Annotated in this window: 100 protein-coding genes (1 of these 100 running past the window's edge); 62 read left to right on the top strand and 38 right to left on the bottom strand. The window is 42.1% G+C overall.

Annotated elements, in window-relative coordinates; translation table 11 throughout:
* The 10 genes from AC1DO4_RS22355 to AC1DO4_RS22310 form a co-directional block, all read left to right on the top strand.
* Window positions 1–1,603 carry the 3' portion of a RagB/SusD family nutrient uptake outer membrane protein gene (locus AC1DO4_RS22355; protein ID WP_477419787.1) on the top strand. Its footprint begins 98 nt before the window's first position, so only the last 1,603 of its 1,701 coding nucleotides appear in the window; its start codon lies off the left edge, out of view; its stop codon occupies window positions 1,601–1,603.
* A gap of 73 nt (window positions 1,604–1,676) precedes the next feature.
* Window positions 1,677–3,176 (top strand): RICIN domain-containing protein, encoded by a 1,500-nt coding sequence (locus AC1DO4_RS22350; RefSeq protein ID WP_477419786.1) that lies wholly within the window; start codon window positions 1,677–1,679, stop codon window positions 3,174–3,176.
* 46 nt (window positions 3,177–3,222) lie between these two features.
* Window positions 3,223–4,758: a glycoside hydrolase gene (locus AC1DO4_RS22345; RefSeq protein ID WP_477419785.1), complete on the top strand. Its 1,536-nt coding sequence runs from the start codon at window positions 3,223–3,225 to the stop codon at window positions 4,756–4,758.
* A gap of 18 nt (window positions 4,759–4,776) precedes the next feature.
* A complete protein-coding gene (locus AC1DO4_RS22340) occupies window positions 4,777–7,209 on the top strand; it encodes a glycoside hydrolase family 2 TIM barrel-domain containing protein (protein WP_477419784.1) in 2,433 nt (810 codons plus the stop codon).
* Window positions 7,210–7,255: 46 nt separating this feature from the next.
* A complete protein-coding gene (locus AC1DO4_RS22335) occupies window positions 7,256–9,076 on the top strand; it encodes a glycoside hydrolase family 35 protein (RefSeq protein ID WP_477419783.1) in 1,821 nt (606 codons plus the stop codon).
* A gap of 8 nt (window positions 9,077–9,084) precedes the next feature.
* Entirely contained in the window at window positions 9,085–9,339 is a 255-nt protein-coding gene (locus tag AC1DO4_RS22330; protein WP_477419782.1) for a hypothetical protein, read from the top strand.
* Between the two features lie 188 nt (window positions 9,340–9,527).
* Window positions 9,528–10,610 carry a sensor histidine kinase gene (locus tag AC1DO4_RS22325; protein WP_477419781.1) on the top strand — a complete coding sequence of 361 codons (1,083 nt, stop codon included), beginning with the start codon at window positions 9,528–9,530 and terminating at the stop codon, window positions 10,608–10,610.
* Window positions 10,607–11,305: a LytR/AlgR family response regulator transcription factor gene (locus AC1DO4_RS22320; protein ID WP_477419780.1), complete on the top strand. Its 699-nt coding sequence runs from the start codon at window positions 10,607–10,609 to the stop codon at window positions 11,303–11,305. Before AC1DO4_RS22325 ends, AC1DO4_RS22320 begins: the two co-directional genes overlap by 4 nt.
* Window positions 11,306–11,548: 243 nt before the next feature.
* A complete protein-coding gene (locus AC1DO4_RS22315; RefSeq protein ID WP_477419779.1) occupies window positions 11,549–13,276 on the top strand; it encodes a CocE/NonD family hydrolase in 1,728 nt (575 codons plus the stop codon).
* A 100-nt stretch (window positions 13,277–13,376) separates the two neighbouring features.
* Window positions 13,377–14,408, top strand: coding sequence for a class I fructose-bisphosphate aldolase (locus tag AC1DO4_RS22310; protein ID WP_477419778.1), 1,032 nt, complete (start codon window positions 13,377–13,379; stop codon window positions 14,406–14,408).
* On the opposite strand, the gene AC1DO4_RS22305 is transcribed toward AC1DO4_RS22310, so the two are convergent.
* Window positions 14,405–14,812, bottom strand: coding sequence for a DUF6855 family protein (locus tag AC1DO4_RS22305; RefSeq protein ID WP_477419777.1), 408 nt, complete (start codon window positions 14,810–14,812; stop codon window positions 14,405–14,407). The two genes, AC1DO4_RS22310 and AC1DO4_RS22305, sit on opposite strands and share 4 nt — an antisense overlap.
* A gap of 324 nt (window positions 14,813–15,136) precedes the next feature.
* Between AC1DO4_RS22305 and AC1DO4_RS22300 the strand changes: the two genes are divergently transcribed.
* From AC1DO4_RS22300 to AC1DO4_RS22285, 4 genes are all read left to right on the top strand, one after another.
* Window positions 15,137–16,039, top strand: a complete 903-nt coding sequence (locus AC1DO4_RS22300) for an AraC family transcriptional regulator (RefSeq protein WP_477419776.1) — start codon at window positions 15,137–15,139, stop codon at window positions 16,037–16,039.
* Between the two features lie 156 nt (window positions 16,040–16,195).
* Entirely contained in the window at window positions 16,196–16,606 is a 411-nt protein-coding gene (locus AC1DO4_RS22295; RefSeq protein ID WP_477405003.1) for a cytochrome c maturation protein CcmE domain-containing protein, read from the top strand.
* 10 nt (window positions 16,607–16,616) lie between these two features.
* Window positions 16,617–19,079, top strand: a complete 2,463-nt coding sequence (gene ccsA, locus AC1DO4_RS22290) for a cytochrome c biogenesis protein CcsA (protein WP_477419775.1) — start codon at window positions 16,617–16,619, stop codon at window positions 19,077–19,079.
* Between the two features lie 11 nt (window positions 19,080–19,090).
* Entirely contained in the window at window positions 19,091–19,813 is a 723-nt protein-coding gene (locus tag AC1DO4_RS22285; RefSeq protein ID WP_477419774.1) for a phytanoyl-CoA dioxygenase family protein, read from the top strand.
* 70 nt (window positions 19,814–19,883) lie between these two features.
* Here the strand turns inward: AC1DO4_RS22285 and AC1DO4_RS22280 are convergent, their stop codons facing one another.
* Complete coding sequence (locus AC1DO4_RS22280; protein WP_477419773.1) at window positions 19,884–20,594, bottom strand: hypothetical protein; 711 nt, start codon at window positions 20,592–20,594, stop codon at window positions 19,884–19,886.
* 24 nt (window positions 20,595–20,618) lie between these two features.
* Window positions 20,619–21,542, bottom strand: coding sequence for an alpha/beta fold hydrolase (locus AC1DO4_RS22275; protein ID WP_477419772.1), 924 nt, complete (start codon window positions 21,540–21,542; stop codon window positions 20,619–20,621).
* 82 nt (window positions 21,543–21,624) lie between these two features.
* On the opposite strand from AC1DO4_RS22275, the gene AC1DO4_RS22270 reads away from it, so the two are divergent.
* The 6 genes from AC1DO4_RS22270 (at window position 21,625) to AC1DO4_RS22245 (ending at window position 25,113) form a co-directional block, all read left to right on the top strand.
* A complete protein-coding gene (locus AC1DO4_RS22270; RefSeq protein WP_477419771.1) occupies window positions 21,625–22,407 on the top strand; it encodes a Rossmann-like and DUF2520 domain-containing protein in 783 nt (260 codons plus the stop codon).
* Between the two features lie 19 nt (window positions 22,408–22,426).
* The gene (locus AC1DO4_RS22265; RefSeq protein WP_477419770.1) at window positions 22,427–22,759 is read left to right on the top strand and encodes a 2Fe-2S iron-sulfur cluster-binding protein; all 333 of its coding nucleotides are present in this window, start codon (window positions 22,427–22,429) and stop codon (window positions 22,757–22,759) included.
* Between the two features lie 86 nt (window positions 22,760–22,845).
* Window positions 22,846–23,088, top strand: a complete 243-nt coding sequence (gene iscX, locus AC1DO4_RS22260) for a Fe-S cluster assembly protein IscX (RefSeq protein WP_477406941.1) — start codon at window positions 22,846–22,848, stop codon at window positions 23,086–23,088.
* A gap of 110 nt (window positions 23,089–23,198) precedes the next feature.
* The gene (locus tag AC1DO4_RS22255; RefSeq protein ID WP_477406939.1) at window positions 23,199–23,720 is read left to right on the top strand and encodes a KdsC family phosphatase; all 522 of its coding nucleotides are present in this window, start codon (window positions 23,199–23,201) and stop codon (window positions 23,718–23,720) included.
* 93 nt (window positions 23,721–23,813) lie between these two features.
* A complete protein-coding gene (locus tag AC1DO4_RS22250) occupies window positions 23,814–24,383 on the top strand; it encodes a Maf family protein (RefSeq protein WP_477419769.1) in 570 nt (189 codons plus the stop codon).
* A gap of 64 nt (window positions 24,384–24,447) precedes the next feature.
* Window positions 24,448–25,113, top strand: coding sequence for a DUF4136 domain-containing protein (locus AC1DO4_RS22245; RefSeq protein ID WP_477419768.1), 666 nt, complete (start codon window positions 24,448–24,450; stop codon window positions 25,111–25,113).
* 50 nt (window positions 25,114–25,163) lie between these two features.
* On the opposite strand, the gene AC1DO4_RS22240 is transcribed toward AC1DO4_RS22245, so the two are convergent.
* The 4 genes from AC1DO4_RS22240 to AC1DO4_RS22225 all read right to left on the bottom strand — a co-directional run bounded on the left by AC1DO4_RS22240 (window position 25,164) and on the right by AC1DO4_RS22225 (window position 32,933).
* Entirely contained in the window at window positions 25,164–25,388 is a 225-nt protein-coding gene (locus AC1DO4_RS22240) for a hypothetical protein (protein WP_477419767.1), read from the bottom strand.
* A 19-nt stretch (window positions 25,389–25,407) separates the two neighbouring features.
* Complete coding sequence (locus AC1DO4_RS22235; RefSeq protein WP_477419766.1) at window positions 25,408–28,842, bottom strand: T9SS type A sorting domain-containing protein; 3,435 nt, start codon at window positions 28,840–28,842, stop codon at window positions 25,408–25,410.
* Window positions 28,843–29,211: 369 nt separating this feature from the next.
* A complete protein-coding gene (locus AC1DO4_RS22230) occupies window positions 29,212–29,436 on the bottom strand; it encodes a hypothetical protein (RefSeq protein ID WP_477419765.1) in 225 nt (74 codons plus the stop codon).
* Window positions 29,437–29,450: 14 nt separating this feature from the next.
* Window positions 29,451–32,933, bottom strand: a complete 3,483-nt coding sequence (locus AC1DO4_RS22225; RefSeq protein ID WP_477419764.1) for a T9SS type A sorting domain-containing protein — start codon at window positions 32,931–32,933, stop codon at window positions 29,451–29,453.
* Window positions 32,934–33,326: 393 nt separating this feature from the next.
* On the opposite strand from AC1DO4_RS22225, the gene AC1DO4_RS22220 reads away from it, so the two are divergent.
* The 5 genes from AC1DO4_RS22220 (at window position 33,327) to AC1DO4_RS22200 (ending at window position 39,757) form a co-directional block, all read left to right on the top strand.
* Window positions 33,327–34,136 carry an SDR family oxidoreductase gene (locus tag AC1DO4_RS22220; protein ID WP_477419763.1) on the top strand — a complete coding sequence of 270 codons (810 nt, stop codon included), beginning with the start codon at window positions 33,327–33,329 and terminating at the stop codon, window positions 34,134–34,136.
* 163 nt (window positions 34,137–34,299) lie between these two features.
* On the top strand, window positions 34,300–35,616 hold the full coding sequence (locus tag AC1DO4_RS22215; RefSeq protein ID WP_477419762.1) for an MFS transporter: 1,317 nt from the start codon (window positions 34,300–34,302) through the stop codon (window positions 35,614–35,616).
* Window positions 35,617–35,829: 213 nt separating this feature from the next.
* Window positions 35,830–37,686 carry a Fe-S protein assembly chaperone HscA gene (gene hscA / locus AC1DO4_RS22210; RefSeq protein WP_477419761.1) on the top strand — a complete coding sequence of 619 codons (1,857 nt, stop codon included), beginning with the start codon at window positions 35,830–35,832 and terminating at the stop codon, window positions 37,684–37,686.
* Window positions 37,687–37,708: 22 nt separating this feature from the next.
* Window positions 37,709–38,722: a hypothetical protein gene (locus AC1DO4_RS22205; protein WP_477419760.1), complete on the top strand. Its 1,014-nt coding sequence runs from the start codon at window positions 37,709–37,711 to the stop codon at window positions 38,720–38,722.
* A 342-nt stretch (window positions 38,723–39,064) separates the two neighbouring features.
* The gene (locus AC1DO4_RS22200; protein ID WP_477404213.1) at window positions 39,065–39,757 is read left to right on the top strand and encodes a hypothetical protein; all 693 of its coding nucleotides are present in this window, start codon (window positions 39,065–39,067) and stop codon (window positions 39,755–39,757) included.
* Window positions 39,758–39,842: 85 nt separating this feature from the next.
* On the opposite strand, the gene AC1DO4_RS22195 is transcribed toward AC1DO4_RS22200, so the two are convergent.
* Window positions 39,843–40,133 carry a hypothetical protein gene (locus AC1DO4_RS22195; protein WP_477404211.1) on the bottom strand — a complete coding sequence of 97 codons (291 nt, stop codon included), beginning with the start codon at window positions 40,131–40,133 and terminating at the stop codon, window positions 39,843–39,845.
* 123 nt (window positions 40,134–40,256) lie between these two features.
* On the opposite strand from AC1DO4_RS22195, the gene AC1DO4_RS22190 reads away from it, so the two are divergent.
* Entirely contained in the window at window positions 40,257–41,402 is a 1,146-nt protein-coding gene (locus AC1DO4_RS22190) for a hypothetical protein (protein ID WP_477419759.1), read from the top strand.
* Here AC1DO4_RS22190 and AC1DO4_RS22185 read toward each other — a convergent pair.
* Window positions 41,399–41,983, bottom strand: coding sequence for a riboflavin synthase (locus AC1DO4_RS22185; RefSeq protein ID WP_477419758.1), 585 nt, complete (start codon window positions 41,981–41,983; stop codon window positions 41,399–41,401). The genes AC1DO4_RS22190 and AC1DO4_RS22185 overlap by 4 nt on opposite strands.
* Before the next feature lie 83 nt (window positions 41,984–42,066).
* Window positions 42,067–42,564, bottom strand: a complete 498-nt coding sequence (locus tag AC1DO4_RS22180) for an SRPBCC family protein (RefSeq protein ID WP_477419757.1) — start codon at window positions 42,562–42,564, stop codon at window positions 42,067–42,069.
* A 129-nt stretch (window positions 42,565–42,693) separates the two neighbouring features.
* Between AC1DO4_RS22180 and AC1DO4_RS22175 the strand changes: the two genes are divergently transcribed.
* The 5 genes from AC1DO4_RS22175 (at window position 42,694) to AC1DO4_RS22155 (ending at window position 46,731) form a co-directional block, all read left to right on the top strand.
* A complete protein-coding gene (locus AC1DO4_RS22175) occupies window positions 42,694–43,146 on the top strand; it encodes an NUDIX hydrolase (protein WP_477419756.1) in 453 nt (150 codons plus the stop codon).
* A gap of 115 nt (window positions 43,147–43,261) precedes the next feature.
* On the top strand, window positions 43,262–44,236 hold the full coding sequence (locus AC1DO4_RS22170) for an ABC transporter substrate-binding protein (RefSeq protein WP_477419755.1): 975 nt from the start codon (window positions 43,262–43,264) through the stop codon (window positions 44,234–44,236).
* Window positions 44,237–44,291: 55 nt separating this feature from the next.
* Complete coding sequence (locus tag AC1DO4_RS22165) at window positions 44,292–45,161, top strand: ABC transporter permease (RefSeq protein ID WP_477419754.1); 870 nt, start codon at window positions 44,292–44,294, stop codon at window positions 45,159–45,161.
* Window positions 45,158–45,907 carry an ABC transporter ATP-binding protein gene (locus AC1DO4_RS22160; RefSeq protein ID WP_477419753.1) on the top strand — a complete coding sequence of 250 codons (750 nt, stop codon included), beginning with the start codon at window positions 45,158–45,160 and terminating at the stop codon, window positions 45,905–45,907. Before AC1DO4_RS22165 ends, AC1DO4_RS22160 begins: the two co-directional genes overlap by 4 nt.
* Window positions 45,908–46,209: 302 nt before the next feature.
* Window positions 46,210–46,731 carry a tetratricopeptide repeat protein gene (locus AC1DO4_RS22155; protein ID WP_477419752.1) on the top strand — a complete coding sequence of 174 codons (522 nt, stop codon included), beginning with the start codon at window positions 46,210–46,212 and terminating at the stop codon, window positions 46,729–46,731.
* A 136-nt stretch (window positions 46,732–46,867) separates the two neighbouring features.
* Here the strand turns inward: AC1DO4_RS22155 and AC1DO4_RS22150 are convergent, their stop codons facing one another.
* The gene (locus tag AC1DO4_RS22150) at window positions 46,868–48,178 is read right to left on the bottom strand and encodes a PQQ-dependent sugar dehydrogenase (RefSeq protein ID WP_477419751.1); all 1,311 of its coding nucleotides are present in this window, start codon (window positions 48,176–48,178) and stop codon (window positions 46,868–46,870) included.
* Between the two features lie 260 nt (window positions 48,179–48,438).
* Between AC1DO4_RS22150 and AC1DO4_RS22145 the strand changes: the two genes are divergently transcribed.
* The 4 genes from AC1DO4_RS22145 (at window position 48,439) to AC1DO4_RS22130 (ending at window position 52,362) form a co-directional block, all read left to right on the top strand.
* Window positions 48,439–49,179 (top strand): hypothetical protein, encoded by a 741-nt coding sequence (locus AC1DO4_RS22145; protein ID WP_477419750.1) that lies wholly within the window; start codon window positions 48,439–48,441, stop codon window positions 49,177–49,179.
* Between the two features lie 190 nt (window positions 49,180–49,369).
* Window positions 49,370–50,647: a serine hydrolase domain-containing protein gene (locus AC1DO4_RS22140; RefSeq protein WP_477419749.1), complete on the top strand. Its 1,278-nt coding sequence runs from the start codon at window positions 49,370–49,372 to the stop codon at window positions 50,645–50,647.
* A gap of 376 nt (window positions 50,648–51,023) precedes the next feature.
* On the top strand, window positions 51,024–51,257 hold the full coding sequence (locus tag AC1DO4_RS22135; protein WP_477419748.1) for a hypothetical protein: 234 nt from the start codon (window positions 51,024–51,026) through the stop codon (window positions 51,255–51,257).
* 10 nt (window positions 51,258–51,267) lie between these two features.
* Window positions 51,268–52,362 carry an SIR2 family protein gene (locus tag AC1DO4_RS22130; protein WP_477419747.1) on the top strand — a complete coding sequence of 365 codons (1,095 nt, stop codon included), beginning with the start codon at window positions 51,268–51,270 and terminating at the stop codon, window positions 52,360–52,362.
* A 687-nt stretch (window positions 52,363–53,049) separates the two neighbouring features.
* On the opposite strand, the gene AC1DO4_RS22125 is transcribed toward AC1DO4_RS22130, so the two are convergent.
* From AC1DO4_RS22125 to AC1DO4_RS22110, 4 genes are all read right to left on the bottom strand, one after another.
* Window positions 53,050–53,733: an arylesterase gene (locus tag AC1DO4_RS22125; RefSeq protein ID WP_477419746.1), complete on the bottom strand. Its 684-nt coding sequence runs from the start codon at window positions 53,731–53,733 to the stop codon at window positions 53,050–53,052.
* Between the two features lie 5 nt (window positions 53,734–53,738).
* The gene (locus AC1DO4_RS22120) at window positions 53,739–56,297 is read right to left on the bottom strand and encodes an ABC transporter permease (protein ID WP_477419745.1); all 2,559 of its coding nucleotides are present in this window, start codon (window positions 56,295–56,297) and stop codon (window positions 53,739–53,741) included.
* 3 nt (window positions 56,298–56,300) lie between these two features.
* Window positions 56,301–56,990 carry an ABC transporter ATP-binding protein gene (locus AC1DO4_RS22115; RefSeq protein WP_477419744.1) on the bottom strand — a complete coding sequence of 230 codons (690 nt, stop codon included), beginning with the start codon at window positions 56,988–56,990 and terminating at the stop codon, window positions 56,301–56,303.
* A 408-nt stretch (window positions 56,991–57,398) separates the two neighbouring features.
* Window positions 57,399–57,998 carry a GNAT family N-acetyltransferase gene (locus tag AC1DO4_RS22110; RefSeq protein ID WP_477419743.1) on the bottom strand — a complete coding sequence of 200 codons (600 nt, stop codon included), beginning with the start codon at window positions 57,996–57,998 and terminating at the stop codon, window positions 57,399–57,401.
* Between the two features lie 244 nt (window positions 57,999–58,242).
* Here AC1DO4_RS22110 and AC1DO4_RS22105 point away from each other — a divergent pair, with 244 nt between their 5' ends.
* A complete protein-coding gene (locus AC1DO4_RS22105) occupies window positions 58,243–59,997 on the top strand; it encodes an ABC transporter ATP-binding protein (protein ID WP_477419742.1) in 1,755 nt (584 codons plus the stop codon).
* Between the two features lie 36 nt (window positions 59,998–60,033).
* On the top strand, window positions 60,034–61,794 hold the full coding sequence (locus tag AC1DO4_RS22100) for an ABC transporter ATP-binding protein (RefSeq protein ID WP_477419741.1): 1,761 nt from the start codon (window positions 60,034–60,036) through the stop codon (window positions 61,792–61,794).
* A gap of 235 nt (window positions 61,795–62,029) precedes the next feature.
* Here AC1DO4_RS22100 and AC1DO4_RS22095 read toward each other — a convergent pair whose 3' ends face one another.
* Window positions 62,030–62,218, bottom strand: coding sequence for a hypothetical protein (locus tag AC1DO4_RS22095; RefSeq protein WP_477419740.1), 189 nt, complete (start codon window positions 62,216–62,218; stop codon window positions 62,030–62,032).
* 105 nt (window positions 62,219–62,323) lie between these two features.
* On the opposite strand from AC1DO4_RS22095, the gene AC1DO4_RS22090 reads away from it, so the two are divergent.
* On the top strand, window positions 62,324–63,028 hold the full coding sequence (locus tag AC1DO4_RS22090; RefSeq protein WP_477419739.1) for an NUDIX hydrolase: 705 nt from the start codon (window positions 62,324–62,326) through the stop codon (window positions 63,026–63,028).
* 11 nt (window positions 63,029–63,039) lie between these two features.
* On the opposite strand, the gene AC1DO4_RS22085 is transcribed toward AC1DO4_RS22090, so the two are convergent.
* Entirely contained in the window at window positions 63,040–65,172 is a 2,133-nt protein-coding gene (locus AC1DO4_RS22085) for a sensor histidine kinase (protein WP_477419738.1), read from the bottom strand.
* A 126-nt stretch (window positions 65,173–65,298) separates the two neighbouring features.
* Here AC1DO4_RS22085 and AC1DO4_RS22080 point away from each other — a divergent pair, with 126 nt between their 5' ends.
* The 3 genes from AC1DO4_RS22080 (at window position 65,299) to AC1DO4_RS22070 (ending at window position 70,758) form a co-directional block, all read left to right on the top strand.
* Window positions 65,299–65,751: a response regulator gene (locus AC1DO4_RS22080; RefSeq protein WP_477419737.1), complete on the top strand. Its 453-nt coding sequence runs from the start codon at window positions 65,299–65,301 to the stop codon at window positions 65,749–65,751.
* Window positions 65,752–65,925: 174 nt separating this feature from the next.
* Window positions 65,926–69,447, top strand: a complete 3,522-nt coding sequence (locus tag AC1DO4_RS22075; RefSeq protein WP_477419736.1) for a PKD domain-containing protein — start codon at window positions 65,926–65,928, stop codon at window positions 69,445–69,447.
* Between the two features lie 294 nt (window positions 69,448–69,741).
* A complete protein-coding gene (locus AC1DO4_RS22070) occupies window positions 69,742–70,758 on the top strand; it encodes a PorP/SprF family type IX secretion system membrane protein (RefSeq protein WP_477419735.1) in 1,017 nt (338 codons plus the stop codon).
* A 308-nt stretch (window positions 70,759–71,066) separates the two neighbouring features.
* On the opposite strand, the gene rpoN is transcribed toward AC1DO4_RS22070, so the two are convergent.
* The gene (gene rpoN, locus AC1DO4_RS22065; protein ID WP_477419734.1) at window positions 71,067–72,542 is read right to left on the bottom strand and encodes an RNA polymerase factor sigma-54; all 1,476 of its coding nucleotides are present in this window, start codon (window positions 72,540–72,542) and stop codon (window positions 71,067–71,069) included.
* 152 nt (window positions 72,543–72,694) lie between these two features.
* On the opposite strand from rpoN, the gene mscL reads away from it, so the two are divergent.
* The gene (mscL, locus tag AC1DO4_RS22060) at window positions 72,695–73,099 is read left to right on the top strand and encodes a large-conductance mechanosensitive channel protein MscL (protein WP_477419733.1); all 405 of its coding nucleotides are present in this window, start codon (window positions 72,695–72,697) and stop codon (window positions 73,097–73,099) included.
* Window positions 73,100–73,188: 89 nt separating this feature from the next.
* Here mscL and AC1DO4_RS22055 read toward each other — a convergent pair whose 3' ends face one another.
* Window positions 73,189–74,067, bottom strand: a complete 879-nt coding sequence (locus AC1DO4_RS22055; RefSeq protein WP_477419732.1) for a ChaN family lipoprotein — start codon at window positions 74,065–74,067, stop codon at window positions 73,189–73,191.
* A gap of 134 nt (window positions 74,068–74,201) precedes the next feature.
* On the opposite strand from AC1DO4_RS22055, the gene rpmH reads away from it, so the two are divergent.
* The 4 genes from rpmH (at window position 74,202) to tsaB (ending at window position 75,860) form a co-directional block, all read left to right on the top strand.
* Entirely contained in the window at window positions 74,202–74,360 is a 159-nt protein-coding gene (gene rpmH, locus AC1DO4_RS22050) for a 50S ribosomal protein L34 (RefSeq protein ID WP_184542896.1), read from the top strand.
* A gap of 79 nt (window positions 74,361–74,439) precedes the next feature.
* On the top strand, window positions 74,440–74,841 hold the full coding sequence (gene rnpA, locus AC1DO4_RS22045; protein ID WP_477419731.1) for a ribonuclease P protein component: 402 nt from the start codon (window positions 74,440–74,442) through the stop codon (window positions 74,839–74,841).
* Window positions 74,838–75,080 carry a membrane protein insertion efficiency factor YidD gene (gene yidD / locus AC1DO4_RS22040; RefSeq protein ID WP_477406619.1) on the top strand — a complete coding sequence of 81 codons (243 nt, stop codon included), beginning with the start codon at window positions 74,838–74,840 and terminating at the stop codon, window positions 75,078–75,080. Before rnpA ends, yidD begins: the two co-directional genes overlap by 4 nt.
* 84 nt (window positions 75,081–75,164) lie before the next feature.
* Window positions 75,165–75,860 carry a tRNA (adenosine(37)-N6)-threonylcarbamoyltransferase complex dimerization subunit type 1 TsaB gene (gene tsaB / locus AC1DO4_RS22035; protein WP_477419730.1) on the top strand — a complete coding sequence of 232 codons (696 nt, stop codon included), beginning with the start codon at window positions 75,165–75,167 and terminating at the stop codon, window positions 75,858–75,860.
* Window positions 75,861–75,924: 64 nt separating this feature from the next.
* Here the strand turns inward: tsaB and AC1DO4_RS22030 are convergent, their stop codons facing one another.
* Both AC1DO4_RS22030 and AC1DO4_RS22025 read right to left on the bottom strand, forming a co-directional pair.
* Window positions 75,925–77,364 (bottom strand): DUF5723 family protein, encoded by a 1,440-nt coding sequence (locus AC1DO4_RS22030; RefSeq protein ID WP_477419729.1) that lies wholly within the window; start codon window positions 77,362–77,364, stop codon window positions 75,925–75,927.
* 137 nt (window positions 77,365–77,501) lie between these two features.
* Window positions 77,502–79,091: a hypothetical protein gene (locus AC1DO4_RS22025; protein ID WP_477419728.1), complete on the bottom strand. Its 1,590-nt coding sequence runs from the start codon at window positions 79,089–79,091 to the stop codon at window positions 77,502–77,504.
* An 85-nt stretch (window positions 79,092–79,176) separates the two neighbouring features.
* Between AC1DO4_RS22025 and AC1DO4_RS22020 the strand changes: the two genes are divergently transcribed.
* A complete protein-coding gene (locus tag AC1DO4_RS22020) occupies window positions 79,177–79,575 on the top strand; it encodes a DUF423 domain-containing protein (protein ID WP_477419727.1) in 399 nt (132 codons plus the stop codon).
* Window positions 79,576–79,654: 79 nt separating this feature from the next.
* Entirely contained in the window at window positions 79,655–82,144 is a 2,490-nt protein-coding gene (gene priA / locus AC1DO4_RS22015; RefSeq protein WP_477419726.1) for a replication restart helicase PriA, read from the top strand.
* Between the two features lie 60 nt (window positions 82,145–82,204).
* Here the strand turns inward: priA and AC1DO4_RS22010 are convergent, their stop codons facing one another.
* Window positions 82,205–82,627, bottom strand: a complete 423-nt coding sequence (locus AC1DO4_RS22010) for a GxxExxY protein (RefSeq protein ID WP_477419725.1) — start codon at window positions 82,625–82,627, stop codon at window positions 82,205–82,207.
* 220 nt (window positions 82,628–82,847) lie between these two features.
* On the opposite strand from AC1DO4_RS22010, the gene AC1DO4_RS22005 reads away from it, so the two are divergent.
* A complete protein-coding gene (locus tag AC1DO4_RS22005; protein WP_477419724.1) occupies window positions 82,848–83,507 on the top strand; it encodes a protein-L-isoaspartate(D-aspartate) O-methyltransferase in 660 nt (219 codons plus the stop codon).
* A gap of 104 nt (window positions 83,508–83,611) precedes the next feature.
* On the opposite strand, the gene smpB is transcribed toward AC1DO4_RS22005, so the two are convergent.
* The 3 genes from smpB to AC1DO4_RS21990 form a co-directional block, all read right to left on the bottom strand.
* The gene (gene smpB / locus AC1DO4_RS22000) at window positions 83,612–84,064 is read right to left on the bottom strand and encodes an SsrA-binding protein SmpB (RefSeq protein ID WP_477408441.1); all 453 of its coding nucleotides are present in this window, start codon (window positions 84,062–84,064) and stop codon (window positions 83,612–83,614) included.
* Between the two features lie 63 nt (window positions 84,065–84,127).
* Entirely contained in the window at window positions 84,128–86,032 is a 1,905-nt protein-coding gene (locus tag AC1DO4_RS21995) for an Nramp family divalent metal transporter (RefSeq protein ID WP_477419723.1), read from the bottom strand.
* Window positions 86,029–86,682, bottom strand: coding sequence for a metal-dependent transcriptional regulator (locus AC1DO4_RS21990; RefSeq protein ID WP_477419722.1), 654 nt, complete (start codon window positions 86,680–86,682; stop codon window positions 86,029–86,031). The genes AC1DO4_RS21995 and AC1DO4_RS21990 overlap by 4 nt, the downstream gene beginning before the upstream one ends.
* A gap of 129 nt (window positions 86,683–86,811) precedes the next feature.
* On the opposite strand from AC1DO4_RS21990, the gene AC1DO4_RS21985 reads away from it, so the two are divergent.
* On the top strand, window positions 86,812–87,282 hold the full coding sequence (locus tag AC1DO4_RS21985) for an Lrp/AsnC family transcriptional regulator (RefSeq protein WP_295719405.1): 471 nt from the start codon (window positions 86,812–86,814) through the stop codon (window positions 87,280–87,282).
* A gap of 167 nt (window positions 87,283–87,449) precedes the next feature.
* Here AC1DO4_RS21985 and ung read toward each other — a convergent pair whose 3' ends face one another.
* On the bottom strand, window positions 87,450–88,127 hold the full coding sequence (ung, locus tag AC1DO4_RS21980; RefSeq protein ID WP_477419721.1) for a uracil-DNA glycosylase: 678 nt from the start codon (window positions 88,125–88,127) through the stop codon (window positions 87,450–87,452).
* Window positions 88,128–88,200: 73 nt separating this feature from the next.
* Between ung and AC1DO4_RS21975 the strand changes: the two genes are divergently transcribed.
* Complete coding sequence (locus tag AC1DO4_RS21975) at window positions 88,201–88,749, top strand: DUF2892 domain-containing protein (RefSeq protein WP_477408343.1); 549 nt, start codon at window positions 88,201–88,203, stop codon at window positions 88,747–88,749.
* Window positions 88,750–88,825: 76 nt separating this feature from the next.
* Here the strand turns inward: AC1DO4_RS21975 and AC1DO4_RS21970 are convergent, their stop codons facing one another.
* The 3 genes from AC1DO4_RS21970 to lysS all read right to left on the bottom strand — a co-directional run bounded on the left by AC1DO4_RS21970 (window position 88,826) and on the right by lysS (window position 91,270).
* Window positions 88,826–89,044, bottom strand: a complete 219-nt coding sequence (locus tag AC1DO4_RS21970; RefSeq protein WP_477408342.1) for a hypothetical protein — start codon at window positions 89,042–89,044, stop codon at window positions 88,826–88,828.
* A gap of 65 nt (window positions 89,045–89,109) precedes the next feature.
* Window positions 89,110–89,364, bottom strand: a complete 255-nt coding sequence (locus AC1DO4_RS21965) for a hypothetical protein (RefSeq protein ID WP_477419720.1) — start codon at window positions 89,362–89,364, stop codon at window positions 89,110–89,112.
* A 184-nt stretch (window positions 89,365–89,548) separates the two neighbouring features.
* Window positions 89,549–91,270 (bottom strand): lysine--tRNA ligase, encoded by a 1,722-nt coding sequence (gene lysS, locus AC1DO4_RS21960; RefSeq protein WP_477419719.1) that lies wholly within the window; start codon window positions 91,268–91,270, stop codon window positions 89,549–89,551.
* A 192-nt stretch (window positions 91,271–91,462) separates the two neighbouring features.
* On the opposite strand from lysS, the gene AC1DO4_RS21955 reads away from it, so the two are divergent.
* Window positions 91,463–92,356: an SMP-30/gluconolactonase/LRE family protein gene (locus AC1DO4_RS21955; RefSeq protein WP_477419718.1), complete on the top strand. Its 894-nt coding sequence runs from the start codon at window positions 91,463–91,465 to the stop codon at window positions 92,354–92,356.
* Here the strand turns inward: AC1DO4_RS21955 and AC1DO4_RS21950 are convergent.
* The 3 genes from AC1DO4_RS21950 to AC1DO4_RS21940 all read right to left on the bottom strand — a co-directional run bounded on the left by AC1DO4_RS21950 (window position 92,353) and on the right by AC1DO4_RS21940 (window position 94,357).
* Window positions 92,353–92,670 carry a hypothetical protein gene (locus AC1DO4_RS21950; RefSeq protein WP_477419717.1) on the bottom strand — a complete coding sequence of 106 codons (318 nt, stop codon included), beginning with the start codon at window positions 92,668–92,670 and terminating at the stop codon, window positions 92,353–92,355. The two genes, AC1DO4_RS21955 and AC1DO4_RS21950, sit on opposite strands and share 4 nt — an antisense overlap.
* A 671-nt stretch (window positions 92,671–93,341) precedes the next feature.
* Entirely contained in the window at window positions 93,342–93,737 is a 396-nt protein-coding gene (locus AC1DO4_RS21945; RefSeq protein ID WP_477419716.1) for a hypothetical protein, read from the bottom strand.
* Between the two features lie 68 nt (window positions 93,738–93,805).
* On the bottom strand, window positions 93,806–94,357 hold the full coding sequence (locus AC1DO4_RS21940; RefSeq protein WP_477419715.1) for a dihydrofolate reductase family protein: 552 nt from the start codon (window positions 94,355–94,357) through the stop codon (window positions 93,806–93,808).
* A gap of 163 nt (window positions 94,358–94,520) precedes the next feature.
* On the opposite strand from AC1DO4_RS21940, the gene AC1DO4_RS21935 reads away from it, so the two are divergent.
* Window positions 94,521–94,700 (top strand): hypothetical protein, encoded by a 180-nt coding sequence (locus tag AC1DO4_RS21935; RefSeq protein ID WP_477419714.1) that lies wholly within the window; start codon window positions 94,521–94,523, stop codon window positions 94,698–94,700.
* Window positions 94,701–94,820: 120 nt separating this feature from the next.
* A complete protein-coding gene (gene ligD, locus AC1DO4_RS21930; RefSeq protein WP_477419713.1) occupies window positions 94,821–97,535 on the top strand; it encodes a DNA ligase D in 2,715 nt (904 codons plus the stop codon).
* Window positions 97,536–97,860: 325 nt separating this feature from the next.
* Here ligD and AC1DO4_RS21925 read toward each other — a convergent pair whose 3' ends face one another.
* The gene (locus AC1DO4_RS21925; RefSeq protein ID WP_477419712.1) at window positions 97,861–99,189 is read right to left on the bottom strand and encodes a sensor histidine kinase; all 1,329 of its coding nucleotides are present in this window, start codon (window positions 99,187–99,189) and stop codon (window positions 97,861–97,863) included.
* 142 nt (window positions 99,190–99,331) lie between these two features.
* Here AC1DO4_RS21925 and clpB point away from each other — a divergent pair, with 142 nt between their 5' ends.
* Window positions 99,332–101,950: an ATP-dependent chaperone ClpB gene (gene clpB, locus AC1DO4_RS21920; protein ID WP_477419711.1), complete on the top strand. Its 2,619-nt coding sequence runs from the start codon at window positions 99,332–99,334 to the stop codon at window positions 101,948–101,950.
* A 413-nt stretch (window positions 101,951–102,363) separates the two neighbouring features.
* Here clpB and AC1DO4_RS21915 read toward each other — a convergent pair whose 3' ends face one another.
* Window positions 102,364–102,552, bottom strand: coding sequence for a hypothetical protein (locus tag AC1DO4_RS21915; protein ID WP_477419710.1), 189 nt, complete (start codon window positions 102,550–102,552; stop codon window positions 102,364–102,366).
* 93 nt (window positions 102,553–102,645) lie between these two features.
* Window positions 102,646–103,041, bottom strand: a complete 396-nt coding sequence (locus AC1DO4_RS21910) for a hypothetical protein (protein ID WP_477419709.1) — start codon at window positions 103,039–103,041, stop codon at window positions 102,646–102,648.
* A 218-nt stretch (window positions 103,042–103,259) separates the two neighbouring features.
* Between AC1DO4_RS21910 and AC1DO4_RS21905 the strand changes: the two genes are divergently transcribed.
* Together AC1DO4_RS21905 and AC1DO4_RS21900 are read left to right on the top strand one after the other, a co-directional pair.
* Entirely contained in the window at window positions 103,260–104,870 is a 1,611-nt protein-coding gene (locus tag AC1DO4_RS21905; RefSeq protein ID WP_477419708.1) for a hypothetical protein, read from the top strand.
* Between the two features lie 201 nt (window positions 104,871–105,071).
* Window positions 105,072–105,416 (top strand): phosphoribosylpyrophosphate synthetase, encoded by a 345-nt coding sequence (locus tag AC1DO4_RS21900; RefSeq protein WP_477405272.1) that lies wholly within the window; start codon window positions 105,072–105,074, stop codon window positions 105,414–105,416.
* Between the two features lie 132 nt (window positions 105,417–105,548).
* Here AC1DO4_RS21900 and AC1DO4_RS21895 read toward each other — a convergent pair whose 3' ends face one another.
* Window positions 105,549–106,097 carry a hypothetical protein gene (locus AC1DO4_RS21895; protein ID WP_477419707.1) on the bottom strand — a complete coding sequence of 183 codons (549 nt, stop codon included), beginning with the start codon at window positions 106,095–106,097 and terminating at the stop codon, window positions 105,549–105,551.
* Window positions 106,098–106,312: 215 nt separating this feature from the next.
* Between AC1DO4_RS21895 and AC1DO4_RS21890 the strand changes: the two genes are divergently transcribed.
* The 3 genes from AC1DO4_RS21890 (at window position 106,313) to guaB (ending at window position 110,654) form a co-directional block, all read left to right on the top strand.
* Window positions 106,313–107,581, top strand: a complete 1,269-nt coding sequence (locus AC1DO4_RS21890) for a M16 family metallopeptidase (protein WP_477419706.1) — start codon at window positions 106,313–106,315, stop codon at window positions 107,579–107,581.
* A 118-nt stretch (window positions 107,582–107,699) separates the two neighbouring features.
* Window positions 107,700–108,983, top strand: coding sequence for a M16 family metallopeptidase (locus AC1DO4_RS21885; RefSeq protein ID WP_477419705.1), 1,284 nt, complete (start codon window positions 107,700–107,702; stop codon window positions 108,981–108,983).
* 201 nt (window positions 108,984–109,184) lie between these two features.
* Window positions 109,185–110,654 carry an IMP dehydrogenase gene (guaB, locus tag AC1DO4_RS21880; RefSeq protein WP_477405263.1) on the top strand — a complete coding sequence of 490 codons (1,470 nt, stop codon included), beginning with the start codon at window positions 109,185–109,187 and terminating at the stop codon, window positions 110,652–110,654.
* Between the two features lie 135 nt (window positions 110,655–110,789).
* On the opposite strand, the gene AC1DO4_RS21875 is transcribed toward guaB, so the two are convergent.
* Window positions 110,790–111,554, bottom strand: a complete 765-nt coding sequence (locus tag AC1DO4_RS21875) for a hypothetical protein (protein WP_477419704.1) — start codon at window positions 111,552–111,554, stop codon at window positions 110,790–110,792.
* Between the two features lie 269 nt (window positions 111,555–111,823).
* On the opposite strand from AC1DO4_RS21875, the gene AC1DO4_RS21870 reads away from it, so the two are divergent.
* Window positions 111,824–112,408 carry an LOG family protein gene (locus AC1DO4_RS21870; RefSeq protein WP_477419703.1) on the top strand — a complete coding sequence of 195 codons (585 nt, stop codon included), beginning with the start codon at window positions 111,824–111,826 and terminating at the stop codon, window positions 112,406–112,408.
* A gap of 197 nt (window positions 112,409–112,605) precedes the next feature.
* Here the strand turns inward: AC1DO4_RS21870 and AC1DO4_RS21865 are convergent, their stop codons facing one another.
* Window positions 112,606–113,376 (bottom strand): C1 family peptidase, encoded by a 771-nt coding sequence (locus AC1DO4_RS21865; RefSeq protein ID WP_477419702.1) that lies wholly within the window; start codon window positions 113,374–113,376, stop codon window positions 112,606–112,608.
* 205 nt (window positions 113,377–113,581) lie between these two features.
* Between AC1DO4_RS21865 and AC1DO4_RS21860 the strand changes: the two genes are divergently transcribed.
* Complete coding sequence (locus tag AC1DO4_RS21860) at window positions 113,582–115,210, top strand: acyl-CoA carboxylase subunit beta (protein WP_477419701.1); 1,629 nt, start codon at window positions 113,582–113,584, stop codon at window positions 115,208–115,210.
* The last annotated feature ends 133 nt before the right edge of the window (window positions 115,211–115,343 follow it).

Below are 115,343 nucleotides of genomic sequence, written 5' to 3'. Positions count from 1 at the left end.
TAGGATAGCAACATCGGCCATAGAATCAGATACGGCTGTTTTTGAAGCATTTGTAACCAATCGCTATATTGGCGAGAGATTGCAGGACAAAGAGGGTGACGGCTCCAACCCTGGTTTTGGCCGTGGTTTTGAATACAGCATGTGGAGCTCGCTTACTGATGAGTCTATCTATAACAATGACGATGCCACCTGGCTTGTGCAAAGAGGACAACTTGCTCCCGAAAATTTAGGCGGTGCCGGTGTACTTTGGGGCCGTAGCTACAGGAGCATCAGGGAATGTAATTACGCTTTAAGCCTTTTACCAAACATGCCTTTAAGTGCCGGGCATAAAACACGTATTGAAGGTGAGCTGAAATTTATAAGAGCATTCCGTTATCAGGATTTGATCCGCAACTATGGCGGCGTTGTTTTAATGGGCGATAAAGTAACTAATCTTACTGACAATTTGCAGGACCCTGCCTTATTTAAGCGGGCCAGCATTAAGGAAAGTATTGACTACGCTGCTGCTCAGCTTGATGATGCTGCTTCAAAGCTCCCCCTAAATAATGATGGTACCTGGATGTTAGGCCGTGCTACCAAAGGTGCTGCATTGGCTTTAAAATCAAGGTTGTTGCTTTATGCGGCAAGCCCGTTGTACAATGCAGGCACCTGGGCTAATGCTGTTACCGCGGCGCAGGCGGTTATCAGTTTGAATAAATATGGGATATATACCGGAGGGTATAGTAATCTCTTTTTAACAAATGAAACCAACGAAACCATTTTTGCACGTTTATACACCAAAAACGCTAACCATACCCACCTGGAAATTGCCAACGGTCCAAACGGTTATGGCGGCTGGGCTGGTAATACCCCGCTGCAAAACCTGGTTGATGATTATGAAATGATGGACGGTAAACCCATCACCGACCCCACATCCGGTTATGACCCTACTCATCCATATGTAAACCGCGACCCAAGATTTGCGGCAACCGTGCTTTACAATGGGGCTACCTACAGGGGGCAAACGATAGACGCTTTTGTTCCGGGAGGCAAGGACAGTAAGGATGGACCTGATAACTGGAATACCACTAAAACAGGTTATTATCTAAAAAAATTCATGAACGATGCATACCCGCTTCAAAACCCATGGGGTAATGCCGGTTTTCAGCCATGGATCTATTTCCGTTATGCCGAAATCCTGTTAAACTTTGCTGAAGCCGCGAATGAGGCGTATGGCCCCGATGTTATCCCGGCAGGGTCGACCATGTCTGCACGCGCAGCCATTAACCAAATCAGGTCGCGCCCGGGTATTAACATGCCCGATCTGGCCCCCGGCCTGTCACAATTGCAAATGCGCGATGCGGTGCGCTATGAGCGCCGTGTAGAGCTGGCCTTTGAAGAGCACCGTTTTTATGATGTTCGCCGTTGGAAGATTGCCGACGTTACCGAAAACAAGCCGGCCGCCGGGGTTATCATAACCAAAAACGCCAATGGCAGCTTTGTTTACACACCTAAAGTTGCGTTGGATGGCCGTTCCTTTGCACCCAAACACTACTGGCTGCCAATACCACGAGCCGAAATCCAGGCATCAGGTGGTCAGTTACAGCAAAACGCGGGCTATTAATAGTACTTTTATCGGGGGAAGGAACTTCTTGTTCTTTCCCCTTTTTTCAACCAATACTAACCTATAACAAATTATGAAGAACCTACGTATTTTATTATTGATGGGATGTTGTGTGGTGGCGGGCTGTAAAAAAGACATGATAGCGGTAAAGCAATCATCAACAGTTGAAGTAAAAACCGGAGAAAAACCGGTTAAAACAGACTCAACACCGGCAAGCGCGCTTAAAGGTGTTAACTGGGCGGCAGATGGCGATAACTTTAGTGATGGGATCCTGGTACTGAGCGGGCTGACTTCGTCAGACAGTTATGCTACAGTATCGGCGAAGGCTGATGCAGTATTATCCGGCATTCAAACCAATACCGGGGCCAATACGGTTAGGTTGCCGGTTAATTATTCAACCGTATCACAAGCCTGGTGGAACTCCTATACCGGGGTTATCGATAAAGCCCTGAGCAAAGGGATGAATGTAATATTAGGGTGTTGGGAAGCCAAATCATCCGAAGATGGGAAGATTGATAACACTACGGAGTTTTGGTCAATGTGGCAAACTATCGTTACCAAATACGGAGGTAACGCACATGTATATTTTGAGATTTTTAACGAACCTCATGGTTATTCTTTAACCGACTGGACTACAATTTGCGCCCAATGGTTAAGCAACTACCCTTCAATACCCCAGGGCCGGATCCTGATCAGCGGTACTTCTTATTCGCAGGATATTACAGGTGTAGGTGCCGACAGCCGTTTTTCTGGTTGCCTTTTATCCATACATGATTATACTTTCTTTAGCAACGGTACCAATACAACCGCGTTACAATGGGAAAACAGGTTGAAAGGTAACATAGGTAGCTACAGCAGCCGTGCGGTATTAACCGAATTTGGCGTACCTATGACCGGTGGTAAAAACTACACCGCTGCAATTGGTGGAGACGTGGAGATAGCTTATCTGCAGGGCCTCACCAACCAGGTGCGCTCCTTTGGAATGGGAGCTGTTTACTGGCCGGGTATCCGTACCGGTGATAGTTATAGTATCCAGCAGTTGAATGGTACCGGCACAAGTTTAACCGTATCCACCACAAATGCATCAGGCTTAAGCCGTATCAAATACAGCTGGGGCGTGGGCGCCGGAGGTACCGATACCTTTTATACAGGTGCATACTATCGATTTTTAAATTTAAACAGTGGCCTGGCGCTTGATGTTAATGGCGGTTCAACAGCCAATGGGGCGGGCATCATACAATGGCCGCAAAATGGCGGCAATAATCAGCAATGGCAAGTAACCAATAATGGCGGCGGCTATTATAAAATAACCAACCGTAACAGTAGCCTGGCGCTTGATGTTAACGGCGGTTCAACAGCCAATGGAGCGGGCATAATACAATGGCCATGGAATGGTGGCAACAACCAGCAGTGGCAGCTTACCGCAACCAGCGATGGCATATACAAGGCTATTAACCGTAACAGCAGCCAGGCGCTTGATGTTAACGGTGGCTCCGTAGCCAATGGTGCGGGCATAATACAATGGCCATGGAATGGTGGCAACAATCAGCAATGGCAAATTGTACAACAATAATAATTTTGCAATAAAACAGTGCGGCAGCGCACTGTTTTATTTAAATATGATGATACTAAAATCCACTATAAAAAAAATCTTCCTGGCTGTCATAGCTTTAGGGTTAACTGCTCCTTTTGCAATAGGCCAGGTTAAGGAGGTTACGGTAAATATCAATGTTTCAAAAACGTACCAAACCATCAGTAACTTTGGTGCGTCTGATGCATGGTCATGCCAGTTTGTTGGCAACTGGCCCAATGATAAACGAAACAAAATTGCCGATCTGCTTTTTAGCCGTGAAACATACGCCGACGGCTCGCCCAAAGGTATTGGCTTGTCGTTATGGCGGTTTAATATTGGGGCAGGCAGCACCCGGCAGGCAGATAAAAGCGGTATTAAAGACGAATGGCGCCGTGCCGAATCATTTTTAAATAACGATGGCAGCTACAACTGGCAAAACCAGGCCGGGCAGGTGTGGTTTTTAAAGGCAGCCAAAAAGCGGGGGGTGAATCAGTTCCTGGGCTTTAATAATAGCCCGCCGGTGCAGTTTACCATCAATGGTAAAGCTTATGCAAGCGGTGGTAAAGTAAATATTGCTGCTGCCAAATATGATGCCTTTGCTGCATACCTTGCAAAGGTGGTAAAAGGAGTGGAGCAGGTAAGCAAAATTGAATTTGATTATATAAGCCCTGTTAATGAGCCCCAATGGGACTGGAGTGATGGCGGGCAGGAGGGATGCCCCTATAACAATACGGAGGTAGCGGGCCTGGTGAAATCAATCAGCAAAGAGTTTGTGAAAGATAATATCAGGTCAAAAATTCTTATTGGTGAGGCAGGGAGCATTAACTATTTGTTTACCGCGGGTGATAAGCCAGGGAAAGGGCACCAGGTAAATGATTTTTTCAGACCTGGGTCGGCAAATTACATCGGCAACCTGCCGGCTGTAAGCAAAACAATAGCGGCGCACAGCTACTTTACCACATCTCCGATGGTATCAGCAGTAAAAGCCCGTAAAGCGCTTGCAGATAGTGTAGCCACTATAAAGGGGCTTAATTTCTGGCAATCGGAATATTGTATTTTAGGCGATAATGCAGGTGAGATAGACGGTAACAAACGCGATCTCGGTATTAATGCTGCGCTGTACTTAGCCTCGGTGATCCATACCGACCTAACTGCTGCAAATGCATCGGCCTGGCAATGGTGGACGGCTATTTCGGCTTATGATTATAAGGATGGCCTCATTTATATAGACAAGAATAAAACCGATGGTAATTTTTATACCAGTAAAATGCTTTGGGCCATGGGGAATTACAGCAGGTTTATACCCCCGGGTTCTGTAAGGCTTGATGCCGAAGTTACCGCCGCGGGAGATAGCCCCTTGCTTGTTTCCGCATATAAAAAGGGGAAGAATTTAACTGTAGTAATTATCAACCCTACCGCGGATAATGTAATTGCCGGGTTCAACACAAACAATGCCAGGGTTCAATTTACCTCCTCATACATAACGTCGCAGGCAGATGAACTCAAAGCCGATAAAATATTAGGAACTAAGAATATAATACCGGCCCGCTCTATTATAACGTTGACCGGTGCTATCGAATAAAATGTTATTCTATCTCAAATGAAAAATAAAATCTATCTGTTTCTGTTTTTTACCGGGATATTGTTTCTCCCGTTCATACTCAGAGCCCAGGACACAGGTAAGCCTGTCTTATTTAATTCTGCCTGGAACTTTCACAAAGGCGACATCAGTACAGGTATTAATGGTCTTGCAGCAGAAAGCCAATGGAAAACAATTGACTTACCCCATGACTGGAGTATCGAAGGCCCATTTAATGATGAATGGGCAAGTGCCACCGGCTACTTACCCGGCGGCATAGGCTGGTATAAAAAAAGTTTTACTGCCAATAGCAGTTGGCAGGGCAGGCAGGTATATATTTATTTTGATGGGGTGTATAAGAATAGCGAGGTGTGGATAAACGGCCATTACCTGGGCAAGCGTCCTAATGGTTTTATTCCGTTTAAATATGAGCTTAGCCCTTATTTGAATTTAAATGGTAAAAACACTGTAGCCGTTAAGGTTGATCACAGCGAATTTGCCGACTCAAGATGGTATACCGGCTCGGGCATTTACCGGAATGTTTATCTTATTGTTAAAAATAAGATACACGTTGACCCATGGGACGTGGCATTTTCTACACCAACGGTTTCGGCAAATCAGGCTACTGTAAAGGTTAAAGTAAATATTACCAACAACACTGTAGGTGATGCAAATGTGACCGTAAAGGTGAACTTGTTTAACTACAAGTCTAAAGCGGTTGTATCTGTACAAAAACAGCTTAAGGTAAAGGCCGGAAAACAGGAGGTGGAGTTCGGACAAAAAATAGCTGGCCCAGAATTGTGGGACACCGAAAATCCTCACCTGTATAAACTCCATGTATCGCTTAGCCGCAATGGCAATTCCATTGATGAGGTAACACAGAATGTAGGTATTCGCAGTATCCGCTTTGATAAAGATAAGGGCTTCTTTTTAAATGAGCAAAGTACCAAGCTGAAGGGGGTATGTATCCATGATGACGCGGGTGCGTTGGGTGTGGCTGTCCCGCAGGAAGTTTGGGTGCGCCGCCTTAGGATATTGAAGGATGCAGGTGTTAATTCACTTAGATTGAGCCATAATCCCCACGCTGATTATTTATATGATCTGTGCGATAAAATGGGTTTTTTGGTAATGGATGAAGCCTTTGATGAATGGGAAATAGGCAAAAATAAATGGGTATCCGGCTGGAATGCAGGCACACCCTCAAAGAATGGTTATCATGAATATTTTAAAGAATGGGCCGATCGCGATATTCATGATATGGTGCTGAGGGCACGTAACCATCCCTCCATTATTATGTGGAGTATCGGTAACGAAATTGATTACCCTAATGACCCTTATACGCATGAAATATTAAACACCGGCCGCAATCCGCAGATCTACGGGAAAGGGTACCTGGCAGACCATCCTGCCGCCAGCGGGCTTACTACGATAGCTAAGCAACTGGTTAAAGCCGTAAAGGCTGTTGATGAAACCCGCCCGGTAACTGCTGCATTGGCAGGTGTGGTAATGTCGAACGAGGTTGGTTTCCCGGATGTACTGGACGTTGTGGGCTATAATTACCAGGAATACCGCTATCCGGATGATCATAAAAAATATCCCGGCCGAATCATTTACGGCAGCGAGAACGGTATGCAACAACAGGCCTGGAACGCTGTTGACAGTAATGAATATATCTCGGCCCAATACCTTTGGACAGGGATTGATTACCTTGGTGAAGCCGGCAAATGGCCTCAGCGCAGTAATGGCGCCGGCCTTATTGATTTGGCCGGCTTTAAAAAGCCCGAGTATTTTTTCAGGCAAAGCCTTTGGGCTGCTAAGCCGATGGCCTACATCGGCACGCGTGAAATTACCAGCACCGATGGTAAAGGTATCTGGAGTCACCGTACAGCCGAGCCGGTTTGGAACTGGCAGCCAGGCAGTAAAATAAAGATAGATTGCTTTACCAACTGCCAGGAAGCAGAGCTGTTTCTGAATGGCCGATCGTTGGGTAAACAATCGCGGAGTGCGGCAAAAGGACAGGTACCTTCATGGTCGGTAGACTATCAGCCAGGTGAGCTTTTAGTTAAAGGATATAACAACGGCATTGAAGTATGCACCAATACCATAAAAACAGCCGGCGAGGCTTACCAGCTTAAAGCTATAGCTGATAATACCGTATTTGCCAGCAGAGTAAAAGGTTTAAGCCAGGTTGAAGTATACATAACTGATAAAAATGGCAACCCTGTATTTGCCGCGGATGACGAGGTAGCGGTATCAATTATTGGTCCGGCTAAATTATTGGGATTGGAAAATGGAAGCAACAGCAGTCATGAAAGCTACCAGGCCAGTCAACGAAAAGCGTTGCGCGGACGTTTGTTAGCTTATATACAAACTACGGGTAAGCCGGGAAACGTGAAAGTGCAGTTCAGCGCCGGTAGCCTCAAATCATCAACCATAACATTAACCGTAAAATAGCCCTTACATAATCCCTTATAAAAATTTAACACCTGTATTTTAATTTATGAAACTAATAAAACTATTGTCCCTTTTTGTTGCCCTGTTAGCGTCGACTCAGTTGCAAGCCCAGAATGCCAAACACACTTTCTCCCTTAGCGATACCGCATTTATACTTGACGGGAAGCCGCTGCAGATTATATCCGGCGAAATGCACTACACCCGTGTACCGCGTGAAGCCTGGCGCCAGCGCATGAAAATGGCTAAGGCCATGGGACTTAATACTATTGGTACCTATGTTTTCTGGAATGTTCATGAGCCGCAAAAAGGGCATTATGATTTTACCGGTAATAATGATATAGCCGCGTTTGTTAAAACAGCCCGGGAGGAAGGCCTTTGGGTAATATTACGCCCAAGCCCCTATGTTTGCGCCGAATGGGAATTTGGCGGTTACCCATACTGGCTGGAAAACGAAAAAGACCTGCAAGTGCGTAGTACGGAGCCAAAATATCTGGAGGCCTATCGTAAGTATATTATGCAGGTAGGTAAACAGCTGGCACCATTACAGGTAAACCGGGGTGGTAATATTTTAATGGTTCAGATTGAAAACGAGTACGGATCATACGGAAGTGATAAGAATTACCTCGCCCTTAATCGTAAAATGTTCATTGATGCAGGCTTTGACGGTCAACTGTACACATGCGACCCCGAACCTGCCATTAAAGACGGTCACCTGCCGGGGCTATTACCTGCCATTAACGGCGTGGATGATGTGGCCAAAGTAAAACAACTGATAAAGGAAAACCATGACGGAAAAGGCCCGTTCTTTATTGCCGAATGGTACCCGGCCTGGTTTGACTGGTGGGGAACTCAACACCATACTGTTCCAGCCGAAAAGTATTTGCCGAAGCTTGATTCTGTACTTAATGCCGGCATCTCCATTAATATGTACATGTTTCATGGCGGCACAACCCGTGGTTTTATGAACGGGGCTAATTATAGCGATAAAGACCCCTACGAGCCGCAGATCAGCAGTTATGATTATGATGCCCCGTTAGATGAAGCGGGTAATGCTACCGAAAAATTTATGGGTTTCCGGAATGTAATTGCAAAGCATTTGCCTGCCGGTGTACAATTGCCCCCGGTTCCCGCGGCTAAACCTGTTATCAGCATAAAATCAATTCAGCTTAAACAAACTGTAAGTTTATTAAATACATTACCAATACCTAAGGAAAGCTTAAACCCGCTTACTTTTGAAGACCTGCACCAGGACTATGGTTTTGTTTTGTATCGCACCACAATTAAAGGAGGCAAAAGTGGTTTTATCAAGCTTGATGGATTAAGGGACTATGCGGTAATAATGGTAAATGGGAAAAGAATAGGGACCCTTGACCGCCGGCTAAGACAGGATAGTTTACAGCTTACTTTACCGGCAGGCAAAGTAACACTTGATATACTTGTTGAGAATTTGGGGCGTATTAACTTTGGTAAATATCTGTTGCAAAACAAAAAAGGTATTACCGGAAAAGTACTTTTTGCCGGCAATCAATTACTAAAATGGAAAACGTATTCTCTGCCATTTAACAATTTGAGCGCGGTAAAATTTGGCATTCAAACAGAAAACACACAATCGCCGGTTATTAAAAAAGGACAGTTTAACCTGGATACTATCGGTGACACTTACCTTGATATGAGCAATTGGGGCAAAGGAGTAATATGGGTAAATGGCCATAATTTAGGCAGGTACTGGAATGTCGGTCCGCAACAAACGGTTTATTTACCGGCCGAATGGCTGAAAAAAACGAATGAAATAGTTGTATTAGAGCTAATTAAACCAGGGGAGCGAAACCTGACCGCATTAAGTAAGCCGGTGTTAAGTACAATGTAGCCTAAAGAATGTTTAAAGCCACAGCAGTTCCATCCACGCTGAAAGATAACGATCAGTTAAAAGGTTTTGCCCGGACTTTGGACTCCACGCGATTGATTAATGTCGTTGGAAATAAAATGGATGCTAAACTTGAAAATGATCCCGGACTCATGGGAGATTTACCATCATGGAACGATTATGTAGGAACCTGGAATGGTAACCAACGTGATTTACTGCCAAAAAAATTCGATGATATAGCTATGGCTATTGCAGCGGGTTATTGATAGAATTAGAAAATAGAGCTAAAATTTGAATGTTATTTATAAAAGTTAACCGGGATGATCATCCCGGTTAACTTTTTATAGGATAATTATTCCCGCTCATCCCTAAATCTCCGCGCTCCTGTATTTTCTCTTTATATTACCAATTAGATTTTGTTGGTTTGTTTTGTTAACCAGGCAGATCAATAAACTTGAAACAGAAAAAAAACATATCGCTTTACTGGCAATGTCAAATACTTGGCTGGTCGCTGGCCGGGCTGTTCTGGGCGTTTTCTGCCTGGATGCAGGTTCAGAATAGTCCGTTTCCCGGCGGCTTTAGTTATCGGCTGGCGCTGCTTCACTTTGTATTTGATATTGCTATTGGCATAGCAGTTACGCATGCTTATTACCTGTTTGCTCATAAGCTTAATTGGATTTGGTTAAAGTTAAAAAGTATGCCGGTAAGACTTATCCCTGCTGTGTTGGCTATGGGACTGGTATATATGCTGCTCGTGATGATTAAATTGTATGTGCTCCGTTATTATTTTAGCTACAATTTTAGTTCGACGTTTGGCGGATTTTTAAGGCAGAATTACCTTATCGTTTCGGCAACCGGTATCAGGTTGATGGCAATCTGGGTGCTGGCTTTTCACCTTTATCACTATGCTGTAATGGAGATAGATACGGCAAAGGAATATTCACGCCTCCAGGTAGTGGCCCGCGAAGCACAATTGCAGCAATTAGCGGCCCAGCTTAACCCGCATTTCTTTTTTAACTCGCTCAACAGTGTTAAGGCGCTCATCAGTATCAATCCTGTAAAAGCCCGCAGAGCAATCGACCTGCTATCAGATCTATTACGAAACTCGCTGTATGGGCGTAATACAGGACTTATCTCTTTACATGATGAAATGAGTTTGGTGAACGATTACCTTGAACTGGAAAAGATGCGCTTTGAAGACCGTTTGCAATTCACAATTACTATTGACGAACTACCGGATACTTGTTTAATACTTCCCTTAAGCATCCAAACTTTGGTGGAGAATGCCATTAAGCACGGTATCGCGCAGCAAAAAGAAGGCGGCCAGATCATTATTGCCATTAAAAAGCGGGAGGATTGTATCAGCATAAGCGTCCGGAGCCCTGGCAGAATAAACAATGCTGAGGAGACAAACGGACTTGGTTTAAAAAACCTTAAGGAACGGCTATTGCTTCAATATGCAAACAAAGCATCGCTTAGTTTAACAGAATTACCGGGTGATAAAGTTTTAGCAACCATCATAAACCCCATATCATGAAAAAGATAAGCGTGATTATAGTGGATGATGAGCGTCTGGCGCGGGATGAAATTAAACTGATGCTGATGGGCTACCCAGATGTAGCAGTTTTGGACGAAGCCGGGAATGCTGATGAAGCAAAGCATCTTATAGAAAAGTACAACCCCCAGCTGATATTCCTGGATGTACAAATGCCCGGAAGATCTGGCTTCGACCTGCTGGAAATGCTTTCGGATGTGCCCGAAGTTATTTTTACAACTGCCTTTGATCAATACGCGGTTAAAGCTTTTGAGGCAAACGCGCTTGATTACCTTGTAAAACCAATCCGAGATGAGCGTTTTGCAAAGGCTATGCAAAAGGTAAAGGATAAGCTAAGCGTATCGCCGGCCAATCGGCAGATCTTTATTAAGGATGGCAATAAGTGTTACTTTGTTAATCCGGCGGATATTTACCTTATCGAATCGATGGATAATTACGCGGTATTGCATTTTGGCAATAACAAGGCTTTCCTGAAACGCTCGCTCAATCAATTGGAAGAAAAGCTGGACCCGGCGGTGTTCTTCAGGATAAACCGTGCACAGATGGTAAACAAGGCATTTATTGGTCAAATTCACCGCTTAGCGGGCGGTAAATTAAATATCAGTTTAAAAACAGGCCAGTTGCTGGAAGTATCCGACAGGCAATCGGTAAAATTTAAAACCTTAAACGGACTTTAAAAAGCCGAAAGCATAAGGCTGAAAGCAGAAAGCATAAGGCTGAAAGCTGAAAGCATAAGGCGGAAAGCAGAAAGCATAAGGCGGAAAGCAGAAAGCATAAGGCGGAAAGCAGAAAGCATAAGGCGGAAAACTTTGTACGTGCATAAATTAAATAAATAATCAACATAAGAATGCCGGGCGGCATGAAAGTAAATTCATATGCTTTCTGCTTTAAGCCTTCGGCTTTTAGCTAAAAAAAACATTATGAAAAAAATATTGCTGTTGCTGGCTATTATAAGCCGGGGTGTAACTCTTTTTGCCCAAAATGTACCGCAAACTGATGCGGAACGGTATATCATTAATGATAGTGTGTTCATTAAAACGCCACAGGGGCATATGCTCTCGGCGGTGGCTGTCCGCAAGCGCGATGTGGCCGGTCCGCAGCCTGCAGCTTTGTTTGTGTTCATTTATTCGGATGTTAAAAGAAGCCTGGCCGAAGCCAAATATGCTGCCGATCATGGTTATGTGGGCGTAGTGGCCGACGTACGTGGTAAGCGCCTTAGCCCCGAAGAAGTGGCCCCCTATGAGCATGATGCCGAAGATGTTTATGAGGTGATAGAATGGGTAAGCAAACAGCCTTGGAGCAATGGAAAGGTTGGTATGTATGGCGGCAGTTATTCTGGCTTTGCGCAATGGGCCGGTTTAAAGTACAAGGTTCACCCTGCGCTTAAAACTATTGTACCCTATGTTTCGGCTATACCTGGGATGGGCCTCCCGATGGAAAATAATGTGTTCCTGAACGCCAATTACGGCTGGGCATTTTACGTAACCAATAACAAATATTTGGATACAGCTACCTATAACAATCAGCAGCGCTGGCGGGATTTAAATGACAACTGGTATAAAAGCGGTGCATCATATCGTAAGATTGATAGTGTTGACCATGCGCCCAATAAATGGCTGCAACGCTGGCTACGGCACCCCGGTTTTGATAAATATTGGCAATCTATGATCCCGTATGGAAAAGAATATGCTAAGATCAATATCCCGGTGCTGGCTTTTGATGGTTATTATGATGATGGGCAAACATCGGGCTTGTACTACCTGCGGCAACTGGCTAAATATAACCCTAATGCCGATTATTATTTGGTGTTGGGTCCGTATGATCATTTTGGCGCGCAAAGGGGCGGGGAAGCCAATCTGCGTGATTATAAGGTTGATCCGGTAGCGCTCATTAATACAAAAGAGATCACTTTTCAATGGTTTGATTACATTATGAAACACGGAAAAAAGCCGGCCATATTAAAAGATCGCATTAATTACGAGGTAATGGGCGCCAATCGCTGGGATCATGCGCCATCGCTCGAAAAAATGCACCATAGCATGCTGAAATTATACCTTAGCAATGTTAAAAAGGATGATCAGTTTAAACTTTCGGCACAAAAACCTGCCGGTTTGGCATACCTTGAGCAGGAGGTTGATTTAGCCGACCGTACCACCATGAACAGTTTTGCCTATCCGTACCCCATTATCCAGAAGGATATTTACAGCAACGGCTTTACTTTCATGAGCGATAGTTTAAAACAACCGCTCATTGTTAACGGGGCATTCATAGGTCAGCTCACTGCTGCGATTAACAAAAAGGATTTTGATTACAGCGTGGTGCTTTATGAAGTTATGCCCAACGGTGAATATTTTGAACTCAGCTATTTTGTGGGCCGTGCCAGTTACGCCTGGGAGATCAATCATCGCAGGTTATTGCAGCCCGGGAAGATAACAGCCATTCCGTTTTCAAATACCAAGGTGGTAAGCAGGCAATTGAGCCGGGGTAGCCGTCTGCTGGTAGTTATCAACGTAAATAAAAATCGCTTTTGCCAGGTAAATTATGGTACCGGGAAGGATGTAAGTACTGAAAGCATTGCTGATGCCAAAATACCTTTAAAAGTGAAGTGGTATAACAGCAGCTATATTGAGGTGCCGGTATCCAAATGACCGGAGTGGGAAAATAGCTGTCTTTTATAATATCATCAAACAACCATTGCCCACGCGTGTTCATGTATATACCTACTTAACACAACGTATATATATGGATATGGACAATTCAATATTAAAAAGCATCGCACAACGATTAATGGCAGATAATAAAGGTCTGCTGGCGATGGATGAAAGCACACCCACCTGCAATAAGCGCTTTGCGGAATTAGGAATACCCCAAACCGAAGAATATCGGCGTAAATATCGCGATCTTATAGTTAACACTCCCGGTTTGGGCGAGTACATTAGCGGGGCAATCCTATTTGATGAAACCATTAAGCAAAGCACCACTGATGGTACCCTGTTTATTGATATTTTAAAACGGAATGGAATAATTCCGGGTATAAAGGTAGATGAGGGGACTATACCAATGGCGGGTTTTCCCGGAGAAAAAATAGCCGAGGGCCTGGATGGCCTGAACGGGCGGTTAAAAGCTTATTACGATATGGGAGCCCGTTTTGCTAAATGGCGGGCAGTTATTACCATAGGGAATGATATCCCTTCTTCGGCATGTATAAAGGCCAACGCCTATACGTTGGCACGTTATGCTATTCTTTGCCAGGAAACCGGTTTGGTGCCCATTGTTGAGCCGGAGGTGGTGATGAATGGCAACCATTCATTAGCGCAATGTGCCGCTGTAACAACCGAAGTGCTGCATGCCGTTTTTAATGCGTTGTACCAGCAGCGGGTAGACCTGGAAGGCATGATCCTGAAACCAAACATGATACTGCCCGGTGAAGATAGCCCCGAAAAACCAACTGTTGATGACGTTGCCGAAGCTACCATGAAATGTTTTTTAAGAACCGTACCTGCCACCGTGCCTGGCATCGCTTTTTTGTCTGGCGGTCAGTCGGCGCAATTAGCTTCAGAGCGTTTGAACAGGATGCACACCCATTTTGGTGAGATTATGCCCTGGGTGCTTACCTTTTCATTTTCAAGAGCGATACAGCAACCCGCGCTGGAGTTGTGGCGGGGCAAGGATGAAAATATTACGGCGGCCCAGCAGGCCTTGCTCCATAGGGCGGCTTGTAACAGCGCCGCTAAAATGGGTGAATACACTGCGGAAATGGAAACAACCGGTCAATCCTAAACCGCCCTCATTTTGTTGCCTTTTGGCTCGTGCGTAACCTCTGCAAGCCCTAAGGCTTCCATAAGAGGAGGTATGTACATGCCGAAACGTCCGCGCAGGCCTTTTTTTAACCCATACCAGCCGCCAACCGGGTTTGATTCTGAACGGCCCCATGCTTCCACTGTACCTTCTTTGGCTGGCTTTTGCTCATCGGCGCTGCCAAGTTCCATCCAGTCGCCATGAGCTTTTAACATCGCATGCAAATCGGTGAGGCAGCGGTAATCATAATGCAAAACTGTTTTGCCAACGGTGCATACCAAAATTTCTTTACCATCTTTTACATCGGCATGCATGGTATAGTCTGATGATAAGGGTGGTGTTTTTAAAGCCAACGGGTTTTCTTTAGTACCTATCTTATCTTTCATTTTTTTATTGTTTAAGGTTTTTTACCGGTTAACTCAGCAACCTGATGCTATAAATATACTTAAGTTAAATAATAGATTCCTTTAAGCGCAAACTAATTTATTAAGAGAATTACGGTGTTGTTTTAACACTTAAAACACCAGTTGATGGACTATTCATTTGAATTATAATTAAAAGATATGTGATTTTGGCATAATGATATGTGCCATGTGCAATCCTTTGTAAATGATTGTATTTGCCAATTTCTTTATCTAATATAGCAGTGCATAAAAGCTGCAATACGTTTGTTTATATGTATTATTCAACTGCAAACCAATTATAATTTTATGAGTAGCGGCTATAAAAGACGGGACGGTTTTATTGGTGAAAAACTGATAAACGTTCCTTTGAAAATATTGGAAGAGGCTAAAAATAAAGAGCCGGAACTTTTTCCGGTTTACATTACCCAGATAGGATATTTCCCAAAAGCAAGTTTTCATTACCGAGAACGCCGGAAAGGATGTGAAGATAATATACTTATTTATTGCCTGCAGGGGAAGGGGCATTATATACTGGGCGATAAGCGGTATGAGGTAAGTTGCAACCAGTTCGTCATTATCCCGGCTACAGATAAGTACATGCGCTATTGGGCAGATAATGATGATCCATGGACTATTTACTGGGTTCATTACACGGGAGCTGGTATTGATGCTTTTAACCGGGCCCTTAAGCTGGGCATATCAAACGGGCCTTTGTTGATACCTTTTAACGAGAAAGCTTTAGAAATTTGGGAATGTATATACAAAACACTTGAAATGGGCTATAATATTGAAAGCCTGTGTAATGCCAACTTTTGTCTTTACCATTTTATTGCTACGTTTCTGTTTCAGCATCGCCAGGTTAAAAATAAAACAGACGATGGAGGGGATGTTATTACCAAAACTATTCACCGTATGCGCAGCAATATCGGCAAAAAACTTTCGGTGGAAGAAATGGCCCAAAGTCATAGTTTATCAGTATCGCACTTTTCAAACCTCTTTCGTAAGGCTACCGGAATGCCGCCTATAGATTACTTTATCCATATAAAAATGCAAAAGGCCTGCCAGTTGTTGTATACAAATGGCGATAAGATAAGGGATATAGCTACCGGTCTGGGTTATGAAGATCCATATTACTTTTCGCGGATATTTAAAAAATACATCGGCTCATCGCCGGAACAATACCGGTTAAATGTTAAAAATGCAGGTTGATTGTACTAATAGCCTCCCGGCATATTCATTAGTTTTTACCTGGATTTTTGCGCTATTGTTAAGAATGGTTCTAAATAAAACATATCACTTGTAATAAACATTATTAGCTATACGTTTTGTATTTTTGCATTTCTATTAATTTTATATAAACCGCAAATGAAAAAAAGTTCAATTTTTGGCCTTATTGTTATAGCTATCGCTATAGCGGTTATCATTAGTGTATACTCCAACTCAAGTACTTATGGTTCTTTTGGCGATGCCTCAAAAACCAACAGCGAATTACATATTGTAGGGCACCTTAATAAATCAAAAGAGTTGTTTTATGATGCCACTAAGGATGCCAATTACTTTTCGTTTTACATGAAGGATAATAAGGGCGAGGAACGTAAGGTTATTTTTACAGGTACCAAGCCAGAGGATTTTGAACGGAGCGAACAACTGGTGCTTACCGGCGCTATGGTTGGCAACGAGTTTCATGCATCCAAGATCCTGATGAAATGCCCATCAAAATACACCCAGGATAAAATAGAAGTTACAGAAGTTAAGGCCAAACAGGCCAGTATATAAAACCATTTTGATGGATACAGTTTTTAAAGGTGAACACCTTTTACCGGGCCAGATAGGTCAGTTTTTTATCGTTCTTTCTTTCGGAGCCGCTCTTTTATCTTGTATCAGTTATTACTTTGCCACTACCGAAGATGCAGGGAAACAGGATAGTATTTGGCAAAAACTGGGCCGCATAGGCTTTTTTGTTAATACAGCCGCTATATTGGGTATAGGCACCTGCCTGTTTTACCTTATTTACAAACATTATTTCGAATACCATTACGCCTGGGCTTATACCTCGCGTTCATTGCCTATTTATTACATCATATCAGCCTTTTGGAACGGACAGGAGGGGGGCTTTTTGCTATGGTTGTTCTGGCAATCGGTTTTAGGTATTGTACTCATCTTCAGGGCCAAATCATGGGAGCGCCCGGTGATGACAGTTGTAGCCCTGTCACAGGTAATGCTGGCCACCATGGTTTTAGGTGTTGAAGTATTGGGCCAGCGAATAGGCAGCTCGCCATTCCTGTTATTAAGGCAATCAATGGAAGCGCCCATCTTCTCGAACCCCAATTACCTTGAGTTTATAAAAGACGGGCAGGGCATGGTGCCATCACTGCAAAATTACTGGATGATTATTCACCCGCCAACACTGTTCCTGGGCTTTGCATCAATGGTGGTGCCTTTTGCTTACGCGATTGCAGGGCTTTGGCAAAAAAAGTATAAAGATTGGGTGCAACCTGCTATACCTTACGCGCTGTTTGCCTGTATGATATTGGGTACCGGTGTGGTAATGGGCTCGTTCTGGGCTTATGAATCGCTTAATTTTGGTGGTTTCTGGGCATGGGACCCGGTAGAGAATGCTTCTATTTTTCCCTGGATAACCCTGGTGGCAGCGGTTCACGTGCTTGTTGTTTATAAAAACACAGGTCATTCATACTTTACAGCTACCTTTTTGGTGTTGATAAGCTTTGTGCTGGTATGGTACTCATCGTTCCTTAACCGCAGCGGTATTTTGGGCGATACATCCGTACACTCTTTTACCGACCTGGGTATGTTTTGGCAGCTGGTTATAGGCATTATGTTGTTCCTGGCATTATCGGTAGTATTGCTGGTACGCAGATGGAAGGAATTACCTATCACCAAAAAGGACGAAGAAACCTACAGCCGCGAATTCTGGATGTTTGTGGGCGCTGTATTTTTGAGCCTTTCGTGCTTTCACTTACTGGTAGTAACCTCTGTGCCTGTTTGGAACGCTATGTTTAAAACCAAAATAGCCCCGCCATCAGATATTGTTAAGCATTATAATGTTATCCAATCGTCGTTTGTATTGGTAATAACTCTACTAACCGGCTTTACCCAGTTTTTAAAATATAAAAAGACTGATGTTACCAGGTTTTTTATCACCACAGGCATTTACCTGTTGTTTGCAGCTTTGGTAACAGCGCTTATTGTTTATGCTACGGGCGTATACAAACTTAATATAGTGTTTGTGTTGGTAATGTGCGGCTCGGTATATTCGGTAATAGCCAATGCCAAAGTACTGGCAGATGCCTTTAAGGGCAAGTTTAAACTGGCCGGGTCTGCGGTTGCGCACATCGGTTTTGGTTTGCTGATGATAGGCGCGCTTATATCGGCAGGTACCAGCTCGGTAATTTCAATAAACAACACCGGCGAAGGGTTTTCCCAGGATTTTGCCAAAGAACAAAACCCACGCGAAAATATAACAGTATATCGTAACCAGCCTCTAAAAATGGGCGATTATATGGTAACTTATGTTGGCGACTCTATATCATCGCCCAATCACTTTTTTAAGATCAATTATAAAAAGGTAGATGCCGGCGGCAAAGTAACCGATGAGTTTACACTGAAACCGAAAGTACAGGTAAATAAAGGTCAGCTGGCTTCGTCGCCGGATACCAGGCACTATTTGCTGCATGATTTGTATACGCACATTACCATGACTAATGCCATTACCGCAACCGAAGGAGGGAGTGAGAACGCTGATGCTGCTCATGATGCCGATAACGATGACAAGAACTACGATGCCCCTGTAGCACATGAGGTTGCACCTGGTGATACTATTAAATACCGCGACGGATATATTGTACTAAAAGCCTTAAACAAGGAGACCAAGGTGCAAAATATCCCGCTTACAGATAGCGACGTAGCCATTGGCGCCGACCTAGAAGTAGTATCAAATGGTAATAAGTATAGCGCGAGGCCGGTGTACATGATCAAAAATGGTAACGTATTTGATTTTGCCCGTAAGGTTGATGATGCCGGTTTAAAACTGCGTTTCAGCAAGGTGATACCAGAGACTAAAAAGGTAGAGATAATGGTTTTTCAACAGCCGGAAAGCAAGAAGAAATTTGTGGTGATGAAAGCTATCCAGTTTCCATATATCAACTTCTTTTGGGCCGGTACTATCATTATGGTAATAGGGTTCTTCCTATCAATACTTCGCAGAAACAAGGAACTAAAGACCGTTTAAGTGTTTATTGGATGGATAACCGTTTAATATCACATCATAAAAACATATTGAATGATGGGTTTACCACAATAAATAATGTTTACAGCGATGCTGAAGTTAGGGGTATTCTTGATGTTATAGCATCTGCCGATCAATCAAACCCGGCATTTCGCAAAACCGAAGACCTGTTTGCCATAAGGCAATTTTTAAAGGAATTACCACAGGTGGTTCCTTTAATTTTTAACAGCAATTTAAAAACGCTTATTCATGCGCTGTTTGATAAGAGTTACTTTGTTGTAAAATCCATTTACTTTGATAAGCCGGAAGCAAGTAACTGGTTTGTAGCCTGGCACCAGGATCTGACCATTGTTGTTGATAAAAAGGCGGAGATCTCTGGTTATAGTCCCTGGACAATTAAGCAAAACCAGTTTGGCGTGCAGCCACCATTAGATATTCTCCAAAACAATTTCACTATCCGGATTCATCTGGATGATACTGATCAGGATAACGGCGCATTAAAGGTGATCCCCGGATCGCATAAGAAAGGTATCTATCGACTTGAAACTATTGACTGGCAGGCCGAAACAGAGCTTACCTGTAATGTAAAAGCAGGCGGCCTGATGTTCATGCGGCCGTTGTTGTTTCACGCATCAAACCGAACCACCAATAATAAAAAGCGGCGGGTGGTACACATTGAATTTAGTAGGGCTGAGTTGGCTGAAGGATTGGATTGGGGTGAGAAGAAGGTAGTATAATTTAGCATAGCAGTTGAAATACGCAATCTGGAAGGACAGCTGGAAGCGTAAATCAGTTTTTCTTTGTTAATTAATCTTCACCCATGTGCCATTTAGTACCGTAATTTATTCCCATGCTTTTAAAGTACCTCCTTAGTATTTCATATTTTTGGGTACAAAGCTGACCAATATCTAATTTATCAGATTTAGAGGAATAATGCTGGCACCCAAAGCAGATCTCCAGGTAGTCATAAACTTTGCCTTGCCTATCAAAAAATATAAAGGCATTGCGCGGTTCATAGCAAGAGGCTCCGCCAGTCTGGCTGAACCCCATTTTTTTTTTGAAATCAGTATTATAGATAATATTTGTTAGACGATTGATCTGGATTTGATCCAATATTTTCACTTCAAGCAAATTGCAAAAATCTAAACTGTCCTTTATAACATGCAATCCTATATTGTGTGGAGGTACAATATGTTTTAGCGAGTCACCATCAATAATTACCTCTTCATTCGGTACATCAAGTGCAGGATACGAGATAGCCAGTATTTTGACGGCCTTTGAAAAAGGATACTTTTTTAAACGTTGTTTAATTGTATATCGACTGGTAAAAGTACAATAATCGTAAGATGGTTTCCATAGTTTCCTTAACCTCTCAAATTCCTCAAAGGTAAAAGCTTTTTGTTTTTTTATTTTCTTATGGTGAGTGACTGTATCGGTGGAGATTTGAGTATTGCCTTTATCTGCATAACAGCTAACGGTCATCAACAAAAACAAACAAAACAATAGTATAGGTTTCATTTGATTAAGTTACCTAAAATTAAATTACCCCTGTTTCAGAAACGATAATATTTTAGCATTAACTAAATCAGGTTTTTCCAGGTATGGCAAATGCGCGGCATCGGTAACCGGGAAAAAATCAACCTTTAGCACACTGCGAATAGAATCGCTGAAACGAAAAGGGACAGTTTTATCATCCTTGCCCCATATTAGTAATACTGGTTTATTGGCGCCGTTGAGGCAGATATTACTTTCGCGGCCACTTTCGTTGTAATCATACAGGGTTGATACCAGCGCATTTCTGAAGCCTTTGTATTTCATTTGCGGCAGATAAAGTTTTTCCCATCCCGGGTGTAGCTTTGGGTATTTAAAATCTGTAACCTGACCCCTGGCACGCTCATCAGAGTTTACAGCTTCGTTATACATGGTTATATATTTAGGCGCATTTGGCTTTTTGTTTTCGTATGCCGGATCAATAAGTATAACTTTGTTTATCAGATCGGGATGCTTGCAGGCAAAGTTGGTTACAATTTTGCCACCGAAAGATACACCTGCTAAATTAACTTTGCCCTGCAGTTTTAACTGTTTAATAAGTTCGAGTAGCTGGTTGTCGTATAGTTCTTTATCATAAACAACGTCGGGCCTGTCAGAGTAGCCCCTGCCATAGGTGTCATATCTTAATACTTTATATCCTTTATTAATAAGATATTCATATGTGCCATCCCATATATAATACGGAACACTAAAGCCATGAACAAGTATAATTACTTCGCCATTTTGGGGGCCTTTAAGTTCGTAATGGGTAATGCCCTGGCTTAATTTGATAAAGTTGCCTGCAATATTTTTACGGTCGGTATCGGTTAATATTTTTTTCTCTTTATTGTTATATTCATAAAAACAATATAATATCAAAGAGGCTGCGCCAACCAGGAATATTATAATTATTATACTTACTTTAAGTATTTTCATAGCGTATTTAGATGATGTTTACTAAAATACACAAATATTTAATTGGTTTTAAACTGTTTAGAGTATAAATTGTAAAATTAATATGCGCATAACATTAATCGGATCGGGCAATGTGGCAACACACATGGCGGCTGCTTTTAAAAATGCCGGTCATCGTATAGTACAGGTTTATAGCCCAAACATGCTCAATGCGGCGTTATTAGCTTATCATGTAGGCGCTACTGCCATAAATGCAATCAGCGATATTGACCCCAATACAGATATATTTATTATCGCTGTTAAAGATGATGCCATTGCCCGGGTTAGCGAAGCGCTGGCCAAATATCAAAAACTAATAGTGCACACCTCTGGCTCAACAAACCTGGATGTATTATTGACTTTTACCGATAAAGCCGGAGTGCTTTATCCCCTCCAAACCTTTAGCAAAACCCGCGAAGTTGATTTTGCAACTGTTCCACTATGTATTGAAGCGGCAAACGAAAGGATTTATGCTGATTTAGAGCAGCTTGCAGCAACAGTAAGCAATAATATTTATTGCGTTAACTCGGCGGGGCGTAAAATATTGCACCTGGCAGCTGTGTTTGCATGCAATTTTCCTAATTATTTATACGAGGTGTCAAGGCAACTGCTAACTGACCATGAAATGGACTTTAATTTACTAAGGCCACTGATACTGGAAACCGCCCAAAAGGTGCAGCTACAATCACCTGCTGGAGTGCAAACCGGTCCGGCGGTGCGTAATGATCAAATAACCATGAATAAGCACCTGGAAATGCTTGCCGACCAGCCCCAATTGCAACAGATATATACATTGCTAAGTCAGGGTATTATCAAAAACAATAATGGAGGGCACGGGGATAAGTAATTTTGTTACTTTTGCCTAAATGAACATTTTTAAAGTAAAGATAAACTTCGAGGAGAATGGGCACAATACAATTGAACTGCCAATAGCCGAGGGAGAATCTGTATTAGACGTGTGCCTGGAGAATGGCATCGAACTACAGCATAATTGTGGCGGCGTTTGCGGATGCAGCACCTGCCATGTTTACGTTAATAAAGGAATGGACAACGTCCAGGAAATATCTGATAAAGAAGAGGATTTTATTGACAGGGCCGTTGACCCGCGAATCAACTCGCGCCTGGGGTGCCAGTGTGTAATTGTTGATGGCGATATAGAGGTTACCCTGCCGGATCAATCGCAGTTCCTTGGTCATTAAGAGGTTTATTGAGGCCCCGAAAGCACTAAGATAGAAACAACGTACATACACAGCGTGTCGCGTAATTAAGTATATAACCAAAAAAAATGAGCGAGAACAAATTTGCCTTACCAATTCACTGGAATGACTACGAAGATATTGCTATTGAGCTTTACGAAAAGTTTGGTAATGACTTTGACGAATCGAAAATATACCGGATCCGGTTTACCGAACTATTGGAGTGGGTGCTAAGCCTGCCCAACTTTGCCGGCACAAGGAGCGAATCAAACGAAGGTCACCTGGAGCAGATCCAATCGGCCTGGGTATATGAGTGGCGGGATAATCAATAGGTTAGTAAGTGGTGAGTAGACAGTTGTGAGTGGTTAGGCCGTTTTTAAAGAGAGATCATTCTTAAATCGGTGCTCTCACCTCAATAATCGGTGAAATCATAAATAAAATAATGGAGTCATTTCTAAATAAATTAAAAGATATAACCACGTTTATTTTTGATGTGGATGGTGTGCTTACAGATGGTTCTGTTTTTGTGACCGAGAGTGGCGAGCAAAGCAGGGCTTTTAATATAAAGGATGGTTATGCCCTGCAGTTGGCCGTTAAATGCGGTTATAATGTTTGTGCCATATCTGGCAGCAGGTCAAAAAGTGCTATATACCGTTTAAACAGCCTGGGGATCCAGGATGTTTATATGGGCACACATACCAAATCGCAGCGATTTAAAATTTACCTGGAAGAGAAGGCTATTATTGCTACCAATGTGTTATACATGGGCGATGATATACCCGACCTGGAAGTAATGAAACTTGCCGGTTTACCCGTTTGTCCTGCCGATGCGGTTGAAGAAATAAAAGCAGTAAGTGCTTATGTATCACCTTATGGCGGTGGCAAAGGCTGCGCCAGGGACATCATTGAAAAAGTATTGAAGGTACAGGATAAGTGGATGAGCCAGGAAGCTTATAGCTGGTGATTTAAGTCAAAAGTCTTTTATCCTTTGTCTGAAAATCCTTCATCCGCAAATCCTTTGTCTGAAAATCCTTCGTCCATAAAATCTTCATCCCAAATGAATATTCCCAAAATCATTCTCGCATCCAAATCGCCACGCAGGCAGGAGCTTTTGCGCTTGATGGACCTGGAGTTTGAGGTGGTACTGAAAGACGTGGATGAATCATATCCCGATGGTTTAACGCCACAGGAAGTTGCCGTTTATATAGCCCGAAAAAAAGCCGAAGCTTTTGACGAAACGATAGGGGATGAGGTAGTGCTTACTGCCGATACCATTGTTTGTGTTGATGGCCGGATATTAGGTAAACCCGAAACGCCCGAACATGCCATTCAAATGCTGCAAATGCTATCGGGCAAGGTGCATTTGGTGGTTACCGGGGTGTGCCTGTTATATAAGCATAAATACAATAGCTTTTTTGATGTATCGGAAGTGTTTTTCCGTAAGATGAGTTTGGAAGAGATCAGCAGTTACGTAGCTGAATATAACCCTCTTGACAAAGCCGGTTCATACGGAATCCAGGAGCGGATTGGACTTATAGGCATCGAAAAAATATATGGTTCATACACCAATGTAGTGGGCCTGCCAACCGAGAAATTATACGCCCAGTTAGTTAATTTAAATAAATAATATTTAAATTAAACCTTTTGTTTTTCATAAGTCTAATACTCAAATATAACAGAGCTAATTTGTCATGAAAACAACCATTAATTTAGGGCTGGTATTGTTGCTGATATCTGCCCTATCTGCTTGCAGCAGTTACAACTATTACACCGCAGCAAAAAACAAAACAAATCTTTCTGCCTACCGTACATTTGCCTGGCTTCCGCCAGATGCGCAGCCAAACAAGGCAGGTGGTATAGTGAAAAAAGAAATTGCCGATGAGAAGGTTAAAGAAACTGCCATCCAGGCATTAACCGCCAAAGGCCTTAAATTGCAGGAAACCGATCCGGATTTGCTGGTAAGCTATTCTACAGTGACCGGGCGGGGCGTAAAAAATGAATTTTACCCTGCCTATTATGGCTCACTTTACTCCGGCTGGGGCTGGGGCGGCTTTGGCTGGGGGTACCGTCCGTTTTATGGTTACGGTGGCTTTGGCTACGGTTGGGGCTGGGGATACCCTTATTATGGCGGAGGTGGCGTTATGGCCCGCGTACCTTACAAAGAAGGTACTTTGATCATCGACATTATTGACCGTAACACCAGGCAATTGATATGGCGTGGTTTTGGTGTTGGCGAATTACATAACCCAAAAACAACTTTAAAAGAATTACCTAAGGTAGTTAGCGGTATTTTGCAGCAACTTAACCTGAATTACACCGGCCAGGCATCCGTAGTTTTAGATACTAAAAAAGCTTAATACAAATTTATTTCACCTGCAAGCAATAAATTTAAAAATCCCTTTGAGCCTCAGGCTTGAAGGGATTTTTGTTTACGGTGTAAATGGATGGCGGTAAATACACCTGCCACTATTACCAATACAATTATCCAGGTATCAAGCGGGCAGGTATTTTCATAAGGATCCAGGCCATCGCAGGGAAGATCCTGTGCTTCGCCAATTACAGGGGCAGCTATAAAAAATAAGGCGATTAATAAACGATAAACAATACCCAACTTACCTTTACAGCTACTCATTACTTAAAGTTATTAAAATCTATTTTTTTAAAAATTTGGCTTTTCCTAACGAGTTGCCGCTATTATCATTCAGTTCAACAATATAAACGCCTGGTTTAAACTGGGAAACATTTTCACTCCAGCTGTTATTATCTGATGTTTTTTGCATCACCAATGTACCGGTTGCATCATAAACGTTTAGTTTATAGCTTGATGCCGCGGTAGTTGAATTGCCATAGGTAACTTTTACATTCAACGTTTCAACCGTTGGGTTGGGGTACAGGCTAAACATACCCGCGTTGCCGCTTTTATCAAAATAAATATTTACCGGGCCCGAATAGGTGATGTTGCCGTATAGGTCAACCTGTTTTAAGCGGTATACATTGTTACCTGTATTTGGTGTTTTATCGGTGTATTTGTAAATGGTAGCCCCATTGCTTTGTGTTTCATACACCGGCGAATAATCTGTTCCGTCTGCCTGCTGTTTTTCAAGTGTAAAGAAATAATTGCCTCCCTCATTGTAGGCCCGCCAGGTAACTAATACACCATCTGTAGCCTTTTGTGCGTTAAAGGTTGCCAATTGGTATTTGTGCCCGGGTACTTGTTGAACAGACAACTCAAAACGACCAGCCCCGAAAGTGGCAGTATCTGTTAGCAGAATATTGAAGGCATATGATTTGTATTTACCAATATCAAGCGAATCGCTCTTCAGGTGGTCAAGCAGGTAAACTTTATATTTAATGGTGTCGATATTTTTAATATCAACCAGGTCAATAGTATAAAAACCGCTGCTGGTAGCTTTTACAAATAATTTAACCTTTTTGCCCTTTGCTGCATAATCACCCAGCTGGTTTATTGATGTTCTTACGCCATCAACAGAATAACTCGACATAAATACTTTAGGCGCCATCCCGTCAAGATCCAGGGCATCCTCTGTATTATAATAATGATCATCCCAGTTTTTATTGAAGTAAATGCCGCATTGCGTGTTAACCACGCTATCTTTTGTCAACTGCAGGTGCAGGCCTGTTAAAAGCGGCTCATTAGCTGTGGACTTAAAGCTTTTGTTTAGCAAGGCAATATCACCTTTGGTACTCATAAGCAAAGCTGGTGTTGTGGCATTAGTTATAGCAGGGTATACTACCTTTTGACCTTCTTTAAAAGTTATAGTTTGTCCTGTAGCGGTAGCATCCATAATAAAACCTTGCCCGCTTACAATATATTTACTGGCCCTGGCATTGGAAGTCGCAGTGGTTTGTGCATTATAAGAATAATAAGTTTGTCCGGGTACGTTCAATTCCCAAAAAATTGGGCTTATGGCGTTAGTTCCCGCAATGTAATTATCGGTATAAACAACATCCAGGTTTATAGTGCTTGCATAAGGGTTGCCAACCTGGTTATAGCCGGGTAAAATACTTCCGTTACCACCAACAGTGTAAGGTATGGCGGTAGTACCTAATTTCCAGAATTTAACCGCAACATTTCCCTGGTTTAAATAGCCTGCCGCGGTAACTGTGGCGTTTTCGGGGGTTCGTGATGACGAGGTTGTGGTACTGCTGTTATCGCCTATAAAGTATAAAAGAAAGCTATTGCCTACAGGTATAGATACCCCCGAAGTTTGAACAGCCGGCTTGCCGGATAATGTTGTTACGGTTGAACCTGTAATGCTATAGATACCGACGTTTTTACCGGCTACAAAGGAAGTATTATCGGTTGTACGGCTTTCATCATATAAATACAGCGAGGGGTTACCATTCGTTACAAAAAAACCTGTTCCAGGGCCACCGGTTAAAGCGCCACTATAAGTAGTGCCATCAAAGATTTGCGAAGTACTTAAGTAACCAAGACCCAGATTTCCTCCTCCTGAAGTATTTGAGGTAACGTTAACAGGCGATGATACGAGACGATATCCCCTGTACCCGCTGCCGCCAGTTATATAACGCTGTACATTCACATTGCCGGCAATAGTTGCGCTGGTGGGGATAGCGGCAACAGTTGCCGTTGATGATGCATCTGATTTTAAGGTTAAAAGGCCGTTTGTTTGTAATACAGTACCCGAAGTTTTTATTTGCAAAACCCCCAGGCTTGATATTGAAAACCCTCCGCTGCCCGTAAACGACGGTGTGCCGCTTGCACCACCGGTAATTACCAGGTTGTTAAAATTTGTTATATCGCTGCTTGTGGCGTTGTTTATTACCGGCGATGCCGCGGTAAAATAGGCAGTATTTGTTGCTGCGGGTGTAACAACCGTAGGATCGCTTGCAGCCGGCGCTTGTGTAAATGTACCTGTATTGGTATAATTGGCGCCAATGGTTATATTGCCCGAAGCCATGTTCATTATGCCCGCGTTTGTTAGGGCGCCAACTACGGATGTGGTACCGGAGCCGCCGGTGATAGTTGAACTATTTATCCAGTTAGTACCGATAGTGGAGGTTGTATTATATGTCCCAAATGACACTGGTGATGACGTATTAAGTGCAGAATCTAATTGTAATATACCTGTGCCTGTTCCAATTGTGGTGGTACCGGTGGCTTGTATATAAAGATTATCATATTGCGGGGTTGACGGAACAATGGTACCTCCCCCGGTTCCAAAACCCACCAGTGATGTTGTGTAAACAGTTGGGTTTGCTCCTGTATAATAAACGCTTACTTTGCCGCCCGGTCGGTTACCATTAAAATTTACCGTTGCAATATTTATGCCTCCAACTTGTGCGGGCAGCGTAGGAACAGCGAATTGGTTTAACAGATATAAACTTGGGTTTGTTTGGCCGGATGGGTTAGTTCCGTTTACAGTAAAATAGGCTGCGTTAGCACTGGTATTTCCACTAATAGTGGTAAATTTAATTTGGCCGGTTAAATACATATTACCATTCTCTAACCTGAAACCTGTGCCGTTTGGTTTATTTACCGTCATGGTGGTATTAACATCCCCGCTTACATTTAGCGTTTTAACTTCAGAGTAAAAGAAATTAAAAGCTGTGGTTGATATAGTGGTGCCCGTACCCACCTTTATATTAGCACAGGAAACCGTTCCGCTCCCTTTTATATAATTGCTGACCGTTCCGCTGCCATTATTGTTATAATTAACTATTATATCGGTTGATAGCGTTAATGTACCATTTATTGTTACAAGGTTGACTGCCTGCTTTGGCCCATATGTAATACCTGCACATGATATGTTTTCTCCGCTTCCAATAACAGGAGAGTTGGTATAGGTATTATTGCTAACACCAAAGCGGGCTATATCACCTGCTACCGGGTAGCCGGTTGAAGTAGAGCCTGATGAGAGTGTCCAGTTATCTGCGTTTTTCCAGGAGGTAGTATTAATATAGGTTCCAATACAAATACCAAGTATATTTAATAGTGAACAGGTTCCGTCACCTGTCCAGTCAAAAGTAGCTGCTTTAATATTATTAAAACAGGTTACCGTTAAAAGGAAAAGCAATACCATCTTTTTGAGTCCACTTTTCATATTTGGATTTATAATGAGTTTGAAAATAGATGTGCGGGTACAGTTTATTTAATAAATTGATATCCAATACATTGATTAAAGCGAGGGGGAGTATAAAAGATTTATTTCTTAATAATTATAATTTATACGTATAGTTGTTGTTAAGTGTTGTAATAATTAAAAGTTAATTTAATTATTTGGATATTTACTTAACTAAAAATTAGTAATCGATTGGCTTTTTAGTAAAAAGGGAAGTACAACTGTTAGCCAATCATGTAAATTACTATGGTTAAAAGGAAACCTGGTATGAATCAAATTTCAAACATAAACCAGCGTTTTGTTGGTTCCAGAAAATTAAGGAAGGGAAATTTAAATAGAGAAAAAATCACTTTAAGCCCGAAGCGATTTTTGTTTATGGTGTAAATGGCTGGCGGTAAATATACCCGCTATTATTACCGATACAATTATCCAGGTATCAAGTGGGCAGGTATTTTCAAACGGATCCTGGCCATCGCAGGGAAGATCCTGTGCTTCGCCAATTACCGGAGCAGCTATAATAAATAAAGCGATCAATAAACGATAAACTATATTCAACCCACTCTTGCGATTTCTCATTATTTATAATTATGTTATTTTTTTAAGAATTTAGCTTTTCCTAACGAACTGCCGCCATTACCCTTCAATTCTACTATATATACACCGGGTTTAAACTGGGAAACATTTTCACTCCAGCTGTTATTATCTGATGTTTTTTGCATCACCAATGTACCGGTTGCATCATAAACGTTTAGTTTATAGCTTGATGCCGCGGTAGTTGTATTGCCATAGGTAACTTTTACATTCAACGTTTCAACCGTTGGGTTGGGGTACAGGCTAAACATACCCGCGTTGCCGCTTTTATCAAAATAAATATTTACCGGGCCCGAATAGGTGATGTTGCCGTATAGGTCAACCTGTTTTAAGCGGTATATATTATTACCTGTAATTGGTGTTTTATCGGTGTATTTGTAAATGGTAGCCCCATTGCTTTGTATTTCATATACCGGCGAATAATCTGTTCCGTCTGCTTGCTGTTTTTCAAGCGTAAAGAAATAATTGCCTCCCTCATTGTAGGCCCGCCAGGTTACCAGTACACCATCGGTAGCCTTTTGCGCGTTAAAGGTTGCCAATTGGTATTTGTGCCCGGGTACTTGTTGAACAGACAACTCAAAACGACCAGCCCCAAAAGTTGCAGTATCTGTTAGCAGAATATTGAAGGCATATGATTTGTATTTACCAATATCAAGCGAATCGCTCTTCAGGTGGTCAAGCAGGTAAACTTTATATTTAATGGTGTCGATATTTTTAATATCAACCAGGTCAATAGTATACAAACCGCTGTTTGTAGCTTTTACAAATAATTTAACCTTTTTGCCCTTTGCTGCATAATCGCCCAGCTGGTTTATTGATGTTCGTACGCCATCAACAGAATAACTCGACATGAATACCTTAGGCGACATTCCGTCCAGATCCAGGGCATCTTCTGTATTATTATAACCATCGTCCCAGTTTTTATTGAAGTAAATGCCGCATTGCGTGTTAACCACGCTGTCTTTTGTCAATTGCAGGTGTAAGCCGGTTAAGCGTGGTTCAGTAGTTGTGGCCTTAAAGCTTTTGTTTAGCAGGGCAATATCACCTTTGGTACTCATGAGTAAAGCCGGTGTTGTGGCATTAGTGATAGCAGGGTAAGTTACCTTTTGATCTTCTTTAAAAGTTATAGTTTGTCCTGTAGCGGTAGCATCAATAATAAAACCTTGTCCGCTCACAATGTATTTACCGGCTTTGTTATTTGATGTAGCACCATTGGAAGCATTATAAGAAATATAGGTTTGTCCGGGTACACTTATCTCCCAAAAAATTGGGCTTATGGCGTTAGTTGTAGCATTGTAATTATCCGTATAAACAACATCCAGGTTTATAGTACTTGCATAAGGATTACCCACCTGGTTATAGCCGGGCAAAATGCTTCCTGTACCTGTGTGGTAAGGTATTGAAGTGGAATTGGTATTCCAGAATTTAACCGGTACATTTCCCTGGTTTAGATAACCAACTGCTGTAACTGTGGCGTTTTCGGGGGTTCGTGATGACGAGGTTGTGGTACTGCTGTTATCGCCTATAAAGTATAAAAGATAGCTGTTGCCAACAGGCACAGATACGCCTGAAGTTTGAACCGCAGGCTTGCCGGACAATGTTGTTACCGTTGAACCTGTAATGCTATAGATGCCAACGTTTTTACCGGCTACATAGGACGTGTTATCAGTTGTACGGCTTTCATCATATAAATACATCGATGGGTTGCCATTAGTGACAAAAAAGCCTGTTCCAGGGCCCCCTGTTAAAGCGCCATTGTAAGTGGTGCCATCAAAAGTTTGTGATGTACTAAGATAGCCCAAACTTAGGTTACCGCCGCCAGCCGTATTCGAGCTGTTGTTAACGGGCGATGACATCAAACGATATCCCCTGTACCCGCTGCCGCCAGTTATATAACGCTGTACGTACACATTGCCGGTAATAGTTGCGCTGGTGGGTATTGCGGCAACAGTTGCTGTTGATGATGCATCTGATTTTAAGGTTAAAAGGCCGTTTGTTTGTAATGCAGTACCCGAAGTTTTTATTTGCAAAACCCCCAGGCTTGATATTGAAAACCCTCCGCTACCCGTAAACGAAGGTGTGCCGCTTGCACCACCGGTAATTACCAGGTTGTTAAAGTTTGTTATGTCGCTGCTTGTGGCGTTGTTTATTACCGGCGATGCTGCGGTAAAATAGACAGTATTTGTTGCCACCGGACTAACAACCGTAGGATCGCTTTTAAGTGCCGCCTGGGTAAATGTACCTGTATTGGTATAATTGGCCCCAATGGTTATATTGCCCGAAGCCATATTCATTATACCTGCGTTTGTTAAGCTGCCACCTATGGATGTGGTACCCGTTCCGCCGGTTATGGTTGCAGCTGCATCATTTTGCCAGTTTGTACCAATTGTAGTTGTAGTAGTTGCAGTTGCAAAGGTTGTGTTAATGGATGTGGTTAATGCAGAGTCGAGCTTCAATACTCCTGCGCCGGAGCCTAATCCAATTGTGGCGGTGCCAGTACCATTAATAATAAGGTTATCATATTGGGAGTTTGAGGTAACAATGGTTCCACCGCCCGAGCCAAAACCTTTGAGAGAGGTAGTATAAATAGTTGGACTTGCCCCCGTGTAAATTACTGTAATTTTACCACCGGCTAAGGACGTACCGTTAAAATTGACGGTAGCCTTATTTAATCCCCCGCTGGTTTGCGGCAGCGAGGTAGCAACGCCTAATGCATTGGAGTGGCTAAGCGTTAAGGTTGGGCTGCTTTTAATCCCCGAGGAATTTAACGCATCAATTGTAAAATATCCAGCGTTGGCGGAGATGGCTCCAGAGACTGGGGTAAATAAAATTTGACCGCCTATTGCCATACTGCCGGCTTGTAACCTAAAGCCACAGCCATTTTGTTGTGCAGTATTCATGATAACAGTAACATTGCTGGTAACGTTAAGGTTTTTTACCTCCGAAAAAAGAAAATTATAGTTTGTGGTAGTGCTTGAACCACTGCCAACCTGGATGTTGGCGCAATTAATTGTACCTGTGCCTAATAAAAAATTATTAATTCTACTATTAGTAACGGCATTGCTGTTATAGTTTTGAGTAATGCTGCCAGTTACATTTAAAGTTCCAACGTCTACCGTTAATGTAGTGCCGTTAAAAAGGAGATTAGTGACATTGATAAATTGATTGGGCCCAAATGTTACCGATGCAACAGTTAAGCTTTGACCGGAAGATAAAGCTAAATTTGGTTGGTAGAGAAACAATGCTAATGCACTTACCCCAAAGCGAACAATATCGTCTGTTCTGCCATTACTTCCAGGGTAACTTGCTGTTGTACCTCCGGTTCCGGTTATTGTCCAATTGAGCGTAGTGGTCCATGAATTTGAAAGTACGCCGTTCCAATTAAAAGTATATACAGCAAAAACGTTGCTTTGTATAAGCATTATAAATGCAACCGATAGGAAGGTTTTTAGTAAGCGTGTTTTAAGGTTATGGTGTGTCACGGTATAATTAATTAGTATTTATACGATAAGTTTATTTTTAACAGGCTATGTGTTAGCTTATTAAGCCACGATAACTGATGTTCCTATTAATAATAAATTTATACGTGTGGTTATTTAACTATGTTGTAATAATTAATTATTTTTTTAAAATTATTGGCTAAATAATTTGTGGTTAAAAAGTGTTGTTTTTACAGTTAAAAAAAGAGGTGTACGGCGGGTAGAATAATGATAGCCCGACATTAGGCCTGGGATATAAACATTTCGGGCGTTTTTTATTTACAGCCTATATAATCACATTCGTTAGCCCGTAATAATTTTTATTTTATAGTTTTATAAAAATTATTCCCTGCATAAATAATTCAAAACTTAAGGTATTCAATCACAATTTAAAAAATGAAAAAAGTAATTCTTGTAACAGGGGCATCATCTGGTTTAGGGTTGGCCACAGCCACAGCGCTGGCAGCCGAAGGGCACACGGTTTATGGTACAACGCGCGATATTAAACGCATATCCGGTGTGTCATTTAACCCGCTGCAAATGGATGTTACCGATGATGCATCTGTAAACACGGCTATTGCAACTATTATTAAAGCCGAAGGYAAGATAGATGTACTGGTAAACAATGCAGGTAATGGTATCACAGGCCCGCTTTATGCCATGCCTGTTGATGCTGCAAAAAAACAATTTGAGGTTAACTTTTTTGGTGTGGTACGGGTAAGCAGTGCCGTTTTACCGGGAATGATAGAAAAGAAACAAGGATTGGTGATCAACATCGGTTCGTTGGCCGGCCTGTTTGGTTTGCCATACCAGGGTTTATATAGCGCATCTAAATTCGCTATTGAAGGATACTCTGAAAGTTTGCGCATGGAGTTGCAAAATACCGGTGTTAAAGTATCTGTAGTAAACCCTGGCGATTTCAAAACCGATTTTACCGGCAACCGCGAAAAGCTGCCTTTCACCCTGAAAAACGATCAGCTTAAGAAAGAATTTGACGCCGCTGTAGCTGCAATGGAAAAGGACGAAAGCATAGGTGCAAGTCCGGCTAAACTGGCTGCGCAGATCTGTAAGATAGTGGCCAAATCAAAACCGGCTCATAGTTATTTGGTTGGTGCAATCGGGCAAACTATAGTGCCTACACTTAAAGCCATTTTACCAGGCCCTATATTCGTGAAACTAATGAACGATCATTACGGGATTAAGTAATTTGGAGTGAATGGTTGTGTTAATTTGAAAATTAGCTGATTTGAAAATTTGAAGATGTTAATTAAAAGCTATCGTCTATTTTCTAAATTCTGTTAATTTTTTAATTTCAAAAATTCCGGTTCAGAAAAATTACCAGCCATTCATCCAGCCACTCACCTTAACAATGAAAGAAAAAAACGATAAAAAAACTATCTGGGCATGGGCTATGTTCGATTGGGCGAATCAATCGTATAACATGGTGATTATATCTACCATATTCCCGGCCTATTATGTGGGTATTACGCAGGATAAAAATCCCGGAGGGATGGTTACTTTTTTTGGCCACCGGTATGTAAATACTGTACTGTCAACTTACATACTTGGCCTATCTTACCTTATTATTGTAGTGTTATTGCCTATATTAACCTCCATTGCCGACTACAAGGGCCATAAAAAATTGTACATGCAGCTTTTTACCTGGCTGGGTACGCTTGCCTGTTTCGGTTTGTTTTTTTTTAAGATGGAAACCTTTGAGTTCGGTATGATCTGTTTCGGGCTGGCCTCTGTTGGATATTGTGGTGGTTTTGTGTTTTATAATTCCTACCTGCCCCAGATAGCCACGGTTGATAAGCAGGATGCCGTAAGCGCCAGGGGTTTCATATATGGTTTTGTCGGGAGTATTGTAGTGCAAATACTTTGTTTTGTATTTGTATTGGGACACAAATGGTTAGGTATTACCGAAGATTTCTCGGCCCGCTTATCATTCCTCATCGTGGCATTATGGTGGATAGGCTTTTCGCTTATCCCGTTTTACCTGCTGCCCAAAGGGGTGCCAAACGCAGGCTCGCATGAGTATAATGTGTTTACCGGCGGCTTTAAAGAACTGGCTAAGGTTTTCAAAAAGGTTAAGCAACTTCCCTTATTAAAACGTTTTTTACCCGCATTCTTCTTTTATTCGGTAGGTGTGCAAACCATTTTGCTGGTGGCAGCCAACTTTGCTGCCAAAGAGCTTAAAATGCCCGACGACGCATTGATAGGTATAATCCTTGTTATACAGGTAGTTGCTATAATTGGAGCCGCTATAACCGCCAAAGCATCAGGAAAATATGGAAATGTTAAAGCCTTATCGGTTATAGTTGCCATGTGGTGTGTGATATGCGCATGTGTTTACTTTATTGCCAACGCAAACCAGTTTTATGTTGCGGCCGTTTTTGTTGGCCTGGTTATGGGGGGCGTACAGTCGTTGTCACGTTCAACCTACTCTAAATACATTCCACAAAACATTCCGGATACGGCTTCGTATTTTAGCTTTTATGATGTTACCGAAAAGCTGTCTATAGTAGTGGGCTTATTCACTTTTGGTTTTGTAGAAGGATGGACAGGCGAGATGCGCGATTCGGCCCTGGTGCTTGATGGTTTCTTTGCTATCGGTTTTGTGCTGTTATTGTCGCTCCTGGTTTTTGAAAAGAAAGTACGGACTACGGAGGCTGTTGCTACGTAAATTGTTTGAATCTGGAGAAATCCAAAACATCCGACAAATCCACTTAATTCCGGTTCAGACAAAATGAGGTAGTAGTTGCTTACGAAGACACAGGCAACGGGGGAAAAACTCTGATTCTGACAAACACGTTTTATCAGTATTTGATAATTACACATTGAAAAGACACTGCATCGGCCAAAACTAAGTACATTTGCGGTTTGTTAAGTAAAAGTAATGGCTAAAGTTTCTATCAACCTGGCAACGGGTTCTATACAAAAGGAAGATATTATTGTAGGGATTGATCTGGGTACCACCAATTCGCTGGTGGCGTTCATAAATCCGGATAAACAACCGCATGTAATAAACGATACAGGTAAAGGCGTTTTGGTACCCTCGGTTGTGCATTTTGGTCCAACCGGCGATGTGCTGGTAGGTAACGAGGCTAAAGAATACTTAATTACCGATCCGCAGAATACTGTTTTTTCGGTAAAGCGATTGCTGGGTCGTAGTTATCACGATATTGCGAATTATAAAGATTTTTTCTCGTACAAAGTTATTGATGATGATACCGAAAGCCTGGTTAAGATAAAGGTTGGCGACAAGTTTTATACACCCATAGAGCTATCGGCCCTGATATTAAAAGAACTGAAAACCCGCGCCGAGCATGCCCTTAAAACGCCTGTAAACCGTGCGGTAATCACTGTGCCGGCTTATTTTAATGATTCGCAACGCCAGGCAACCCGCGATGCAGGCAAACTGGCCGGACTTGACGTTTTACGCATTGTAAACGAGCCAACAGCCGCAAGTTTGGCCTATGGGATCGGTCTTGATCCCGATGAAACAAAAACCATAGCTGTTTATGACCTGGGCGGAGGCACCTTTGATGTATCTGTCCTGCAGATCCAGAGCGGTATTTTTGAAGTATTGGCAACCAATGGCGATACATTTTTAGGAGGCGACGATTTCGACAGGATCATTGTTGATTACTGGATAGAAAAAAATAACCTTAACAAAGCCGAGGTTATAGCCAATAGTGAACTTGCCCAGCAACTACGCCTTAAAGCCGAAGAAGCCAAGAAAGCGTTTGCTCATCAAAGCCTGTTCAACGAAAAGATAGGAGAGATCTGGTGCACGCTGGACAGGAACACATTTGAGCAACTGATTATGCCTAAGGTGCAGCAAACCATTACCAGCTGCCAAAACGCGCTGAAGGATGCTAAGTTAACTATCGGCGATATTGATGAAGTGGTGATGGTTGGCGGATCAACCCGCACGGCTTTGGTTAAAAAGATGGTGGCGGAGTTTTTTGGTCGCCCGGTACATGATGAGCTGAACCCCGATGAAGTGGTTGCATTAGGTGCTGCCATCCAGGCCGATATTTTGGCCGGGAACCGTAAAGATATTTTATTGCTGGATGTTACCCCGCTTTCCCTTGGTATAGAAACCATGGGCGGTTTGATGGATGTAATTATCCCGCGTAACAGCAAAGTGCCAACCAAAGGCGGCAGGCAGTATACCACCTCTATAGATGGGCAGGTAAACATGAAGATAGCCGTTTACCAGGGTGAACGCGACCTGATCAGGGAAAATCGTAAACTGGCGGAGTTTAACCTAAAGGGTATCCCCAGCATGCCGGCAGGTTTCCCAAAGGTGGACATCAACTTTTTGCTGAATGCTGATGGGATATTGACAATACAAGCTATTGAACTGCGCTCGGGCGTTAAGCAGGAGGTGGAAGTAAAGCCAACCTACGGCATTACCGATGAGCAGGTTGAGCAAATGTTGATGGATAGCATTACCCACGCTAAAGAGGATGTAAGTGAGCGCATGCTGATAGAAGCCCGCACTGAAGGCGAGCAAATGGTTTACACTGTGGAGCGGTTTTTGCAAAAGAACGGCAGCTATGTATCGGCAGAGGAGACCGAACAAACCAACAAGCACTTAGCGGCATTAAAAGCTGCTATTGCGACTGGCGATAAGGACCTCATCCTGAAAAATATAGATGAAATAAACGAATACACCCGCCCGTTTGCCGAGCGACTGATGGACCAGGCTATCAGCACCGCAATGCGTGGCAAGAGTATTGAATAGTATACAGCACTTAACTTTATAAATGAGAAGCATTAAAGCAGTATTTACATTTTTAGCAGTTACGGCTGTGTTATCAGGATCATTCAATAAAGTTTACGCTGCAAATATTACCGGCAAAGGCAAAAAGGACACTACGGTGAAAACCCTTGCTACAATTGATACCATGCGGTACGATTCGCTGATGAAGTATTTGGCCAATGGCGATAAAACCGGTAAATGGCCGGTTAAAAAGGTGCCTGTGCCGCTGCCGGGCGCTATTTTGCCTTTTAACCGTGTTGTGGCGTTTTACGGCAATATGTATTCCAAAAATATGGGTGTATTAGGCGAGTTTGAGCCTAAGGTTATGATGGCTAAATTAAAAGCCGAATGTAAAAACTGGGAAAAAGCCGATACACTTACCCCTGTAGTACCAGCCCTGCACTACATTTGTGTAACCGCACAGGCCGATGCCGGCAGGAATGGCCTGCATAACCTGAGGATGCCCTTTAGCCAGATAGATAAAGTGATAGACATGGCAAAAAGCATGAATGCTTTGGTGTTTTTAGATATCCAGGTTGGGTTTAGCACAGTACAAACGGAGTTGCCGCTGTTAGAAAAATATCTTAAAATGCCCAATGTCCATTTCGGCATCGACCCTGAATTTTCGATGAAAGAGGGGAGCGTTCCAGGCAAACGCATTGGTACGTTTGATGCAGATGATATCAATTATGTATCGGGATACTTAAGTTCGCTTGTTAAAAAATATAACCTTCCTCCTAAAATATTTGTGGTACACCGCTTTACCAAACGTATGGTTACCAATTACAAGGATATAAAATTACGCAACGATGTACAGTTTGTAATGGATATGGATGGCTGGGGTGGCCCCGAGTTAAAAAAAGGCACCTACAAATACTATGTAGCAGGCGAACCGGTACAGTTTACAGGATTTAAGTTGTTTTATAAAAACGATATCAAAAATGTACCGCATAGGATGCTTACCCCCAAAGAGGTACTGGCTTTAAAGCCGAGCCCGATTTATATACAGTACCAGTAGGAGGTGAGTTGTGAGTGGGTGAGTGGAAAATACCGCTTAAGTTAATCAAAATTTACCCTCTTTAGCTGCCGCGAGGTTTTACCTCGTGGTGAACCATGCCCTGAGCTTTCAGCTGAAATTATCACGCATTCTGTCTATTCTAAAATTCTGTAAATTTTATTCAGGCGATTGCGATAGGGATAAAAGCAGATACCGGCCTGTGAATAAGGCCTGTGCAGCTGTTAGCCCGGGCCGGAGGCATCGCAGTTAGTATTAAAGCTTCACTATTTTCTTGATATTTATATAAACGGTATGCGTTATATGCTTTTCAAAATTATATATTAGCCTACCTAAATAATCATAATGAAACCGTTTCGTAAATATCTTCTGATCTTTTTAATTGTTTTGGCGGGGAAAATATCTTCAGCCCAGAATATGGGAGCAAGAAATGCTATGCAGGCGCAAATGCAGATGAGCACGCAGATGCAAATGAGTATGATGGCCAGGATGCATTCAGATGGCAACCTTAAATATAAGTTTTTTGTAATAATGGCGGATAGCAGCCGGAAAGAAGTAACCTCAACAATACTAATTGATAAAAGCACGCATAAACATTATTTGTTATATGTAGATAAGAGCCTGCCAAAAGGTGATACAAACCGAAACCAAAGGATATACCCCAATCAAACAATAAGTATCGAACGTAGTAGTCCCCTGATCGTTGATTTGAGGGCGCCTGTAAATACTCCGCGCGAAAAACTCTATAAAGGAATAGCCAAAGATAGTTGCTGGATGTTTAAGGTTTTATCGGGCAGTATCAACGTATACGCGTATTTAAGTTTCGAAACTGATCGTGGTTTTGACGAAGGAACAATAGTTGGAATCCAGCTGCACGATGATGGCCCCATAGTGAAATGCACAGAGGAAAACTTAAAACAGATGGTTGGAAATGATATTGATGCGTTGCAAAATATCCAGCACAAAAATTATGTAAAGGCAATAAATAAATATAACCGTAACAGGAGGAAAGAAGCAGAAAAGGTCGCGGGGAAATAAATAATGAGCGCCTGTTTGGACCAAAGAAATAATCACATAAAAAGCGCCTCAATTCAAGGCGCCTTTTTTATGTCGTAACAAATTTCTACAGTTTACCCATTGCCTCCTGTTCCTTTAATGCTGCTATATTGTTCGCGTCGCTAAAGGTGTCTGTTTGGGTAGCAAAATCCTGCAGGATGCTTGCAATAGTGTCCAGGTTATCGGCTACGCGCTGGTGCATGTCGGGAAGGTCTTTTTCCAGCCGCTTATCGCCTAACTCTATATTGTCGACCTCAATCTTGGCAAGCTTGGTGATAATGGCCTGTTGACTATTCTTCAAATCCTCTAATTCATGGACAATTTTCTCCATCAGTCCGAATTTCTTTAACTTATCCATAGTGTTGTGTTTTTTAATTTTAATTATATTTAGTTAACTCCAAATAATAAAAATTGTTTAGCATTTGGATATTTCATTTATAACTAATAATTTAGTTTGAAAATAACTAATGCATTAGTTGCTATGAGAAATATATTAATTATCTCCTTTTTGATATGCCTGGTAAAAACAGCCGTTGCCCAGCAAACAGGTGCTGCAAATGATGCTTTGCTGTTGGATTACTATCAGAACCAGCGCTTTGCCGAGGCCGCTGATCTGCTCAAAAAAACATATCCCGAACCGGTAACCGATATAAAAGTTTTGAGCAAGCTGGCCTATACATCGCAAATGGCAGGTAAGCTGCCCGATGCGGAAGGCTATTACCAACGGATGTATAATATTGATTCAACAAACAATGCGGTTTTATATAGCCTGGGCTCAATCAATCTGCGCAGGGGGAATAATGTAAAGGCCGAAATGTATTATAAGATATTGAGTGAAAAGGATACCACCAATTTTTTGGTGTTTAAGCAATTAGGCAAAATAGCCATGGATAAAGGCGACTTAACGGCGATGGTGACTTACCTGCAAAAAGCAAACCTGATAAACCCTGCGGAAGCGGATGTAGCATCAGACCTGAGTGATATGTACGTAAGCCTAAAAAAGATAGAGTTGGCCGATAAGGTGCTGAACGCTGCTATTGCCCAGGATCCGGAGAATATTGTTTTACTGCAAAGTCTGCTTAAACTTACCTCGGCAGAAAATAAATACGCCGAAGAAAAGGCCACCTGTTTAAAACTGATTGCGTTAGGCGCGCAATCGGGCTATGTGTTAACCAAACTGGAATCTGCCTATTATAATTTAAAGGAGTATGCTTGTAGTGTAGAAACCTTTGCCGGGATCCCGGAGGTCAACCAATCAGAAACAAGCTATTACATAGCCGCGCTGGCCTACAAAGCGTTGAAGGACCAGCTATTGGCCATTGAAAACCTGGGTAAAGCCATTGAGGCGGGCATTTCACCCAATATCAGTGATTATTATGCCGAGATGGCCGATAGTTATGATATAAAGAAAAAATACAAAGCGGCGATATCGGCTTACCAGAAAGCCCTGCAGTTTGAAGAAAAACCTATTATTTACTACCTGCTGGCAACCATGTATGATGGGTCGCTTAAAAACAAGAAACTTGCTGTAAAGTATTATAAAAAATTCATGGGCTGCAAGGTTCCGCCAAAGCAGCAAAAGTACGTAGTTTATGCACAGGCAAGGGCTACTGAGCTTTCGCGTTAGCGGTTCATTAACCGGGCTACGTATTTGCCAATAATATCAAATTCAAGGTTAACTACCGATCCTTCGCGCACATTGTGCAGGTTGGTATGCTCAAAAGTATAAGGTATAATGGCCACCGAAAAACCGTTGGCCCTGGAGTTTACCACGGTTAAACTGATACCGTTTACACAAATAGATCCTTTTTCCACAGTGACATTCCCGCTGGCTGCATTATATTCAAATGTGTATTCCCAGCTGCCATCGTGCTCTTTAAAAGCGGCGCATACGGCGGTTTGGTCAACGTGGCCTTGTACAATATGACCATCAAGCCGGGCATTCATTTGCATACAGCGTTCCAGGTTCACCGGTTCGCCAACTTTCAGGTGGGCGAGGTTGGTTTTGCTCAAAGTTTCATCAATAGCTGTAACCACGTGCAGGCCATCAGAAACAGCAATTACCGTTAAGCATACCCCGTTATGAGCAACCGACTGATCGATCTTCAGCTCGTGCGCAATTACCGATTCAACCGTGATATGTAAATTACCCTGATCCTGTTGCAGATCGGTTATTTTTCCTAATGTTTCTATAATACCTGTAAACATAAACCCCCAGCCCCCTAAAGGGGGAGCCGAATAGTGCCAAAGCTAAAAATATTACAGATTTAATATGTCAGCCTAAAATGAATTTATTTGAAATTGCTGGCCACATCCTTGCGTTTGTTGCGGAGGTCTTTGCCGTTCTCGATTATCGATTTAAGGTTGGCCAGGTAAAATGTCCAGCCTATCTGGCACTGCACATATAGGTTTTTTGACAGATCGTTTTCTTCGGGGATGTTTTCCTGGGTTAACTCAACAATGGTAAGCCCATATTTATTTTGGATATCAACGGTAACTATACTACCACCCGTAAAGGTAAATTTAAGCAGGTCCGAGCCATTATTCTCCAGCACCTGGCCATTCTCAACACTTGTATCATCAAAGCCATGCCAATACCAGGAGTAGGTGTCTTCCTTTTTTATAAACTCTTCGGGATCGCGCTGGCGGCCGGCAATAGCGTAAAAATCAGCCCTGCGTAAAAACCAGCTTTCCAGGCCGGCAGGAGTGGCCCAGGCCTCGTAAATACTGCGTACATCTGTATCAAAATCCGCAGTAACTTTAAATTTACTCCATTTCTCGTCTGCCATGTTTTGAATTATTTTAAAGGATTTGGTTCGATATAAAAATAACAATATTACGTTACGCTTGTATAATAAAAAAGCGTAAAGCTTAAGGCAAAAAGCTGAAAGCTAATTATTGAAAAATATAAAAAAAATATGCCCAAACAAAGTGCCGGAGTGCTGCTTTACCGTAAACTGAATAATATACTGCAGGTTTTCCTGGTACATCCCGGCGGCCCGTTCTGGAAAAATAAGGATGATGGCGCCTGGTCTATCCCCAAAGGAGAGTATGAAGATGGAGAAGATCCGCTGGAAGCCGCCAGACGCGAATTTTTTGAGGAAACAGGCCAGAACATAGATGGTGATTTCATCGCCCTAAATTCCATCAAACTAAAAAGCGGCAAAATAGTACACGCATGGGCAGTTGCGGGCGATATTGATCAGGATAATATCAAAAGCAATCTTTTTGAAATGGAATGGCCGCCTAAGTCGGGTAAAACCCAGGCATTTCCAGAAATTGATCGGGGCGAGTGGTTTAGTGTAGAGGAAGCTAAGGTTAAGATTAACGCCGCGCAGGCAGGGCTGGTGGAGGAGTTGAGCGCTCTCTAAATCTCGTCCGGAAGGGGAGACTTTAAATAATTTTTATAATTTTATGTTAATTTAAGGCCCTCCCTTCCGGGGAGGGTTGGGTGGGGCTTCCCTCACAAATATATAACTTAGTACCATGAAGTTTTTCAAATATCTCCCCGCCGCGTTTTTATTGATTTTAATGGTATCGTGTAAGCCAAAACCCAGGGCTGTTGATGTACCTGTTGTTGGTTTTATTGATGCTTTTGAGGATGCCACCATATCCCAGGCCCGTACCGGCTTTACCGATGCCTTAAAAAAGAACGGCCTTAGTGAAGAAAAGAAAACGGTACAAATAGAATACCGCAACGCGCAGGGCAATATCCCAACGCTTACACAAATTGTGAATTATTTTATATCCGAAAAGGTTGATCTTTTGGCCACCAGTACCACTTTGTCTACTGTATCTGCGCTGCAAAACACAAAAACTATTCCGGTGTTTGCCATGGTTTCGCCCGTGCCCGACCGGATGAAAGTGCTGGACGCAAACGGTAAGGCCCCGGCCAACCTGTTTGGCGCTTTGGAGGAGCTCAACTATATTGATACTTCATTTTCTATCATCCCTAAATTACTGAAACCAAAAGGAGCAAAGCTTGTGGTTGGGATGATTTATAACCAGGCCGAACCACAATCGGCAGATGCGCTTAACCGCATTAAATCATTGGCTGCCAGGCAAAACGTTACCATTGTAGCCCTGCCGGTAAATACATCTGCCGATGCGCAACTGGTTACGCAAAGTCTGTTAGGTAAAAACATAGATGCTTTTTTCGCCAACCCGGATAATACAGTGTTTGCATCGTTCGAGACTATATTGAAAAGTTGTAACGAAAAAAATGTACCCATATTTACAAGCGAGGCCGGTTTGGTGCAGCGTGGTGCGGTTGCCGCTTTCGGCGCCGATATTTACCAATGGGGGTACCAGGCAGGTGTGCAGGCGGCGCAATATTTAAAAACGCATAAAACAGATGGTTTAAAGTGGGAAATGGTAAAGGTGAGGAAGCGGGTTTATAATCCTGCCGCCGCCAAAAAGTACAATATTACCATTCCCCCGAATTTTGAGGCCGTTAAATAAACAATTTACAATAATTTAGCTTTCGGCTTTACGCATTAAGCTTTCAGCTCCAAATATGGATTTTTACCTCACCGCCTTATTACAGGGATTGTGCTATTCGGCTATCGCGCTGGGGATCTATATCTCCATGAAGATCTTCAATATCCCCGATATAACTACAGACGGTAGTTATACGCTGGGTGGATCGGTTACTGGTATTATGCTTACCCATCATCAGTCAACCTGGGTTATTTTACCCGTGGTTATTGTTGCCGGGGCTTTGGCAGGTGCCTTAACCGGACTTATCCATACCAAACTTAAAATAAATGCCCTGCTGGCCGGCATCCTGGTGATGACCGGGCTTTACTCGGTAAACCTGATTATTTTAGGCAGATCAAATCTGCCGGTGAGTGATCTTCCATCATTGTTTAATAGCCTGCACCTGGTAACCTACCCCAATCAGAATACACTCATCATTATTTCTGTTTTTGTTGTGGTTGTTACTTTCCTTATCGGCTACCTGCTAAAAACCGATTTTGGTATCGCCATGCGGGCAACCGGCAACAGCGAATCGATGATCCGGGCCTTAGGTGTTAATACGGATAGGATGAAAATAACCGGCCTGGCGCTCGCCAATGCGCTAACGGCGCTTAGTGGTTACCTAATAGTGCAGTTCCAGGGCTTCGCTGATATCAGTATGGGTATTGGCATAGTGATCGTAGGGTTAGGTTCGGTGATTATTGGTGAAACATTGATCAGCTGGTTCCACATTACCAAAGTTTGGATCAGTTTGATTTTAGTGCTTACCGGCGCGGTAATATTTCAACTGGTGCTGGCCTTTACATTGGCTATCGGGGTTGATCCAAACCTGCTTAAACTGGTTACCGCCGCTTTTGTATTGTTGATAGTTAGTTTGCCCCGTTTATCATTCAATAAAGCCTCATGATAGTTATTAACGATGTACATAAGGTTTTTAATAAAGGCAAGGCAAACCAGGTAAACGCGGTTAATGGCATCAGCCTGCATATTAAAAAGGAACAGTTTCTGGTGATCGTGGGTGCAAACGGCTCTGGTAAAACAACGCTGTTAAATTTGGTTGCGGGCAGTGTTATACCAGATAAGGGGACTATCATCATTGATGATAATGATGTAACCAGGCTTGCTGACTATAAACGCAGCCAGTGGATAGCCCGTGTGTTTCAAAGCCCAACGAGCGGTACGGCATCCGATCTAAGCATTTTAGATAATTTTCGGCTGGCAGCTATCCGCACCAAACACAAAGGGCTTTCTATAGGCATTAATGACAACTTTAAGCGGGAAGTAAAGGACAAAATTGCCACACTGGGTATGGGGCTGGAGAATAAGATTGAACAACCAATGGGAACACTCTCCGGCGGGCAGCGCCAGGCCTTAACGCTTTTGATGAGTGTAATGGATAGCTGCAAGGTTTTGCTGCTGGATGAACCCACCGCCGCGCTCGACCCGCGATCGGCGGAGGTAGTGATGCGGACGGCTGATAAACTGATTGCTGATTTTAAACTTACCGCAATCCTAATCACCCATAATTTAAAAGATGCCTATAATTTTGGCACACGGATAATACAAATGAGCGAGGGGTTGATTATTAATGATTTAGATAAAAAACAAAAGGCTGCGCTAAAACAAAATGATCTTTTTGATTGGTTCGGATAAAAAATAGCGAAGAGATTTTTTGGCTTATATCTATACTCGCAGCAGTCTGTATAATTGGAGCATTTTGCAATCTCCAACATTAATTGTAAATTTGTAAAAAAATAAATGATGCTGTTTAAAAAATCATTCTGCCAAAAAATAATGTGGTCCCAGGGAGCACAACAGAAGGGTTTTGCATCAATAATACTCTTCTCAAGTCCGGTTTAGCCGAAATAACATTTTACAAGGACAGAATTTATTACATCATTATTTATTAAAACTAAGCGCTGCATTGCTTGCAGACTTAACACATTATAAAATTTATGGACACTTATTATACTATCGAAGAAAAGTATTTGCGGGCCGTGGATAAGCTCTCATATGGAAAGACCACTAAAGGACTTAAATTGCTGAACGAGATTATCAGCAATGATCCTTTGTACGCACGTGCACACCACCAGCTGGGCATGATATATTATTACGAAATTAAAGATTACCAAACTGCAGGCTATCACTTTAAAACCTGCATGGAGCTGGAACCATCTTTTCCTGATAATTATACAGATTACCTTGATCTGCTTGTTTTTTTAAACATGGAGAAACTGGTTAACACGGTATCTGTCAAAGCTCTTAATACCCCCGGTATAGATACCGCCGGTATTTATGACCTGTTGGGCTTATTCTATGAAAAGAACAAGCAATGGACAAAGGCTTTATCCTACTATCACAAAGCATTTATGGAAGTAACCGTAAATGAAGAAAGAGCTGATATTGAACAAAGCCTGAAACGCGTCCGTTCCAAAATGGAGCAAACACTGGCTTATACTTACCAGATTACGGAGTAGAAAGCTTAAAGCAGAAGGCTTAAAGCAGAAAGCTTGCTTAGTAAATAACAAAAAAAGCGATGGTAAAACCATCGCTTTTTTTAGCTTTTAGCTTTTAGCTTTTAGCTTTTAGCTTTTAGCTTTTAGCTTTTAGCTTTTAGCTTTTTTTATAGGTTATCTTATAAATAGTTCCCTTGCTATCGTCGGTTACGTATAGTGAGCCGTCGGGGCCCTGGGCAAGTCCGCAGGGGCGGTGCTCGGCCCGGCCGGATGCTGCTTTTTCTGCGCTGCCTGCAAAGTCATCGGCAAATATTTCCCACTGGCCGCTTGCTTTACCATCTTTAAACGGTTGAAAAACTACAAAGTAACCCGCTTGTGGTTCGGGCGCGCGGTTCCATGACCCATGGAAAGCAATGAAAGCGCCATTTTTATATTTCTCGGGGAATTGGCTGCCAGTATAAAACAACACCCCATTAGGGGCAAGGTGCCCGGGGAATGCAGCCGCAGGATCAATAGCCGTTTCTCCGCCTTCTTTTTTGCCATCGCCGCCATATTCCGGCATTAATATTTTTTTATGTTGCTGCTGGTCGTAATACATATAAGGCCACCCGGCGTTATCGCCTTTTTTAATGGCGTACATACATTCGGCAGGTAATTCAGCAGATTGTTTGGTGGTAAAATACTCAGGGAACAGGTCATGTAACTGATCGCGGCCATGCTGCATTACAAAAAGCTGGTTGTTTTGCTGGTTCCAGTCCATCCCAACCACATTGCGCAGGCCGGTTGCATAACGCACGCCGTCGCCATAATGCTGGTTAAGTTTATCAGCCTTAAACTGCCAGATCCCGCCTGCCGAATCTAAAATAGGGCAGCCCTTTTGGCCCGGCGACCCTTTTTTACGATCCTCTACCTGGCATGCGTTTGAGTAAGCGCCTATATTAACATACAGGTTGCCATCATTATCTAAAGTAATAGCTTTTGCCTCATGTTCGTTACGGCTTATTAAGCCCGTAACTATTTTTTCGGGCTGACCGGGGTTAACCACCTCATTTTTATCATTCAGTTTATAACGGAAAACTTCTACGTCGGATGATGCATACAAGTAGCCATTCTTTACATAAACACCGGTGCCGCTAAAATCGCCGAAGCTTGTTTTTACAGTAGCTTTATCGCCATCCTGGCGTAAAAATAAAATGCCTTTGCCACTTTTTGCGCCCGTTAGTTTTACATAGATATCGCCTTGCGGAGTAACTGCTATCTCTCTTGTACCGCCCAAATTATTGGCAATGGCAGCAGCAGCAAATCCAGCTGGTAATTTAAGTCCTGCATTGTTGGTAGTAGCTGTCCCGGTAGAGTCGCCGCTTTTTTTATCAGCAGGTCCGCCGCTTTTGCACGCGGTAAAAAATAACATACAGCAGGTTATTGCCACAGCAGGCAGCAATGCCGAAAATAATTTCCTGTTTTTCATGGTAAAGATTATTGGTTATCAAATTAAATAAATATACAGTGAATCCCGAAATCTGTTTTGTAGTAATTGTATGACACAGACGCATTTGTAGTTTTTTAAACAGGTAATTCACGAGGCAGATCACCCGGTCGGAATTAAATTTCATTTTTAAACTCAACCAAAAAATTAAATACTGATATATAGCTGTTTAGACATAGATAGCAATAAGGGATTAAACCATTACAGGGTGTAGCCGTCCTAACTGTATAAAATTTAACAAAATGAAAAAGATAGTCATATTATCAGCAATAGCAATAAGCGGTTTAATGGCCGGTAAAGCCGACGCACAAGTATCTGTACATGTAGGTTTTAACATCCCTGCCCGCCGCGTTTATGTTCCGGCTCCGCGCCCGGTGGTAGTTGAGGAACAACCGGTTTATGATGACGACGCACAGGTAAATTATAACTACGATGGTGATGATTATTATTACCTGCCCGAAGTAGAAGCTTATTACAGCCCCGCAGCACACTGCTACTACTACAACGATGGTAACACCTGGGTAACCCGTGCTTACCTGCCCGGTGCATACCGTAACTATAACTGGCGTACCGCTGTAAGGTACGAAGTACGCGGCTATCGCCCATATTTACGCCATGATGTTTACAGGGGAAGATGGGGTGGTTATAATGGCGACCGCGGTAACTGGGGGCACCGTTTTGAAAGAAGATATGATGGAGGATATGCCTACCATAACCACGATAACCGTGGATGGGACAGAGGCAACAGGAATAATGACCGTGGCAATTGGGGAGGCAGGCCAAATGATGGGCGTGATCGTGGAAACTGGGGCGGCAGGCCAAACCAAGGCGACGGACATAACCAGGGCAACTGGGGCGGCCGGGATCACGGCAACCAAGGCAACGGACATAACCAGGGCAACTGGGGTGGCCGGGACCACGGCAACCGTGGCGATGGACAACGTTTTGCCGATAACCGCGGCGGTTTTGGCGTACGCCACTAAGCAATAGCTACCGGTAATTATGTAATAACTATTAATATCCCAATATATATAAATGAGAAGATCGCCTGTTATGGGCGATCTTTTTTTTGTGTAAAAAAAATCATAAATAATCTCTGTTTTGGTAAGTTTTCCCTCGTATTTATCCTAAAAAAATCTTATTTTGTATTCAATTATAAACCTCATTCCCGGAATGAAAAAGATCTTCACTTTTTTATTATTCATAGCCCTTACGGGTGGTGTTTTTGCACAGGGTGCTTTGCAGGCAGGTACACCGGCAAGTGAAAAAATTTCTGCTGAAAGGCTGCAGCGGATTGACAACATGATTGAACAAAACATCGATTCGGGTTATGTAAACGGAGCGGTAGCGTTGATAGCCCGCAATGGTAAGATAGTTTATAATAAATCATTCGGCGCTGCAGATCTGGAGCAAAAAAAGCTGATGAACAATGATGCTATATTTCGCATTGCATCACAAACCAAGGCTATTACCAGTGTGGCAGTGATGATGCTTTTTGAAGAAGGCAAATTTTTACTGGATGATCCCATCTCCAAATATATCCCGGCGTTTGCACATCCAAAGGTGATAGATACTTATAATTCAAAGGATACAACCTACACCACAATCCCGGCCAAAAGAGAAATAACCATCCGCGACCTGCTTACCCATACATCAGGTATAGGATACGCCCAGATCGGTTCGCCGCAGGTAAACGCCATTTATGCCAAAGCGGGTATACAGGCTGGTTTTGTTACCGATAAGATATTGCTGGCCAATTCTATTAACAAACTGGGGACCTTACCATTAGTTCACCAGCCAGGCGAACGCTGGACCTATGGCTTAAACGTAGATGTGCTGGGTTACCTGGTAGAGCGAATATCGGGCAAAAGTTTAGATCAGTTTTTTAAAGAGCGGATTTTTGAGCCGCTGGGTATGAAGGATACTTATTTTTATATCCCGGCAGCAAAGCAAAACAGGCTGGTAGCCGTTTATACACCAGATAAGCAGGGTCACCTTATTAAATTGAATGACTCATTTTTTCCGGGATTAAATGTCAATTATCCAACCGTTAACGGTACTTATTATGCCGGAGGGGCGGGTTTAAGTTCAACTATTAAGGATTATGCTGTTTTTTTACAAATGATGCTGAACGGAGGTACTTATAATGGGCAGCGTTTACTGGCCCGCCATACGGTGCAACTAATGACCACCAACCAGATCGGTGATCTGTACCTCAATCCCGAAAAAGATAAGTTTGGATTGGGTTTTGGGATTACTTCAGAAACCGGTTCAAAAAAATTGGGCGTAAGCGAAGGCTCTTTTGCCTGGGGTGGGTTTTATGGAACCCTTTACTGGGTGGACCCAAAAGAACACCTGGTATGCCTGCTGTTTTTACAGAACTGGCCGCTGCCTCATAATGCCATACAGGATAAGTTTCGGGTTATGGTGTACCAGGCTTTGGTTGATTAAGTTGGTGGACTAAGGGTGGGACCCTAAGGTCGCTTTCATGTATAAAACCTTGCAAATTCCACCTGCATAGTACCTGTCTCTTTTTTGTCGTTCCGTAAAAATACGGTTAGAATTACGGTGAAAACACCTATTGTGGTTTATATGCTTTGAGGTATATTTATATCGATATAAGTAACTGATTTTAAGTTTGTGATTAATGATTTAATAAGTCCGGTTGGATCTTTTTGAAAAAGGAAGATTCCGGGCCGCGTGCCAGGTATAAAACTATGCAAATTCAACCTGCATGGTACCTCAGGGTCATCTTTCGGGAGGCTGTGAGCGAACAAAAATCAAATCAAAAAAATACTTTTTAGCCGAAACCTTATTTTTAATATTTATGGAAAATTTAATCTCTCTGCAAGGAGATCAACCGCAACAATATCCCCCTTCCCAGAACCAAATTTCACCGGGTGGAATAATATTAACCGGAGCCCTGCCTGATACAGGTATTGTATTTACAGATAAGCTTATCCATTTTGCTTACACGGTTCCTGCTTATCAGGCAGGTTTCAAAACATTCCGGTTATTAATTGTTGCTGATAAAGCCATGAACTATTTAAAGAGGATATAAAAGTAGCGTAATGAAAGATGTAGTTTATTTTTTGGGTGCCGGTTTCAGTAAAAGCTTTGGATATCCACTTACCGGCGAGATTATGCCCGAGATATTATCAAAACTTTTAAAACATGACCTGTTTGAATTAGGTGATACCAAAACAGATGAAGAATGGGAGCAGGAAGAAAAACTTTTGCAATACCTGTACCTGATTTATCCCGGCTTAAAAAACTTCAAAAAAAATGATTTAAATCAAACCCAGGATATTGCTAATATAACCGAGGTTTTATCATTTGTTGATCATTGCTGTTTGCACAACATGCCGCCGCATCCAAAACTTAATGAAAGAAACCTCAGGGATTTTCAGGCCTTGTTGAAAAGGGCTGTTGATGAATTACTGATAGCTTATCATTTAACAGATTATTCAAAAAGCGAGGAGAAATTGCTTCCATTGTTTTTTGACCCCATAAAGCTGGAAAAGAAAAATGGCACCGTAAGTATAATTACTACTAATTATGATTTAATTATTGATGAGCAATTTGTTAGCGCAGCCGAAAATAACAGGATAGATTACGGCATTAATTATAGAAGCGTACATACAGATGAAATAGAGTTTCAGCAAAGCCGGCCGCTTTTTAAATACTTTAAGCTTCATGGCTCGCTTAACTGGGTAAAGTGCGATTATTGCGGGCAATACTATATAAATCCATATGGAAGTATTTTGCACCAGGCATACACAACCAAAAAAAAGATGGATAATACCTGCGTTTGCAATAACTCGCTTACCTTAAAAAGCGTAATGGTTACCCCTTCTTTTGTAAGGGATATCAGGGATTCAAACCTGTTACAGATCTGGAAAGGGGCTATGGAAGCTATCCGTAAAGCAGATAAACTCATTTTTATAGGCTATTCTTTACCTTCAGAAGATCTTGCCATTAAATCTATAATTATGCGTGGCATTAATGGGAGGCAAAAGAAAAATAAATTAGAGGTTGATGTGGTTTTAAAAGATGAAAAACCAAAATCAAATTATATTAACTTATTTGGCAATGCTATAAATTATTCATCATTAGGATTGGAGGATTACTTATCTAAATCTCAAAAAGTGCGGAAGGCGGTTTAAATGAGCCTTTATAAGAGGCTGTCTAAAAATAAAAAACTGGTCGTCATTGCGAGTAACCACCAGGATAATCATGGAAAAAATAGGGATGACGTGCTGGCTTTAGGGGGCTCATAACAACCATGTCATTGAGCGCAGCGCGGCAATCGCGAATTGTGCAACTCCACTAGGTATAGCTCGCGATTGCTTCGTTCCTTATAATGACGTAATTGTAAGTTATTGATTATCAAATATGTTTTTTTTAAGTTTTCAACGTAGAGACGCATAATTGCGTCTCCCGCGTGCAAATCACACATGCAAATTGATCTTGCAAATCGGCCTTGCAAATCCTGAATGTCCTGTGGGAGACGCAATTATGCGTCTCTACAACAGCCCCATGTGCAGCAATGTCATTACTATTTTTTCCAGCTTAACTGGTGGGTGCTCGCAATGTCATAGCATTATATTAAAATTAATATTGGTAATCAGTAATTTATAAACGCTTCATTATAAGGCACGAAGATAACTGACCGCAGGGAGCTCATTAATACATATAAAAATAAAAACACAACATTAATAATCCCGAACTATGCGGATCGGATTTGCAAAGCAACTCTGTAAGGTGGGGATTGCTTCGTGCCTCGCAATGACGCGTGGATMTGTGTTTCATTCGAAGTATAAAACATTAATAAATCAAATTTAGACAGTTTCTTATAAAAGCCCCTTTAAAACATTCCAAACATTATTAGCTACTATTTTGGCGCCTTTTTCTGTAGGATGGATGCCGTCCGGCTGGTTCAGATCCGGGTGACCGCCCACACCCTGCAACAGGAAGGGTACCAGCGCCATTTTGTTTTTTGCAGCAATTGCCGGGAATACGGCTTTAAATTTATTTACATAATCGGCACCCATATTAGGGGGTACCTGCATGCCCAGCATTACCAGTTTCGCTTCAGGGTATTTGGTCTTTACCTTATCTACGATGGATTGCAGGTTTTTGGTAGTTTCGTTAGGCGGGATACCGCGTAAACCATCATTTGCACCTAATTCCAGTATAAAAACATCAACCTTTTGCTTTAATGTCCAATCTATCCGACTGTTGCCGCCTGCAGATGTTTCGCCGCTTACGCCGGCATTAATCACTTTGTAAGGCATTTTCAGCGAATCGATCTTCTTTGCGATCTCGCCGGGGAAAGCATCCGAAGGATCATCCAAACCGTAACCGGCTGTAAGGCTATCGCCAAAAAACAAAACAGTTTTTACTGCCGATGCATCGGCCCTGGTAGTAGCATCGGCCTGGCCCGAAGCAGGGGAAGCCGGTTTGTTTTTTTCGCCGCAGGCCGATAATACAACACTTACAAAAAGCAGCAGGTATGTTAATTTTAGTTTGTGCATAATAATTAAGCGTTTGCCCTCAATATTTCTAACGGTGGTTTGTTTAATACGCCACGGCTATTTAACAAGCCAATAACGACAGTTAGTATAGTGATGACTAAAAATAATACAAAAGCCGGTATAAAGCTTACTGCATACGGGATTTCGAAGCTGTATTTTGCCAGGAACCAGGTTCCTGCAACCGCTATCAGGATTCCCGTTAAGGCAGATAAGCTGCCCAAGAACAAATATTCCAAAGCCGTTATAGCAAAAATCTGTTTTCGGCTTGCGCCCAGGGTTCGCAGCAAAACGCTTTCCTGTATCCGCTGATATTTGCTGATGCGTACCGAAGCTATCAAAACTACAATACCGGTAATAATACTAAACGCACTCATGAAACGGATAACATAACTTATCTTACCTAATAATTCATCCAGGATACTTAATACCAGGCCCAGGTCGATAATAGAAATATTAGGAAACTGTTTTACGATTGCCTGCTGAAATTTAGCCGATACTTTATTTGATGGTACATGCGTAAGCAGTACCTGGAACTGCGGTGCATCTTCCAAAACTCCTGTAGGGAAAACAACCTGGAAATTGGTTTGTACCTTGCCCCAGTTTACCTTACGGATGCTGGCTACATAAGCAGGCATCGATACGCCCTGCACGTTAAATACCAGTTTATCGCCCACTTTGAGGTGAGCACGTTTCTGCAGGTTTTCTTCTACCGATACCGGTATATCCTTGCCCGCCTCGGCTTTACCTATCCAGGTGCCATCCAAAAGTTTCTCGGAAGTTGAAAGTGTATCGCGGAAGGTTACCCGGTACTCCCAGGTAAAAACACTATGAGGAATTTGGATGGTTGTATCCCGCATTACATCGGCCGCGGTTTTTCCGTTGATCTGTTCTAATCGTACCGTAACAATTGGCACCTGCTGCAATACCGGCAAACCTTGCTTGCGCGTTGAATCGGCAACGGCATTCTTTTGGCTTTTTTGGATATCAAACAATATCATGTTGGATTGATTAGCGCTGTTTGATAAATTTACCTGGCCAATAAGGATGCTCTGGATAAAAAACAACGTGCAAATAAATGCCGTGCTTAATCCGATGGAAACCATCAGGATAAGCGTTTGGTTATTTGGCCGGTATAAATTGGCAAAGCCTTGTCGCCATAAATAGTTCCACCTACTGTTGATAAGCAGTTTCATTACCCGCATAAGTAACCAGGCTACAGCAGCCAGTATCATAAAAGCTACCAGGATGCCAAGTGTGAAAAATAAACTCCCCAGCCAGCTATCTAATTGCAAGTAAGTAAAACCTGCAACAAATCCTACAATCAACAGGTAAACCAACCAGCGCAAAGGATCGCGCTTGCTGCCAGCGTCGTCAAAAGACATGCGCAAGGTATTCAATGGCGATATATTACGTACGGATATCAGCGGCAGTAAGGCAAACAGGATAGAGATGATAACCCCTAACAAAATACCCTGCCAAATGGCCAGCCACGAAATTTCTACAGAAATGGTGAACGGCAAGAAGTCTTTAAATACTATTGGCAGTAAATGCTGAATAGCTGTACCCAATGCCGCGCCAACTACGGAACCGATAAGCCCGATACCTGCTATCTGTACCAGGTAAATCAAAAATGCTTCGGATGCTTTAACGCCCAAACAGCGCATAATAGCAATGGAAGCAATTTTTTCGCGCACATAAATATGGATAGCACTGGCAACGCCAACACAACCCAACAGTAAGGCTATAAACCCAACCAGCGACAGGAATCTGCCTAAATCGCCAAAGGCGCGACCGGTATTTTCCTTGCGCATTTCAATGGTTTCATAGCCCATGCCGGCTTTGTCTACTATAGGGCCGAGCTTTTTGGTAAGCTTGCCCATATCAACCTTATGGTTGTATTTATAATAAAAAATATAGTTAACCCGGCTGCCGGTTTTCATGAGCCCGGTTTGCTCCAGGTACTGCATAGGGATGTAAACCACAGGAGCAATCCCCGCCATAGCCCCGCTTTGCCCCGGCGCTTTGTTCAGTGTGCCCGCAACCAGGAACATTTCTTTCCCAACCCGTACCGAATCGCCAACATTTACGCCAAATTGCAGCATCAGCGTTTTATCAACCAGGGCGGCTTTCGCTTTTTTGAAAGCCTTTCCGGCTGCCTCTGGTGTAGTTTCAATGACGCCATAGTAGGGGTAATCGCCCTGTAAAGCCCTTATTTGTACCAGTCTTGTGCCTTTGGTTTTTGGGAAGTAGGCCATGGAGGCAAAGCTGCGTTCGGTTGATCTTTCGTCTCCCAAAGAATCAAGGATGTGTTTTAGTTTTGGATCCACAGGTTTATTGCCCGATACCGATAGATCGGCACCGATGAGCGTAGCAGCCTGCCCGTTTACATCGCTTTGCACATTATACCTGAACGAGTAGATGGCCACCAGCGCGGCTATGCCAAACACAATGGCCGATATAAAGAGAAATAACCTTGAACGGTTTTTCCTGCTATCGCGCCAGGCCATATTGAACAGCCAGCTTATGTTTACTTTTCTTTTATAATTAACCGGATCGATACCCATAGCTTACCCGTTAATTGTTTTTTCGTTAGATACCAGTTTGCCGCCCCGTATCCTGATGATGCGTTGCGTTCTGGCTGCAAGGTCAAGGTCGTGCGTTACCAAAACCAGTGTGGTGCCGGCCTCTTTATTCAGGTCGAAGATTAGTTTTACCACCTTTTCGCTGGTTTCAGCGTCCAGGTTACCGGTTGGTTCATCAGCAAACAGGATCCTGGGCGAGTTGGAGAAGGCACGTGCCAGCGATACCCTTTGCTGCTCGCCGCCCGATAACTGAGCAGGGTAGTGGTGACCACGGTCGGCCAGGCCAACTTTATCCAGTAAGTCCAGCGCCCTGGCTTTAATGTTTTTTTCGTTCCGGAGCTCTAAAGGCACCATCACATTCTCCAGTGCGGTAAGTGTAGGCAACAATTGAAAATTCTGGAATATAAAACCCACATACTGGTTACGTACCTGCGCCCGCTGGTCCTCGGTTAAATTGCCCAGGTTAATCCCGTTTAGTTCTACAGAACCGGCGCTTGAACGGTCGAGCCCGGCACATAAACCCAGCAGGGTGGTTTTGCCGCTGCCCGATGGGCCAACAATAGCGTTGGTTGAACCTTCGGTTATAGCGAAGTTGATATCATTAAGTACCGTAAGCGTACGCCCGGCGCTGTGGTAAGTTTTACTGAGGTTTAAAATATTAAGAATAGTTTCCAAAGGATAATTTTTATGTTAGGATAATTTACAAACCAATTTGTTACTATATCGATTTGCATAAATATCCGGGAATTGAGCCATTTATAGCTGTAAACAGATAAGTTTTTTAATTTAATGACATGGGCGTGTTTTTTAAGATCTCAGATGGAATATCTAAAACTTAAGTCACGCAAAGACGCGAAGACGCAAAGCCTTGAAGATTGTTAACCATTCGTGTTATCCCCATATGCGTTCGGAAGATTGCAAAAAGATCGGCCCCGTGCGATTCCCTCCCAACGGGAGGGTGCAGGGAGGGGTTTCTACACCGGACTTTTACGCTTGAATAGCAGCGGTCCCATCGCTCGCAAAACCCCTTCCTCCTCCTTCCCCAAGGAAGGAATCGCACATCCCACGCTTTTATAATCTTCCTTACAACCTCGCCTTTAAATTCACCTTAACGCCATTTTCCCATTCATCTTTTAAAATGCTGAGCACAATGGAATCGCGCCTGCCGCCGTCTTCCAACGGCATGTTGCTGCGTAAAATGCCCTCTACCTGGCAGCCTATGCTTTTCATGGCGGCTATGCTGCGTTCGTTACGGGCATCGGCCCTGAATTCAACGCGGACCATATTCAATTCTTCAAAAGCGAATTGCAGCAAAAGAAATTTACAGTGTTTATTTAAGCCCGATCCCCTGAACTTTTCGGCGTACCAGGTGTAACCCAGCTGCAGGCTATTTAAGCCTGGCTGGATATCGTAATAGCGGGTACTACCCGCATATTCGCCGGTAGTTTTATCAATAACAACAAAAGCATATTCACGGGCTTCTGCACGGGCTTTTAAGGCTGCCATTATATAGCGCGTCATGCCTTCCTCATACTTTGCGCTTACGTTAGAGTATTTCCATGTATCTGGTTCGTTAACGGCAAAGGGCAGCAGGTATTCCAGGTCATCTGCTGTTAGCGGGCGCAGCAATACCCTTTCATCTTCTAAAATGTAATTAGCTTCCGGGTCAAAAAGTGAGATCATTGATAGTATGATTTTTTTATAAAGCTAAAAGTAAATAAATAACTATTCATGATTGCTCTGGATTGAATCCTGTTAATCCAGAAAAATCTCAAAATACTGTTAAAATGTATTGGGCTTTCAATCGTCATAACAAATAAGGGAATAATTTAATACTAAGGAGTTCCTTTAATTTTTACTTTTACCGAAATAATACCAGTGTTGCCTGTATTTTAAATATTACAGGCGACAAATTATCAAACAAAATATGCAACCAGAAACCAAACCACAGCCAAATAGTAAACCTCCCGGTGTTTTTAGTCTGCTTAAGCCCTATATGGGCCTGGTATCGCTGCTGTTATTGTTCGCGTTATTGGCCAACGGTATCAATCTTTGGCTACCCAGAATAATTGCCAACGGCATTGATGCCTATACCCATAAGCAGTTTGTGCTGAATGATATTGTTAAAAAATTCACCATAGCCACGCTGTTTATCTTTGTTTTTGGCTATCTGCAAACCATTATCCAAACTTATGCCTCGGAGCGTGTAGCAAGAGATCTGCGGCAAAGGCTTTCGGATAAAATCTCGCGCCAAAGCTATGCCTTTATTGAGCAGGCAAATCCATCCAAGCTGTTAACCAACCTTACTGCCGATGTTGAATCTATAAAATTGTTTGTTTCGCAGGCACTGGTTTCTATTGTATCATCGCTGTTTATCATCATTGGCTGCAGCGTAATGCTGCTTACCATTAACTGGAAACTGGCACTGGCGGTTATTGCTATTATCCCCATTATTGGGGGCACGTTTGCGTATGTTTTAAAAAAGGTAAGGGCGCTGTTCATAAAAAGCCGTGGCGTTATTGATCAGCTGAATAAGGTGATAAACGAGAGTATCCTGGGGGCAGCGCTCATCAGGGTTATTAACTCGCAGCAACTGGAATATAATAAGTTTTTGAGTGCCAATACCGAAGCTAAAGATTATGGTTTAAGAATATTAGGCTTTTTTGCAGGGTTAATACCAATAGTAACCTTTACAGCCAATTTGGCGGCCTTAACCATTTTGGTAATGGGCGGGCATTTTGTAATAGCCGGCAGTATGAGCCTGGGTAATTTTGCCGCTTTTAACAGTTATTTATCGCTGTTTATATTCCCTATATTTATTTTAGGTTTTATGAGCAACCTGATAGCACAGGCCACCGCATCGTTCACACGCATCAGTGTTGTTTTGGATGCGCCCGATGTTGCTGAAGGCGGCTCGCTGAAAGAAACGCTTAAAGGTGATGTGGAGCTCAAAAATGTATCGGTACTTTACGGGCAAAAGTTTGCGTTAAAAAGCATATCATTAAAAGTAGCGGCAGATTCAAAAATTGCTATCATTGGCCCAACCTCAGCCGGCAAATCGCAATTACTTTATTTACTCACCGGGCTTATAAATGCCAGTGAGGGCGAAGTATTGTTTGATGGCAAAAGCATTGCTGTATACAATAGTGAATCATTTCATAGCCAGGTGGGTTTTGTTTTCCAGGATAGTATCATATTTAACATGAGCATCCGCGAGAATATTGCCTTTAGCGATACGGTAACCGATGAATCGTTACAGAAAGCTATTAATACCGCCGAATTGGAAGACTTTATTGGTAGTTTACCCGAACACTTAAATACCATTGTATCCGAACGTGGATCGAGTTTATCGGGCGGTCAAAAACAGCGGATCATGCTGGCCCGTGCGCTGGCTGTAAATCCCAGGGTTTTATTGCTTGATGATTTTACAGCGCGGGTGGATGGCAATACCGAGAAGAAGATCCTGGCCAATATTCAAAAAAACTATCCGGGCTTAACGCTGATATCGGTAACACAAAAAATAGCCTCTGTTGAGCATTATGACCAGATCATCCTGCTTACAGAAGGCGAAATTGTAGCCCGCGGCGTGCATAAAGATCTGATGAAAACCAGTCCCGATTATGTGCAGATCTTCAACTCGCAGCAAAGTACCAGCAATTACGAAACTGGCGTTGCTCATTAACTACCAAAGTTACTACCTGAAAAATATTAAAATACAATGAACTACGATCTTAACCAGCTTAGTAAAACAGCGCAAAAAACATCAACCTTTGCCGGGCTTAAAAAGCTGATTCAACTTATATCGCACGAAAAGCGAACGCTTATTATAGCAGTTATTGCCATACTTATCAATTCGACATTAAACCTGTTGGGGCCGCTTATTATTGGGCATACCCTTGATAGTTATGTGCTGCATAAAAATTTTAGCGGTGTTATTCATAACGCTATTTTGTTGCTGTGCATGTACACTGTCGCCCTGTTTACCAGTTACAAACAAACTACGCTGATGGGCGGGGTAGGGCAGCGGATGTTGTTTACACTGCGCAACTCTATATTTAACAAACTGCAGCAATTGCCGGTTGGCTTTTTTAACCAGAACAAAGCGGGCGACCTGATATCGAGAGTAAATAATGATACCGATAAGCTAAACCAGTTTTTTTCGCAATCGCTGATGCAGTTTATCGGCAATATATCTACCATGATAGGTGCGGGTATATTTTTACTGCTGATACATCCCGAGCTTGGCGCCGCGGCTTTATCGCCGGTGCTGATCATCCTTTTTTTAACGCTGATACTATCGCCATGGATAAAAAGTAAAAACGCGGCTAACCTTAAAAGTACCGGGGGCTTAAGCGGCGAGATACAGGAAAGCCTTAGTAATTTTAAGGTGATCATCGCTTTTAACCGGCGCGATTATTTCAGGAAACGCTTTGATATGGTTAATAAGCAAAATTATAAAACAGCTATTAGCGCTGGTTTGGCTAATAACGTTTTTGTGCCTGTTTATGGCTTATTTGCCAGCATTGCACAATTGATAGTACTTACTTTTGGTATTTATCTTATTAGCCACGGGCAGTTTTCTATTGGTTTGCTGGTAAGTTATTTATCATACACCACGCTTTTTTATAACCCGTTGAGGCAATTGGCGGCCTTGTGGTCAAACTTTCAACTGGCAATGGCAGGTTGGGACAGGATATCGCAGATTTTGGCGCTCGAAAGCGACCTGCCCCGGATGGAAGCAGGCCTAACAGACTCAAACGCCGCTTTGCTGGAATTTAGAGATGTGTATTTTAGCTATGACGAAAGCAAGGAGATATTGCACCATGTAAGCTTTAAACTGGAGCAGGGTAAAACATATGCCCTGGTTGGGCCTACAGGCGGCGGTAAAACCACTACAGCATCATTGATAGCCCGTTTATATGATCCGTCGAAAGGATTGATCCTGCTTGATGGAAAAGACATCAGAACCTATACCGCCGAAGAGCGCAGCCTTAGGATAGGCTTTATTTTGCAGGAGCCTTTCCTGTTTAGCGGCACTGTTAGAGACAATATTTTATACAGTAATGAGCTATACAAGGACTATACTAACCAACAACTGGAGCAGGTTATAAAAGATGCAAGCCTGGGCAGCCTGCTGGCAATTTTTGAGAACGGACTGGAAACCCCGGTATTATCAAGCGGAGACAGTATCAGCCTTGGTCAAAAGCAACTGATAGCCTTTATGCGGGCTGTACTGCGTAATCCGCAGATCCTGATATTAGATGAGGCCACCGCCAATATTGATACTATTACCGAAAAATTGTTGAGTGACATTCTTGATAAACTGCCCGAAACCACAACACGGGTAATTATTGCCCATCGCCTTAACACTATTGAAAATGCCGATGAGATCTATTTTGTTAACTCGGGCGAAGTGATTCGCGCGGGATCGCTGGATGATGCTATGGCTATGCTGTTGAAGGGAAAAAGAGTGAGTTAGCGGGGAGTGACACGGCCATTAAAAATACAGAAACAGGATTGTTATCGCGGGCACATTGCAGCGTATTTCATTGCAAGCAAAAAATTGCACATCTGCTGAGTTTTTTGTAAATTTGGATATAAACATTTGGGGCGGTTATCTTTAAGATAAACGCCCCAAATGTTATAGCCTAAAGATGTTTTGAAATCTGCTTTTTTATAATTAACTATTTGTATTTAAGTTGTTTATGGATTATTTAACGGATGTTATAAAGGTAATCAAAAGGCGTTTGGCCGATACCGGTAAGTGATTGGCAGGTATATGAAAGGTGTGTGAACGGTGCATTATAGGTATCATTTTTAGATGCAGATAGGACGATAAAAAGGCGTTGTTTTTCGGGAGCTTTTTCAGCGCTGCCAGGTTTTAAGCAAGGTGTCGCCGGCATGGGTAATACGGTATTTGCTTTCTCAAAAAATAGTTGTCCGTTTTACAATAAAAAATTGCATAATTATTTTTACACTTGTAAATAAACTCTAAACTAAACTGAATTATGCAGAAGTATAGCGGCCAGAAACGCATGTTGGTGGCAACCGATTGTATCATATTTGGGTTTGATGGTTGGAACATTAAGCTGTTAGTTGTACAGCGTGGCCTTGAACCCGAAAAACACAAATGGAGCCTGATGGGGGGATTTATACAGCCTTCGGAGTCGCCGGGTGACGCCGCCAACCGTGTACTGGAATTACGTACCGGGCTTAAAAATGTTTATATGGAGCAGTTCCAGGTATTTGGCCGCCCGGAGCGTGACCCTGTTGAACGTACCTTGTCCATCGCGTATTTCGCGCTTATTGATATTCACAAATACGAAAAACAGCTAAGCGAAGAGTTTCATCCCGAATGGTTTTTACTGGATGAAATGCCCGACCTGATATTCGACCATGCCGAAATGGTAAGACTGGCGTTAAGGCAATTGCGTTACAAAGCTGCACTTCACCCTATATTGTTCCAGTTGCTGCCCGAAAAATTTACCATTCCGCAATTACAGGCATTGTATGAAGGAGTGTATCAAACCAAATTTGATGACAGGAACTTCAGCCGCAAATTATTGTCAACAGGCCTGTTGGTGAAACAACCCGAAAAAGATAAGCTATCATCAAAAAAAGGGGCATTTTATTATAAGCTTGATCAATCAAACTACGCCCAAAACTTTGAATCGTTCCTGAACCTGGTGCCAAACCCCGAGAAGTTTTTTTAGGAAGAAAAATATCAGGTTAAATTTTTAGGGATCTTTATAATAAAAGTTGTGCCTTTACCGGGTGATGACATTACATCAATACTGCCGTGGTGCTTTTCAATAATACCAAATACTATAAATAAACCCAAGCCGATACCTTCGCCAATGTTCTTAGTAGTAAAAAAAGGCTCAAATATGCGTTCTTTTGTTTCATCGCTCATGCCAATACCTGTATCTGTTATTTCAATGGAAATATAGCCGATAACGTCCCGGGTAATTATTGTTATTTTATCGTCTTGGTGTTGCTCTTTTGCTGTTATAGAATAAACGCTGTTGGCTATCAGGTTAATAAATATTTGGTTGATGTTGCCAGGGTAGCAGTTTAAGGGCTCCAGGATATTTAAAACTGTTTTAATTTCGATATAATATGGGATGGTGCTCTTTAAAATAAGCAGGTTTGCGTGTATAGCTTTATTTATATCGAGCATTTTTAACACCTGCCCATCTGTATTACTAAAGGTGAAAAGGCTTTTAACAATTTCGGTGGTGCGTTTTGCACCTTCTTCAATACCGTTAAGTAAAATGGCTACTTCGTTTTTTATAAAATCAGGATTAATGCTTTGCCTGCAGGTATTGGCTATCTGAACAAGTTCTTTATCACCGGTTTTTTTTAGAAGCTCTTCATATCTATTTAATAATAAAAACAGCTCATCAAAATCGAGCCTGAGCGGTTTTACATTTGAACTTACAAAATTTATGGGGTTATTAATTTCATGGGCAACACCAGCGGTAAGCCTGCCTAATGATGCCATTTTTTCGGTATCAACCAAATGATGTTGTGTGTTTTTAAGGTTATCAATGGTTCTGGAAAGGTCTTTGTTGGCGCTGATGAGCTCATTAGTACGTTCTTTTACTTTATTTTCCAACAGGATATTCTGCTGTATTGTTAAACGTTCATTTTCCTTCGCTACCGCTATAGCAAAATTTTGAATGTCATTTTTTTCATTTCTGTAAAAATTGATTTTATCGGCCAATGCCGCCGAAAATAATATGAGTTCAATTACCAAACCAAAAGGTATAACATTGGCAGTAAATGCATTGTAAGGGATAAGATCTTTATTGCGTGCAAAGGAAAGTAACAGGCTTATTAAAAATAAACTCCAGGCCAGCATAAACAGTTTTGCCGGTTTAAATCCCTTTAGGTAAAGTCGTGAACCAATAAAAAGCAGGTACATTGCAGTAATTACCAAACCCCAGTTAACTAAACTATAGGCAAAAGCTACAAAGCCACCTAAAATGGCCGCAAAAACTATGGCGAACAATGCGTATAACAGTAAATGGATTTTGTACCCCTTATTTAAATTTTGTTTTAGCTGTAAAAATTCCCCGGTAAAAAGTAATACCGATAAACCAAAGCACATTCTTACCAATGGTGTGATATAATTGTTAATGAAAATTTTATTATCGGTAAAATAATTTCCATAACCATGCAGCAGTGTTTGCGAAGCGCCAAGAAAAATAATGTAAAATATATAATACAGGTAGCTCATATCGCCAACTATGAAAAGCAGCAGTAAGTTGTAGAATGCACTGAGAAGCAATATGCCTATAAATGCACCATATATTATGTTTTCAATATTCCTGCTTTTAATAAAGGTTACTTCGGTGTAAACTTTTACAGGTATTACAGCGGGAAGATTACTTTTAATACGTAAATAAATAGTATTTGACGTTCCCTGTGCTACAGGACATCTTATATAATTAATATTTCGGGATTCAAGCTCATTCTGCTGGTCTTCTGCTGCAAAGTCATGTGTTTTAAAGTCTTTCCTGTCAGAATAATAAAGGTCAAATTCATCAATAATACTTGGATCGATACTAATGATTATAAAAGGTTTTGTGTCGTTGTTTTTAAGATTGAACTTTATCCATGTTGCTGATTTGTAATGTTTTAAAATAGGCAAGGAACTGCTGCTTGTATGAAAACCAGGGCTTTTTAAAACCTGGTTTATTGATAAGTGCGCACCTGGATCATCAAGTTCATAAAAATAATGGTTGTTTAACAGTTGGGATGTGTTTTCATAAACAACCAACGTATCTGTATTATAGGCAAAAGTTATAGTATTCAATAATAGTAAATACGCGGCTATTAATATTTTCTTCATATTTACTATAGGGGTTTTGCACATAATCAAGCATAATTATAATAAAAATGCGAAGAAAATAAAACTTTCAATACATTTGACTTTATAACCAATTATTAAAAGCCGATTTAACCTAAATTTATTACTATGGCCGTAGGAGTGTTGTATGTTGACGATGAGATAAATAATCTGAATAGTTTTAAGGCGGCATTCAGGCGAAATTTTAATATTTATACCGCCCAGTCGGCTGCCGAAGGTCGCCAGGTGCTGCTCGCCCAGGAAATTGGTGTGATAATTACTGATCAGCGTATGCCTGATACTACAGGTATTGAATTTTTAGAATCAATTTTACCTATATACCCTGATACTATCCGGATACTTTTAACAGGTTTTTCGGATGTTAATGCCGTAATGGATGCTATTAACAGGGGGCAGGTTTATAAATACCTTGTAAAACCCTGGCAAAACAACGAGCTTAAAATTTACATTCAAAATGCCATTGAAATATATGAATTGCGGAAAGAAAATAAAGAGCTTATCAATAAATTAAAAATAGCCAACTTTGAACTTGAAGCGCTTATTAAGGCTGGCAAGCCGTGAGTTACTGGCAGAGATTTGCCGGAATGATATCTTATAACTGCAATTAAAAACCCCATGTTCTATATCTCTCACTTTATGTCCCTGGTATAACAGCTATAACATTACGTTTTTTAAAAAAGTAGTTTTATATTTAACCATTTAGATAAATAAGGCCAATTAAACATTTATACCAGGGTGAGATTTTTACGGGCGATAATTTCGGTCTTTATTTTACTGTGCTGTAGTTTAGGTGCCTGTGCACAGGGTGGTTTTTCAAACCTGGGAACCGAGTTTTGGACGGTATACATGGATCATATTACTCCCCCAACAACAACAGATCCCCGTGGTAATGTGAGCAAGATGAACCTTTATATTACAGCCGATGTTAATACTACGGTAAACGTGGTTATTGCCGATGGCTCATTTTCTGAAAGCTATGATGTAGTTGCCAGGGGCATTCTGACAGTTTCAATACCGGCAAGCGCTTTTTTAGATCAGCAAGGTTTTTCTACTAAAGGGATCCATATCACTTCACAAAAGCCTATAGCCGTTTACGCTCACATTTTTGCGCAAAGCGTTTCGGGGGCAACCCTTTTACTGCCGGTAAATGTGCTTGGTAAGGATTATGTATCTATTAATTACACTCAGTTATCCAATTCGCTCATAACAGAAAAAAAAGCGTCCTATTCAACATTTGCGGTTATTGGCACCGAAGATAATACCACCGTTGAAATAACACCCAAAACATATTTGCTTAACGGCGAGCCTCCGGGAAAACCGTTTACTATAATTTTAAACAAAGGCCAGGTATACCAGGGCCTTGCAGATAATGACCTTACCGGCACACGCATCCGTACAATAAGTACACAGGCTGGTTCGTGTAAAAAAGTAGCTGTGTTTTCTGGTAGTTCAAAAATACTTATAGGTTGTAACACGGTAAATAACACATCTGATAACCTTTTCCAACAGGTATATCCAACTGCCTCCTGGGGGAAAAACTATATCACAGCGCCTTTAAAAAGCCGAAATTACGATGTTTTCAGGATCATATTGAGCGATCCTAATACTATTGTAAATTTAAACGGACGTAACCTTCTGCCATCGGATTTCACCGGGGGGCTTTATTACGAATTTAATTCAGATGCCCCCAACGTTATTACTGCCAATAAACAGGTACAGGTTGTTCAATATGCTGTAACACAATTTAAAACTATCAACTGTGTTGATGCAAACCAGGATACCGGCGATCCTGAAATGATATATCTTAATCCGCTTGAGCAAACGCTTGATCATGTAACCTTAAATTCAACCGGTAATTTCAGAATCATTAATAATTTTATTAATGTAGTTATTAAAACAAACGCCGTACCCACTTTTGCACTTGACGGCAGTCCCTATACAAAATTTATACCTGTTCCCGCCAATCCTGTTTATTCATATGCGCAAATTGCAGTTAATAATGGCGTGCACCACATTAGTGCTTCTGATGGTTTTAACGCCATAGCCTATGGTTTTGGCAATGCCGAATCATATGGATACGCTGCCGGCGCCAATCTTAAAAACCTTACCGAGTTTATAGCCCTGAAAGATCCGCAAAGCAGTACCTCGCAACTAAATGGGTGTACAGGTGCAACCTATAAGCTCCAGTTAACCCTGCCTTTTAAAACAACCAGCATTAAATGGGATTTTAAAAACGGTACTACCTATCTTGATAGTAATCCACTTGTTAAATCAACTACAGTTAGGGGCGATCAAACACTCTATTTGTATGAATATCGTGATGATAAAATTTACACAACCGGAGATTACAGTGTGGTGGCAACCGTATTTAACCCCATAGCCGATGAATGTGGCTCGGCCGAAGATGTTGAACTTGATTTTAATATGGCTCTTCCACCGGTGGCAAGGCTTAGTTTTGCAGGTTCATGTTTAGGCGATACTACCTTTTTTAAGGATACATCACAAACCTATGGCCGCGAAACCAAAATACGGTTATGGGATTTTGGCGATGGGCATACCGATGTTGTACAAAACCCGTCGCATGTTTATGAGCATACCGGTACTTACAATGCAAGGCTAACTGTTATCAACGAAAATGGCTGTGGCGATGTATCAGATCCAACACCGGTTAACATTACTAATTTACCTGTTGCCGATTTTGACTTTTTGGCTCCGTACTGCCCCGGCCTGGATATAACCTTTACAGATCATTCTACAAGCAGTAATGGTGCTATTTCAAAATGGTTATGGGATTTTGGCGATAGTACCGCGGTGGTAGAAAAAGCTGATAATACCCCATTTACCCACGTTTACAAAACAGCCGGCACTTATACCGTGAAATTAACAGTGGTTAACGCCGGCGGTTGTATGGGCTTGCCAAAAGTAAAAGCAATAGAAATAAGTGATATTGCAGTGGTTGATTTTATTTTACCCGATGCCTGTGTTGCCGATCTGGTTGAGTTTAAAGATAACAGTATGATTGGCGATCATACCGAATCCGGTTTTACTTACCAATGGAATTTTGGAGATATGCATGCCAGTGCTGCAGATAATACATCGACAGAAAAAAATCCCGGTCATCATTATACCGAAGCACGGAATGATTACCAGGTAACCTTAAAGGTTACCACAAAATACGGTTGTACGTACACTAAAACACAAACATTTGTTGTTAACGGCGATATTCCTAAGGCGAATGTTGTTGTGCCTGATCCTGCTGCTTTGTGCAGCAATAGAGAGGTTTTTTTTGAAAATAGATCAACTGTAAATTTCGGCAGTATTACCCGGCTTGAGGTTACCTTTAACACAGCCGATGCCACATCATTGAGGGTTTATGAACACCCGGTTTACGGCCAGCAACTACGTTATACTTACCCCATGTTTACCGATGGCGACCACACCTTCAATGTGCACGTGGCTGCCTATTCTGGCGGGGTGTGTGCCAATATTCAGGATTTTAACATCGTTGTAAAAGCGGCACATATAATAACATTTGCCCAGGCGCCCGCTATTTGCCCTGAGGATAAGCCTGTGCAGCTTGCACCTTTAAATATCGTAGGACCAATGGGCAAAGGTGTGTTTTCAGGTAAAGGGGTGAATGCCGGTGGTTTGTTTGATCCTTCGATAGCCGGTACAGGTACGGCCGAGATAAGTTATATTTATTCATCCCAAAACAGCTGCCCCGATACAGTGAAACAGCAGATATTGGTTTATCCTTCACCAACGGTATCGGCAGATGGGCCTGTTACCGTGCTTGAAGGGAGCCAGGTTACTTTGAAGGCCCTGGCAAGCGGTCATAATTTAAGCTATAAATGGTACCCGTCAACAGGTTTGGATCATGATGATGTATTAAACCCAACGGCAACCTTAGCCGAAACGACAGATTACAGTCTGATGGTAACCTCGGAGGAAGGTTGCTCAAATACGGCCAGTGTTACGGTTAAAGTATTAAAATACCTTGTTATACCCAATGCTTTTACGCCTAATGGTGATGGCAAAAATGACTTATGGGAAATTAAATACCTGGGTGACTATCCAAACAACACCGTTGATGTGTTTAACAGATATGGCCAAAAAATATATTCTTCAATGGGTTATACAATTCCATGGGATGGCAGGTACAAGGGCAATTATCTTTCATCCGGGACATATTATTATATCATTAACCCTAAAAACGGGCGTAAGGCTGTTTCTGGCAGTATAACTATTATCAGGTAACCAACCTTAACGAAAGCGCAGATTTAATAGTTTTTTTCGATAGCACTCTTTCCTTTCTGTAGGTACGGTAAAATGAGTGTGGGAAGAGCGAAAATTTAGAAAATTGTTTGATTTATACAATTGATTTATACAACAGATACGGAGAAAGGGTTATATTCGTCAATTGGTTACAGCATACCCCGTAATAGTAGAAATAATGGAAATAATTTTCCATCCGGAACCGGATATTATATAATAAATACTAAAAACGGACGTAAGGTTGTTCCGGGATATGTAACCATCATTAGACAAATAATGAAAAGAATTTTATACACAATTGTTTTTTTTGTAGCCGGTATACAATTTGTTGATGCACAGCAAAAACCGCAGTACACCCAATATATTTTTAACAACTACCTTTTGAACCCTGCTTTAACCGGTATTGAAAATTATACTGATGTAAAAGCTGGTTACCGGAGCCAGTGGACAGGGCTTGAAGGTGCCCCGGTAACAGGCTATTTAACTGTAAATGCACCCATTGGGAATAAGTTTTTACAGGGAGACGCAACGGCTTTCCCGGCAGGCGGAGGGCTTAATCCGTCGAGCAGATCGTACACACAGCAATACCAGGCTGCCGAGCCGCACCATGGTATCGGGCTAACTCTGGTGTCAGATAAAACGGGTCCTATCACACAAACCAATATTAATGCTACCTACGCCTATCATCTTGGTATTACCGACAGGCTCAACCTGGCAGTTGGTGTATCTGCGGGCGTGAGCCACAATGTGCTAAACCTTTCGCAGGTTCACTTTGCCGATGAAACGGATCCCATATTGAACAACATCAATAATAATCAATGGAAACCTGATTTGGGCATAGGGGTATGGGCTTATGCATCTGATTATTTTGTTGGTGTATCGGTACAACAGGTATTACCTCAAAACCTATATGTAACTACTTCAACCAGTGCAACGCAAAATAAAACTGTACCCCATTACTTCTTCACAGCAGGCACCAAGCTCTTTTTATCAGATGATGTAACACTTATCCCTTCGGTACTGGTAAAGGTGATACAGCCCGTGCCAACAACGTTTGATTTGAATCTGAAAATGTCTTTCCAGGATAAATTCTGGATAGGAGGTTCCTACCGCCGTAACGATTCGTTTGCTGCCTTGGTAGGCTTCAACCTCAGCTCATTTGTAAATGTGGGTTACTCCTATGATTTTACTACGTCGGCGCTTAATACAGTAAGTAACGGCTCACATGAAATTGTAATAGGGATCCTGCTGAATAACCGGTATAAAGTTACCTGCCCGCAACATACGTTTTAGTCCCCCCAACCCCCTGAAGGGGCTCTTGATGTGCAGATGATTGAGCTTCGGATGTGCAGATGTGCAGATTTCAAATGTGCAGATGATTTAGCTTCGGATGTGCAGATATGCAGATTTCAAATGTGCAGATGATTGAGCTTTGGATGTGCGGATATGCAGATTTCAAATGTGCAGATGATTGAACTTCGGATGTGCAGATATGCAGATTTTAAATGTGCAGATGATTTAAAATGGTAAATCACATTATTTCCATCTGCATCTATTTGTTATTTTCAAATCTGCACATCTGTAATTTGAAATCTGCACATTTACAGCTCCCTTCTTAATCTTGCAACCGGGATGTTCATTTGCTCGCGGTATTTGGCTACTGTACGGCGGGCTATGTTGTAGCCGGCATCTTTTAGTATATCGGTAAGTTTTTCATCAGCCAGCGGGTGGCGTTTGTCCTCGTTGCCGATGTGTTCTTCCAGTATCTTTTTAACTTCTTTGTTTGAAACTTCTTCGCCGCTTTCGGTTTGAATTGCTTCCGAAAAAAAGGATTTTAACAGGAATGTACCAAATTCGGTTTGTACGTATTTTGAGTTGGCCACACGCGATACGGTAGAGATATCCATATTTATCCTGTCGGCAATATCCTTTAGGATCATGGGTTTTAAATTTTTATCGTCGCCCGTCAGAAAAAATTCGTATTGGTACTGCATAATGGCGTTCATGGTTTTTAGTAAAGTTTGCTGGCGCTGTTTAATGGCATCAATAAACCATTTTGCCGAATCGAGCTTTTGCTTTACAAACTGCACTGCTTCCTTTAGTTTTTTATCCTTTTGTGCAGCTTTATCATAATGCTGAAACATCTCCTGGTATGATCTGCTTACACGCAGTTCGGGAGCATTTTTGGAGTTCAGTGTAAGTATTAATACACTATCATTATTGATGATATGAAAATCGGGTATCACCTGCATTTGCTTGGTGTTCACCTCGTTTGAATCGCCCGGTTTTGGGTTTAGCTTTAAAATTTCGTTGATAACACCACGTAACTCGTCAGAGTCCATGTTTAATGATTTTTCCAGCTTATCATAATGCTTGCGGGTAAATTCATCAAGATACTGTTCAACCACAACAATAGCTTTTTTGATGATGGGGTCGTTAGGATCCTTTTTGCGGAGCTGGATCAGCAGGCATTCCTGCAGGCTGCGTGCACCTACACCAGCCGGGTCAAAGCCCTGTATCACCTTCAGCATGTCCTCAACCTCTTCGTCCTCGGCCATTATGTTTTGCGAGAAGGCCAGGTCGTCAGTAAGCGACATGATGGGCCTGCGCAGGTAACCATCGTCATCCAGGCTTCCTATAATTTGTTTGCCTATCCTGAAGTCTTTATCGCTTAAGGGAAGCAAATCGAGCTGTAACTGCAGGCTCTCAAAAAACGAGCTCTGAACCGCTATGGGAATCTCTTTACGCTCATCTTCATCATCGCCATTTTGGTCATAGCGCGATCCGTAATCATTTACACTATCATCCTGCAGGTAGTCATCAATGTTGAACTCATCCATTTCCCCCTTTTCTTCATCACCGTTAAAGGTGTCTTCATCAGGGTCGCGGTCGGGGTATTCCTCAACAGGCTCGTTTAAATTAGTTAAACTCAGATCTTCAAGCGCAGGATTCTCTTCCAGTTCCTCCTTGATGCGGGTATCAAGCGAAACGGTAGGCACCTGCAGCAATTTTATAAATTGTATTTGTTGCGGCGAGAGCTTTTGTAAAAGTTTTTGTTGAAGATTCTGTTTAAGCATAATTAACGTAGTGTTCAAAAATACATCAATTACCATTAACTTTAAAATAACTTATAAGTAATTGGAGTAATGACGATAAATGCAAAATGAAATAATTTGTTTGGATACGATAAAATTTTATTCGTTACTTTAGATAACTAAATATAAATCTTATGGCTATCGTGAAAGAGTTTAAAGAATTCGCCATGCGCGGCAACGTTGTTGACCTTGCAGTGGGTGTTATCATTGGCGTTGCCTTTGGTAAAATTGTTACATCATTAGTAGCTGATATCATTATGCCGCCAATTGGTTTGGCTACCGGTGGTATTGATTTTAAAAACCTTAAGTATGTGCTTAAACCAGCAGTAGATAAAGTACCTGAAACAGCTATCAATTACGGTTTGTTTATCAACAACGTGATCGATTTTATGATCGTAGCTTTCTGTATATTTCTTATCGTAAAAGGGATAAACACCCTTAAAAAGAAAGAGGAAGCCGCTCCGGAAGAACCACCGGTACCCACAAAAGAAGAAATTTTACTTACCGAGATCCGTGATTTGTTAGCGGCGAAGAAATAACAGATGAGGGGGGCGTGTTGCATGAGACGATATTTTAAATGTGCTTATTTCATGCCCTCGAACCGCGTAACACACTCCCCGAACCTTACCTAAAAGCTTCGCGGTAGCTTGGGATCGGTTAAAATAATGTAATCTGCCAGTTGTTTAAATTTGGTCCAATCGGGATTGTCGAAACTATCATCGGCATAGGCGGCTACCGTGAGTAACCTTACATTGGGGGCATATTTTTTAAGTTGGGCTGCTGCGCCTAATTTTTCTTCGCTGTGGAAACCTCCGTTAAGCTGCAATATTTTAAAACCGGAGTGGCTTTTATAAAATTTAGCTATTGACCACCCCATGGTAGCATCCCAAAGGTTTTGCGATTGATAGATTTGCATACCGGCCATTGCACTATGCCCGCCCATGATTTTTACAAATTTGTCATAATACACACCTGTAGCTGTATCAATAGGCAGGGGAGCAAGGTAAGTTTTTGCCTGCGCATCCAGTTGTTGTAAACTGCCCAAACCACCGCGTGTAACCATATTGGTATACCGGGATGGCGCGTTGGCCGCAATCACGGGCACCTGGCTTTGTTTGGCAAGTTCAACCAGTGGCCTGTAATCTTTATAATTGGGCCAGGTGCGGGCGTCGCTGATTAAGTTTTTCTCGCGAATGAGGCCGCCCAGGTATTCGTTAAGCACAAGTTGGCAATCGGTGCTAAACATTTCCATAGATAAGGCGGTTTTATGCGGATATTGTTGTTCCAGTTCTTTAAATAGTTCAAACTCCAGTATATGTCCTGTAGAGTCATTATGCTCTTCGCCAAAAAACAGTACATCGGCTTTGTTCATACTGCTGATAATATCAGCAACTGTGGCCGGTTTTTGAGTAGCTGTGTTATATATTTTATAGTGAGAAACGGGTATTTCCTGGCCCAGGGATATAAAAGGTAAACACATAAGTAACAGGATGCCGGCTGATTTCATATTATGGTTTTAAAACCTTTAATTTACACTAACTAAAACGGAATGACAAATAAGAAAAATAGTGTTTGAAAAGTTTCAAAATATTACTACATTTGCGCTCTTGTTTTTAAAACGACGAATAGAATAAAATAGCCATGAAAAGAACGTTTCAGCCTTCTCAAAGAAAAAGAAGAAATAAACACGGATTCCGTGAACGCATGTCGACTGCTAACGGCAGGAGAATATTAGCAGCCAGAAGAGCTAAAGGCAGAAAAAGATTATCTGTTTCTGACGAGGGTAGTCACAAAGCATAAACCGGTTGCGCTGGTTTGCCTGTAGGCAAACCAATGGATACCGATTAACTGCTTAAATCCCGGTTCCAATAAGGCAACTATGTATACTTTTAAGAAAGAAGAACGGTTATGTAATAAAAGGCTTATCGATAAGCTTTTTCATAGCGGCTCTTCTTTTTTGTGTTACCCATTTAAAGCCTCGTGGTTGTATCAAACCGAACCACAGCGATATCCTGTACAGGTATTATTTTCGGTACCCAAAAGGCGTTATAAGCGTGCGGTTGACCGTAATTTAATAAAACGCTATATGCGCGAATCGTACAGGCTGCACAAGCAACAAAACCTTTACAATTTGCTGCAATCGGCCGATAAAACTATCGTGCTATCGGTAGGTTATATTGGTAAAGAAATTGCCCCATACAGCGTGATCGAAAAAAAGATGCAAAAGCTGCTAATCCAGCTTGGAGAGCAATTAACGGCTGCCAACAATGCAATAGTATGATGGCGCTGGTGAGGTTGATTAAAATGCTGATAGGTGGCGTTTTTATATTGCTGATAAAAATATACCAGTATTTTATCTCGCCATTAACAGGCGCTTCATGCAGGTATACACCAACCTGCTCGCAGTATGGTGTAGAAGCTATAAAAAAATATGGTGCCTTTAAAGGCGGATGGCTAACCATAAAAAGGATTGCCAGCTGCAACCCCTGGGGCGGGCATGGTCATGACCCTGTACCATAATTCAGTTGAAGGTTTTAAGTGATAATTTAATTTTGTGGTTACTAAAATCTCAGGACTCTGGATCCCGAATTCAAAACTTAACTCATGAGCCTCATTTTACAAATTGAAACTGCAACAACATCCTGCTCGGTAGCGCTGGCTGCCGGTGGAAAGGTGTTAGCTTTTAAACAGGTAAATGAGCGCAACAAACACGCCGAAGTAATTACTTTATTTACTGAAGAACTGATAACCGGTAACGGTTATACCTATCGTGATCTGGATGCCATTGCGGTAAGCTGTGGCCCTGGCTCATACACAGGCTTGCGCATAGGGGTATCAACAGCCAAAGGACTTTGTTTTGCATTGGATAAACCCCTTATAGCCATTGAAACGCTGGAGGCTATGGCTTACGGTATTATTAATAATTATCCTGGTATTGTAATTAGCGAAGGCACCCTTTTGTGCCCCATGATAGATGCCCGCCGCATGGAAGTTTATTGTGCGGTGTTTAATGCTGATGGTGAAAAGCTAAGGGCGACCGCTGCTGATATTATTGACGAAAATAGTTTCAGCGAGCTGCTGAGCAGGCATAAAGTTTTGTTTTTTGGTGATGGGGCCGATAAATGCGAACGTGTTTTAGGATCAAATCCTAATGCGCTGTTTATAAACAATTTTGAAAATTCGGCAACTTACCTTACCCAAAAGGCTGCCGAAAAGTTCCGTAATAATGATTTTGAAGATGTGGCCTATTTTGAACCCTATTACCTGAAAGATTTTATTGCCGGCAAGAAAGTTTTATAGATATGAGATATGAGAAAGGTTCCTGCCTAAAATCTCATATCTCACATCTTATATCTATCTGACGTTATTTATTCGTTTTAAATATGCGGCCCCATAATCTGCCCAAAAAACCTTTTTCGCCCATCGGGATATAGCTTGCATTCATGGGATGCTCAATTACCGCCCCAAATTTCATCGAGAATCCTATATACAGATCCATGCCCGAATAGGAGCCGTTATGGCTTATTTGCGTTTGGCTACCTAAAGCTGCCATTGCAAAGCTGGTGGTATTCAACAGTCTTTCGCTGCCTATGTAAAATTCAGTATTGGGGTTTTTATACATAAATTGTAAGCCAATATTAAACAGCTTCATATCATCATAACTGGCTGTAAGCGTGCCGGTATAATTATGGTACTGTACGTGATTAACAAGAGCGGTAGTAAAACCGGTAAACCATATTTCCTTTGAGCCCACAAGTGTTGGTGTGTATTTAAAGTTATTATCGTAATCTATCCAATAAGTTTTTGCTGCGCTCAACTCGGCTTTGGCATTTATTTTTGTAGTGAACGATTTTGTAACCGGGGAGCTTCTTAATATATTCATAGTATGATTATAAATACTATCCTCACGATGATCTGATGTAAGGCCTCCATAAGTTTCGGTATTATTAAAATCAGATATTGCGGACCGGCTGCTCCAGTGAATAAAGCCGAGGTCTTTAATATTAGCCTGTATGGTTATTTTATCCTCGGTAAGGTATGATGCTCCTAATGATATGGCGGCTCCCGGGCTGCGAAACGTTGGTAAATAATCACGCGCAGACGGAGCTCCTGGTATATAGCTTGAATAATAACGGCCACGCATGGTAATAATTGCTTGGCTGGTAAGCTGATTAAATTGAGCCCGCGAACCATCAATATCAAACTTTGAATACTTAATACCCAATAAGCCGCTTATTTTAAAACCCAACGCCAACTGTTTATTGATGCGTTCCCTGTACGAAAACCCTAACTGGTTGTAGGACTGCATCAAAAAATGATCGTTGAAAATATTATTGTATACGGCGCCATTTACAAATTTTGAACCGCCGTCAAGCAAGGCAATGGTTTCATCACTGACAGTCCCCCGGGATTCTAACTTTGTCTGGTACGAAAAACCCATCTCCACATCCCCGTTAAGACTGGTAAACGCTTTAAGCATTATGGCGTACGCATTTACATTAACGTTGAAATGGTTTGTTTTACTCTTACCCACGGTTAACCTGCCCGAACCATACGAAGGATAAGCAGAAAATAGTCTGCTTTTTACACTTTGCTGTATATTGCCTGTTACATAGGCGTTAGCATCAAAGTTTGGTATAAAAAAATTGAATGCATATTGCCTGCTTGAATCTGGTATGAATGACCTTACAGAGGGGTTTTCAAAAGAATCATAAAGTGTACCTGTATTGTACTGTGAAAATTGCTGGGCAGAAACCGAGAAGGAAAAAAACGTAAAGAAAAAAATAATTAAAATCTTATTCATATATAATATCTCACCTGCCTTAGTCTTCTATGATTTTTTAAAGATAAAATTCAAAATTGAATATCAATAAAAAAGAATAAATTAATCAGTATTTTAACGTATTTAAGTGTAAGGGGGTTGTGTAATAGACTAAATAATTACTTCTTTAACATTGCGGTATCAATATTGTTTAATTGCATACAGAAATTAGTATAAAAGTTATTGTCTGATGATGTAAACTGATAAGCTGCCCCATAAAAATTCCTCCAGCCGGGTTGGTTGTTTTCAAAGCTGTTGTAAAGCGGTTCTTTAAGGTCGCGTTTTAATATCGGTTGGGCGTTTTTAAAGTTGACAAAGTAGGCTACGTTGCTTCTTTCGGCCTGTAGGTTATCAAACTGGTTATATTGCTCATTTTTACTGATGAATTTGCGGTTGATATAAGTATCGGTATAGCTTAGCAGCTCCGACGGAGTAGCTGCCAGCACCAGGTAGTTATCTATGATCATAAAGTAGGGTTTCCTGAAAATACTGAAGGCATCGCCCAATAAAAAAAACGGTAGCTTTTCATAATTAAATTGCCCAACATTATCAGTGGTCATGGTACTGATGTTGGTCATTAACGGCAATAGTTTTGAACCATCTTTAACAGACACTATAGCATACTTTTCCTGGTAGCGAGTAGTTACTACAGCAAACTCATTGCTTAGCAAATGTTCAAATTCGGTTTTTAAAAACATGCCTGTTTCTTGCCTTATTTTTCCAAATAGTTTATCCTTTTCGGCGCTCACGCCAGCCTTAATGTGCCATTGCGAAAGATCGGTGGCAAACTTTTGCGGATCAGAGACCGCGAAATTAATACTGTATGCAGTAGTAGCCGGGAAAATATCTTTTAAACGAYTGATAACCGGATGCTGGTTGGCAAACAGGTTTAAATAACTAAAAGTATGGCTATTGAAACCGGTAATGCCATTAAACATCAGCGCATCGCTTTTATAGTTTAAGCTAAGCGCAGCAACGGCCGGCAACAACCGGAAACTTTTGAAAATATCGGTGTTATTATTCCTGAAAAACTGATCGAATATGGGCGATAACTGCCTGTAATTAATGTACAAATTTGCCAGCGAATTGGAATTCTGCTGATCTGGGAGGGGTACAAATATGTTTTTGCCTTTATCGCTGCGGTACAATATACTTTGATCGATAAGGGCTTTTGAAAAACTACCGATGAAAATATTATCCTCTTTTTTAATGATGTAAAAATGTTTGTTGATAGCTTTTATAAATATATCATACTCCAAACCTATTGCGTTATGATGTGAGGTTAAAGTTAAGCCACCTTTTGATTTTGTACTTATTTTGGCAAAGGCATCCGGTTCAAAACCTGTAGCTGCTGTGGTAGTTACCAGGAGGCCAATATCATCCGCGTCGGTAGGATGGATTGATATAAAAACATTTTGCCCCGAGAAGAATCCGTTAGACAGCGGAGACGATAATAATAATTTGCGCAGGGTATCCAGGTCGTTTAGTTTTGATTTGCCAACAACAGCGCTTAACAGCTGATTGCCATTAAAAATATCGTAAAATCCCTTCTCGTTATTATACTCAAATACAGCAACGGCGTTATCGGGGATGGTTTGCATCACCTGGGTGTTGCGTGCCCCCGGTGGACTTAAATTTTTAAAATAGATAACCGTAATGGATACAGCAGCAGCCAGTAAAATTATGGTGGTAACTATCAGTCGTTTCATCGCAGTTTGCTTTGCAAAGATAGAATTTTACCCTGCGGCATTAAAGTAATACTTTCAATTGGTTAACTTAGCTTTTTATATCTGCATGAACAAACAAATTATCATTACTGCTTCTGTTTTTGGTATGCTGGCGGTTGTAACCGGTGCATTTGGCGCACATGGTTTAAAAGCGGTTTTGCCGGCCGGTCAACTTGAAGTATGGCATACCGCTGTACAGTATAACTTTTATCATGTATTTGCTTTATTGTTCCTTTCAACATTTAAGGGTGATACAAAAAATAAGCTGATCAGAGCCTGTTATTACCTGTTCACCTTTGGGATCGTATTTTTCTCGGGATCACTTTACCTTTTAAGTTGCCGGAGTATTATCGGCTGGCACTGGCTCATTTATATGGGGCCAATAACCCCGTTGGGCGGCGTGTTGTTTATTTTAGGCTGGCTGTTGTTGGCTGTTGCCGCTTTTCGGGTTTTGGACAAAAGATAAAGGACAAATACATTTTGGAAAAAAGATAAACGACTATCAGACAAAGGACTAATACAGCCCATTACTTTAAAAACATTTCATGTTAGAGTTTGCCGAAATTGAATATACCGATCGTAAAACACTCTTTGTTGAAGTGATTTTGCCCCTGGCTATTTCAAAAAATTATACTTACCGTGTACCCTTTGAGCAAAACTATGTTGTGGCCATAGGCAAAAGGGTGGTAGTACAGTTTGGTAAAAGTAAACTGTATACGGCAATAGTGAAGGAGATAACAACACTGGCCCCAGAAAAATATGAGGCCAAATATATTATTGAGGTGCTGGATGATCAGCCCGTGGTTACTCCCCATCAGCTTTATTTTTGGCAATGGATTGCCGACTATTATATGTGCAATATTGGCGAGGTAATGAATGCCGCCCTGCCCGCCGCTCTTAAACTGGCCAGTGAAACCCGCATTGAACTTAATAAAGAATTTGATATAGATCGGTCGTCTCTTCATGATAAGGAGTTTTTGATTGTTGAGGCACTGGATATTCAGCCCGAACTTACTATAAGTGATATTGCCAAACTGCTGGGCCAAAAAATAGTAATGCCTATTTTGAAGCTGATGTTTGAAAAAAATATTATCCATATCAGCGAGGAAGTGAGCGAGCGTTACAAACCGCGTAAGCGCACTTTTGTTACGCTTAACCCAGTTTATAATAATCCCGAAAACCTGCGCGAACTTTTTCCGATATTGGAAAAGCGGGCTCCTAAACAGGCCGATGCACTATTGGCCTATATTAAGCTATCCCGTCATCAAAAGGCAATTACAAAAAACGAACTGATTGAGGAAAGCGGAGCAGGGGAATCGAGCATTAAAGCGCTGATTGAGAAAGATATCCTGTTTGCTGAGGAGAAGAATGTTAGCAGGCTGCATTTTGAGCAGGATGCGGATGCTATTACCAATTTTGAGCTGAGCGAACAGCAATCAGAGGTTCTGCAAAGCATCCGTAACCAGTTTGCTGAGAAGGACGTAACATTGCTGCATGGTGTAACCTCATCCGGGAAAACGCTGATCTATATAAGGCTTATTGAAGAAATGATGCGTAACGACCGCCAGGTACTTTACCTGCTGCCAGAGATAGCGTTAACCACTCATATTATAGAAAGGCTGCGGATTTATTTTGGTGCGGATATCGGTGTTTATCATTCCCGTTTTAATGATAATGAAAGGGTTGAGGTTTGGCAAAAGGTATTAAATAACGATTATAAGGTTATCCTGGGGGCCCGCTCATCATTGTTCCTGCCGTTTAACGATCTGGGGTTGATCATAGTGGATGAAGAACATGAAACCTCCTACAAACAATTTGATCCTGCACCGCGCTACAACGCCCGCGATGCTGCTGTCTTTTTGGCCAGCTCGCACCAGGGGAAGGTACTATTAGGTTCGGCCACGCCATCATTTGAAAGCTATCATAATGCCAAAACCCATAAATACGGCTTTGCCGAACTAACTGAGCGATTCGGCGGGGTACAGCTACCCGATGTTGAGGTAGTGAGCATAGCAACAGAAACAAAGCAGAAAACCATACAATCGCATTTTACCAGTGTACTGATGACTGGTATAAACGAAGCACTGGCAAACAAGGAACAGGTGATATTGTTCCAGAACCGTCGTGGGTACGCGCCTGTGCTGATGTGCAAGATCTGTGCTTATACTCCTAAATGTATTAATTGTGATGTAAGCCTTACCTATCATAAAAGCAGTGGTAAACTGCATTGCCACTATTGTGGTTATAAGGAAGATTCGCCTTCCATTTGCCCAGCCTGCGGTTCAACTCATTTGGAATATAAAGGCTTTGGCACCGAAAAAATAGAGGATGAATTAAGCTTACTGCTTCCCGAGGCCCGTATCGCCCGTATGGATCTGGATACCACCCGTTCGCGTAATTCGCTGCAAACCATATTGAATAACCTGGATGAAAAAAAGATAGATATATTGGTGGGTACCCAAATGGTTGCCAAAGGTTTGGATTTTAGCGATGTTACCCTCATCGGGATCATCAATGCCGATAGCCTGCTTAAATTTCCGGATTATAGAGCCAACGAACGCAGTTTCCAGATGCTGGCCCAGGTAAGTGGCCGGGCCGGCCGCAGGGGTAAGCAGGGCAAGGTAGTGATTCAAACTTACGATCCATTTCACCGCGTGATAAAACAGGTAATAGCCAATGATTATAACGACCTGTATTTTACCGAAATGGCCGAGCGTAAAAGCTTCAAATATCCGCCTTTTTACCGTATTATTAACCTTGACATTAAGCACAAGAATCCCGAGGTGTTGTATAACCAGGCTGTATACCTGGCCAATGAGCTTCGCAAACATTTCGGCGAACGTGTGATTGGGCCGGAAGCGCCTTTGATCAGCAGGATCCGTAACTTCTACATCAAATCTATCATGCTTAAATTTGAAAAGGATGGGATCTCGATAGTGAAAGCCAAAGCTATTTTGAAAGATGTTATTGTACAGTTTCAAACTACTAAGCTTAGCAAAGGGAGCATTGTACAGCCGGATGTGGATCCTTACTAAACACGATTTAAGGATTAGGGCAGGATTTACAGGATTTTTTGACTTGTCAACGTGTCACTATTAGGATTGATTAGTTGGATTTGTTTTGAGTTTGACCAGTTTTTTGTTGTACATTCTTTTAAATTCTAAGCTTAAGCCTCCAAAATTTATTAATAATCCATCTGCTAAACTGTAAGCTTCCAGGTAATTGATGGTTTGAGCTTTATGCAAATCATTAATTGTGTCGACGGCTTTCAACTCTAACATTACGGATTCCTCTACAAAAAAGTCAACTCTTCTGTTTCCTACTAATTCATTCCTATAAAAAATTGATATTTCCTTTTCCCTTTCGAAACGTAACCCCGCGATTTTCATTTCTATGGCCAAGGATCTTTGATAAACGGCTTCCTGAAACCCGCTGCCGAGTGTATTATGTACCTGCATCGCACAGCCAATTATTTTATGAGTTAATTCATTAATAGCTTCCGGTGATTTGGATGACATACAAGTAAGGTTTAGATGTATTAATTGTTCAAATTAAGTATAAATCATGTATCAGAGTCAACAAATCTTTTAAAATATAAACCCGAAAAACCAAATCCTGTAAATCCTGCCCAATCCTTAAATCGTGTTCAAAATATTACAACCTAACAATTAACCAATTACCTTAATCCGGTACTTTCATTAAGCAAAATCCCCAAAATCATGCTAACTTTACTGTGTAATGGCTCAGAAATATATTGATAATTATCGCGAAAAAGGTGCCCGTAAGCGATTGGTGGATATCCTGGAAAAAAAAGGTATCCAGGATGAAGAAGTGCTAAAAGCTATAGGGAAAGTACCGCGCCATTACTTTTTTGCCGAAACTTTCTGGAACCAGGCTTACCGGGATATTGCTTTCCCGATAGGTGAGGGGCAAACCATTTCGCAACCGTATACGGTTGCCTATCAAACCCAGCTGCTGCACATTCGCAAAGGCGATAAGGTGCTGGAGATTGGCACAGGTTCGGGCTATCAAACCTGTATTTTGATGGAACTTGGCGCCGATGTTTATACCATTGAGCGCCAGGAAAAGCTTTATGAAAGAACTAAATATGTACTGCCCGAAAAAATGGGCTACAAACCCCATTTCTTTTGCGGAGACGGCTCTATCGGCATAGCGAAATATGCGCCTTACGATAAAATAATTGTAACTGCAGGTGCTCCCACAGTACCGGATGTATTACTAAAACAATTGAAAATAGGCGGTATATTAGTAATACCTGTTGGTGATGAAGAAACCCAGAAAATGGTTACCGTCCTCAAAGTAGGTGAGCATGATTACGAAAAGATAGCATTGGATACCTTTAGGTTTGTGCCTTTGGTAGGGGATAAGGCGTGGTAATGTGCAGATTTCAGATGTGAAAATATGCAAATGATGTTTTATTTTTTAATAATCTGCACATCTGAAACCTGCATATCTGCACATTAGTGCGCGGGCCTGGGGTTTTATCGCTTCATCGCCCTGTCCATCTCTATTTTGGTATCGCGCTCTTTCATAGTATCGCGTTTATCAAAGGTTTTTTTACCCTGGGCAAGGCCTATCTCCAGTTTGGCAAAGCCGCGTTCGCTTATGAAAAGGGCAAGCGGGATAATGGTCAATCCTTTTTCTTCGCCCCGGGTTAGCAGTTTTTTGAGCTCTTTTTTGTTAAGGAGCAGCACACGGTCGCGTTTGGCTTCATGGTTGTAAAACGATCCGTAAGAATACTCTGATATGTGCAGGTTTCGTACAAATAGCTGGTTATTAATAAAAGTGCAAAAAGCATCATTAATATTTGCTTTGCCCTCGCGGATAGATTTAATTTCGGTACCCAGCAATTTAATGCCGGCTACGTATTTATCCAGCACGTGGTATTCAAAATAAGCTTTTTTGTTCTTTATATATATTTTATCCTCGGCCATTATTATCCTGCTGCTAAAGCTGCAAACTTACGTAAAATTTTATTTGCTCTTTATTGTTGTGCCCTATTGCGGTTTCACTATCAACACAGGTACATTTACCTTGTGCCTTACCGAATTAACCGTTGTGCCAAAAATAAGGTCTTTCAAAGCTTTGTGCCCGTGCGATCCCATTACTATAAAGTCTATCCCATTTGTGTTTACAATGTCGGCAATGGCCCTGGCGGGGTTGCCATAACCTATTTCGGCTTTGGCTTTGTAACCAAGCTTTTTCATTACTTCAACGTATTGATCTAAATTATCAACATCGCTTTTTGTTTCGTTATCCATTACCTGGCCGCCGTAATAGCGCGCGCCGGCAGTTTCCACAACGTGAATCAATGTATAATGAGCATGCTTTCCGCCTTGCATAATAGCATGGCGAAGACAATCTTTGTCGTTCTTTGAAAAATCAATGGTAATGGCTAAGTGCTTATAGGTAATGGCGTCAAGCTCATTAATAGCGGTTGCAATGCCATGTGGAACAACGTAAGCAACCTGGGTGGTATGTTTATAAAGTACTGGCCTTAGGAAAACGTATATAAGTAATAAAAAAACACCAATTACTATAGGCACAACAAAAATATAGATGTATATATCCGATTTTGGGTTCTCCTTTAACCAATCGCCAATTTGATCAACCACTAATTTCGCATTAAGTCCAACAATTAGTATTGCGCTTGCCCAGGCCAATATTTTTACTTTAAGGCTGATGGCAAAATTCCCCATTCTTTTCTTATCTGATGTAAAGTGGATGAGGGGAATTACAGCGAAACCCAATTGAAGGCTTAATACCACCTGGCTTAGTATGATCAAGTTGCCTAATGCCTGCTCCCCAAAATAAAGTATGGTAAACACAGCCGGTACAATGGCCAGCACACGGGTAAGCAATCGCCGTAGCCATGGCTCAATGCGCAGGTTAATGTGGCCTTCCATAATGATCTGCCCGGCGAGCGTGCCTGTTATAGTGGAGCTTTGCCCTGATGCTATCAGCGCTATGGCGAACAATACAGGAGCTATTCTCCCAAAGATGTGTTCCAGCAACTTATAAGCATCCTGGATCTCGGCGACCTGGAAATAGCCATTTTTGAAAAAGGCGGTCGCGGCGAGGATGAGTATGGCCGCGTTTACAAAAAAAGCAAGGTTAAGCGCAATCACAGTATCAAAAAGGTTAAACCGGATGGCCCCTTTCATGCCCTCATCTGTACGGGTGATCTTTCGGGTTTGTACCAGCGACGAATGCAGGTAAAGGTTATGCGGCATTACAGTAGCCCCAATTATACCAATAGCTATGTACAGCATTTGCCGGCTAACAGCATCGTTTTTAAACAGGTTGGCCGGAATAAAACCCTTTGCAACGTCCACTACATCGGGCGATACAATAAACATTTCTATCAAAAAGGACAGACCTATAATGAATATCATAGATATTATAAAACCCTCAAGCTTGCGCATGCCCTTGTTCATCAGGTAAAGCATCAGCACAGTATCGGTTATGGTAAGCGATACGCCCCATATGAGTGGCAGGTTGAAAAGTAGTTTTAAGCCAATGGCCATACCGATGATCTCGGCAAGATCACAGGCTATGATGGCTATCTGAGCCAATATATACAGGCAAAAGTTCGCAAAACGCGGGTAAGCACGTTTGGAAGCCTGTGCCAGATCGAGCCCGCGTACAATGCCCAGTCTCGCAGCTAATGACTGCAGTAACAGGGCAATAAGGTTTGATATAAACAGCACCCAGATAAGCTTGTAACCAAAAGCGCTGCCGCCGGCAATATCTGTAGCCCAGTTACCCGGATCCATGTAGCCTACACTAACCAGGTATGCCGGACCCAAAAAGGCCATTATACGGCGCCAGCCGATTTTACTTTCGGGGTGAACTGAGCTGTGTACGTTACCTAATGAGGGGTTATGTTCGTGTTTATTCATAAGGATATCAATAAATTATTAGCAACCTCACGGCTGATGTATATTTCTTTGTCTGTTTCGGTTTTTAAAGCCACAGAATGATCGTATTCAATAATATCGGTTATAGTTACTTTTTTACCAATGGTAAGCTGCTGTTTTTCGAGATATTGTAAAAACGATGATGTATGATCGCGTACGCCCGAAATTACCCCGCATTGGTTAACTGTTAATGCCGAAACGGGTTTTAACTCCATTGATTTAAATTTGCCGTTGCAATCAGGTATCGGGTCGCCATGTGGGTCGTGTTTGGGGTGACCCATAAATTCGTCAAGCCTGTCTATCAATTCTTCAGACGATATGTGTTCCATTTCTTCGGCCATGTCGTGAACCTGGTCCCATTTAAAATTGAGCTTTTCTACTAAAAAATATTCCCAAAGGCGGTGTTTACGTACAATGCCTATGGCTATCTTCTCGCCTGCATCCGTGAGGCTCACCCCCTGGTAACGGGTATAATTAATTAAGGCCTTATCAGCCAGCTTTTTCAGCATATCTGTAACCGATGATGCTTTGGTATTTAAGGATGCTGCAATTTGATTTGTGCTCACTATGCCGGCATCTATTGCCAGGTGATAAATGCACTTTAAATAGTTCTCCTCGGCTAATGTGTTCATTTATACAAAACTAATAAAAAATTTAGACTAATCTAAAATATGAAGACTTAGGAAATATATTTTTGTTTTACTCGTTTTAAGTGAAATTTAATTTTGTGAAATGCGGAAAATATTATATTTGCAAGTACTATGGCTGCTGAATTAGACAAAATAGACCTACAGATACTCAAGATTTTACAGGAAAATGGAAGGATAACCAACCTTCAGTTATCAAACGAAATAGGGCTTTCGCCGGCTCCAACGCTTGAGCGCGTGCGTAAACTGGAGAACGCCGCGTATATAAAAAGCTATCATGCGCTGGTAGATGAAGAAAAGCTTGGCCTGGGCATCAAAACTTTTATCCAGATCTCGCTTGATTTTCATCAAAAGAATACCATTCAAACTTTTTTGGATGAGATAAAAACTATCAAAGAAGTTACCGAGTGCCATCACGTAACCGGCCAGTGCGATTTTTTACTAAAGGTTTATGTGCGCGACATTAAATCATACGAACAACTGATCATGGAAAAAATAAGCCGCATCACGGTAGTAAAAACCTTCCAAACCATGATGATCATGTCGACGAGTAAAAAGGAACCGATTGTGCCGTTAGAATATTGATGTGCAGATATGCAGATTTCAGATGTGCAAATGAGCTTCAAAAGAGCTCATCTGCACATTTTTAGTTTATGGACTGCTCATCATTTAACTCAAGCTTTGAAATCTACAGATTAAAATTCTTAATTTATTTCATCATCTGCACATCCGCACATCTGAAATCTGCACATCTAACCTATTTGCCAATCTATTTCCGTTTTCCCTTCTCTTTTTAAAATTTCATTAGTTTTCGAAAAAGGTTTACTGCCGAAAAAGCCGCGCTCTGCCGAGAAGGGAGAGGGGTGGGCCGACCGGATGATGAAATGCTTTTTTTCATCAATCAATACTGCTTTTGATTGTGCGAATGCTCCCCAAAGGATGAATACGATGCCTTCTTTTTTATCAGATATGGTTTTGATCACCTCGTCGGTAAATTCTTCCCAGCCCTTTTTTTGATGGGAGGCCGAATCTCCGGCCCTTACGGTGAGGGTAGCGTTTAGAAGTAATACGCCTTGCTTGGCCCATTCTTCCAGGTTGCCATGTGTTGGGGTTTTAAAACCCGGGATATCGGCTTCCAGCTCCTTATAGATGTTTTTAAGCGACCGTGGTATTGCAATGCCCTTTTGTACCGAAAACGAGAGTCCGTGTGCCTGGTGAGCGCCCGGGTAAGGATCCTGCCCCAATATCACTACTTTAACATCGTCAAAAGGCGTGGTGTTAAAAGCATTGAAAATTTCGGCATTTTTGGGGTATACTATTTGTCCCGTTTCTTTCTCTTTTAATAAAAATTGTTTCAGTTTTACCATGTATGCCTTGCCAAATTCGTCTTCTAATACTGCAAGCCATGATGGGTGTAATGCATTCGACATAAAATATTTATATAGATGTTGGTTTAGCGTACAAATAAACGGATATTTGCAGTTAATATATGTATCACAAATTATGTCAAATATAGTTCGTTTAATTGTAGCGTGTGTATTCTTTGGCGCAGCTGTTGCGCTTTGTGCTTTTGGCTTTTGGGGCTGGGGTATTTTAGTATTGTTTTTTGGTGGTATCGTGTTGCTCAGTTTCTTTTTTAACGAGAACATGATCATTTCGCAATATTTCCTGCGTAAAGAGAATTCGGCCAAAGCCGAGGAATGGTTAATGAAGATAACCGATTACGAAAAACAATTACACAAAAATCAGCATGGTTATTATAACCTGTTGATTGGTTTGATCGAATCGCGCAAAGCGCCGATGAAATCTGAGAAATACTTTAAAAAATCTTTACAGCTGGGCATGAAAATGTCGCACAATATAGCTTTGGCTAAATTGAGCCTGGCGGGTATTTCTATGGCAAAACGTAATAAGCGCGAAGCGCAAATGTACCTGTCTGAAGCATCAAAAGATGATAAGAATAAATTACTTACCGACCAGATAAAGATGATGAAAGGCCAGTTGGCCCAAATGGATAAGCAAGTAGTAAGAGGGGGATATCGTCAGTTTTAATCAGATAAAGAATAGGCAAATCAAACAGCAAGCAAAAAAAGAAAAAAAATAAAGGGGACCCCAAAATGGGTCCCTTTTATTTTTCGTCAATAGCGCTAAAGTAATCAGCTGTGGCCGAATGATTTTGGTAGGGATGTACCACCACGTGGTCGCTATAGGTGTAATCGCTTTCTTCGGTTGGATTCGACACTTCAACCATTTTTAATAAACTCCTGATGAACGACAGGTTGAAATTGCTCCTGTTCAGTTTTATCAGGTATTCATTTTCGGTAATTTCCAGAATTGAATTAGTCATGATATTTGTATTTATTGTTTATTGCAAGTATAATCATCATTATTAAACCAAAAGTCGTATTTGCTTTAAGCTTTCATTAACAAATTGTTACCGTTGATATAGCGTATTTGCTTTACAGTTAGCGAATAACCATAATCATTTTTACAAAAAGTGCAACCCGACTCAAAAGAAAGATTTTCCATAATATTAATAATAGAGATACCATTATTATCGCCTATGTTTTCTGAGCAGGATATAGCATAATATTGGCTGCCGCTATAATCGCGCTTTAGCTTTGTAATATGCCCGGTACTATTAACGGTGCAACTATTTAAACGCATATATAATATTGTGATAAGGTATTACTTGTAACACAAATATATGTGTTAGCGTAAATATATTAAAGAAAAATAGATTTTTATACTATTTTAATTAAAAATTATATAGTGCGATATTAAAATTTTGATATAAAATAAAAAAGACGCATTTGGTGCGTCTCTTAAATTATTGAAAATCGAATAAATCTTACTCAAACCAACTCATCACCACTTCCTTTGCAGGCATGGTAATTTCAAGTTTTAATTTTTTGCGCATCCCGCCCAGGTCGTTAAATACTTTGTTGGGGTTGCCGGCTTTTAGTTCTTCAACTGTGTTAAAGCCCATCTTATTTAATACAGGTACCCACTCGGCCGGTACGCCCACGTTTATGAAATCATCTGCGGTAACAACTTTAGCTTTTTTCTCGGGGCGCATCTGCGGGAAGAACAATACTTCCTGTATGGTGCTCTGGTTAGTCATCAGCATCACCAAACGATCGATACCAATACCCAGGCCCGATGTTGGCGGCATACCATATTCCAGGGCGCGTAAAAAGTCATCATCCATCGCCATGGCTTCATCATCGCCACGACCGGCCAAAATCAGCTGCTCCTCTAAACGCTCGCGCTGATCTATAGGGTCATTTAATTCGGAGTAGGCATTTGCTATCTCCTTGCCATTCACAAACAGCTCAAAGCGCTCTACCAGGCCCTCTTTTGTGCGGTGTTTTTTGGCAAGCGGGGTCATCTCGATAGGGTAATCAGTGATGTAGGTAGGCTGAATAAGGTTGTGTTCAACTTTGGCGCTGAAGATCTCATCAATCAGTTTGCCTTTGCCCATGGTTGGGTTAACCTCTATCTTAAGCTCGGCACAGGTCTCGCGTAAGGCGGCCTCGTCCATGGCGGATACATCGATGCCTGTATATTTCAGGATAGAATCATACATCGACAACTTCTCATACGGACCAGCAAAGTTGATCTCGTTACTGCCCACATGTACCACCGGGATGCCATGAACGGCTTTGGCAACGGTTTCAAGACATTCCTCAACCATGGCCATCATCCAGATATAGTCTTTATAGGCCACATAAATCTCCATGGCAGTAAACTCAGGGTTGTGGGTGCGGTCCATCCCCTCGTTACGGAACATTTTGCCAAACTCATAAACACCATCAAAACCGGCAACAATCAGGCGTTTCAGGTAAAGCTCATTGGCTATGCGTAAAAACAGCGGCATATCCAGCGTGTTATGGTGTGTAGTAAACGGACGCGCCGCTGCACCACCATGTACGGGCTGCAATATTGGGGTTTCTACTTCCATCCAGCCCTGCGCGTTAAAATAGTTGCGCATGCTGCTAATAACTTTGGAGCGGTTAACAAAAATTTGTTTATAAGCCGGGTTAACAGTTAAATCCACATAACGCTGGCGATAACGCAGCTCCGGATCGGTAAATGCATCGTATATATTACCATCGTCATCCCGCCTTACTACAGGCAATGGTTTTAACGACTTGGACAGCACAATCAGCTCACGTACGTGAACGGAAATTTCGCCGGTTTGGGTTAAAAATACATAACCTTTTATACCTACGTAATCGCCAAGGTCCAGTAGTTTTTTAAATACGGTATTGTATAAAGTTTTATCCTCATCAGGGCAAATATCGTCGCGTTTCAGGTAGATCTGGATCCGCCCGGTTGAATCCTGGATCTCGGCAAAAGATGCACTGCCCATGATGCGGCGGGTCATGATACGGCCCGCGATAACTACATTTTGGTAGGCCTCCGGTTTATTTGCAAAATTATCGGTAATATCCTGTGCCCAGGCGTTAACATCAAAAGCTTCGGCAGGGTATGGGTTAATGCCCAGTGCCCTTAATTGTTGTAAAGATTCGCGGCGAATAATTTCCTGTTCGGATAGTGCAATACTCATGTTTTGAACGGTATTTTAATAAAGGTGCAAAAATAGCGTTTTTAATGGAAAAGCCCCACCTAAATCCTCCCCGGAAGGGAGGACTTTAAAAAGAAATGCAATAAAAGTGTACCCTACCGGGGAGGATTTAGAGGGGACTTCCTTTTTTTTCCTTTAAACAACCTATATTAGCTAACCAATTACCATCCGCAAATGAAAAAAATCTCTCTGATCTTATTATGCCTTATAGCTGTCACCTGCAAAGTATTTAGCCAGGATAGTACAAGTTTATATGATGCCGGTACTAAAGCTGTGCTGGTTGCCAAACAGTTCTCATTCACCGAGGGGCCGGCTGTTGATAAAAAAGGCAACGTGTTTTTTACCGATCAGCCTAATGATAAGATCTGGAAGTATGATACCGATGGCAAGCTATCCATCTTTTTAGATAGCGCGGGCCGTAGTAACGGAATGTATTTTGACAAAAAAGGTAACCTTATCAGTTGCGCCGATGAAAAAAATCAGTTATGGTCTATCAGCCCCAAAGGTAAGGTTAAGGTGCTGCTTGCCAATTATAAGGGGCAATTATTTAACGGCCCCAATGATGTTTGGGTACGCCCGGATGGTGGCTTGTACATAACCGACCCATACTACCAACGCAATTACTGGACCCGCAAAAAAACCGACCTTGACGGACAAAAGCTCTATTACCTGCCAAAAGGCGGGCATGAAGCTATAATAGTCGACGATAAATTTGTAAGGCCCAACGGCATTATAGGTACGCCCGATGGTAAATATTTGTACGTGGCCGATATTGGCGATAACAAAACCTATCGTTACGAGATTAATAAAGATGGCTCATTAAGCAACCGGACCCTTTTTACCGCACAGGGATCGGATGGAATGACGATTGATGAAAAAGGAGACATCTACCTTACCGGCAAAGGTGTTACCATTTTTAACCCCAAAGGCGAAAAGGTAGCACATATAGATATAGATGAACCCTGGACAGCCAATATCTGCTTTGGCGGTAAAAATAAGGATATGCTATTTATAACCGCATCCAAAGCGGTATATACCTTTAAAATGAAGGTAAAAGGAGTGGATTAAGCTTTTTGCTGCAATATGGAGATAATTTGTTGTTGCTCGCGATTGCTTAGCAGGTCGCCATCATAATGCCAGGGGCCTGTTTGGGGGAAAGTAATTGTCCCTAAATAGTCCGGGTTGTCTTTATTAGCTAAAGAAGGGCTGGCCTCATCTATCTCCATTTCTTCGGTAAATAGCCGCGATTCATTGTCAACCGATGTTTTGTATATGTTGTATACCCCGGTATTTGCCAGGTTGTGCTTCAATACCGGTTCAATGATGATGCTTCTCGAACTGCCATCAGCGTGCTTTAAATCTACATAAACCGGATTTTTCATAGCTGTATGATTTTTATAGATGATACAATATAATACAATGCGGAATGGAACTTTGTTTTTGGTTATTTATTCGCCGCAAGAATTACACTTGATCCATTTAATTATAAAAATATATAGAAACAAGAAGCGCCCTCTGATGGGCAGGGGCGCGTTCTAACCAATTATAAACCTAAATTATGAGAAGAGCTGTAAGGGAGGTCTCGAACCATCTGTTGCTGCCGTTCAGCGCCTTACATTTATTACACTGCAAATATACAACACATCTTTTATTTTGCAAATGTTTTAAGTAAAAATATTAATTATTAACAATTTGATAAAAATTAACCGTTTACTATGCAATATTGATAATAAAATAACTGTTGTTTTAACACGTTATCGCCTGTGTATCAATATGTTTATTTTTAAGCATCAATGATATCAATATGACCTTGAATTTTAAAAAGTGGCAAACTTTATAAAAAATATCACAAAGTTTACAGAATTCGATTTCGCGTATTGAAAATAAATACGTTATTTTTTATGAATTATTGTATGATTTACATTAATTATTTTCTTTTTGTGGTAATATTGGTTAGCCAACAATAAGTAGTAAAACAACAAGTAATAAATTTAAAAGCCGCGGTACTTATGGCGGCTTTTAAGGGTTCAATCAATAAAATAATATTACAGCATTAATTCTGTGCGGCGGGTGCGGTATCAGCCTTTTTCTTAGCTTCCTTTTTTTCTTTTTTCGCTGCTACTAAAGCAACATATTTAGTTTTTTGCTCAGGAGTAAGTATCGCCTTTAATTTCGCATCAGCCTGGTCACGGATCAGTTTATGCGCATATTTCTGCTCTTTTTTATCATTAGTTGTTTTAAGCGCTTTTAAGCTATCCAGGCTTTTAGCCTGATCCAGCAACACGGTGTTCACCTTACTGATCTGGCTATTGTTAAGGTTTAACTGTTGCGTTAATACCTTGGTTTGTTTGGCTGCTTTTAATGCCGGTGTTACAGGGGCTTTGTCTTGTGCATTTGCAAACAGGCCTAAACCGGCTATAAGCGCTAGCATCAATAATAACTTTTTCATAGTTTATGTTTTTTGTGGTTGTAGGACTGGTTTTTTTGGTATTGGTTTAACTCCTGCCAATTTACAATTTATAATAATTGATAGGAAAGCAACACAGCCCCGCTTTTAAATATTTTGGTATCCGTTAATTCCAGGTTGAGTTGTTTGTTTATGCCGCTGAATATCGGTGTACCACTGCCTAAAGCTATCGGGTCAATCATAAGCTGGATGCTATCTAACAAGCCCTCGTCGGCCAGTTGGCTAATGATATTGCCGCTGCCCAATATCGTCAGGTCATGGCCTGGTGTTTGCTTTAGCTTTTTAACTTCGGCTATCATGTCGCTCACGATTGTGGTATTTTGCCAGTCTGCCTTTTTTAATGTTTTTGAGAAAACAATCTTTTGGGCGTCGTTCATGCCTTTGGCAACTTCGGGCATGCTTTCCCGGGCCATAGGTGAAGGCCAGAAACCGGCCATCATTTCATAGGTTAAGCGCCCAAAAAGCAATATGTTGCCGGCCTGCATATTATCCCCGGCAAACCTGCTGCCTTCGTCGTCATGTTCATGCCAGGCGGTTGTGCCACTGGCATCCTTATAAAAGCCATTTAAGGTTACAAAATTAAATGCTGTTAACTTTCTCATGATGTTTGATTTTTAGATGTATTAAAATTTGACTTATACACCTATATCAAATGAAACAACAAATATTGGACAAGAGGTTTTAAAAAATATTTTGAAACAAGTATGCTTCCTCCCGGCACACTTCTTGTGTCAATTCGCTATTGTTTACTTAAATTATCAGATCATGAAAAATCAACAGGATTTAAATCGCAGTGGAAATATGCAGGGTAATTCAACATCCGACAGGGCTTTTACAGATCAAAAAACGGCAAAAAAACAAGCTGGTATCACTAATGGCGGCGGCCAGCGCAGCGACCAAACCTCTAATCGGGACAATGATCGTAAAATAGCTAATAAAAAATAACGATTTTATTTTGCCCTCTTCTCGGGAGAGGGCTTTAACGCTGATGTAAACTTCGGGATTTAATTACGCCCAAACTTTCTCTCGCTGTATGATGTTATCCTAAAAAAAACATCTTTTACCATGAGCCTGGAAAAATATGCCGAAAAGCGGGATTTTACCAAGACCGCCGAGCCCAAAGCCGGAAAAAGCCGGGATAAGGATAGCCTGACCTTTGTTATTCAAAAACACGATGCTTCGCGCCTGCACTATGATTTCAGGCTGGAGATGGATGGTGTGCTCAAAAGCTGGGCAGTACCCAAAGGGCCATCCACCGATCCTAAAACCAAGCGCCTGGCTATGATGGTGGAGGACCATCCCTATGATTACCGAAATTTTGAGGGCATCATTCCGCAGGGCGAATATGGCGGCGGTACAGTGATTGTATGGGACGAGGGGACATACGAGCCCATTGAAGATATAAAAGATAAAAAACAACAGGAAAAGGCACTGCTTAAACAACTAAAATCCGGTTCGCTCAAAATAAAGCTGCACGGCAAAAAACTGGAAGGCGAATTTGCCCTGGTTAAAACCCATGGCATGGGCGATAATGCCTGGCTGCTGATTAAACACGATGATGATTTTGCCTCAAAAATGGATATTACTAAAGAAGATAAATCGGTGCTCTCTGGTAAAACCATTGCAGCCATGGAGAAAACCGGCGACAAGGTTTGGCAGCATGGTCATGCAGAGGAAATAGAAAAGCCAAAGAAGCCGGCATCAATAAAAAAATTGATTGAAGCAACCGAGCCTAAAGAAAGTGTGGCCGGGCCGGAGCATATTGATACCTCTGCTATATTAAAAAAAGCTCCCAAAACCAAAATTCCAACGGGAATAAAACCCATGCTGGCAACTTTGGTTGATGAGCCCTTTGATGATCCTGATTGGGTTTACGAGGTAAAATGGGACGGCTACCGCGCCCTTGCTTTTATCAATAAAGGCGAGGTGGAATTGCTATCGCGCAATAACAAAACCTTTAGCGAAAAATTTTACCCCATCCGTAAACTGTTGCAGGGCTGGGAGATTAATGCGGTGCTTGATGGCGAGATATTGGTTTTGAATGATAAGGGGATCTCCAATTTCGGCAACCTGCAAAACTGGCGCAGCGAAGCCGATGGCGAACTGGTATACTACGTGTTCGATATTCTTTGGTACGATGGTAAAAACCTCATGGACCTGCCCCTTACCCGGCGCCAGGCAATATTAAAGGCCGTTTTACCTGCCGACGATGACCGCATCCGCGTAAGCAAAGTATTTAATGCCAGCGGTACCGACTTTTTTAAAGCCGCCGAAAGGATGGGCCTGGAGGGGATTATCGCCAAAAAAGCAAGCAGTACCTACTCGGCAGATCTGCGATCAAAAGAATGGCTTAAGATCAAGGTTAGCAAACGGCAGGAGGTGGTAATTGCCGGCTTTACCAAAAACGAAGATACCTCAAAGCATTTCAGCTCTTTGCTGTTGGGGGTTTACGAGGGTGAAAGTCTGCAATATGTCGGCAAAGTGGGTACCGGCTTTTCGGATAAGGTACAAAAGGAAATGATGGCGCAGTTTAAGCCGCTCATTACCGATGAAAGTCCGTTTGATACCATACCGGATGTAAACAAACCGTCACGTTTCAGGCCAAATCCACCTAAAGCAAAGGCAACATGGTTGAAGCCGGATCTGGTTTGCGAGGTAGCTTTTAGCGAAGTGACCAGCGATGGTGTTTTTCGCCACCCATCATTCCAGGGTATGCGTGAGGATAAAAAAGCAAAAGATGTAGTACGCGAAATAGCTGAACATACGGAAACAGCAGTTGAGGCTGCAGAAGAAAAGCAGGAAGACACACATGCCTCGGCCATAAAACCTCCAAAAGTGAAAGAAAGAAAAACTTTGCTAAACCCTACCGACGAAACGCAGGTACGCAAAATCTGCGGTCACGATTTGAAGTTTACCAACCTAAGTAAAATTTACTGGCCCGAGGATAAGGTAACCAAGCGCGATATGTTTAATTATTATTACCAGGTTGCTGAATATATTTTGCCTTATTTGAAAGACAGGCCTATGTCGCTCAACCGTTTTCCCGGGGGGATTCATGGACCCAGTTTTTATCAAAAAGATGTAAAAGATAAAGCCCCTGATTGGGCCAAAACTTTCCCTTACACCAACGGGGAGGGCGAGCATAAGGAATATTTAGTAGGTACAGATGAAGCCAGTTTGTTATGGATGGCCTCCCTTGGTTGTATTGAAATGAACCCATGGTTTAGTCGTGTACAGTCGCCGGATAACCCCGATTACTGCGTGATAGACCTTGATCCCGATAAAAACACTTTCGACCAGGTGATAGAAGCCGCCCTTGAGGTTAAAAAGGTGCTGGATGTCATTGATGTGCCCTCATACTGCAAAACATCCGGCTCTACCGGCATGCATATTTATATCCCGATGGATGCGAAGTATAGTTATGACCAAACACAGCTGTTTGCCCGCATTATTGTAAATATTGTTCACAAACAAATACCCGGTTATACCAGCCTGGAACGTATGGTAGCCAACCGTAAGGGAAAGATGTACCTGGATTTTTTACAGAACCGCCCCGGCGCAACCATCGCCGGTCCGTATTCGCTCAGACCAAAGGTTGGTGCAATGGTATCTATGCCCCTGCATTGGGACGAAGTAAAACCCGGCCTTACAATGAAGCGCTTTACAATATTTAATTCTATCGACAGGCTAAGAACCGAAGGCGATCTTTTCAAAGGAGTTTTGGGCAAAGCTATCGACCTGGAAAAAGCGATTAAGAAAGCGCAAAGTGTTTTCAGTTAGGGGGGTAGCGGGCGGTTTGCGACAATTAATTATCCCTTATGTCACTGCGAGCGCAGCGCGGCATTCATGACAAGTTAGTTGCAGACCTCCAGACTTTCAGTATTTGAAAAAAAACTTTTGTCATCCTGAACGTAGTGAAGGATCTGATATTCGCCATGCTTCTTCGCCCTGCACAGTCTACGACTAGATCCTTCACTACGTTCAGGATGACAAATTTTTCAAAACGTCACTTCCCTTTCAGTGTTCCCRAATTTTACAAATCGCATGAAAAAAAGCTGCAGCTACCAATGACTAATGACAGCGCAGCGAAATGACCAATGACCATCTACCCAACAGGCAGCTTAACCACAAAAATAGATCCTTTACCTTCGTAGCTTTCAACGTTTACGGTGCCATTGTGGCTTTCAACTATCTGCCGAACGATGCTGAGGCCCAGGCCGGTTGATTTTTCCCCCCTGATGCCGGGGCGCCCTGCTTTAGTAAAACGGGTAAATATTTCGGGCAACATTTCTGTGGATATGCCCATACCATAATCTTGTACCTCCATCACAATTTCGTTGTCAGCTTCGCTCAGTCTGATGTCAATGCGGTCGTCATCCTTTGAAAATTTAACAGCATTGCTTACCAGGTTATCAATAATCCGGTAAAATTTTTCCTTGTTAATTGATACAAAAACAGGGTTTATACTGCTGGTGAATAATATATCGGCTTTCAGGTGGTTTTTCCAGCTTTGTACAGCTGTTTTAAGTAGTTTATTCAACTCCGTCCTTTCGGTAACAATAACATTGTCGTTGTCATTACGTGCGGCCTCCAGCAAATCGTCAATTATCGACCTTGCTTTTGCGCACGATGTTTTTACCATTGCCAGGTTATCGCGCGTATCCTCAGTTATCTCATCCATTTCCATCATCATTGCAATGGATTCCACCGCCGCTATGGGGTTGCGCAGATCATGGGCCACCATCCCCAATACCTGGTTTTTAAACCCGTTTGCTTTTTCAATCTGCTCGTTTTTTTCCTTTATCTGAATGACCTGCTGATAACTATTGGATTTGTAAGTGAAAAAATACCTGGATGTAAGGTAAAAGGCCGATAATAATATAACGGATACTAACTGGTTATAAAGCATTTGGGTAGGCGATGCCTGACTGTATAATAACAAGGCCGTAAAAAACAACTCAATCGCGATGATCAGTATAATGGTTTCATAATACTCCATTACACAGATGGCACTTATAAGGCACAAAGCAACCAGGTAAAGGGTAAGTGAGTTGCCCGGGTCTGATGTGGCAATAAAACTGGAATACATGCCACAGGTAATGATATATAACGAAAACAAAAACACAACAAATGCCATCAGCTGGGTGCCTTTTTTATGCTTTTTGTAATCAACTATAAGCAAGTTGCTAATTATCAGAAAAACAGGCGTAATGACGAGGAATACCCAGTTACTTGTGTTAAATTCGGGAAAGTTTTGAGCCTTTGTAAGGCTTGCCGGGAAAACCAGGTACAGTATTCTTATTGTTATGTTTAATAATAAAAATATGATGCCGGCCGCCCTTATGGCAATTAAATTTTGATACGTATAAAAGTTCCGGTATAACGACTGGTATTTTGCCGGCAGACTATTAAAAAAGAAACGCGTGTTCAGCATCAGAATTTATTGGGCTCTTCAAAAATATCAAAAAATAACAATTGTTTACCAGGTAGCGTCAAAATGGCGCTTCAAATTATTTTTGTATGACTTTTTATCAGGCTTTAAAAACTGGCAAGCGATTTGACTAACACCAACTACTATGAATTTTAACAACTTTACAATAAAAGCCCAGGAAGCCGTTCAAAAGGCTTCAGAAATTGCCACCGGCAACCAGCAGCAGGCAATTGAACCAGCGCACCTGTTAAAGGGATTGTTGCTGGTTGATGAAAATGTTATTTCGTATTTATTAAAAAAACTAAACGTTAACCTTAACCGCCTGAATGATACACTGGATACGCAGATAGCATCGTTCCCTAAAGTAAGCGGCAGTAACGTTTATTTATCTTCCGACAGCAATTCGGCTCTGCAGAAAGCGCAGGGATATTTAAAGGAATTTAAAGATGAATTTGTATCTGTTGAGCATATATTATTGGGTTTGCTGGCAGCAGGGGGCAAGGTAAGCACCGCGCTTAAAGATTTTGGGGTAAACGAAAAAGATCTGAAAAAAGCTATTATCGGCTTACGCGGAGATAGCAAAGTAACCGACCAGAATGCCGAGGCTACTTACAACGCGCTTAACAAATATGCCCGTAACCTTAATGAGTATGCCGAATCGGGCAAGCTTGACCCGGTTATTGGCAGGGACGAGGAGATCCGCAGGGTGATCCAGATCCTGTCCCGCCGTACAAAAAATAACCCCATATTGGTTGGCGAGCCTGGTGTTGGTAAAACTGCAATTGCCGAAGGTATTGCTTTCAGGATCATCAAAGGGGATGTGCCCGAGAGCCTGAAAACCAAGGTGGTTTATTCGCTGGATATGGGTGCGCTTATAGCAGGCGCCAAATACAAAGGTGAGTTTGAAGAACGCCTTAAAGCCGTTATTAAAGAAGTTACGCAAAGTGATGGCGAGATTATCCTGTTTATTGATGAGATTCATACCCTTGTAGGTGCTGGCGGCGGCGAAGGCGCCATGGATGCGGCCAATATATTAAAACCGGCTTTGGCCCGTGGCGAACTAAGATCAATAGGCGCAACCACACTTAATGAATACCAGAAATATTTAGAAAAAGATAAAGCCCTTGAACGCCGCTTTCAAAAAGTGATGGTTGAAGAGCCGGATATTGCCGATGCCATATCTATTTTACGTGGCTTAAAAGAACGGTACGAAACCCACCACAAAGTGCGGATAAAAGATGAGGCGATTATAGCCGCGGTAGAAATGTCGCAGCGTTATATCTCCGACAGGTTTTTACCGGATAAGGCTATTGACCTGATGGACGAAGCCGCTTCAAAACTGCGCCTGGAAATGGATTCGGTGCCAGAAGTGGTTGATGAGCTGGAACGCCGCATTATGCAACTGGAGATTGAGCGCGAAGCCATAAAGCGTGAAAAGGATGACCACAAGGTTACCGAGTTAAGCAAGGAGATTGCCAATCTATCTGCACAGCGCGATTCATTGCGGGCCAAATGGAAGGCCGAAAAAGACCTTGTTGATGGCATTAATACAAAAGTTGAGCTGATAGAACACTATAAGCAGGAAGCTGAGCAGGCCGAACGTGCAGGCGACTATGGCAAAGTAGCCGAATTGCGCTACGGAACCATTGTACAGGCACAGGCCGAAGTTGAAAAACTAAAGGCTGCCCTGCTGGAAAACCAGAGCGACAGCCGCATGCTTAAGGAAGAAGTAACGGCCGACGATATTGCGGGAGTGGTAAGCCGCTGGACAGGTATCCCGGTTAGCAAAATGATCCAGAGCGAGCGCGAAAAACTACTGAGCCTGGAAGATGAGTTACACAAACGCGTGGCAGGCCAGCAGGAAGCCATTGAAGCTATTAGCGATGCTATACGCCGCAGCCGTGCCGGTTTACAGGATAAACGCAGGCCAATTGGATCGTTTATATTTTTAGGTACAACCGGGGTGGGTAAAACCGAGCTGGCAAAGGCATTGGCCGAATACCTGTTTAATGATGAAGGTGCATTGGTGAGGATAGATATGAGTGAATACCAGGAGCGCCATGCTGTTTCAAGGCTGATAGGAGCGCCCCCCGGCTATGTGGGTTATGATGAAGGCGGTCAGTTAACCGAGGCTGTGCGCCGTAAACCATACAGCGTGGTACTGCTGGACGAAATTGAAAAAGCGCATCCGGATGTGTTTAATATCCTGCTGCAGGTGTTGGATGATGGCCGCTTAACTGATAATAAAGGCCGTGTGGTAAACTTCAAAAACACCATCATCATCATGACATCAAACATAGGATCAACCATTATCCAGGAAAACTTCCAGGCGTTGGAAGATGAAAACCGTGATGAACTGATAGCCAAAACAAAGAACGAACTGTTTACCCTGTTAAGGGCAACTATCCGTCCCGAGTTTTTGAACCGTATTGATGAGATCATCATGTTTACTCCGCTTAGCCGCGATGAGATCCATGACATTGTGAAACTGCAGTTTAACCACGTGAAAGAAACCCTGGCCGAAATGGGCATCACCATGGAGGCTTCGGACGAGGCTCTCGATTGGCTGGGCCAGTTAGGCTACGATCCACAGTTTGGCGCCCGTCCGCTAAAACGCGTCATCCAGAAAAAGATCCTGAACGAGCTATCGAAGCAAATCCTGGCCGGTAAGGTAGATAAGGACAGCACCATCAAGGTTGATATGTTTGATAACAACTTTGTGTTTTTGAACACGCCTAAGGCGGCTCCGGAGCCGGTGAAATAATAAGTAGAAATAAATAATCGTCTATAAATAATAATCGTCATTGCGAGTGTCCATTAGGGTAATCCTGGAAAAAATGGGGATGACGTGATTTTTTGAACCGTCATTGCGAGGAACGAAGCAATCCCCAATAAGCAGGTGCGCTTGCAAATTCGCCCTGTATAGTTCGGGATTGCTTCGTCGTTCCTCCTCGCAATGACGATTTTTTATATTGATGGTCAGTAACTTACAGTCATGTCATTGCGAGGTACGAAGCAATCCCCAACTTACAGAGCCGATCTGCACAGTTCGCGATTGCCGCGTTGCGCTCGCAGTGACGTGGTTATTATTGGGGCATAAACCCAGCGCACCATTTCCTGATTTAGCGTCTCCGGATTTTATCGCCCGGCGATTTAATAAGGCGGTTTTTTAAACCATTACCGTTTTTCCTCTTCCTCATCTTCCTTCTTCTCATCAACCATTTCTATCAGCGTTTCGTTGTTATTAAAACGTTCTTCGTTTTTAGCAAGGATAGGAGCGGCGCCGGCTATGGAAATGCCTGTTACAGCCAGTATTAAAAATAGGGCAAGGCAAATAAGCCTTAACAGCTTTTTAAGCTTTTTCATGCAGATAGCAGTATGCGTTTAGCAGGCCTTAAGGCACAGTTAAACCGTTAAATAAATTTTACTTAATTCAATAAATTGGGAAACAGGAAGGAATTAACCGATGCGTGGGAGGTCCTGATCGGCAGCGTAGATGGGGGTAAAGAACAAATAATTAGTATCACTTTTATACGATGGGAAAAGCTGCTTTAAATGCTCAAACTTATTTATGATAACTTTATTATGAAGCAATATGCGCTGCTCGAAATTCTCCCTGGGTATGAAGTAAATAATAACGTTTTTACAGGAAGCTAAGGAGGCTCTTTTGTAACTGATGCAATTTTTTAATACAGATTGCTTTTTGGCCGGCACCTCGGTATCTGTGCTGCTATTGTTTACCTGGCTGCTATTTGCATGACCCTGGATAGCGAAAAATCCAAGCAATAAAATAAACGCCAGCAAGTACTTGCTGATATTGCTTTTTAAATTGAGAACTATTTCGCTATTAATCACGTGTAAATATACGTGATTGCGAATGGTTTATTAAGTTGTAATTACAGTTAATTTATTCTGCACATCAACACCTGTCTCCCTCATGATTTTGTTAACTAAAGCAATCATATTTAACAATAAGTTAATATATTGGCAATGATTAAGTTCTTAATTATCATGAAGTTTGATGCACGGTTAATAAATATAAACTTATACATAAATCACTTTAAAAACACACTATGCTAAAATTTACAAATCCGAGGCTGCTTTTTGCTGCCTTAGCTTTTGCCGGAGCGTTGGCTTCTGGTTGTCAAAAAAATGCAAATCAGCCGGTTCAAAGTGCTGCCGATAACAAAACAGCATCGGTAACAAAACTTAAAATCCAGGCGGTATCACTTACACAGGGTTTCGAAGTAGGGGCAACCAGTCCTAAAACGGCTTATGATGTTTCGCCTACAGGTTCAAGCAGCGGCGATAATGTAACCTTGTCTGGCAACTCATGGAATCTGTATGATGCCTTAATAGGTAACCTTGCCGGCGATCTTAAAGCTGGTTCATGGGCAGCACGTATCCGCAACACAGGTAAAATAACCATGTTGTTTGATGTTACCACAGGCATCAGCACCGTTACTATTAAAAGCGGTACTTACGGCAGCGATGGCGCCAGTACCTGGGGCTTATTTTATTCTGTAAACGGCGGCAGCAGCTGGACACAGGCCGGATCAACCATAACCACTACTTCAACCTTAACCTTATCAACTTTTACCATTACCGGCGTAACCGGCACTGCCCGTATCGAGATCCGCAAACTAAGCGGCGGCACTAATCGTGTAGATATTGATGATATTACCATAAATGATAATGGCGGCACCGGCGGTGGTACTGTACTTACAGGTAAAAAATTCCTGTTTGATGCAAGTCACCTGGAAAATGCAGGCAGCGCCGATTGGCAAATTGACGCCGATGGTACCGAAAGTGTGCCACTTTATACCGGCGGTACAACTGTTGAAACAAAAGCACAACGCATACCAACAGCATCATATACTGGCATTACTGCCGGCACTGCCGAAACCTATTGGAAAGGCGCTATTTCGGCATGGGCTGTTGAACTGGTAAAACGCGGTGAGCTGGTAGAATCATTGCCAGGTGGAACAGCCATTACCTATGGTACTGCAAACGCGCAGGATTTGAGCAATTATGATGTATTTGTGGTTGTTGAGCCTAACCGTTTATTCACTGCTGCGGAGAAAACTGCTTTAATGAATTTTGTTGCCAATGGTGGCGGCTTGTTTATGATAGCCGACCATACCGCAGCTACAACTGCCGGTACCGATGCCAATGGTTACAACCCGTCTGACAGGGATGGCGATGGTTACGATTCGCCCCGCGTATGGAACGATTTGATGACTAACAATGGGATCAATAACAGCAATCCTTTTGGTTTCAATATCAATTATGTTGATATCAGTGAAGGCCCTTCAACCAACGTTTATACAGGTACCAATACCAATGCGCAGATAGTGTTAAACGGCGCGGCTGGTACGGCTTCAAAACTGGCTTTCTATAACGGATCAACTGCTACGTTGTACCCTGCAAATAACGCAAGCGTGCAGGGCTTATTCTGGCGCAATAGTGCCACTAATGGCGGGACGGCCAATGCAATGGCACTTTTAGCAACATATGGCAGCGGTAGGGTTGTATTTATTGGTGATAGCTCACCGGCCGATGACGGCACAGGCGATACCAACGATAACCTGTTTAATGGCTGGTCTGGCGATGCACCTTCGGGTTATACTTCGCACCCGGCTTTGCATTTAAATGCTTCGCTGTGGCTGGCTAAGGCGCAGTAAATAGCCTCACCTAAACCTCTTCAAAAAGGGAGGACCTTAAATAAACAAAATGTCTCGTTGCTTAAATGCAATGAGACATTTTGTTTAATACAGCTTTACAGGAGGCTTATTATTCATAAAATCAAAACAACATCAATAGTTCATTGGTTACACAAATAAAGGCAGTATCAATTGCTGTTACTTAAACAAAACATCACCACCATGAAAAATTACGAAAGCTTACTTGATGCCACCAATGATCTTTTCAAACGGGGATATACGGCTAACCTTAGCCTGGAAGGCGATACAATAGACGATAAATCCCAGGCTATTCACATGGGGGCCGACGATTTTATAATTGACGAGTTTTACCGTTTTGAAGGCGCCAGCAATCCCGATGATATGTCGATAGTTTATGCGGTGTCATCTCCAAAATATAGCCTTAAGGGCGTATTGGTAAATGCCTATGGTACTTATGCCGATGATAGTTCATCTGCCATACACGCTAAGCTACGCCACGGCCAGGTAAGCCATAATTTGCACGGTGAGGATAGGCCGCATGAGTAAGATTAGATGTGCAGATTATAAATTTCAGATGTGCAAATGAAGTCTTTTGATAATCATTTGCATATTTGAAATTTGCACATCTGCACATTCGACGCTCAGTCATCTGCACATCTGAAATCTGCACATTCGATACTACAAGTCCTTCAAAATCTTCTTTCCGCCTGTCTGTATGGCTGCGCTGCCGTTGCGCATTAAAAACTCCATTTGGGCGGTAAGTTCTTCTTTAACCCAGGGGAATGAATCCTTTAAATTGTATAAGGCATAAGCTGCAAATATTTTTACAGCAACTTTTGCCCTGGGGTTTATCATCCAGTCAAACAGTTGCTCAACCACCGGTTCAAAGTTGATTTCCTGAAGCTTTAATTGCAACGACTTCGGGGCCTTTGCATCAGTAATGTGCATTATTATTTTGGCATAATGGCGCTGACATCCGGGGTGTTTCACTTCGCCGAACCGCGAGATCATATAGTGCAGGTCGTCGAGATAAATTTCCGGATCTGATAAAAAAATATTTTCCAGTATCCACACCGCCCTGAATGCAACAGCTTTATCCTGTTGAAAAGTAATATCGATTAAATCGCGTAAAGCAAAGTGCTGTTCTTTTAATATCCTGCTAAGCTCAAGCACCTTGGGTTTGCCAATTATGCTGGTTATTTTTTTAATGAGCTCTGCTTGTGTCATGTTTTTTAGTCCGAAAGTTAGTAAAGTCCGATGATCGGGGTCTGGTATCACAAGGTAAGGAAGATTTTAATAAATATTTCATGATAACTTTTCCAACTTTACCCACTTTTTGGACTTTCCGACTTCCGGACTTTCCCGACTTTCGGACTTTTTTTGCATCAAACAACTATATCAACAAAATTTTTACATTTGCTTTGTTTTAAATATGACTGTCCATGGTTAAGTTCAACCGGTTTACATTGGATAATGGCCTGCGGGTTATTGTTCACGAAGATAATACTACCCCTATGGCGGTGCTCAACATACTATATGATGTTGGTGCCCGCGATGAAAATCCCGACCAAACCGGCTTTGCCCATTTGTTTGAGCACCTGATGTTTGGTGGATCGGTAAATATTCCCAGCTATGATGAACCCCTGCAAAGGGTAGGCGGTGAAAACAATGCCTTTACCAGCAACGATATCACCAACTATTATATCACCCTGCCATCTGCTAATATCGAAACTGCTTTCTGGCTCGAAAGCGACCGGATGCTCAGCCTGGCTTTTAGCGAAAAAAGCCTTGAGGTGCAGCGCAATGTGGTAATAGAGGAGTTTAAGCAGCGCTACCTTAATCAGCCTTATGGCGATGTTTGGTTAAAGCTTCGTCCGCTGGTTTATAAAGAGCACGCTTACAGGTGGGCTACCATAGGTAAAACCATCAAACATATTGAGGATGCGCGGATTGAGGACGTAAAAGCGTTTTTCAAGAAACACTATAATCCACAAAATGCCATTATGGTAGTGGGCGGCAACGTAACAACCGAAGAAGTAAAGCAACTATCAGAGAAATGGTTTGGGCCGATACCCGCGGGCGAAAAGTACACCCGTAACCTGCCGCAGGAACCAGATCAGCACGAAGAACGCCGTGAAACGGTAACCGCCAAAGTGCCTTTAAATGATGTTTATATCGCTTTCCAGATGGGCGCCCGTTTAGATGAGGATTATTACGCAGTGGAGCTGTTGAGCGATATACTTTCGCGCGGCCACTCATCGCGCCTGTACCGAAGTTTAGTGCAGGATAAGCAGATTTTTAGCGAGGTGCATGCCTACATTACCAGCAGCCTGGATAAAGGCATGTTTGTACTGGAAGGTAAGCCACTGGAAAACATCAGCATTGAGCAAGCCGAAGCTGCACTGTGGGACGAACTGGAGAAAGTTAAGCATACCGGGGTGCCGGCAGATGAATTAACCAAGGTGCAAAACAAAACAGAATCAACCATGGTGTTCTCTGAAATGTCGTTACTGGATAAAGCCATGAACCTGGCCTCGTTTGAGTTACTTGGCGATGCCGGCTTGCTTAACCAGGAAACAGGAAAATACCTGGCCGTAACCAGCGAGCAAATTAAAGCGGTAGCCAATAAAATATTCAGGAAAGACAATTCATCAACGCTGGTTTACCTGGCGGAGCAAACTGCGGAGATGCCTGAATCAGAGTTAGTCTGAACCAGAATTTATTGAATTAAAGAATTTTTCGAATTTTCTTCATCCTATAATTCTGCAAATTCTTTAATTCGAAGAATTCCGTTTCAGAAGAAAACCAATGACTAATGACAATTGACCAATGACCCAAATAGATAGAACATTAGCCCCAGATTTTAAGGCTATCGATAATATAACCCTGATAAGGCCCGGGCATAAAAAGCTTGATAATGGCTGCAATATTTATTGTTTTAACTCGGGCGACCAGGAACTGGTACGTATAGAGTGGATTTTTGGAAACCTGCGTTTTAACCCGGCAAATCCGCTGTTAAATATGGCGGCTAATACCATGCTTACCGAGGGAACCAGCACCTTGAACGCAGCGCAAATAGCAGATAAGATAGACTTTTACGGCGCCTTTTTGCAGGTTGATTATGGTTACGAAAATTCGGTGGTTACGCTATACAGCTTAAATAAGCATTTGCATAGCACGTTACCGGTTATTATGGATCTGCTTACCGATTCTGTTTTCCCGGTGAAGGAACTGGAAACGTTTAAGCGTAACCAACAGCAAAAGCTACAGGTTAGCCTGCAAAAAAATGATGTTGTAGCCCGGCGGGATTTTAACAAAGCCGTTTATGGCGATACCATTTATGGCTTAGGCGCCAGCTTTGATAATTATAAAACATTGCAGCGCGATGATCTGCTGGCCCATTATAAACAACAATATCAGCCATCAAACTGTACTATAATAATTGCGGGTAAAATTGAGCCGGAAACCTTATCACTTATCACCGATACTTTTGATAAAGGATGGACTAACGGTGATGCACCTGCAGATACTACTCAACCCCCGATTGAAGCATCCAAAGATCTGTTTTATTTTACCGAAAAGCCTGATGCCTTACAATCGGCCATTAGGATAGGTACACCTGTAATTACCCGCAGCCATCCCGATTTTCAGCCTTTACAGGTTTTAAACACGGTTTTGGGAGGCTACTTTGGATCGAGGCTGATGGCCAATATTCGCGAGGATAAGGGATATACTTATGGTATAGGTTCGGGACTGGGGCCATTTAAACAGGGAGCCTCATTTTTTATAGCTACCGAAGTAGGGGCAGATGTTTGCAAGGCAGCCATTACCGAAATTGAAAAAGAGATCAATATATTAAAAACCGAACTGATACCCGATGAAGAGCTCGACCTGGTGCGTAACTACATGCTGGGTTCACTACTGGGTAGCCTGGAGAATGTTTTCTCGCATGCCGATAAGTTTAAAAGTATTTATTTTGCCGATCTTGATTATGATTACTACGACAAATATGCAGCCACAGTAAAAAATGTTACCACCCTGCAACTGCAGGAACTGGCCAATAAATATTTTCATTTTGAGAGTTTTCATAAGGTGATAGTAGGTAAATATTGATTGAATTTGAAAATTCGCTGATTTGAAGATTTGAAAATGGAACAATATGTTTAATTTTTAAATCTTCAAATTCGTTATCTTATAAATTGCCTAATCATCTGATTGACATATTTTCAAATTTTCAAATTGCCAAATTTTCAAATCCCCTTAATTTTAGTTAGCTTTGCCCGGCAAATAATAACTCCAAAATAATTATTTGCTATGCAGTTAGACCCATCCAAATTTGTTGCCGAAGGATTAACCTACGACGACGTTTTACTACTCCCCGCTTATTCTGAAGTACTACCGCGCGATGTTAACACAGGTACTTTTTTAACAAAAAGCATCCGTTTAAACATTCCTATTATTTCGGCCGCTATGGATACCGTTACAGAAGCAGGGCTGGCAATTGCCATTGCCCAGGCTGGTGGTATTGGTATTTTGCATAAAAACATGACCATACAGGCACAGGCTGATGAGGTACGTAAGGTAAAACGGTCTGAAAGCGGTATGATCCAGGACCCCGTTACATTGATGGAGGATGCGCTACTTGCAGATGCGTTCCAGATCATGAGGGAGTTTAGCATAGGTGGCATCCCGGTTATTGATGCAGAGCACAAACTTAAAGGTATCATAACCAACCGCGACCTGCGTTTCCAGAAAGATATGACGCTGCCTGTTAGCGATGTGATGACCAAAACTAACCTGATCATTGCACCTGAAGGAACAACTTTAACTGAGGCTACTGCAATATTACAAGGCAACAAAATAGAAAAACTACCGGTAGTAAATAAAGATGGCAAGCTGGTAGGCTTAATTACTTATAAAGATATCCAGAAGGTTAAAAACTTCCCTAACGCGTGTAAAGATTCATTTGGCCGTTTGCGTGTTGGCGCGGCTGTTGGGGTTGCGGCAGATAACATCGACCGTGTTACCGCTTTATACAATGCCGGTGTTGATGTCGTGGTTGTTGATACAGCTCACGGTCACTCAAAAGGAGTTATCGATATGGTGAAAGCTGTTAAAAGCTTACATCCTCAATTACAGGTTATTGCCGGTAATATTGCCACTGCCGATGCTGCAATTGCTTTGGCTGATGCCGGTGCCGATGCGGTTAAGGTGGGTATCGGTCCGGGGTCTATTTGTACAACCCGTATTATTGCGGGTGTGGGTGTACCTCAACTGTATGCCGTTTATGAATGTGCCAAAGCATTAGAAGGTCGCGGTATCCCAGTTATTGCCGATGGAGGTATCAAACAAACCGGAGATATTGTAAAAGCCATAGCAGCTGGTGCAAGCACCATTATGGCAGGCTCACTGTTTGCAGGTGTGGAAGAATCACCGGGCGAAACCATTATATACGAAGGCCGTAAATTTAAATCATACCGTGGTATGGGTTCGGTTGAGGCGATGGCAAAAGGATCAAAAGACCGCTACTTCCAGGATGAAACCGATGTGGTTACCAAACTGGTACCAGAAGGCATTGTTGGCCGCGTACCCTTTAAAGGCAACATGGCCGAAGTGATATTCCAATACATAGGCGGTTTACGTGCTGGTATGCACTACTGTGGTGCTGCCAATATTGAAGACCTGCAACGCGCCAAATTTGTACGTATCACTGCAGCAGGAATGCGTGAAAGCCATCCGCACGATATTACAATTACTAAGGAAGCGCCTAACTATACCAGGTAATTCCCGGGAAAATACTGTACTGCAATTAAAATAGCAAAGCCTGTAAAGTTTATTATAACCTTACAGGCTTTTTTCTTTATTGATAATCAAAATATTAGCTTTTAGCTTTTCGCATTCTGCTTTTAGCTTATAATTTTATTGGCCGTTAACTGATGCCGACTTTGGAATTAAGCTATTGGATGTTATTATTTTTAAAGCCTGGTCATTTGTAAAGCCTTCTTTTATAAGCGCGTCAAAATATTCTTTGTTTAGTTTGGCAATCTCGGCTATTTTACCGGGTTGCTTGTAGTAAGCAAATTGTGCATCAAGCATGCTTTTTGCCATAGATGTGTACATTGGACCCATTGCACTCATAGCATTTGCCATCTCATTCGTGCCATTTAAAGCTTGTTCAACTCTGTCAACCGGGGGCGGCGGCATTAATACAACATCAGTTACTTTTACTTTTGTTCCTTCGGGGACTGATTGGGTTAAGCTTACATTATAAAAGTTAAAAAATGAAATGCCATCGGTTCTTCTGCCAGCCCTTTCAATAATATCCATTGATTTTGTGGCTTGTGGTATTTTTTGAAAATATACTTTAAATAAAAGCTTTTCGCCGGCTTTGGCTAAAGTGTGTTTGGCAGGTACCATGGCTATATTTTCAGATTTTACATAGTTGTAATGTGCATTACTCTGGTCGGTTTGAATGTAGATCTCTTTATTGAGTTGTGCCCAGGAATTATCAGAACTGGCGGTGTACTCAAAGTTTACAACCGTAAATTTTGCATCAGTTTCCACTTTGGTTATGGAACTGTTATAGTCGTCACTGCTTTCCACCTGTGGGTTAACAATGGTTTGTGCTAATGATGATAGATAACTCATTATTAGCATAGTTGATAAGGTTAGTATTTTTTTCATGAGATATGTTTTTTTAAAGATATAAATAATAACATTAGGCTAAACCATAATAATAAGAGTTAACAGGAACTCGTTTTTAAAATTCGATTGAGGCCTTCACCATAGCGATGGGTTTCAAACCCATCGCTATTTGCCAATATTTAAGGTCAAACTTTTTTATTTATTTTTCTGGATTTTGACCCTTTAAATAAATAATCTAAAAGCTATTTGCCTGCAAGAGTTAATAAAAGCTTAATTCAGGGGCAAGGAATTTTTGTTATAATTGAACAATGAAATCTATCTGCGTATTCTGCGGCGCCAACTTTAACGGCGACCCTTTATTGAAAGAAGCAATTGATCAACTGGCCGAAGTTATGGTGAGTCGTAATATTACTTTGGTATTCGGCGGCGGCAAGGTTGGTGTTATGGGCCTGCTTGCCGATGCTATTTTAAGCAGGGGTGGTAAAGCGATAGGCGTGATCCCTCAATTTTTGATGGACAAGGAAGTTGGCCACACCGGTTTAACCGAGCTGCATATTGTTGAAAACATGCACCAGCGCAAACAAATGATGAACGACCTGTGCGAAGGTATCATCACGCTTCCCGGTGGTTTAGGTACCCTCGAAGAGTTTTTTGAAGTTTTAACGTGGCTGCAGTTAGGTTTACATAATCATCCCATTGGTTTGCTTAATGTGGGTGGATACTATGATTCATTATTAAAACAACTGGATGTAATGGTAGAACAAAAATTCCTTAAACCCACCAACCGCGAACTGGTAATAACCTCCGGCGACCCCATCGAACTGGTAAACCTGATGGACAGTTTTAATGCCACTCCTGATGAAGTTTGGTTCAGGGACAGAAACCTGACTTAAGTCTTTAGTTTGACAAAGGATTTTCGGACGTTCGGACAAAGGATTTTCGGACTTTCAGACAAAAGACTTTCGGACGAAAGACAAAGGATAAAGGCGCTGAATATGTTGACTTTGCTTGTCCTTCCGTCTTTAATCCTTTGTCCGAACGTCCGAAAGTCCGAAAGTCCTTTGTCCAAAAATCCTTCCTCCCAAAAAACTCACTCCACCTTACTTATGGTCCAAAAGTCGTCGGCCAGGTCGGTACTGGTTATGTAATCATAGGGCATATAAAAATACCCTTTTTGCCCCCAGCCGTCGCCCCAGCTATTCCGAATAATAAAGGCCTTCTTTTTATCATCATAGCCAGCCGCCATTACGGCATGGCCTCCCAAAACGCTTTCATTTTTTCCGGGCATATTTAGTACGCCTGTTTGGGCAACTGTGCTCCCTTCAAAAGCCTGGTAAACAGTAAAGCCAAAAACAAAAGGATTACCGGTTGCCAGGCACGATTTTAACTCGGTAATATTCATATTGTTTAAGCGGGTATACTGAATAGCCTGATTTTTTTGGGCCAGGGTATATAATTTCTTTTTAGGTTTTTTAGCAAACTTGCTGATGTCATACGGCCAAAGCTTTTCATCGCAAACACCCTGCGTAGCTACAGATTTAATGCCATCGCGTAGCTGGGCGCCGCTATCTTCTTTTACATGATTTTCCAGTACACGCTCGTTATAATAAATAAACAGGCGCGAGGGATTAAACACAGGCAGTTTTTGCCTCATCAATTCAAACTGAAAAGCCCCGCCTATGGCGTTGGCTGTACATGAACCCAACTGGCCCTGGTCATAAACAGCCGGGCACTGCAGGCGCATGTCTACTAACGGAGGTAGGGGTTTTGCCAAAGCTTCGGGACGTACAATGGCGTACTTTAAATCGCGGTGATCGGGCAGGTCGGGTGTCCAGCCGTATCGTTTGGTTTGCTGTATCATGGTGGTAGGGGTTTATATTAATTTAAAGTAAAGCTATATTGTTTTTAGTGAATATATATGCGTGTTTTTACGTAATTTAATAAGTAATTGTACCAGGTACCATCATACAATTTTGGTAAGTGAAAAAAGACCCGAAAACTGGCAACTAAAAATTAGATTTGTCCAGGTAATTTTCTCTAAATTACATTTTCTATAAAAACCAATTATGGATATCGCTTTTAACATTAATGAAGATATAAACAAACAGCTTGTTTATGAGCTGAACACAAGGCTAAAAAAAGTGCATTTGGGCGGCGGCGAAAAGGCAGCGGCCAAACAAAAAGAAAAAGGTAAAATGCTGGCCCGCGAACGTGTGGCCTACCTAATTGATAGCGATAAACCCTGGCTTGAAATTGGCGCTTTAACTGCCGATGGCATGTATGCCGAGCACGGCGGCTGCCCATCCGGCGGGGTTGTGTGTGGTATTGGGTATGTGTCCGGGCGGCAATGTGTAATTGTAGCAAATGATGCCACAGTGAAGGCCGGCGCATGGTTCCCGATAACCGCCAAGAAAAACCTGCGCGCCCAGGAAATAGCCATGGAAAACCGCCTGCCTATTATTTACCTGGTTGACTCGGCTGGTGTGTATTTACCCTTGCAGGATGAGATCTTTCCCGATAAAGAGCATTTTGGGCGCATATTTCGTAATAATGCCATCATGAGCGGTATGGGGATCATCCAGATCTCGGCCATTATGGGCTCCTGTGTGGCAGGTGGCGCTTATTTGCCTATCATGAGCGACGAGGCTATGATTGTAGAAGGCACCGGGTCGGTTTTCCTGGCGGGATCATACCTGGTAAAATCGGCCATTGGCGAAGATGTGGACAACGAAACATTAGGCGGCGCAACAACCCATTGCGAAATCTCGGGTGTTACCGATTATAAGCAACCCAATGACCAGGCATGCCTCGATTCTATCCGCAACATTATGAGCATGGTGGGCGATTATACCAAAGCCGGATTCGACAGGATCAAGCCATCCAGCCCTAAATTAAATGCAAAAGATATTTATGGCATACTGCCGGATAACCGCGAGAAAGCTTATGATATGATGGAGATTATCCTGCGCCTGCTGGACGATTCTGCATTTGAGGAATACAAGGAAGGTTATGGCAAGTCTATCATCTGTGGTCTGGGTCGGGTTGAGGGCTGGGCTGTGGGTATTGTAGCCAACCAGCGCAAGGTGATCAAATCGAAAAAAGGGGAGATGCAGTTTGGAGGAGTGATTTACTCCGACTCGGCAGATAAGGCAACCCGCTTTATCATGAACTGTAATCAAAAGAAAATCCCGCTGGTGTTTCTGCAGGATGTTACGGGGTTTATGGTAGGCAGCCGGAGCGAGCAGGGCGGTATTATAAAAGACGGCGCTAAAATGGTGAACGCGGTTGCCAATTCGGTAGTGCCCAAATTCACTATTGTAATAGGCAACTCCTACGGTGCCGGTAATTATGCTATGTGCGGCAAGGCTTATGATCCGAGATTGATCTATGCCTGGCCATCAGCAAAAATTGCCGTAATGGGCGGCGGACAGGCAGCCAAAGTATTGGTTCAGATGCAGGCTGCGGGCTTAAAAGCAAAAGGGGAAGAGGTAGATGATGTAAAAGAGCAGGAACTATTGAAGCAAACCACCGATAGGTATAATTCGCAAACCACGCCATATTACGCAGCCGCAAGACTTTGGGTTGATGGTATCATCGATCCGCTGGAAACCCGTAAGGTAATCTCGATGGGCATAGAAGCTGCCAACCACGCGCCGATTGAAAAGGCGTTTAATGTTGGGGTGATACAGACGTAGTGGTGAGTGGTGAGTGGTGAGTGGTGAGTGGTGAGTGGTGAGTGGTGAGTGGTGAGTGGTGAGTGGTGAGTGGTGAGTGGTGAGTGGTGAGTGGTGAGTGGTGAGTGGTGAAGTGGTGAGTGGTGAGTGGTGA

This window comes from Mucilaginibacter sp. P5_A6 (genome assembly GCF_056400585.1).
This window is presented reverse-complemented; position numbering and strand designations above follow the sequence as displayed.

Excerpts from the sequence above, each read along its gene's own strand:
- AC1DO4_RS22350 (WP_477419786.1), top strand. The coding sequence starts at position 1,677 with ATGAAGAACCTACGTATTTTATTATTGATGGGATGTTGTGTGGTGGCG.
- AC1DO4_RS22345 (WP_477419785.1), top strand. The coding sequence starts at position 3,223 with ATGATGATACTAAAATCCACTATAAAAAAAATCTTCCTGGCTGTCATA.
- AC1DO4_RS22340 (WP_477419784.1), top strand. The coding sequence starts at position 4,777 with ATGAAAAATAAAATCTATCTGTTTCTGTTTTTTACCGGGATATTGTTT.
- AC1DO4_RS22335 (WP_477419783.1), top strand. The coding sequence starts at position 7,256 with ATGAAACTAATAAAACTATTGTCCCTTTTTGTTGCCCTGTTAGCGTCG.
- AC1DO4_RS22330 (WP_477419782.1), top strand. The coding sequence starts at position 9,085 with ATGTTTAAAGCCACAGCAGTTCCATCCACGCTGAAAGATAACGATCAG.
- AC1DO4_RS22320 (WP_477419780.1), top strand. The coding sequence starts at position 10,607 with ATGAAAAAGATAAGCGTGATTATAGTGGATGATGAGCGTCTGGCGCGG.
- AC1DO4_RS22315 (WP_477419779.1), top strand. The coding sequence starts at position 11,549 with ATGAAAAAAATATTGCTGTTGCTGGCTATTATAAGCCGGGGTGTAACT.
- AC1DO4_RS22310 (WP_477419778.1), top strand. The coding sequence starts at position 13,377 with ATGGACAATTCAATATTAAAAAGCATCGCACAACGATTAATGGCAGAT.
- AC1DO4_RS22305 (WP_477419777.1), bottom strand. The coding sequence starts at position 14,812 with ATGAAAGATAAGATAGGTACTAAAGAAAACCCGTTGGCTTTAAAAACA.
- AC1DO4_RS22300 (WP_477419776.1), top strand. The coding sequence starts at position 15,137 with ATGAGTAGCGGCTATAAAAGACGGGACGGTTTTATTGGTGAAAAACTG.
- AC1DO4_RS22295 (WP_477405003.1), top strand. The coding sequence starts at position 16,196 with ATGAAAAAAAGTTCAATTTTTGGCCTTATTGTTATAGCTATCGCTATA.
- ccsA (WP_477419775.1), top strand. The coding sequence starts at position 16,617 with ATGGATACAGTTTTTAAAGGTGAACACCTTTTACCGGGCCAGATAGGT.
- AC1DO4_RS22285 (WP_477419774.1), top strand. The coding sequence starts at position 19,091 with ATGGATAACCGTTTAATATCACATCATAAAAACATATTGAATGATGGG.
- AC1DO4_RS22280 (WP_477419773.1), bottom strand. The coding sequence starts at position 20,594 with ATGAAACCTATACTATTGTTTTGTTTGTTTTTGTTGATGACCGTTAGC.
- AC1DO4_RS22275 (WP_477419772.1), bottom strand. The coding sequence starts at position 21,542 with ATGAAAATACTTAAAGTAAGTATAATAATTATAATATTCCTGGTTGGC.
- AC1DO4_RS22270 (WP_477419771.1), top strand. The coding sequence starts at position 21,625 with ATGCGCATAACATTAATCGGATCGGGCAATGTGGCAACACACATGGCG.
- AC1DO4_RS22265 (WP_477419770.1), top strand. The coding sequence starts at position 22,427 with ATGAACATTTTTAAAGTAAAGATAAACTTCGAGGAGAATGGGCACAAT.
- iscX (WP_477406941.1), top strand. The coding sequence starts at position 22,846 with ATGAGCGAGAACAAATTTGCCTTACCAATTCACTGGAATGACTACGAA.
- AC1DO4_RS22255 (WP_477406939.1), top strand. The coding sequence starts at position 23,199 with ATGGAGTCATTTCTAAATAAATTAAAAGATATAACCACGTTTATTTTT.
- AC1DO4_RS22250 (WP_477419769.1), top strand. The coding sequence starts at position 23,814 with ATGAATATTCCCAAAATCATTCTCGCATCCAAATCGCCACGCAGGCAG.
- AC1DO4_RS22245 (WP_477419768.1), top strand. The coding sequence starts at position 24,448 with ATGAAAACAACCATTAATTTAGGGCTGGTATTGTTGCTGATATCTGCC.
- AC1DO4_RS22240 (WP_477419767.1), bottom strand. The coding sequence starts at position 25,388 with ATGAGTAGCTGTAAAGGTAAGTTGGGTATTGTTTATCGTTTATTAATC.
- AC1DO4_RS22235 (WP_477419766.1), bottom strand. The coding sequence starts at position 28,842 with ATGAAAAGTGGACTCAAAAAGATGGTATTGCTTTTCCTTTTAACGGTA.
- AC1DO4_RS22230 (WP_477419765.1), bottom strand. The coding sequence starts at position 29,436 with ATGAGAAATCGCAAGAGTGGGTTGAATATAGTTTATCGTTTATTGATC.
- AC1DO4_RS22215 (WP_477419762.1), top strand. The coding sequence starts at position 34,300 with ATGAAAGAAAAAAACGATAAAAAAACTATCTGGGCATGGGCTATGTTC.
- hscA (WP_477419761.1), top strand. The coding sequence starts at position 35,830 with ATGGCTAAAGTTTCTATCAACCTGGCAACGGGTTCTATACAAAAGGAA.
- AC1DO4_RS22205 (WP_477419760.1), top strand. The coding sequence starts at position 37,709 with ATGAGAAGCATTAAAGCAGTATTTACATTTTTAGCAGTTACGGCTGTG.
- AC1DO4_RS22200 (WP_477404213.1), top strand. The coding sequence starts at position 39,065 with ATGAAACCGTTTCGTAAATATCTTCTGATCTTTTTAATTGTTTTGGCG.
- AC1DO4_RS22195 (WP_477404211.1), bottom strand. The coding sequence starts at position 40,133 with ATGGATAAGTTAAAGAAATTCGGACTGATGGAGAAAATTGTCCATGAA.
- AC1DO4_RS22190 (WP_477419759.1), top strand. The coding sequence starts at position 40,257 with ATGAGAAATATATTAATTATCTCCTTTTTGATATGCCTGGTAAAAACA.
- AC1DO4_RS22185 (WP_477419758.1), bottom strand. The coding sequence starts at position 41,983 with ATGTTTACAGGTATTATAGAAACATTAGGAAAAATAACCGATCTGCAA.
- AC1DO4_RS22180 (WP_477419757.1), bottom strand. The coding sequence starts at position 42,564 with ATGGCAGACGAGAAATGGAGTAAATTTAAAGTTACTGCGGATTTTGAT.
- AC1DO4_RS22175 (WP_477419756.1), top strand. The coding sequence starts at position 42,694 with ATGCCCAAACAAAGTGCCGGAGTGCTGCTTTACCGTAAACTGAATAAT.
- AC1DO4_RS22170 (WP_477419755.1), top strand. The coding sequence starts at position 43,262 with ATGAAGTTTTTCAAATATCTCCCCGCCGCGTTTTTATTGATTTTAATG.
- AC1DO4_RS22165 (WP_477419754.1), top strand. The coding sequence starts at position 44,292 with ATGGATTTTTACCTCACCGCCTTATTACAGGGATTGTGCTATTCGGCT.
- AC1DO4_RS22160 (WP_477419753.1), top strand. The coding sequence starts at position 45,158 with ATGATAGTTATTAACGATGTACATAAGGTTTTTAATAAAGGCAAGGCA.
- AC1DO4_RS22155 (WP_477419752.1), top strand. The coding sequence starts at position 46,210 with ATGGACACTTATTATACTATCGAAGAAAAGTATTTGCGGGCCGTGGAT.
- AC1DO4_RS22150 (WP_477419751.1), bottom strand. The coding sequence starts at position 48,178 with ATGAAAAACAGGAAATTATTTTCGGCATTGCTGCCTGCTGTGGCAATA.
- AC1DO4_RS22145 (WP_477419750.1), top strand. The coding sequence starts at position 48,439 with ATGAAAAAGATAGTCATATTATCAGCAATAGCAATAAGCGGTTTAATG.
- AC1DO4_RS22140 (WP_477419749.1), top strand. The coding sequence starts at position 49,370 with ATGAAAAAGATCTTCACTTTTTTATTATTCATAGCCCTTACGGGTGGT.
- AC1DO4_RS22135 (WP_477419748.1), top strand. The coding sequence starts at position 51,024 with ATGGAAAATTTAATCTCTCTGCAAGGAGATCAACCGCAACAATATCCC.
- AC1DO4_RS22130 (WP_477419747.1), top strand. The coding sequence starts at position 51,268 with ATGAAAGATGTAGTTTATTTTTTGGGTGCCGGTTTCAGTAAAAGCTTT.
- AC1DO4_RS22125 (WP_477419746.1), bottom strand. The coding sequence starts at position 53,733 with ATGCACAAACTAAAATTAACATACCTGCTGCTTTTTGTAAGTGTTGTA.
- AC1DO4_RS22120 (WP_477419745.1), bottom strand. The coding sequence starts at position 56,297 with ATGGGTATCGATCCGGTTAATTATAAAAGAAAAGTAAACATAAGCTGG.
- AC1DO4_RS22110 (WP_477419743.1), bottom strand. The coding sequence starts at position 57,998 with ATGATCTCACTTTTTGACCCGGAAGCTAATTACATTTTAGAAGATGAA.
- AC1DO4_RS22105 (WP_477419742.1), top strand. The coding sequence starts at position 58,243 with ATGCAACCAGAAACCAAACCACAGCCAAATAGTAAACCTCCCGGTGTT.
- AC1DO4_RS22100 (WP_477419741.1), top strand. The coding sequence starts at position 60,034 with ATGAACTACGATCTTAACCAGCTTAGTAAAACAGCGCAAAAAACATCA.
- AC1DO4_RS22095 (WP_477419740.1), bottom strand. The coding sequence starts at position 62,218 with ATGCCGGCGACACCTTGCTTAAAACCTGGCAGCGCTGAAAAAGCTCCC.
- AC1DO4_RS22090 (WP_477419739.1), top strand. The coding sequence starts at position 62,324 with ATGCAGAAGTATAGCGGCCAGAAACGCATGTTGGTGGCAACCGATTGT.
- AC1DO4_RS22085 (WP_477419738.1), bottom strand. The coding sequence starts at position 65,172 with ATGAAGAAAATATTAATAGCCGCGTATTTACTATTATTGAATACTATA.
- AC1DO4_RS22080 (WP_477419737.1), top strand. The coding sequence starts at position 65,299 with ATGGCCGTAGGAGTGTTGTATGTTGACGATGAGATAAATAATCTGAAT.
- AC1DO4_RS22070 (WP_477419735.1), top strand. The coding sequence starts at position 69,742 with ATGAAAAGAATTTTATACACAATTGTTTTTTTTGTAGCCGGTATACAA.
- rpoN (WP_477419734.1), bottom strand. The coding sequence starts at position 72,542 with ATGCTTAAACAGAATCTTCAACAAAAACTTTTACAAAAGCTCTCGCCG.
- mscL (WP_477419733.1), top strand. The coding sequence starts at position 72,695 with ATGGCTATCGTGAAAGAGTTTAAAGAATTCGCCATGCGCGGCAACGTT.
- AC1DO4_RS22055 (WP_477419732.1), bottom strand. The coding sequence starts at position 74,067 with ATGAAATCAGCCGGCATCCTGTTACTTATGTGTTTACCTTTTATATCC.
- rpmH (WP_184542896.1), top strand. The coding sequence starts at position 74,202 with ATGAAAAGAACGTTTCAGCCTTCTCAAAGAAAAAGAAGAAATAAACAC.
- rnpA (WP_477419731.1), top strand. The coding sequence starts at position 74,440 with ATGTATACTTTTAAGAAAGAAGAACGGTTATGTAATAAAAGGCTTATC.
- yidD (WP_477406619.1), top strand. The coding sequence starts at position 74,838 with ATGATGGCGCTGGTGAGGTTGATTAAAATGCTGATAGGTGGCGTTTTT.
- tsaB (WP_477419730.1), top strand. The coding sequence starts at position 75,165 with ATGAGCCTCATTTTACAAATTGAAACTGCAACAACATCCTGCTCGGTA.
- AC1DO4_RS22030 (WP_477419729.1), bottom strand. The coding sequence starts at position 77,364 with ATGAATAAGATTTTAATTATTTTTTTCTTTACGTTTTTTTCCTTCTCG.
- AC1DO4_RS22020 (WP_477419727.1), top strand. The coding sequence starts at position 79,177 with ATGAACAAACAAATTATCATTACTGCTTCTGTTTTTGGTATGCTGGCG.
- priA (WP_477419726.1), top strand. The coding sequence starts at position 79,655 with ATGTTAGAGTTTGCCGAAATTGAATATACCGATCGTAAAACACTCTTT.
- AC1DO4_RS22010 (WP_477419725.1), bottom strand. The coding sequence starts at position 82,627 with ATGTCATCCAAATCACCGGAAGCTATTAATGAATTAACTCATAAAATA.
- AC1DO4_RS22005 (WP_477419724.1), top strand. The coding sequence starts at position 82,848 with ATGGCTCAGAAATATATTGATAATTATCGCGAAAAAGGTGCCCGTAAG.
- smpB (WP_477408441.1), bottom strand. The coding sequence starts at position 84,064 with ATGGCCGAGGATAAAATATATATAAAGAACAAAAAAGCTTATTTTGAA.
- AC1DO4_RS21995 (WP_477419723.1), bottom strand. The coding sequence starts at position 86,032 with ATGAATAAACACGAACATAACCCCTCATTAGGTAACGTACACAGCTCA.
- AC1DO4_RS21990 (WP_477419722.1), bottom strand. The coding sequence starts at position 86,682 with ATGAACACATTAGCCGAGGAGAACTATTTAAAGTGCATTTATCACCTG.
- AC1DO4_RS21985 (WP_295719405.1), top strand. The coding sequence starts at position 86,812 with ATGGCTGCTGAATTAGACAAAATAGACCTACAGATACTCAAGATTTTA.
- ung (WP_477419721.1), bottom strand. The coding sequence starts at position 88,127 with ATGTCGAATGCATTACACCCATCATGGCTTGCAGTATTAGAAGACGAA.
- AC1DO4_RS21975 (WP_477408343.1), top strand. The coding sequence starts at position 88,201 with ATGTCAAATATAGTTCGTTTAATTGTAGCGTGTGTATTCTTTGGCGCA.
- AC1DO4_RS21970 (WP_477408342.1), bottom strand. The coding sequence starts at position 89,044 with ATGACTAATTCAATTCTGGAAATTACCGAAAATGAATACCTGATAAAA.
- AC1DO4_RS21965 (WP_477419720.1), bottom strand. The coding sequence starts at position 89,364 with ATGCGTTTAAATAGTTGCACCGTTAATAGTACCGGGCATATTACAAAG.
- lysS (WP_477419719.1), bottom strand. The coding sequence starts at position 91,270 with ATGAGTATTGCACTATCCGAACAGGAAATTATTCGCCGCGAATCTTTA.
- AC1DO4_RS21955 (WP_477419718.1), top strand. The coding sequence starts at position 91,463 with ATGAAAAAAATCTCTCTGATCTTATTATGCCTTATAGCTGTCACCTGC.
- AC1DO4_RS21950 (WP_477419717.1), bottom strand. The coding sequence starts at position 92,670 with ATGAAAAATCCGGTTTATGTAGATTTAAAGCACGCTGATGGCAGTTCG.
- AC1DO4_RS21945 (WP_477419716.1), bottom strand. The coding sequence starts at position 93,737 with ATGAAAAAGTTATTATTGATGCTAGCGCTTATAGCCGGTTTAGGCCTG.
- AC1DO4_RS21940 (WP_477419715.1), bottom strand. The coding sequence starts at position 94,357 with ATGAGAAAGTTAACAGCATTTAATTTTGTAACCTTAAATGGCTTTTAT.
- AC1DO4_RS21935 (WP_477419714.1), top strand. The coding sequence starts at position 94,521 with ATGAAAAATCAACAGGATTTAAATCGCAGTGGAAATATGCAGGGTAAT.
- ligD (WP_477419713.1), top strand. The coding sequence starts at position 94,821 with ATGAGCCTGGAAAAATATGCCGAAAAGCGGGATTTTACCAAGACCGCC.
- AC1DO4_RS21925 (WP_477419712.1), bottom strand. The coding sequence starts at position 99,189 with ATGCTGAACACGCGTTTCTTTTTTAATAGTCTGCCGGCAAAATACCAG.
- clpB (WP_477419711.1), top strand. The coding sequence starts at position 99,332 with ATGAATTTTAACAACTTTACAATAAAAGCCCAGGAAGCCGTTCAAAAG.
- AC1DO4_RS21915 (WP_477419710.1), bottom strand. The coding sequence starts at position 102,552 with ATGAAAAAGCTTAAAAAGCTGTTAAGGCTTATTTGCCTTGCCCTATTT.
- AC1DO4_RS21905 (WP_477419708.1), top strand. The coding sequence starts at position 103,260 with ATGCTAAAATTTACAAATCCGAGGCTGCTTTTTGCTGCCTTAGCTTTT.
- AC1DO4_RS21900 (WP_477405272.1), top strand. The coding sequence starts at position 105,072 with ATGAAAAATTACGAAAGCTTACTTGATGCCACCAATGATCTTTTCAAA.
- AC1DO4_RS21895 (WP_477419707.1), bottom strand. The coding sequence starts at position 106,097 with ATGACACAAGCAGAGCTCATTAAAAAAATAACCAGCATAATTGGCAAA.
- AC1DO4_RS21890 (WP_477419706.1), top strand. The coding sequence starts at position 106,313 with ATGGTTAAGTTCAACCGGTTTACATTGGATAATGGCCTGCGGGTTATT.
- AC1DO4_RS21885 (WP_477419705.1), top strand. The coding sequence starts at position 107,700 with ATGACCCAAATAGATAGAACATTAGCCCCAGATTTTAAGGCTATCGAT.
- guaB (WP_477405263.1), top strand. The coding sequence starts at position 109,185 with ATGCAGTTAGACCCATCCAAATTTGTTGCCGAAGGATTAACCTACGAC.
- AC1DO4_RS21875 (WP_477419704.1), bottom strand. The coding sequence starts at position 111,554 with ATGAAAAAAATACTAACCTTATCAACTATGCTAATAATGAGTTATCTA.
- AC1DO4_RS21870 (WP_477419703.1), top strand. The coding sequence starts at position 111,824 with ATGAAATCTATCTGCGTATTCTGCGGCGCCAACTTTAACGGCGACCCT.
- AC1DO4_RS21865 (WP_477419702.1), bottom strand. The coding sequence starts at position 113,376 with ATGATACAGCAAACCAAACGATACGGCTGGACACCCGACCTGCCCGAT.
- AC1DO4_RS21860 (WP_477419701.1), top strand. The coding sequence starts at position 113,582 with ATGGATATCGCTTTTAACATTAATGAAGATATAAACAAACAGCTTGTT.